The sequence below is a fragment of the Kitasatospora sp. CB01950 genome (assembly GCF_001905465.1).
Taxonomy (GTDB): domain Bacteria; phylum Actinomycetota; class Actinomycetes; order Streptomycetales; family Streptomycetaceae; genus Kitasatospora.
The window spans coordinates 1-106,097 of record NZ_LISX01000019.1; the positions used below are offsets into that span (position 1 = coordinate 1).

The 106,097-nt window shown below is 72.4% G+C and carries 97 protein-coding genes, 1 tRNA gene, 2 pseudogenes and 1 riboswitch; of the genes and pseudogenes, 47 read left to right on the forward strand and 53 right to left on the reverse strand.

Features of this window, described 5'->3' with window-relative positions; all coding sequences use genetic code 11:
• Positions 1-335: 335 nt before the first annotated feature.
• From AMK19_RS31215 to AMK19_RS35625, 3 genes and pseudogenes are all read right to left on the reverse strand, one after another.
• A pseudogene (locus AMK19_RS31215) lies at positions 336-1,553 on the reverse strand (PP2C family protein-serine/threonine phosphatase); the annotation flags it as partial.
• A gap of 259 nt (positions 1,554-1,812) precedes the next feature.
• Positions 1,813-3,144 (reverse strand): NAD(P)/FAD-dependent oxidoreductase, encoded by a 1,332-nt coding sequence (locus AMK19_RS31220; protein ID WP_241844684.1) that lies wholly within the window; start codon positions 3,142-3,144, stop codon positions 1,813-1,815.
• Between the two features lie 344 nt (positions 3,145-3,488).
• The gene (locus AMK19_RS35625) at positions 3,489-3,683 is read right to left on the reverse strand and encodes a hypothetical protein (protein ID WP_143200502.1); all 195 of its coding nucleotides are present in this window, start codon (positions 3,681-3,683) and stop codon (positions 3,489-3,491) included.
• 462 nt (positions 3,684-4,145) lie between these two features.
• On the opposite strand from AMK19_RS35625, the gene AMK19_RS31225 reads away from it, so the two are divergent.
• Together AMK19_RS31225 and AMK19_RS31230 are read left to right on the forward strand one after the other, a co-directional pair.
• Positions 4,146-4,940 (forward strand): TetR/AcrR family transcriptional regulator, encoded by a 795-nt coding sequence (locus AMK19_RS31225; RefSeq protein ID WP_083647518.1) that lies wholly within the window; start codon positions 4,146-4,148, stop codon positions 4,938-4,940.
• Positions 4,941-5,260: 320 nt separating this feature from the next.
• Positions 5,261-7,237 carry a sigma-70 family RNA polymerase sigma factor gene (locus AMK19_RS31230; protein ID WP_073818359.1) on the forward strand — a complete coding sequence of 659 codons (1,977 nt, stop codon included), beginning with the start codon at positions 5,261-5,263 and terminating at the stop codon, positions 7,235-7,237.
• On the opposite strand, the gene AMK19_RS31235 is transcribed toward AMK19_RS31230, so the two are convergent.
• The 4 genes from AMK19_RS31235 to AMK19_RS31250 form a co-directional block, all read right to left on the reverse strand.
• Complete coding sequence (locus tag AMK19_RS31235; RefSeq protein WP_073818362.1) at positions 7,227-7,754, reverse strand: hypothetical protein; 528 nt, start codon at positions 7,752-7,754, stop codon at positions 7,227-7,229. The genes AMK19_RS31230 and AMK19_RS31235 overlap by 11 nt on opposite strands.
• A 105-nt stretch (positions 7,755-7,859) precedes the next feature.
• Positions 7,860-8,555 (reverse strand): DsbA family oxidoreductase, encoded by a 696-nt coding sequence (locus AMK19_RS31240; RefSeq protein ID WP_073818364.1) that lies wholly within the window; start codon positions 8,553-8,555, stop codon positions 7,860-7,862.
• A 91-nt stretch (positions 8,556-8,646) separates the two neighbouring features.
• On the reverse strand, positions 8,647-9,135 hold the full coding sequence (locus AMK19_RS31245) for a universal stress protein (protein ID WP_073818367.1): 489 nt from the start codon (positions 9,133-9,135) through the stop codon (positions 8,647-8,649).
• A gap of 126 nt (positions 9,136-9,261) precedes the next feature.
• Positions 9,262-11,343 (reverse strand): asparagine synthase-related protein, encoded by a 2,082-nt coding sequence (locus AMK19_RS31250; protein ID WP_073818369.1) that lies wholly within the window; start codon positions 11,341-11,343, stop codon positions 9,262-9,264.
• A gap of 655 nt (positions 11,344-11,998) precedes the next feature.
• Here AMK19_RS31250 and AMK19_RS31255 point away from each other — a divergent pair.
• From AMK19_RS31255 to AMK19_RS31275, 5 genes are all read left to right on the forward strand, one after another.
• Entirely contained in the window at positions 11,999-13,414 is a 1,416-nt protein-coding gene (locus AMK19_RS31255; RefSeq protein WP_073818372.1) for an MFS transporter, read from the forward strand.
• 15 nt (positions 13,415-13,429) lie between these two features.
• Complete coding sequence (gene lhgO, locus AMK19_RS31260; protein WP_083647520.1) at positions 13,430-14,698, forward strand: L-2-hydroxyglutarate oxidase; 1,269 nt, start codon at positions 13,430-13,432, stop codon at positions 14,696-14,698.
• A gap of 111 nt (positions 14,699-14,809) precedes the next feature.
• Entirely contained in the window at positions 14,810-15,640 is an 831-nt protein-coding gene (trmB, locus tag AMK19_RS31265) for a tRNA (guanosine(46)-N7)-methyltransferase TrmB (protein ID WP_083647521.1), read from the forward strand.
• Positions 15,641-15,973: 333 nt separating this feature from the next.
• On the forward strand, positions 15,974-17,203 hold the full coding sequence (locus AMK19_RS31270; protein WP_158071968.1) for a PrsW family intramembrane metalloprotease: 1,230 nt from the start codon (positions 15,974-15,976) through the stop codon (positions 17,201-17,203).
• Positions 17,204-17,272: 69 nt separating this feature from the next.
• Positions 17,273-17,346 (forward strand) — tRNA-Met (locus AMK19_RS31275).
• 401 nt (positions 17,347-17,747) lie between these two features.
• Here the strand turns inward: AMK19_RS31275 and AMK19_RS31280 are convergent.
• The gene (locus tag AMK19_RS31280) at positions 17,748-18,947 is read right to left on the reverse strand and encodes an MFS transporter (RefSeq protein WP_073818379.1); all 1,200 of its coding nucleotides are present in this window, start codon (positions 18,945-18,947) and stop codon (positions 17,748-17,750) included.
• A 65-nt stretch (positions 18,948-19,012) separates the two neighbouring features.
• On the opposite strand from AMK19_RS31280, the gene AMK19_RS31285 reads away from it, so the two are divergent.
• Positions 19,013-19,399 carry a MerR family transcriptional regulator gene (locus AMK19_RS31285; RefSeq protein ID WP_073818382.1) on the forward strand — a complete coding sequence of 129 codons (387 nt, stop codon included), beginning with the start codon at positions 19,013-19,015 and terminating at the stop codon, positions 19,397-19,399.
• Between the two features lie 11 nt (positions 19,400-19,410).
• Here AMK19_RS31285 and AMK19_RS31290 read toward each other — a convergent pair whose 3' ends face one another.
• From AMK19_RS31290 to AMK19_RS31300, 3 genes are all read right to left on the reverse strand, one after another.
• Complete coding sequence (locus tag AMK19_RS31290) at positions 19,411-20,127, reverse strand: class I SAM-dependent methyltransferase (RefSeq protein ID WP_073818385.1); 717 nt, start codon at positions 20,125-20,127, stop codon at positions 19,411-19,413.
• Between the two features lie 101 nt (positions 20,128-20,228).
• Positions 20,229-20,921: a sensor domain-containing protein gene (locus AMK19_RS31295; protein ID WP_073818387.1), complete on the reverse strand. Its 693-nt coding sequence runs from the start codon at positions 20,919-20,921 to the stop codon at positions 20,229-20,231.
• 118 nt (positions 20,922-21,039) lie between these two features.
• Positions 21,040-21,606, reverse strand: a complete 567-nt coding sequence (locus AMK19_RS31300) for a GNAT family N-acetyltransferase (RefSeq protein WP_073818390.1) — start codon at positions 21,604-21,606, stop codon at positions 21,040-21,042.
• Between the two features lie 50 nt (positions 21,607-21,656).
• Here AMK19_RS31300 and AMK19_RS31305 point away from each other — a divergent pair, with 50 nt between their 5' ends.
• Positions 21,657-22,469 (forward strand): hypothetical protein, encoded by an 813-nt coding sequence (locus tag AMK19_RS31305; protein ID WP_073818392.1) that lies wholly within the window; start codon positions 21,657-21,659, stop codon positions 22,467-22,469.
• A gap of 56 nt (positions 22,470-22,525) precedes the next feature.
• Here AMK19_RS31305 and AMK19_RS31310 read toward each other — a convergent pair whose 3' ends face one another.
• Positions 22,526-23,287, reverse strand: coding sequence for a M23 family metallopeptidase (locus AMK19_RS31310; protein WP_241844675.1), 762 nt, complete (start codon positions 23,285-23,287; stop codon positions 22,526-22,528).
• A 10-nt stretch (positions 23,288-23,297) separates the two neighbouring features.
• A riboswitch (cyclic di-AMP (ydaO/yuaA leader) is annotated at positions 23,298-23,461 on the reverse strand.
• A gap of 216 nt (positions 23,462-23,677) precedes the next feature.
• Here AMK19_RS31310 and AMK19_RS31315 point away from each other — a divergent pair.
• The 15 genes from AMK19_RS31315 to AMK19_RS36255 all read left to right on the forward strand — a co-directional run bounded on the left by AMK19_RS31315 (position 23,678) and on the right by AMK19_RS36255 (position 34,348).
• Positions 23,678-23,968 carry a YiaA/YiaB family inner membrane protein gene (locus AMK19_RS31315; protein WP_073818396.1) on the forward strand — a complete coding sequence of 97 codons (291 nt, stop codon included), beginning with the start codon at positions 23,678-23,680 and terminating at the stop codon, positions 23,966-23,968.
• Between the two features lie 110 nt (positions 23,969-24,078).
• Positions 24,079-24,909, forward strand: a complete 831-nt coding sequence (locus AMK19_RS31320) for an alpha/beta fold hydrolase (protein WP_073818399.1) — start codon at positions 24,079-24,081, stop codon at positions 24,907-24,909.
• Entirely contained in the window at positions 24,909-25,487 is a 579-nt protein-coding gene (locus AMK19_RS31325) for a TetR/AcrR family transcriptional regulator (RefSeq protein WP_073818402.1), read from the forward strand. Before AMK19_RS31320 ends, AMK19_RS31325 begins: the two co-directional genes overlap by 1 nt.
• 31 nt (positions 25,488-25,518) lie before the next feature.
• Positions 25,519-25,701 carry a hypothetical protein gene (locus AMK19_RS31330; RefSeq protein WP_073818404.1) on the forward strand — a complete coding sequence of 61 codons (183 nt, stop codon included), beginning with the start codon at positions 25,519-25,521 and terminating at the stop codon, positions 25,699-25,701.
• 169 nt (positions 25,702-25,870) lie between these two features.
• Positions 25,871-26,092, forward strand: coding sequence for a hypothetical protein (locus AMK19_RS31335; protein WP_073818406.1), 222 nt, complete (start codon positions 25,871-25,873; stop codon positions 26,090-26,092).
• A 101-nt stretch (positions 26,093-26,193) separates the two neighbouring features.
• The gene (locus AMK19_RS31340) at positions 26,194-27,453 is read left to right on the forward strand and encodes an ATP-binding protein (protein ID WP_143200503.1); all 1,260 of its coding nucleotides are present in this window, start codon (positions 26,194-26,196) and stop codon (positions 27,451-27,453) included.
• Positions 27,437-27,847, forward strand: coding sequence for a roadblock/LC7 domain-containing protein (locus AMK19_RS31345; protein ID WP_073818412.1), 411 nt, complete (start codon positions 27,437-27,439; stop codon positions 27,845-27,847). Before AMK19_RS31340 ends, AMK19_RS31345 begins: the two co-directional genes overlap by 17 nt.
• 23 nt (positions 27,848-27,870) lie before the next feature.
• Complete coding sequence (locus tag AMK19_RS31350) at positions 27,871-28,188, forward strand: DUF742 domain-containing protein (protein ID WP_241844676.1); 318 nt, start codon at positions 27,871-27,873, stop codon at positions 28,186-28,188.
• A complete protein-coding gene (locus AMK19_RS31355) occupies positions 28,166-28,762 on the forward strand; it encodes a GTP-binding protein (RefSeq protein ID WP_073818418.1) in 597 nt (198 codons plus the stop codon). Before AMK19_RS31350 ends, AMK19_RS31355 begins: the two co-directional genes overlap by 23 nt.
• On the forward strand, positions 28,759-30,165 hold the full coding sequence (locus AMK19_RS37705; RefSeq protein WP_241844677.1) for a cytochrome P450: 1,407 nt from the start codon (positions 28,759-28,761) through the stop codon (positions 30,163-30,165). Before AMK19_RS31355 ends, AMK19_RS37705 begins: the two co-directional genes overlap by 4 nt.
• Positions 30,150-31,238 (forward strand): cytochrome P450 family protein, encoded by a 1,089-nt coding sequence (locus AMK19_RS31360; protein ID WP_241844678.1) that lies wholly within the window; start codon positions 30,150-30,152, stop codon positions 31,236-31,238. Before AMK19_RS37705 ends, AMK19_RS31360 begins: the two co-directional genes overlap by 16 nt.
• Before the next feature lie 70 nt (positions 31,239-31,308).
• Complete coding sequence (locus AMK19_RS31365; RefSeq protein WP_073818423.1) at positions 31,309-31,569, forward strand: hypothetical protein; 261 nt, start codon at positions 31,309-31,311, stop codon at positions 31,567-31,569.
• A gap of 139 nt (positions 31,570-31,708) precedes the next feature.
• Positions 31,709-33,421 (forward strand): pyruvate dehydrogenase, encoded by a 1,713-nt coding sequence (locus tag AMK19_RS31370; protein WP_073818573.1) that lies wholly within the window; start codon positions 31,709-31,711, stop codon positions 33,419-33,421.
• A gap of 118 nt (positions 33,422-33,539) precedes the next feature.
• On the forward strand, positions 33,540-34,145 hold the full coding sequence (locus AMK19_RS31375; protein WP_073818425.1) for a helix-turn-helix domain-containing protein: 606 nt from the start codon (positions 33,540-33,542) through the stop codon (positions 34,143-34,145).
• Between the two features lie 38 nt (positions 34,146-34,183).
• Positions 34,184-34,348 (forward strand): DUF6126 family protein, encoded by a 165-nt coding sequence (locus tag AMK19_RS36255; protein WP_157815763.1) that lies wholly within the window; start codon positions 34,184-34,186, stop codon positions 34,346-34,348.
• A gap of 4 nt (positions 34,349-34,352) precedes the next feature.
• Here AMK19_RS36255 and pdxR read toward each other — a convergent pair whose 3' ends face one another.
• Positions 34,353-35,777: a MocR-like pyridoxine biosynthesis transcription factor PdxR gene (gene pdxR, locus AMK19_RS31380; RefSeq protein ID WP_073818426.1), complete on the reverse strand. Its 1,425-nt coding sequence runs from the start codon at positions 35,775-35,777 to the stop codon at positions 34,353-34,355.
• A 50-nt stretch (positions 35,778-35,827) separates the two neighbouring features.
• Here pdxR and AMK19_RS31385 point away from each other — a divergent pair, with 50 nt between their 5' ends.
• From AMK19_RS31385 to AMK19_RS31405, 5 genes are all read left to right on the forward strand, one after another.
• Positions 35,828-36,298: a carboxymuconolactone decarboxylase family protein gene (locus AMK19_RS31385; RefSeq protein ID WP_073818429.1), complete on the forward strand. Its 471-nt coding sequence runs from the start codon at positions 35,828-35,830 to the stop codon at positions 36,296-36,298.
• 260 nt (positions 36,299-36,558) lie between these two features.
• A complete protein-coding gene (locus AMK19_RS31390) occupies positions 36,559-37,014 on the forward strand; it encodes a hypothetical protein (RefSeq protein WP_073818432.1) in 456 nt (151 codons plus the stop codon).
• Between the two features lie 63 nt (positions 37,015-37,077).
• Positions 37,078-37,824: an HAD family hydrolase gene (locus AMK19_RS31395; RefSeq protein WP_073818435.1), complete on the forward strand. Its 747-nt coding sequence runs from the start codon at positions 37,078-37,080 to the stop codon at positions 37,822-37,824.
• Entirely contained in the window at positions 37,821-40,220 is a 2,400-nt protein-coding gene (locus tag AMK19_RS31400) for a glycoside hydrolase family 65 protein (protein WP_073818437.1), read from the forward strand. Before AMK19_RS31395 ends, AMK19_RS31400 begins: the two co-directional genes overlap by 4 nt.
• Before the next feature lie 112 nt (positions 40,221-40,332).
• Complete coding sequence (locus AMK19_RS31405) at positions 40,333-41,508, forward strand: S53 family peptidase (protein WP_073818440.1); 1,176 nt, start codon at positions 40,333-40,335, stop codon at positions 41,506-41,508.
• 52 nt (positions 41,509-41,560) lie between these two features.
• Here the strand turns inward: AMK19_RS31405 and AMK19_RS31410 are convergent, their stop codons facing one another.
• Positions 41,561-42,115 carry a GNAT family N-acetyltransferase gene (locus tag AMK19_RS31410; RefSeq protein ID WP_073818443.1) on the reverse strand — a complete coding sequence of 185 codons (555 nt, stop codon included), beginning with the start codon at positions 42,113-42,115 and terminating at the stop codon, positions 41,561-41,563.
• Positions 42,116-42,293: 178 nt separating this feature from the next.
• Here AMK19_RS31410 and AMK19_RS31415 point away from each other — a divergent pair, with 178 nt between their 5' ends.
• A complete protein-coding gene (locus AMK19_RS31415) occupies positions 42,294-42,833 on the forward strand; it encodes a SigE family RNA polymerase sigma factor (RefSeq protein ID WP_073818446.1) in 540 nt (179 codons plus the stop codon).
• Positions 42,834-42,862: 29 nt separating this feature from the next.
• On the forward strand, positions 42,863-44,077 hold the full coding sequence (locus AMK19_RS31420; protein ID WP_073818448.1) for an LCP family protein: 1,215 nt from the start codon (positions 42,863-42,865) through the stop codon (positions 44,075-44,077).
• Between the two features lie 3 nt (positions 44,078-44,080).
• On the opposite strand, the gene AMK19_RS31425 is transcribed toward AMK19_RS31420, so the two are convergent.
• Positions 44,081-44,962 (reverse strand): phosphotransferase enzyme family protein, encoded by an 882-nt coding sequence (locus AMK19_RS31425; RefSeq protein WP_241844679.1) that lies wholly within the window; start codon positions 44,960-44,962, stop codon positions 44,081-44,083.
• 284 nt (positions 44,963-45,246) lie between these two features.
• On the opposite strand from AMK19_RS31425, the gene AMK19_RS38745 reads away from it, so the two are divergent.
• From AMK19_RS38745 to AMK19_RS31450, 5 genes are all read left to right on the forward strand, one after another.
• Entirely contained in the window at positions 45,247-46,947 is a 1,701-nt protein-coding gene (locus AMK19_RS38745) for a carbohydrate binding domain-containing protein (protein WP_443135059.1), read from the forward strand.
• Positions 46,948-47,206: 259 nt separating this feature from the next.
• Complete coding sequence (locus tag AMK19_RS31435; protein ID WP_143200504.1) at positions 47,207-47,452, forward strand: hypothetical protein; 246 nt, start codon at positions 47,207-47,209, stop codon at positions 47,450-47,452.
• 166 nt (positions 47,453-47,618) lie between these two features.
• The gene (locus AMK19_RS31440) at positions 47,619-47,834 is read left to right on the forward strand and encodes a hypothetical protein (RefSeq protein ID WP_073818453.1); all 216 of its coding nucleotides are present in this window, start codon (positions 47,619-47,621) and stop codon (positions 47,832-47,834) included.
• A gap of 59 nt (positions 47,835-47,893) precedes the next feature.
• A complete protein-coding gene (locus AMK19_RS31445; RefSeq protein ID WP_073818581.1) occupies positions 47,894-49,753 on the forward strand; it encodes an AfsR/SARP family transcriptional regulator in 1,860 nt (619 codons plus the stop codon).
• 153 nt (positions 49,754-49,906) lie between these two features.
• Positions 49,907-50,905, forward strand: coding sequence for a helix-turn-helix domain-containing protein (locus AMK19_RS31450; RefSeq protein WP_073818455.1), 999 nt, complete (start codon positions 49,907-49,909; stop codon positions 50,903-50,905).
• 25 nt (positions 50,906-50,930) lie between these two features.
• On the opposite strand, the gene AMK19_RS31455 is transcribed toward AMK19_RS31450, so the two are convergent.
• From AMK19_RS31455 to AMK19_RS31565, 22 genes are all read right to left on the reverse strand, one after another.
• The gene (locus AMK19_RS31455) at positions 50,931-52,676 is read right to left on the reverse strand and encodes an MDR family MFS transporter (RefSeq protein WP_083647523.1); all 1,746 of its coding nucleotides are present in this window, start codon (positions 52,674-52,676) and stop codon (positions 50,931-50,933) included.
• A 40-nt stretch (positions 52,677-52,716) separates the two neighbouring features.
• Positions 52,717-53,883, reverse strand: a complete 1,167-nt coding sequence (locus AMK19_RS31465; RefSeq protein ID WP_073818458.1) for a hypothetical protein — start codon at positions 53,881-53,883, stop codon at positions 52,717-52,719.
• A complete protein-coding gene (locus AMK19_RS38335; RefSeq protein ID WP_274537011.1) occupies positions 53,880-54,002 on the reverse strand; it encodes a hypothetical protein in 123 nt (40 codons plus the stop codon). Before AMK19_RS38335 ends, AMK19_RS31465 begins: the two co-directional genes overlap by 4 nt.
• Positions 53,999-54,292 (reverse strand): hypothetical protein, encoded by a 294-nt coding sequence (locus AMK19_RS36260; protein WP_073818460.1) that lies wholly within the window; start codon positions 54,290-54,292, stop codon positions 53,999-54,001. The genes AMK19_RS38335 and AMK19_RS36260 overlap by 4 nt, the downstream gene beginning before the upstream one ends.
• Positions 54,289-55,305 carry a hypothetical protein gene (locus AMK19_RS36265; RefSeq protein WP_158071969.1) on the reverse strand — a complete coding sequence of 339 codons (1,017 nt, stop codon included), beginning with the start codon at positions 55,303-55,305 and terminating at the stop codon, positions 54,289-54,291. The genes AMK19_RS36260 and AMK19_RS36265 overlap by 4 nt, the downstream gene beginning before the upstream one ends.
• 8 nt (positions 55,306-55,313) lie before the next feature.
• Positions 55,314-57,635 carry a beta-ketoacyl-[acyl-carrier-protein] synthase family protein gene (locus AMK19_RS31480; protein WP_073818465.1) on the reverse strand — a complete coding sequence of 774 codons (2,322 nt, stop codon included), beginning with the start codon at positions 57,633-57,635 and terminating at the stop codon, positions 55,314-55,316.
• On the reverse strand, positions 57,635-58,672 hold the full coding sequence (locus AMK19_RS31485) for an aminomethyltransferase family protein (protein WP_073818467.1): 1,038 nt from the start codon (positions 58,670-58,672) through the stop codon (positions 57,635-57,637). The genes AMK19_RS31480 and AMK19_RS31485 overlap by 1 nt, the downstream gene beginning before the upstream one ends.
• 36 nt (positions 58,673-58,708) lie before the next feature.
• Entirely contained in the window at positions 58,709-60,739 is a 2,031-nt protein-coding gene (locus tag AMK19_RS38340) for a GNAT family N-acetyltransferase (protein ID WP_073818470.1), read from the reverse strand.
• A 43-nt stretch (positions 60,740-60,782) separates the two neighbouring features.
• On the reverse strand, positions 60,783-61,298 hold the full coding sequence (fabZ, locus tag AMK19_RS31495; protein ID WP_073818473.1) for a 3-hydroxyacyl-ACP dehydratase FabZ: 516 nt from the start codon (positions 61,296-61,298) through the stop codon (positions 60,783-60,785).
• Positions 61,299-61,300: 2 nt separating this feature from the next.
• On the reverse strand, positions 61,301-61,591 hold the full coding sequence (locus AMK19_RS31500) for an acyl carrier protein (protein WP_035864774.1): 291 nt from the start codon (positions 61,589-61,591) through the stop codon (positions 61,301-61,303).
• A gap of 50 nt (positions 61,592-61,641) precedes the next feature.
• Complete coding sequence (gene fabG, locus AMK19_RS31505) at positions 61,642-62,397, reverse strand: 3-oxoacyl-ACP reductase FabG (protein ID WP_073818476.1); 756 nt, start codon at positions 62,395-62,397, stop codon at positions 61,642-61,644.
• Positions 62,394-63,422 (reverse strand): 2,3-diaminopropionate biosynthesis protein SbnB, encoded by a 1,029-nt coding sequence (sbnB, locus tag AMK19_RS31510; protein WP_073818478.1) that lies wholly within the window; start codon positions 63,420-63,422, stop codon positions 62,394-62,396. Before sbnB ends, fabG begins: the two co-directional genes overlap by 4 nt.
• Positions 63,419-64,474, reverse strand: coding sequence for a 2,3-diaminopropionate biosynthesis protein SbnA (sbnA, locus tag AMK19_RS31515; RefSeq protein WP_073818481.1), 1,056 nt, complete (start codon positions 64,472-64,474; stop codon positions 63,419-63,421). Before sbnA ends, sbnB begins: the two co-directional genes overlap by 4 nt.
• Positions 64,471-66,813, reverse strand: coding sequence for a lantibiotic dehydratase (locus AMK19_RS31520; protein WP_073818484.1), 2,343 nt, complete (start codon positions 66,811-66,813; stop codon positions 64,471-64,473). The genes sbnA and AMK19_RS31520 overlap by 4 nt, the downstream gene beginning before the upstream one ends.
• Positions 66,810-68,015 (reverse strand): aminotransferase-like domain-containing protein, encoded by a 1,206-nt coding sequence (locus tag AMK19_RS31525; RefSeq protein ID WP_073818487.1) that lies wholly within the window; start codon positions 68,013-68,015, stop codon positions 66,810-66,812. The genes AMK19_RS31520 and AMK19_RS31525 overlap by 4 nt, the downstream gene beginning before the upstream one ends.
• 14 nt (positions 68,016-68,029) lie before the next feature.
• On the reverse strand, positions 68,030-68,278 hold the full coding sequence (locus AMK19_RS31530; RefSeq protein ID WP_073818489.1) for an acyl carrier protein: 249 nt from the start codon (positions 68,276-68,278) through the stop codon (positions 68,030-68,032).
• The gene (locus AMK19_RS31535) at positions 68,259-69,842 is read right to left on the reverse strand and encodes a class I adenylate-forming enzyme family protein (RefSeq protein WP_073818493.1); all 1,584 of its coding nucleotides are present in this window, start codon (positions 69,840-69,842) and stop codon (positions 68,259-68,261) included. The genes AMK19_RS31530 and AMK19_RS31535 overlap by 20 nt, the downstream gene beginning before the upstream one ends.
• Entirely contained in the window at positions 69,829-70,779 is a 951-nt protein-coding gene (locus tag AMK19_RS31540; protein WP_073818496.1) for an ACP S-malonyltransferase, read from the reverse strand. The genes AMK19_RS31535 and AMK19_RS31540 overlap by 14 nt, the downstream gene beginning before the upstream one ends.
• A gap of 67 nt (positions 70,780-70,846) precedes the next feature.
• On the reverse strand, positions 70,847-71,641 hold the full coding sequence (locus AMK19_RS31545; RefSeq protein ID WP_073818498.1) for an ABC transporter permease: 795 nt from the start codon (positions 71,639-71,641) through the stop codon (positions 70,847-70,849).
• Positions 71,641-72,618: an ABC transporter ATP-binding protein gene (locus AMK19_RS31550; protein ID WP_073818586.1), complete on the reverse strand. Its 978-nt coding sequence runs from the start codon at positions 72,616-72,618 to the stop codon at positions 71,641-71,643. Before AMK19_RS31550 ends, AMK19_RS31545 begins: the two co-directional genes overlap by 1 nt.
• A 613-nt stretch (positions 72,619-73,231) precedes the next feature.
• The gene (locus AMK19_RS31560; RefSeq protein WP_241844680.1) at positions 73,232-74,743 is read right to left on the reverse strand and encodes an LCP family protein; all 1,512 of its coding nucleotides are present in this window, start codon (positions 74,741-74,743) and stop codon (positions 73,232-73,234) included.
• A 274-nt stretch (positions 74,744-75,017) separates the two neighbouring features.
• Complete coding sequence (locus AMK19_RS31565; RefSeq protein ID WP_073818503.1) at positions 75,018-75,929, reverse strand: phosphorothioated DNA-binding restriction endonuclease; 912 nt, start codon at positions 75,927-75,929, stop codon at positions 75,018-75,020.
• A 362-nt stretch (positions 75,930-76,291) separates the two neighbouring features.
• Between AMK19_RS31565 and AMK19_RS31570 the strand changes: the two genes are divergently transcribed.
• Positions 76,292-77,026 carry a hypothetical protein gene (locus AMK19_RS31570; protein WP_143200506.1) on the forward strand — a complete coding sequence of 245 codons (735 nt, stop codon included), beginning with the start codon at positions 76,292-76,294 and terminating at the stop codon, positions 77,024-77,026.
• Between the two features lie 69 nt (positions 77,027-77,095).
• Here the strand turns inward: AMK19_RS31570 and AMK19_RS31575 are convergent, their stop codons facing one another.
• The 6 genes from AMK19_RS31575 to AMK19_RS31600 all read right to left on the reverse strand — a co-directional run bounded on the left by AMK19_RS31575 (position 77,096) and on the right by AMK19_RS31600 (position 81,578).
• Entirely contained in the window at positions 77,096-77,479 is a 384-nt protein-coding gene (locus AMK19_RS31575) for a DUF2511 domain-containing protein (RefSeq protein ID WP_143200507.1), read from the reverse strand.
• Entirely contained in the window at positions 77,479-78,363 is an 885-nt protein-coding gene (locus AMK19_RS31580; RefSeq protein WP_073818509.1) for an ABC transporter ATP-binding protein, read from the reverse strand. Before AMK19_RS31580 ends, AMK19_RS31575 begins: the two co-directional genes overlap by 1 nt.
• A 46-nt stretch (positions 78,364-78,409) precedes the next feature.
• Complete coding sequence (locus AMK19_RS31585; protein ID WP_073818512.1) at positions 78,410-79,258, reverse strand: hypothetical protein; 849 nt, start codon at positions 79,256-79,258, stop codon at positions 78,410-78,412.
• The gene (locus tag AMK19_RS31590; RefSeq protein WP_143200508.1) at positions 79,255-79,905 is read right to left on the reverse strand and encodes a hypothetical protein; all 651 of its coding nucleotides are present in this window, start codon (positions 79,903-79,905) and stop codon (positions 79,255-79,257) included. The genes AMK19_RS31585 and AMK19_RS31590 overlap by 4 nt, the downstream gene beginning before the upstream one ends.
• Positions 79,906-80,040: 135 nt before the next feature.
• Positions 80,041-81,033 (reverse strand): hypothetical protein, encoded by a 993-nt coding sequence (locus AMK19_RS31595; protein ID WP_073818517.1) that lies wholly within the window; start codon positions 81,031-81,033, stop codon positions 80,041-80,043.
• Positions 81,030-81,578, reverse strand: coding sequence for an RNA polymerase sigma factor (locus tag AMK19_RS31600; RefSeq protein WP_241844681.1), 549 nt, complete (start codon positions 81,576-81,578; stop codon positions 81,030-81,032). The genes AMK19_RS31595 and AMK19_RS31600 overlap by 4 nt, the downstream gene beginning before the upstream one ends.
• 139 nt (positions 81,579-81,717) lie before the next feature.
• On the opposite strand from AMK19_RS31600, the gene AMK19_RS31605 reads away from it, so the two are divergent.
• Entirely contained in the window at positions 81,718-82,179 is a 462-nt protein-coding gene (locus AMK19_RS31605; RefSeq protein WP_073818520.1) for a hypothetical protein, read from the forward strand.
• A gap of 139 nt (positions 82,180-82,318) precedes the next feature.
• Here the strand turns inward: AMK19_RS31605 and AMK19_RS31610 are convergent, their stop codons facing one another.
• The 4 genes from AMK19_RS31610 to AMK19_RS31625 form a co-directional block, all read right to left on the reverse strand.
• Positions 82,319-82,600 carry a hypothetical protein gene (locus tag AMK19_RS31610; protein WP_073818523.1) on the reverse strand — a complete coding sequence of 94 codons (282 nt, stop codon included), beginning with the start codon at positions 82,598-82,600 and terminating at the stop codon, positions 82,319-82,321.
• Positions 82,601-82,736: 136 nt separating this feature from the next.
• Positions 82,737-85,493 (reverse strand): ATP-binding protein, encoded by a 2,757-nt coding sequence (locus AMK19_RS31615; RefSeq protein ID WP_083647525.1) that lies wholly within the window; start codon positions 85,491-85,493, stop codon positions 82,737-82,739.
• Positions 85,494-85,861: 368 nt separating this feature from the next.
• The gene (locus tag AMK19_RS31620) at positions 85,862-87,262 is read right to left on the reverse strand and encodes a DEAD/DEAH box helicase (RefSeq protein ID WP_073818529.1); all 1,401 of its coding nucleotides are present in this window, start codon (positions 87,260-87,262) and stop codon (positions 85,862-85,864) included.
• Positions 87,263-87,394: 132 nt separating this feature from the next.
• The gene (locus tag AMK19_RS31625) at positions 87,395-87,598 is read right to left on the reverse strand and encodes a cold-shock protein (RefSeq protein ID WP_073818532.1); all 204 of its coding nucleotides are present in this window, start codon (positions 87,596-87,598) and stop codon (positions 87,395-87,397) included.
• 445 nt (positions 87,599-88,043) lie between these two features.
• Here AMK19_RS31625 and AMK19_RS31630 point away from each other — a divergent pair, with 445 nt between their 5' ends.
• Entirely contained in the window at positions 88,044-88,265 is a 222-nt protein-coding gene (locus AMK19_RS31630; RefSeq protein WP_073818534.1) for a hypothetical protein, read from the forward strand.
• Positions 88,266-88,722: 457 nt separating this feature from the next.
• Here the strand turns inward: AMK19_RS31630 and AMK19_RS31635 are convergent, their stop codons facing one another.
• Both AMK19_RS31635 and AMK19_RS31640 read right to left on the reverse strand, forming a co-directional pair.
• Entirely contained in the window at positions 88,723-89,373 is a 651-nt protein-coding gene (locus AMK19_RS31635) for a fasciclin domain-containing protein (RefSeq protein ID WP_073818537.1), read from the reverse strand.
• 62 nt (positions 89,374-89,435) lie between these two features.
• Positions 89,436-90,971, reverse strand: coding sequence for a molybdopterin-dependent oxidoreductase (locus AMK19_RS31640; RefSeq protein WP_241844682.1), 1,536 nt, complete (start codon positions 90,969-90,971; stop codon positions 89,436-89,438).
• 447 nt (positions 90,972-91,418) lie between these two features.
• Here AMK19_RS31640 and sigK point away from each other — a divergent pair, with 447 nt between their 5' ends.
• The 3 genes from sigK to AMK19_RS31655 all read left to right on the forward strand — a co-directional run bounded on the left by sigK (position 91,419) and on the right by AMK19_RS31655 (position 95,069).
• Entirely contained in the window at positions 91,419-92,003 is a 585-nt protein-coding gene (gene sigK, locus AMK19_RS31645; RefSeq protein WP_073818540.1) for an ECF RNA polymerase sigma factor SigK, read from the forward strand.
• Positions 92,000-92,743, forward strand: coding sequence for an anti-sigma factor (locus AMK19_RS31650; protein WP_073818543.1), 744 nt, complete (start codon positions 92,000-92,002; stop codon positions 92,741-92,743). The genes sigK and AMK19_RS31650 overlap by 4 nt, the downstream gene beginning before the upstream one ends.
• 1,099 nt (positions 92,744-93,842) lie before the next feature.
• The gene (locus tag AMK19_RS31655) at positions 93,843-95,069 is read left to right on the forward strand and encodes a hypothetical protein (protein WP_073818546.1); all 1,227 of its coding nucleotides are present in this window, start codon (positions 93,843-93,845) and stop codon (positions 95,067-95,069) included.
• A gap of 10 nt (positions 95,070-95,079) precedes the next feature.
• On the opposite strand, the pseudogene AMK19_RS31660 reads toward AMK19_RS31655, so the two are convergent.
• Positions 95,080-95,280, reverse strand: a pseudogene (locus AMK19_RS31660) (GNAT family N-acetyltransferase); the annotation flags it as partial.
• A gap of 191 nt (positions 95,281-95,471) precedes the next feature.
• Here AMK19_RS31660 and AMK19_RS31665 point away from each other — a divergent pair.
• Complete coding sequence (locus tag AMK19_RS31665) at positions 95,472-96,878, forward strand: DNA phosphorothioation-associated putative methyltransferase (RefSeq protein ID WP_241844683.1); 1,407 nt, start codon at positions 95,472-95,474, stop codon at positions 96,876-96,878.
• 19 nt (positions 96,879-96,897) lie between these two features.
• On the opposite strand, the gene dndA is transcribed toward AMK19_RS31665, so the two are convergent.
• A complete protein-coding gene (gene dndA / locus AMK19_RS31670) occupies positions 96,898-98,031 on the reverse strand; it encodes a cysteine desulfurase DndA (RefSeq protein ID WP_073818552.1) in 1,134 nt (377 codons plus the stop codon).
• 100 nt (positions 98,032-98,131) lie between these two features.
• Here dndA and dndB point away from each other — a divergent pair, with 100 nt between their 5' ends.
• From dndB to dndE, 4 genes are read left to right on the forward strand one after another with little or no spacing between them, the layout of a single operon-like run.
• Entirely contained in the window at positions 98,132-99,265 is a 1,134-nt protein-coding gene (gene dndB / locus AMK19_RS31675) for a DNA sulfur modification protein DndB (RefSeq protein WP_073818554.1), read from the forward strand.
• The gene (gene dndC / locus AMK19_RS31680) at positions 99,262-100,752 is read left to right on the forward strand and encodes a DNA phosphorothioation system sulfurtransferase DndC (RefSeq protein ID WP_073818556.1); all 1,491 of its coding nucleotides are present in this window, start codon (positions 99,262-99,264) and stop codon (positions 100,750-100,752) included. The genes dndB and dndC overlap by 4 nt, the downstream gene beginning before the upstream one ends.
• Positions 100,739-102,757, forward strand: coding sequence for a DNA sulfur modification protein DndD (dndD, locus tag AMK19_RS31685; RefSeq protein ID WP_073818558.1), 2,019 nt, complete (start codon positions 100,739-100,741; stop codon positions 102,755-102,757). The genes dndC and dndD overlap by 14 nt, the downstream gene beginning before the upstream one ends.
• A complete protein-coding gene (gene dndE / locus AMK19_RS31690; protein WP_073818561.1) occupies positions 102,747-103,127 on the forward strand; it encodes a DNA sulfur modification protein DndE in 381 nt (126 codons plus the stop codon). The genes dndD and dndE overlap by 11 nt, the downstream gene beginning before the upstream one ends.
• A gap of 44 nt (positions 103,128-103,171) precedes the next feature.
• Here the strand turns inward: dndE and AMK19_RS31695 are convergent, their stop codons facing one another.
• Together AMK19_RS31695 and AMK19_RS31700 are read right to left on the reverse strand one after the other, a co-directional pair.
• Positions 103,172-104,920 (reverse strand): ATP-binding protein, encoded by a 1,749-nt coding sequence (locus tag AMK19_RS31695; protein WP_073818563.1) that lies wholly within the window; start codon positions 104,918-104,920, stop codon positions 103,172-103,174.
• Positions 104,921-105,370: 450 nt separating this feature from the next.
• Positions 105,371-105,904, reverse strand: coding sequence for a hypothetical protein (locus AMK19_RS31700; RefSeq protein WP_073818566.1), 534 nt, complete (start codon positions 105,902-105,904; stop codon positions 105,371-105,373).
• Positions 105,905-106,097: the final 193 nt, after the last annotated feature.

Consider the following 106,097-nt stretch of genomic DNA (forward strand, 5'->3'; position numbering starts at 1 on the left):
GCGTTCTTTCGTGTTCTCAGCTTATCAGATGTTTTCCGCTCCGTTTTCCGGAGTTTCGATCCGACTTGCTGTCTGTCTTCCCTGCCTCGCGGCCGTTCCGACGTTTCAAACTCTAGCCGATCCCCGCTCCGAAAAGCGAATCCGCCGCAATCTCCGAAAACGCGCACAGCAAATACGAACAGGGACGCGAAAAGGACGCGACCCGACACGGATCAACTGGGTGGTTCTCAAGGGATTGGCTGCCCCGGGACCGTCCACGCAGATGCGTGCTCGGTGCTCCCTGTCAGGCAACTCGGAGAACACTACACACCTGCGGGCGCGGGATCAAGTGCCACCTGGAAGACCAGGACGGCGACGTCGTCGTCGTGTTCGGCGGTCACGCCGAGGGCCCGCAGGAGGCGGGCGCAGACGATGTCGGGGGCCGCGACGGGGCCGGTGAGGGTGTGGGCGAGGTGGTCGATGCCCTGGTCGATGTCCTGGTCGCGGCGTTCGACCAGGCCGTCGGTATAGAGGACGCCGGTGGTGCCGGGGAGCAGGCGGAGGGTGTGGGAGAGGTGGCCGGCGCCGCCGGTGCCGAGAGGTGGGCCGTTCTGTTCCTCGCCGCGCAGGACAGTGCCGTCGGGGGCCCGCAGAAGGAGGGGAAGGTGGCCGGCGGAGGCGTAGACGAGGGTGGTGGAGGCGGGGTCCCAGACGGCGTAGGTGCAGGTGGCGATCTGGTTGGCGTCGATCTCCATGGCGAGGCCGTCGAGCAGGGTCATCACTTTGTGCGGTGGCAGGTCGAGGCGGGCGTAGGCGCGGACGGCGGTGCGGAGCTGGCCCATGACGGCGGCGGCACGCAGGCCGCGGCCCATGACGTCGCCGATGACGAGGGCGGTCCGTCCGCCGCCGAGGCCGATGACGTCGTACCAGTCGCCGCCCACGGCGGCGTCGGCTCCGCCGGGGAGGTAGGTGGCGGCGACGTGGAGGTCGGCGGGCTGTTCGAGTTTCTGCGGGAGCAGGCTGTGCTGGAGGGTGACGGCGGCTTCGCGTTGGCGGCGTTCGGCGTCGCGGAGGCGGCCGGCGGCCTGGACCTGGTCGGTGACTTCGGTGGCGAAGATCAGGACGCCGGTGGGGGTGCTGCGGTCGTCGGGGCCGAGCGGGACGCAGGCGATGTTGTAGTAGCGGTTCCCGCCGAGGCCGAGGATGCAGCGGGCCTTCACGCTGCGCGGGCGGCTGCTGCGCAGTACCTGGTCGAGCAGGGGGAGCACGCCGAGTGCGGTGAGTTCGGGGAGGGCCTCGGCGGCGGGGCGGCCGGGGGTGCGAGCACCGAACAAGTCGCGGTAGGCGCGGTTGGCGTAGCCGAGCAGGTGGTGGGGGCCGTGGGTGAGCGCGACGGGGGCCGGCAGGCGGCGCAGGACGTCGCGGAGGTCGTAGAGGTGCTCGGGGTCGCGGAGGTCGGGGCCGGAGGCGGCGGGGTCGCGCTGGCCGGGGACGGTGACGGGTTCGTCCGCGGTGGTGGGGGTCGTCCGCCACGCGGCTCCGGTGAGCCGGGCGCTCCAGCGCATGAGGTTCAACGTGGGCCGCTTCCTCGGGGAACTGTGTGGGGGTGCCTGCTCGCGGGTCGGTTCCAGTGTGATCATCACCTTGCGTGCGCGGGATGGCACACGGCGTGATGGGGCGATCCTGTCAGGCTCCGGGGTGATTCCGGAAGTCGCGCCCCCGGTACGGCGCGTTCCGGCGGGTGTGCGCCGGGAATGCGCTTCCACCCGGCCGTCGTACATGCGCAGCACGTTCGCCGTACAGAGCCGTACAGAGCCGTACAGAGGGGCGAAATCAGCTTCCCGGTCCGGTGCGGAAACCTGACTCGAATTCGGCCCGGGGGTTCTCGATGGTGCCGAGCGAGACCACTTCGCGTGGGAACAATCCGCCGAACACCCAGTCCATCAGGACCCGGACCCGGCGCTCCCGGCTCGGCAGGCGGCGCAGCAGGCGGACGCGGTGCAGCCACCAGGCACGCCGTCCGGTGATCCGGGTGCCGCGCCTGGTGTGGGCGACGGCGCGGCGCAGGCCGAGCGAGGTGGAGCACGCGGGATCACCCGGCCGGTAGTCCGCGAGGGGCTGGCCGGCGAGCTCGGCGGCCAGGTTCTCGGCGAGCAGCTTGGCCTGCGCGAGGGCATGTTGGGCGTTGGGGGCGCAGAGCTGCCCGGCCTCGTCGGGGACGGCGGCACAGTCGCCGGCGGCCCAGGCGTCGGTCAGGGGGGTGCCGTCGGGGTTGGCGATCCGCAGGGTGGGCGTGCAGGTGATCCGGCCGGCGTGGTCCAGCGGAAGGTCGGTGAGGGCGAGCACGGGGGCCGGACGGATGCCGGCCGTCCAGACCAGGGTGCGGGCGGCGAAGCGGCCACCGTCGGAGAGCACCATGACCTGGTCGACGGCGGACTCCAGGGTGGTGGAGAGCCGGACGTCGATGTTGCGTTCGCGCAGTTCGGCGAGGGTCTGGGTGGCGAGCTCGGGGATCTCCTCGCTGAGGATGCGGTCGGTGGCCTCGACCAGGACCCAGCGCAGGTCGTCGGGGGTGAGGTTGTGGAAGCCCTTGGTCGCGGTGCGCGCCATGTCCTCCAGCTCGCCGAGCGCGCCCACGCCCGCGTAGCCGGCGCCGACGAAGACGAACGTGAGGGCAGCCTGCCGGAGCGCGGGGTCCCGGGTCGAGGACGCGAGGTCCAGCTGCTCCAGCACGTGGTTGCGCAGGGCGACGGCCTCGCCGACGGTGGCGAACCCCATGCCGTGCTCGGCCAGGCCGGGAACGGGAGCGGTACGGGAGACCGCACCGGGGGCCATCACCAGGACGTCGTACGGGACTTCGGTCGGCAGCCGGAGCTCGCCGCGCGGGGCGGCGTCCACCCAGGCGGTGCGGGAGGCGTGGTCGATCCTGGTGACGCGGGCGGTGAGCACCCGGCAGTCGGGCAGCGCGGTGCGCAGCGGGACGACCACGTGCCGGGGGTCGATGGAGCCGGCGGCGACCTCGGCCAGCAGCGGCTGGAAGGTGAGGTACGGCTGCGGTTCGACGATCGTGATGTCGATCCGCCGGTCCCTCAACTGCGGTCGCAGTACCTGCTGGAGGCGCAGCGCGGCGCTCAGTCCGGCGCAGCCGCCGCCGATGATCAGGATCCGAATGGGGCACCTCCGGCCGGCCCTCGGGTTGTGACCCGTTTCACGTTCCCCCTATGACGCACCCGCCGGAGGGCTCTTGTCCACACTCCGGGCCGGATCGGTCCAAATCCGATCCGGCATCCGACCCCGAAACACCCCTTGCCACCCCCGCCCGAACAACTGACGGGGGCGGCAGGGCGGTTGGGCGACGATCAGTGCGACCAGCCCGGACCCTCCTGCCACCCGGCAGGAGACGGCAGGGGTACCGGCCCGCCCTGGAGCGGGGTGGGCTTTCCCGGGGCCCTTCACTTGATCGGCGCTTGCATCGAGCAAGGTCATTCCTTGGGAATCGATGGCCGTGCTCAGTGCGACCAGTGCGGGTCGCCTTCCCGGGAGAGGTCGTCGAGCAGGCGCTTCCATTCGTCGGCACAGGCGTTGAGTTCGCGGAACGAAACGGTGAATCCGCTCGCCCCGCTCCCTGGGTTCTGCCTGCCGCACATGACCCCCCATGCGTTCGGCAAATTTGTGTGTGGTTGTTGTGCGTGCGTGTCGGTCACGCCGGCGAGGAACACCTGCCCGGAGGGCGGAGACGTGTGCGTTCGATCCGTGCGCCGGTTGCGACGGCGGAGCCCGACACGATCTGATGATCCGTCAAGTATCGGTAAAGAAGGGCAAGTCGGGCCGTCGGTTGCCGAGCTCTCGGGTGTGACTCGTCTCACGTGGGGTGTGGGCGGTGCCTGTGGGGATTTGTCCGCAGCTGGTGCCGGATCGGATCGCCGGCGGTGAGGAGTGGTCCACTTCTGCGGCGAACTTCCTTGAACTATGGTCGGATTGTGGTTCGGACCGCCGAAGGTGCCGGTCCATGGACCTGCGAGCCCGGTGGCATCGGTGCGACTGCCCGGGAGCCATCCGGGGAAGGTAGTGCGCGGACGTCGGACCGACCCGGTGCCGGCAGCGCACACCAGGGGGCGCAGTGACCGTTCGGGTGCCCGGAACGGGGTGCCTCGGGGGAGGTTGGCATGTCGGAGCAGGAACAGTTGGCCGAGCGGTCGCCGGGTGGCGCGTTCGGGAGGTCCGCGGTGGATGTGGTGCCGGAGCAGCGTGGCCCGGGTGAGCGGGAGCGGTTCGCGTTCCCGCAGGGCGAGCGTCCGGGCGAGGCCGGGCGGGGTGCGGGTTCGCGCCTGCGGGTGGATGCCCGGCGGAACCTGGAGAGTGTGCTGCGCGCCGCGCGGGAGGTGTTCGGCGAACTCGGGTACGGGGCGCCGATGGAGGAGGTCGCGCGCCGGGCCGGGGTGGGTGTCGGCACGGTGTACCGGCGCTTCCCCAGCAAGGAGGTGCTGGTCCAGCGGATCGCCGCCGAGGAGGTCTCCTGGCTGACGGCGCAGGCCCGGGAGTCGCTGTACGGCGGGCTGAACGGGCCGTGGGACGCGCTGGCGGGGTTCCTGCAGCGGGCCGCCGCCTCGGGCGCGGGCCGGCTGCTGCCGCCGGAGGCGTTCCGCTACGCCGAGGAGATCGGCCGGGTGCCGGAGCAGCGCGCCGGCGAACTGCGGGCGTTCGCCGGGGCGTCGGCGTCCGATGCCGAGCAGAGCGCGGATCCGCGGCTGCTGCTGCAGCTGCTGGCGGCGCTGGTGGCCCGGGCGGGTGCGGCGGGCGAGCTGCGGGCGGGGGTGACGGTGTCCGACGTGGTGCTGGTGCTGACCGCGGCGGTGCCGGTGCACGCGTCGGCGGCGTTCGCGGCCGAGGACGGCGGTGCGGGCGGCGGTGCGGGCGGCCGGCTGCTGCAGATCCTGCTGCAGGGCCTGCGGGCGTCCTGAAGCGGCCGTGGGCGTCGGATGGTTGACGGTCGGTACGGGGGGCCGGGGCCGGTGACGCGTCGTTCGGGTGACGGGAAGCCGCCGGGCGCGGGCGGCGTGCGGGACTGTCCGGGTACGCGCGGTGCCTGCGCCCTCGGTCTCCGAACACTTCGGCGAGCGGCGGCCCGGAAGAGTGGGTCCGGGTCCGGGCGGCTACCGGTGGTCGCTGCGCTATGCCATTCTTTGCCCGTGGTTGGAGCCATTGTCCTGTTGCGCACCGTGATCGCCGTCGACGTCGAGGATCGGCCCGTGTCGTGTGCCGTGCGACCGGGCGGTGCCAGGTGAGCCCGGACGAGCAGGGCGAGGGCGGGGAGTTCGGCTCCGGGCTGGGCACGCCGGGGCAGGTCCCGGACCAGGGCGGCAGTCCGGCCCGGGAGTCGCTGACCGGCCGGGTGCCGGGCCAGGCCCCCGCCGGGCAGGGCGGGGTCACGCCGGAGGCATTCATCGCCGAGGAGCTGTCGGCGCGCGTCACGGTGCCGCCGCCGGCCGACCCGGTGGACGGTGAACGCCCGCCCTCGGACGCCGAGTTGACGGCCCTGGTGCGGGCCGGCGACGACACCGCGTACGAGGAGATCTACCGCCGCCACGCGGACGCGGTGCGCCGCTACGCCCGGACGTGCTGCCGGGACAGCTTCACCGCCGAGGACCTGGCGGGCGAGGTGTTCGCCCGCACCCTGCAGGCGTTGAAGGCGGGCAAGGGGCCGGAGTTCGCGGTCCGCGCCTACCTGCTGACGGCGGTGCGCAACGTCGCGGCGGCCTGGGGCCGTTCGGACCGCCGCGAGCAACTGGTGGACGACTTCGCGACGTTCGCCGAGGCGTCCGCCGCCACGATCGAGTTCGACCTGGCCGACCCGGGCGCGGACGCCTGGGCGCTGGCGCTGGCCGATCAGCGCATGGTGATGCGGGCGTACGCCGAACTCCCGGAGGACGACCGGGTGGTGCTCTGGCACACCGAGGTCGAGCGGGAGTCGCCGAAGACGGTGGCGGTGATGCTCGGCAAGACCGCCAACGCGACGGCCGTGCAGGCCCACCGGGCCCGCGACCGGCTGGCCGCGGCGTTCCTGCAGGCGCACGTGTCGGGCAGCCAGGAGTCGGGCTGCGCCGGGTACGCGAACCGGCTGGGCGCGTACGCCCGCGGGTCGCTGCGCAAGCGGGCGTCGGCGGAGGTCGGCAAGCACGTCCAGGACTGCACCCGGTGCACGGCCGCGTACCTGGAGCTGGCGGACATCAACCACAGCCTGCGGGCGGTGCTGCCGGGCGGTGCGCTGCTCTGGGTCGGCGCCGGCTGGTTCACGGCCGCGGCGGCCGCGGTCGGCACCGGCGTGGCCGTCACGGGCGCGGTCGCTGGCGGCACGGTCGCGGCCGGCGGTACGGCGGCGGGCGGTGCGACGGCGGGCGGCGGTTCGTCCGGCGGTGGCACGGCGGCGGTCGGGCAGGGGCTCGGTACGGCCGCCAAGGCCGGGATCGCCGCGGGCATCGCGGTGGTGGCGGCGGCCGTCGCCGCGTTCGCGCTGACCGGTACGCCGGAGCCGAAGCCGCCGGTGGCCGCGCCGCCGCCGGTCAGCACGGTGCCGGACGCGCCGGCCCCGGTGACCGCTCCGCTGCCGGTGTCCTCGCCGACCCCGGACCCGACGCCGTCGACGTCCCCCTCGCCGTCCCGGACGCCGAGCCCGAGCCCGAAGCCGAGTTCGTCCCCGACGACGAGTCCGAAGCCGGTCAGCACGCCGCCCCGAACGGCCGAGCCGGAGCCGTCGGCCGCGTCGACGCCGCCGAGCCCGAGCCCGAGCCCGACCCCGAGCCCCACGCCGAGTCCGAGCCCCAGTCCGGTCACCCGGTTCTGGCTGGACGAGTTGCCGACGAACCGCGGCCACCACAGCGCGGACACGCCGGTCATCCGCGGCTCCGGGTTCGTCCTGCAGCGGCCCGGCGCGTGGATCCAGGGCGACTACTACCGGCACGCGCTGGCGGTCCAGGTGCCGTCCCGGGTGACCATCGACCTGAACCGCAGCTGCCGGTCCTTCGACGCCGTCGCAGGGCTGGACGACTTCGGGACGGGCTACGGGCGGGTGGTCTTCTCGGTGCAGGGCGGCAACGGTCAAGTGCTGTGGAGCTCCGGCGAGTTGTCCTCGGACGACAAGCCGGTGCAGGTGCACGCCCAGCTGTCCGGCCAGACCTCGATCCGGCTGGTGGCGACCACGGCCCGCGGCTCCGTCCCGGTCGACCTGGCGGACTGGGCGCAGGCTTCGCTCAACTGCTGACGGCCGCCCCGACCGGGGCGACCACGGCCAGAGCAACCGCACCGGGACCGGTCGGTCGCGCCGCGAGGCCCAGCCGCGCGGCGAGGCTCTGCTGGGCGCGGGCGATCCAGCGCACCGGCCGGCGCAGCAGCACGTACAGGCAGAGCGCCCAGCCGGCGACGTGCACGGCCCACACGCCGGCCATGGTCGGGCCGCCCCACGCCTGGTGGTAGTCGGTGCCGAGGTACCAGATCGGGTAGCCGAAGTTGCGCACCGAGTTGAACGCGGCGTACCCGGCCAGCAGCAGCGCGAGCGCGTCCAGCGGCAGGCCGAGCACCGTCCGGGCGAGCCGGCGGCCGGGCGTCCAGTGGCCGGGCGTCCAGTGGCCGGGGCCCCACGTCCGGGCGTGCAGGCGGGCGGCCCGGGCGGGCTGTCCGGCCAGCAGCAGGGCGGCCCCGGCCAGGTCGGCCGGCAGGGCCGGCGCGGACCGGACGGCGGGGGCGCAGACGGCGCGGAACGGACGGCTGGTCACGGGCATCCCCGGGGCTCCTTCTGATCGGGTCGAGGCCCGTACTGTGCCGGGCCTCGACCCGATCAGAAGGAGCCCCGGGGAACCGGATCGGCCGTCGTACCCGGGTACGACTCAGATCGCGCAGCTGCCGTCCGCGCAGGTGTCGCCGGCCGGGGCGATCTCGGTGAGCTGCCGGGCGGTCTCGGTCTCGACCTGGCGCAGCACCTGGAGGAAGGTGTCGGCCTCCTGGCCGCCCTGGACGGCCCACTGGCCCTCGAAGACGAAGGTGGGGACGGCGGTGACGCCGATGGCGCGGGCCTCGGCGAGCGCGGCGCGGGTCTCGGCCTCGCCCTCGTCGCCGGCCAGGTAGGCGGCGGCGCGCTCGCGGTCGATGCCGGTCTCGGCGGCGAGGCCGGCCAGTGCCTCGACGTCGCCCACGTTGACGCCCTCGGAGAAGTGGGCCTTCAGCAGGCGCTCCTTGAGGGCGGCCTGCACGGCGGAGCCGTACTCGGTCTCGGCGAGGTGCAGCAGGCGGTGGGCGCGCAGCGTGTTGACCTCGACCGCGGCGTCGAAGTCGTAGTCGATGCCGAGGGTCTTGCCGACCTCGGTGATCTGCGCGTCCATCGCGAGGGACTGCGGCCCGTACCGCTCGGCCAGCCACTCGCGGTGCGGGCGGGCCTGCTCGGGCGCGTCGGGGACCAGCTGGAAGGGGCGGAAGACCACCTCGACGCCGTCCTTGCCCTCGAAGCGCTCCAGGGCCTCTTCGAAGCGCCGCTTGCCGACGTAGCACCAGGGGCACGCGATGTCCGAGTAGATTTCGACCTTCATGGCGGGCGGGCTCCTGTCGGGGGATGGTTCACGGCGGCCGGACGGCCTGCTCCGACAAGATGAACGCTCAACCACTCGCCGTCATTCCTGGTCAGGGCTCTTCGACGGGTGCGGGGACGACCAGCACGGGGCAGCCGGCGTGGTGCACGGCGGCGGTGCTGACCGAGCCGAGCAGCAGCCGGGTGAAGCCGCCGTTGCCGCGGGTGCCGAGCACCAGGGTGTGCCGCCCGTCGGCGGCGCGGAGCAGCACGTCCACCACATTGCCGAGCAGCACGTGCAGGGTGAGCTGCCCGGCGTACGGGCGGGGGCGGGCGGCCTGGACGGTGGCGACGGCGCGGCGCAGGCCGTCGGACATGCTGGCGGTGAGGCGTTGGACGCTCTCCTGGACGAGGTCGGCCATGCCCGGCGGGTAGCCGGTGGGCGAGGGGTTGACCACGGCGAGCACGTGCAGCGGCAGGCGGTGCGCCTCGGCCTCGGTCATCGCCCGGTCGAGCGCCCAGAGCGAGGCGTCGGAGCCGTCGCAGGCGTTCACGATCGCGCTGCCGGGCGGCGGGGGCTCGGTGCTGACGAGGAGGGTCATGGCGCGACGCTATCCGTCGGCCCGGCGCGCGCCGGGCAGGCACGCTCGGCGGCCGACGCTCCGCCGCAGGGCGGACGGTCGGACCCGCTCAGCTTTCCAGCGCGGTGCGGCGCGGGGCAGGCCCGCTCAGCGTTCCAGCGCGGTGCGGCGCGGGGCAGGCAGGCCGGTCCAGGCGGAGCCGGGGCGGCGGGCGGCGAGGCGGCGCAGCCAGATCTCGACGGCGATCAGTTCGGCGAGCGCGGCGAGGGTGGCGGGCGGGGCGTCCTGCGCGGGGTCGGTGGCGGTGGCGAGGGCCTTGCGGACGGCGGGGGTGTCGATCAGTCCGGCCTCGCCGAGCAGCGGCCGGTCGAGCAGCTCGGTGAGGGCGGGGGCGGCGGCGCGCAGGCCGTCCCGGGCGGGGGCGTGCGGGTCCGCTCCGGTGCCGCGTCCCCAGGTGGCGGGGAGGTCGGTGCGGCCGGCGCCGGCCAGGACGGCGGAGAGCAGGGCGGGGCGGGCGCCGGGTTGCAGGCGGAGTTCGTCGGGGAGCAGGCGGGCGGCGCGCAGCACCTGGTTGTCGAGGAACGGTGCGTGCAGGCGTTGGCCGTGCTGTTCGGTGGCGTGCACCAGGGTGCGGTAGTGGGTGGCGTGCCGGTGCAGGGCGAGGCGGGCGCGGCGGGCGCCGGGCGGTTCGGTGGGGGCGCCGTCGCGGGCGGCGGTGCGCAGGTGCTGGGCGAGTGCGGCGAGGGGTTCGTCGGCGAGCAGGTGGGCGGCCGGTCCGGTCGGGTGCCAGGTCAGTTCGGCGGCCGTCGCGCGGCCCGCGGTGGCCGGTCCGCCCGGTCTCCGGCGGATCGTCAGGTTCAGGGCGAGGTCGTCGAGGGCGTCGGCGGAGCGGGTGCGGGCCAGGCGGCGGGCGGCGCGCAGCACGGTGACGGGGGTGTGCAGGGCGCCGGTGAGGGTGCCGGCGGTGGCGCGGTCGGCACCGGCCAGAGCGGCGACGGGGGCGAGCAGGTGGAGCGGGCGTCCGGCGTGGATGAGGTCGGCGAGCCGGGCGGGGTGGCCGTCGAGGACCTGTCGGGCGCCGTGGCCGGTGAGGTGGTCGGCGCCGCCGGCCCGGTGGACGGCGGCGTACCGGGCGGCGTGCAGCAGTGCGGGGCCGGGTTCGTCGGTGAGCGGGCCGGCCAGCGGGTCGGCGAGTCCGGCGTACGGGAGGACGGGCGGGACGACGAGGTGGCGCAGCCGGGGTGCGTGCACGGCGAGGGCGAGGCCGTCGGTGTCGCCGCGGGTGACGGCGGGCAGCGTCTCGGGTTCGGGCCGGTCGTCGGCTTCGCGGGCCCAGGAGCCGCGGACGGCGCCGGTGCGGGCGGCGGGCCGTTCCAACGCGGTGCCGGGCCGGGTGCCGGCGGGGAGCGGGACGGCGGCGGCGAGCAGGGCGACGGTGGCGGAGGCGGTGCCGTAGGAGAGGTCGACGCCGAGTCGGGGCCGCGCGCCGGGGGCGGTGGCGCGGACCCGGCAGCGGACGGCCTCCAGCAGGGCGCGGGTGAGTTCGCGGACGGCGGGGGCCTCGGCCGGGGCTTCGGCGGGGTCGTCGGGGTGCGCGGTGTGGTGGGCGCGGCCGCCGCGGATGCCGAGGGCGTGGCCGGGCGGCACCCGGCGGACGCCCCGCCAGGGGGTGCGGTCGCCGAGCACCTCGGGGGTCTCGGGGGTGGCGAGCCGGGCGGCCAGGTGGGCGGCGTCCAGGGGTGCGCCGACCAGGTCGGCCAGCGGCAGGGCGGCGGTGGCCCAGGCGGTGCCGCCGGCGAACGGGGTGTGGAAGACCGGCTGGACGCCCGCCAGGTCGGTGAGCAGCACGGTGGAGCGGGTGCCGGTCCGCAGGACCACGGTGTAGCTGCCGGGCCAGCGGGTGAGGTGGCGCAGCGCGCCGCCGCGGGCGGCGGCCAGGCCGTCGGCGAGTTCGCGGTCCGTGGCGCCGCAGCGGCCGGCGACGGCGAGGCGCAGGGTGGCGGGGGTGTCGAGGTGGGTGCGGTCGGCGGGGCCGCGGGGGTCGAGTCCGCCGCGGACGTCGGCGGGGGCGCCGGGGCGGAGCACGGCGAGGCGGAGTTCGTCGGGGCGCCAGTCGCCGACCGCCCAGAGCGGGTCGGGACCGCCCCAGAGCAGGGTGCCGGCGATCGGCCGGACCGCGGCGAGGGCCGGGTCGGCGGCCGGGCCGCTCCAGCCGGTGAGCCACCGCATCGCGCCTCCGTGGTGCTACGGGCGCGCGGCGAACATCCGATCATGTGCAGGAAATTGGCGCACCGTCAGGAGACATCGTGCCACCGGTGGGCGCAGAACGGGTGGGGCTTTCGCGGCGGGGCGCACGGACCGGGCCACCCCCTCCGGGGCCCGGGCCGTGCAGGTCCTCGAACTCCCGTCCGGGGCACGGCCGGTGGCCGCCGAAGCGGTGCGGAAATGGTCCGTGGACGGTGCGATACGGCCGCAATGTGGCCGAAAGACGTCGCACGAGCCGGGAGGGCATCCGCATGCCCTCCCGGACGCGCCGCTGCCCGCGGGGATTGAGGCAGCGTTTCCCCCGGCCCGCCGGGTCCTCGACGGCGGGCCGATCCACAGGCACCAGCGAATCGCCGACCTGCCGCTGCGGCCAGGGAGCACGAATGGCGCACGCGGGCACGGGCCGGGAGCACGGGCGTCCGGCAGGTGCCCGCGCGACGCCCGGCGGACGTCCGGCCGCCCACCGCGGACGCAGCGCGTTCCCGCCAACCGGAATGCGGCCTCTTAACCGTGGGAACGCGGGCGACTACGCTAGGTGCAAGCAGTCCGGTGGCGTGCTGCTAGCGTCGCCAATCGCCGCCATCCGCGCACGACGTCGCCAGGGGGTGCCACCGCCACCATGACCGTCAGCTCACGAGGGCCGAACGACCGGCTCGGCGCCCTTCTCACACTCGCCCAGATCAGCAACGCCGGGCTCGCCCGCCGGGTCAACGACCTGGGCGCGCAACGCGGCCTGACCCTGCGTTACGACAAGACCTCGGTGGCCCGCTGGGTGACCAAGGGCATGGTGCCGCAGCGCCCGGTGCCGCACCTGATCGCCACCGCGCTCGGCAACAAGCTCGGCCGCCCCGTCCCGCTGGAGGAGATCGGCCTCGCCGACTCGCACCCCACGCCCGAACTCGGCCTGGAATTCCCGCGCGAGGTCCCGGAGGCGGTCCGCTCCGCCACCGAGCTCTGGCGGGTCGACCTGGACCTGCGGCGCGGCCCCGGCGGCGGCCGGTGGAGCGACACCCTGGCCGGCACCTTCTCGGTCGCCGCGTACGCGACCCCCGTCTCCCGCTGGCTGATCACCCCCGCGGACGGCTCGGTGGCCCGCGAGACCGCCCCCGACCTGTCCGGCTACCGGGTCGGGCACGCGGACGCCGCGAAACTCCGCGAGGCCGCCCAGGAGGCCCGCCGCTGGGACTCCAAGTACGGCGGCGGCGACTGGCGCTCCTCGATGGTCCCGGAGTGCCTGCGGGTGGAGGCCGCCCCGCTGCTGCTCGCCTCCTACAGCGACGCCGTCGGCCGGGCGCTGTTCGGCGCCACCGCCGAACTCACCAGGCTCGCCGGGTGGATGGCCTTCGACACCGGCCAGCACGAGGCCGCCCAGCGCTACTACATCCAGGCGCTGCGCCTCGCCCGGGCCGCCGGCGACGTGCCGCTCGGCGGGTACGTGCTGGCCTCGATGAGCCTCCAGGCCTCCTACCGCTCCTTCCCGGACGAGGCCGTGGACCTCGCGCAGGCCGCCCTGGAACGCAACCGGGGCCTGGCCACCGCCCGCACCATGAGCTTCTTCCACCTGGTCGAGGCCCGCGCCCACGCCAAGGCCGGCAACGCCACCGCCTGCGGCAGCGCGCTCTCCGCCGCCGAGGCCGCCCTCGACCGGGCCCGCCCCGGCGACCCCGACCCGACCTGGATCGACTTCTACGCCTACGACCGCCTCGCCGCCGACGCCGCCGAGTGCTTCCGCGACCTCGGAGTGCCGTCCAAGGTCCGGCAGTTCACCCGCGAGGCACTGGCCCGCCCGACCGAGGGCTTCGTCCGCTCGCACGGCCTGCGGCTGATCGTCTCCGCGATGGCCGAGGCCGAGGCCGGCGACCTGGAGGCCGCCGTCGCCGCCGGCGAACGCGCCGTCGAGGTCGCCGGGCGGATCTCCTCGCACCGCAGCCGCGAGTACGTGGCCGAGCTGCTGCGCCGCCTGGAGCCCTACCAGAACGAGCAGCGGGTCAAGGAACTCACCGAACGCGCCCGCCTGGTCCTCACCACCGGCTGACGAGGGGTTGCGTTCTTGAAGCACGACGTCCAGGTCGTGGTGGTCGGCGGCGGCATCGTCGGCCTGTCCACCGCGTACGCGCTCACCCACGGCCACCCCGGCACCACCGTCACCGTGCTGGAGAAGGAGAGCGCCCTCGCCACCCACCAGACCGGGCGCAACAGCGGCGTCATCCACAGCGGCGTCTACTACCGGCCCGGCTCCCTCAAAGCCCGGTACGCCACCCAGGGCGCCCGCGAGATGGTCGAGTTCTGCCGCGAACAGGGCATCGCGCACGAAGTCACCGGCAAACTCGTCGTCGCCACCGAGGAGACCGAACTCCCCCGCCTCGCCGCCCTCGCCGAACGCGGCCGCGCCAACGGCATCCCGCTGACCGAACTCGACCCGGCCGGCATCCGCGAGCACGAACCCGAGGTCACCGGCCTGGCCGGCCTGCACCTCGCCACCACCGGCATCTGCGACTACACCGCCGTGGCCCACCGCTACGCCGCCCTCGCGGGCGAACGCGGCGCCGAACTCCGGCTCGCCACCCCGGTGTTGGACATCGCCCGGCGCGCCGACGGGGTCACCGTCAGCACCCCCACCGGCGAGATCCGCTGCGCGGTGCTGGTCAACTGCGCCGGCCTGCACAGCGACCGGATCGCCCGGCTGGCCGGCGACGACCCCGGCGTCCGGATCGTCCCCTTCCGCGGCGAGTACTACGAACTCGCGCCCGCCCGCCGCTCCTTGGTCCGCGGCCTGGTCTACCCCGTCCCCGACCCGGCGTTCCCCTTCCTCGGCGTCCACCTCACCCGCGGCATCCACGGCGACGTCCACGTCGGCCCGAACGCCGTCCCCGCCCTGGCCCGCGAGGGCTACGACTGGCGCACCGCGAGCCTGCGCGACCTCGCCGAGACGATCCGCTTCCCCGGCACCTGGACGATCGCCCGCCGGCACTGGCGCTACGAACTCGGCGAGCTCCACCGCTCCCTCTCCAAGCGCGCCTTCACCGCCGCCGTCCGCCGCCTCCTCCCCGCCGTCGCCGAGGCCGACCTCCTCCCCACCACCGCCGGCGTCCGCGCCCAGGCCGTCGCCCGCGACGGCACCCTCCTCGACGACTTCGCCTTCGCCGGCTCCGGCCGCCTCGTCCACGTCCTCAACGCACCCTCGCCCGCGGCGACGGCCTCGCTGGCGATCGGCCGCGAGATCGCCCGGCGGGCGATGCGGGGGGTGAACGACCAGGGGGGCGGGGAACTGCGCGAAGCGGGAGGCGCCCCACCGCAGGATCGCGACGCAGGACAGTGACCTGCACGTGCTCGCGACCTTGCGGACCGGTGCACGGCCTTCGCGCCGTGGGCTCGCGCCGCGGGCTCGCGCCGCGGGCGGTTTTTCGGGCTCCCGTAGACTGGTGCGATTGTGACCTCCTCCGCCCCCAGCCCCCAGTTGCCCGCTTCGGCCCGGCTGTCCGCCGCCCCGGCGGCGTACCCCGCGCCGATGTACCCGCACAAGGCCACCGAGGCCCAGCACCGTGAGCAGCGGATCCGCAGTTTCCAGCCCCGCCGTGGTCGGATGACCAAGGCGCAGGCGGGTGCGCTGGACCGCGGCTGGGAGCGTTTCGGCCACGCCATCGACGGCACGCCGATGGACCTGCCGGCGATGTTCGGCGGCCGTCCGGTGACGCTGGAGATCGGTTTCGGGATGGGCGACACCACGGCCGCGATGGCCGCCGCCGACCCGTCGTCGGGCATCCTCGCGGCGGACGTCCACACCCCGGGCCACGGCAACCTGCTGCAGTTCCTGGAGCGGGACGGTTCGGAGAACGTCCGGCTCGCGGCGGGCGACGCAGTGATCCTGCTGCGCGACATGCTGCCGGACGCATCGCTGGCGGGTCTGCGGGTGTACTTCCCGGACCCGTGGCCGAAGCCGAAGCACCACAAGCGCCGGCTGATCCAGGAGTCGTTCCTGGAGCTGGTGCTGCCGCGGCTGGCCCCGGGCGCGCTGGTGCACTGCGCGACGGACTGGGAGCCGTACGCGGAGCAGATGCTGACGGTGCTGGAGGCGTCGCCGGAGCTGGAGAACCTGCACCCGGAGGGCGACGGTTCGCCGTGGCTGGAGCCGGAGGAGCACCCGGCGGGCAGTGTGCCGGGTTACGCGCCGCGCCCCGAGTGGCGTCCGGTGACGAAGTTCGAGCGGGCCGGCCTGGCCAAGGGCCACCTGGTGCACGACCTGCTGTTCCGCCGCCGCTAGGGCCTGCTGCCGCGAAGCGCCGTCTGCCGAATCGTCCCTGCGCGGAACATCGGCGGCGGCGCTCTCGCGCATCTGCTCGATCAACCGGCCCTGATGGGACCGGGGTTGGTCGCGGTCGTCGAAGTCGCGCCGGTGGTCCCGGCGTTCGACCCGGTGACGTTCCGTCCGCCAACCTTCTCGGACATATGTGCGTTCTCCCCCCTGGCATCGCGGGTAAGGACAACGGTGAGGCGGCGTCCGCCGTTTCGCCTTGCTGACGGCCTGTCGTCCCGGGGCGCACGGATTGTCCGCTCCTCTCCCGCAGGAGCGGAGCATTCCCCTACGCTTCTGCAGGTGAGCAGTCCGCCCAGCGGCAAGGCCTCCCCCAGCCTGCCTGTAGGGGCCGCCGCCATGGCCGCCGATCCGCCGCCGTCCCCCACCGGTGCTCGGCCGTTCCCGGAGCCGAGGGCGCGCCGGTCCGGCAGGCTGTCCCGGCTGTATCCGTCGACGGTGGGCCGGATTCCGGGCCAGCGCGGGGCGCGGGTGGCGCGGGTCGCGCCGTCGGTGGTGCGCCGGCTGTGGCCGTTGCGGCGGCCGGCGCTGTCCTCGGCGGTGGCCGCGTTGGCGTTGGCCGGGTCGGGGGTGCTGATCCTGCACCTGGTGCAGCGGCAGACCGGGACGGCGGGGCTGCTGGTGGGTCTCGGGCTGGCGTTGCTGCCGTTGCCGTTCGTGCTGGGGTCGTTGGCGTGGCTGAACCAGACCGCGCGGGTGCCGCTGCGGCACAGCCTGTTCTGTCTGGCGTGGGGGGCGTGTGCGGCGACCACGGTGGCGATCATGGCGAACGGCTGGGCGAGCGACTTCCTGATCGCGCACCGGGGCGCGCGCGGGGAGACCTGGGGGTCGGAGTTCGCGACGCCGCTGATCGAGGAGGTGGCGAAGGGCTCGGCGCTGCTGATGCTGCTGCTGCCGTTGCGGCGGCGGCACCGCTGCGACGCGGAGCGGCCGTGCGGCCGGCTGCGCCGGCTGCTGTGGCACCGGCAGGGCGGTCCGGAGCGCCCGGTGGCGCTGTTCCGGCCGGCCCCGGCCGGGCGGCAGCGGGCCCGTTCGCGGCCCCGGACGCTGGCGGCGGGGGCGGTGCTGGGCGGGGTGACGGCGTCCGGGTTCGCGTTCACCGAGAACGCGCTGTACCTGGGTCGGGCGTTCACCGCGGACCGGCAGGCCCGGCTGGACGCGATCGGCCTGGGGCGGACGCCGAGCCTGCGGGACTTCGACGGGACGGTGCACACCTTCGTGCTGCGGGCCCTGCTGTCGCCGTTCGCGCATCCGCTGTTCACGGCGCTGGCCGGCATCGGCCTCGCGGTGACGCTGACCACCGGCCGCCGCTGGGCGGCCCGGCTGGGCGCCCCGGCGGGCCTGCTGCTGGCGATGGGCCTGCACGGGGCGTGGAACGCGGCGGCCGGGCTGGGCACCGACGGTTTCCTGCTGGTGTACGGACTGGTGATGGTGCCGTGCTTCGCCGCACTGGTCTGCTTCGCGGTGTGGGCGCAGACCCGCCGAACCCGCCAGCCGACCGGGCCCGGTTGACCTGCACGGGTCCCCCTGGGGAACGGATTTCCCTTTCTCGTCGGAGTCACGTAGAGTCGTGTTTACCGACGCGGGGTGGAGCAGCTCGGTAGCTCGCTGGGCTCATAACCCAGAGGTCGCAGGTTCAAATCCTGTCCCCGCTACTCAGTAGCAAACGAAGGCCCGGAGGCATCGCCTCCGGGCCTTCGTCGTGTGCGCCCCCTGCTCTCGTAGCGTGCCCGCCGGATGTGGCGAAATAAATCCGTTGCCCGGCCCAGGGGCGGTGCCTACGCTGGCAGCACACTGAAAGGAGGTGATCCTGAGTTGAGTTCTTTCAGGATGCGTGAGGTGGCTGCTCGCTAGAGCCGCCCCTGCCTGCGCAGCGGTGAGGCCGTTCGGTCTCCGGCTCAGGCTAATTCCCAGCAGTCACCCGGCCCGTGGGCTCACCGGTACATCCCCGGTGCCTCGACCGCCGTCCCCGCTCAGCGGGGCCCGGCCCGAGGAGCAGCCCACGGGCCGTCTGCGTTCCCGCACGCTTCCGCGGGGCCCCCGAGGCCCACGGGGCTCACGGGCGCTTCGGCGGGAAGCCGTGGCGGCGGGCCAGGGCGGCGACGGCGAGGACGGGCAGCAGCAGGGCGAGGGCGAACCAGGGGAAGGCTCCGGGGCCGGAGAGGTCGAGCAGGAGTCCGCCGACGGCGCCCCCGAGGCCCATCGAGGTGTTCCAGGTGGCGACCAGCAGGGTCTGGGCGCGGTCTCCGCCGGCGTCGGCGGCGGCGGTCTGGAACAGCGGGGCGACGGCGCCCCAGCCGAGGCCCCAGAGGGCGGCGGCGAGCAGCACCAGGGGTGCGGCGGGCGTGGGCAGCAGCAGGAGTCCGAGGGCGGCGAGGACGGCGGTGGTGGCGGCGAGCGTGAGGTGGCGCAGCCGCCGGTCGACGAGGGCGCCGGTGACGGCGAGCCCGGCGACCGAGGCGAGGCCGAGGACCAGCAGCACCAGGTCGCGGCGGTCGGCCATCCCGTAGTGGTCGAGCAGCGCGGCGATGTAGGTGTAGAGCACGTTGTGGGCGAGGACGAACGCGCCGACCACGAACAGCACGGGCCGGACGCCGGGCAGCCGGAGCGCGCCGAGCAGGGGTTCGGTGCGGCCGGCCCGGCGGCCGGGGGCGTCGGGGACGGCGGCGGCGAGCCACAGCAGCAGGCCGCCGGCGAGGACCGCGACCAGCCCGAAGGTGGGCCGCCAGCCGATCAGGTGCCCGGACCAGGTGCCGAGCGGGATGCCGAGAGAGAGCGCCAGCGGGATGCCGATGCCGGTGACGGCGATCGCCCGACCGTGCAGTGCCGGCGGGGTCAACCGGCGGGCGTAGCCGACGAGTTCGGACCAGATCGCGGCGACGGCGACACCGGCGGCGATCCGGGCGGCCATGGTGAGCGGGTAGGACGGGGAGAGCGCGGTGACGGCGTTGGCGACCAGCAGGACAGCGACGGCGGCGAGCACCAGGCGCTTGCGGGACCAGTGCGCGGTGGCCCGAACGAGCGGGATCGCGGAGAGTCCGGTGGCGAGGGCGTAGCCGGTGAGCGACTGGCCCATGGCGGATTCGGAGACCCGCAGGTCGTGGGCCATCTCGGGCAGGACGCCGGCGGGCAGCGCCTCGGTGACGATGCCGAGGAAGGCGGCGGTGGCGAGGGCCAGCAGCGGGGACCAGCGCAGGCCCCGGGCGGGGGTCAAGGGCACGGTGGAGGCGGGGAGTTCGGTGTGGATCGCGGTCATGCCGCTATCCTCGAACCCTGACATCAATGTGAAGGTCAAGTCCTTCCGACGGACGGGAGACGCGGATGCGGATCGGCGAACTGGCGGACCGGGCGGGGGCCTCGCCCCGGCTGCTGCGCTACTACGAGGAGCAGGGCCTGCTGAAGCCGGGCCGTTCGGCGAACGGCTACCGGGAGTACGACGAGGCGCTGGTGGAGCGCGTCCGGCAGATCCGTTCGCTGCTGGACTCGGGCCTGTCCACCCGGACCATCCGGGAGGTGCTGCCGTGCCTGACCAGCGGCCAGTACCACGTCCGGGGCGCCACGCCGGAGACGCTGGCGGCGCTGGAGCACGAGCACCGGCAGCTCGCCGAGCGGGTGGAGTGCCTGTCCCGCAGCCGGGACGCGGTGGCCGCGTACCTGCGGGCGGTGCACGAGCTGCGGGAGACCCCCGTTCCGGCGGGCGCCTGCTGACGGGAGGGCCGTCACCGTGCCGGGTTCAGCACCAGGATGCGGTGGGGCGGGGTGGTGGTCAGGACGCGGCTGGCGATCCGGTGGTGCCGGAGGGCGGCGCGGAGTTCGGTGAGGTGCGGGCAGAGGCTGCCGGTGTGGTCGTACAGCGGGAAGATCCTGGCCTCGCCGTCGGGGGCGGTGACCCGGGCGAGTTCGCGCAGGGCGCGGAACTGGTCGGCGGGGGTGAACAGCGCCGGGTAGGCGAACAGCAGGTAGGAGCTGAGGGTGAGGGCGAAGCAGCCGTCGGCGAACGGGAGTCGGGGCAGCGCGGCGGCCAGGTAGTGCCCGGGGTGGGCGGCGGCGTCGGCGGTGAACAGCAGGCGGGCGCGGTCCCAGCTGCGCAGGTACTTGTCGGGGCTGCGTCGGCCGCGGGCGGCGCGGGGAAGGTGGTGGGCGGGGTCGCCGCGGATCGCGCCGGCCATGGTGTCGCGGCCGGCGGCGGCGAGTTCGGCGAGGCGGCGGGGGCCGAGCGCGTAGCCGGGGTCGACGGCGACCACCCGGCAGCCGAGCGCGCGGGCCTCGGCGGCGAACGCGGCGGCCCCGCCGGGGCAGTCCAGCAGCGGTCCGGGCAGGCGGCGCAGGTCGGCGCGGGTGAGGCCGAAGTAGGCGCAGTACTCGTCGAGCGGCCGGGAGGTGATCAGCACGGGCGCGCGGCGGTCCACGGGGCGGGCGGCGCTGACCGGGCTCATCGTCGGTGCTCCTCCGGGCGTTCGACGGGAGGCGTTCGACGGGCCCGGGGTGCGGCCCGGGCCCGTGGTCATCCGACCACGGGCCCGGCGGTGGCGCATGTTCAGCGGCCGGCCAGCAGGGCGCGGGCGGCGAGGCGGTTGGCGCCGTTGAGGGCGCGGACCAGCTGCGGGGTGAGCAGGACGAGGAGCAGGCCGATCAGGCTGACGCCGGCGATCTGGAACGGCGAGGTGATGTCGTAGACGTGGTGGACGCCGTGCGAGTCCGTCCAGTTGGCGACCCGGTAGCCGTCCCAGTCGGTGTAGCGGCCGAACACCCACTGGTAGGCGGGGAACAGCAGGAGCGCCCAGCCGACGGTGAAGAAGACGGTGGAGAGCGTGAAGCTGAGGATCGCCCAGGGGAACATGGCGAACTGGTAGAACGCGCCCTTCCAGCCGACCGGGTCGGCGAGCCGGGCGGTGATCGCGCCCCAGGCGCCCTCGCGGCCGACCGTCACCTCGCGCGGGTCGGGCAGGTCGAGGTCGAGCAGGGTGCGGATCCGGAAGCGTTCGGCGGCGCCGAAGCCGCGGCCGGCGATCGTCAGCAGGGCGAGCACGGGCAGGCCGAGCATGGTGACGGCGAGGCCGAGGCCGGTGGCGAACAGCGAGACGACGACGGAGAAGCCGAGTATGGCGACGGGCAGGCCGCTGAGCGCGAAGCCGAGTTCCCGGAACGCGGCCCGGGAGATCGGGGCGCGCCAGAACCCGGGCCGGGTGGGGTGGTTGCCGGTGGTGGCACGGTACGCAGCGGTGGACATCCGCGGTCCTTCGGTGGTCGGGGTCGGCGCCGCCGGTCGGCGGCGCCGGGCACCCTTCAAAGGTGCCGCACCGGACCCGGTCGCCGGTATGAGGCCTGCTGCCGAGTTCGGGGTGGGGTTATCCCCCGGCTCCGGGGGTGGCCAGGCCCCGCCACTCGGGGGCGAGCAGCGCGTACTGGAGGGCGTCGTGCCAGCTGCCGCCCCAGTGGGACTCGGCGCGGATCCGGCCCTCGTACTGGAAGCCGGCCCTGGTCAGCACCCGGGCGGCGGCCGGGTTGGCGGGGTCGGTGCGGGCGAACAGCCGGTGCAGGCCGAGGGTGTCGAAGCCGAGCGTGCACAGCAGTGCGGTGACCTCCCCGGCGTAGCCGCGACCCCAGGTGTCGGGGCGCAGCACGCAGCCGAGCTGGGCGGCGTGCTCGCCCTCGCGGGTGAGCGCGGCCTGGCCGATCGGCTCGCCCGCGGGGTCGTCGACGGCCAGCCGGTAGTGCTGCCGGGACTCCTGTTCGGCCTCGTCGAGGTAGAGCTCGATCTGGTCGGCGCACTCCTCGAAGTCGGCGCTGTCGAACGGGAGATGGCGGACCGCCCGGGGGTCGCCGTGGACGGCGTGCAGGGCGGCGACCTCCTCCGGGGTGTGCCGGTACTCCCGCAGGGTGAGTCGGGGGCCGGTGAGCCGGACGGTTTCCATGGCAGTCGACCCTACCGGTGGGCCCCACGCGGACCGGTTACCGTACCGGGGTGGACGACGAAGACCTGCACCTGTTCCCCCGTACCCGTGCCGCCGACCTGCTGGACTGGGCGGCCGAGGAGGGTTTGGAGGCGGTGCCCGAGCCGGCGGTGCGGACCGTCCTGACCCTGCTGGAGCTGGGCGGCGCCCGGCTGCACGACGGTTTCCCGGAGCTGTCCTCGCCGGTGCTGGAGCACCTGCTGTACGAGCAGCTGCACCTGTACGTCCAGCCGGACGGCGACGCCTGGGCCTACCCGGCGGCGGTGCGGCTGCTGATCGAGCACCAGCGGGCGGCGCGGCGGCTGAACGCCAAGCGGCTGGAGAAGCTGCGCGAGGAGACCGACTGGCAGGGCCAGGTGCTGGTGGACTCGCTGCTGCTCCGCTCCGACCTGCTGACCTGGCCCCGGCTGTACACGTTGCTGCTGCGCGCGGACGGCGTGCCGGTGGACGATCTCGACCGGGTGCGGGGCTGGCTGGAGGAGTTCCGGGCGCTGGACGTCGAGGAGCGCTTCGCCGCCTACGAGCGGGTGCCGGGGGTGGAGCCGGACGGCGGCTGGGGCCCGGAGCGGGCGCTGCTGGTCGGGGTGTCCACGGACGGCGCGCGCCGGCTGCTGGAGCAGGGCCTGATGCGGCGCAGCTACCGCAACCTGGCCGAGCTGAACGCCCGCGGCCTGCCGATGCCGGACGAACTCGCCGGAGAGTTCGAGGAGTTCGAGGAGGCGGTGGCGCAGGCCGCGATCGACCTGTGCGGCGAGTGGACGGTGCCGGGGCTGGCCCGGCTGCTGCTGGAGGAGTTCCCGGAGCTGGCGCCCGAGGTGTACTAGGGTCTGTCCGGCCGATCTTGCCGAACAGGCCCTGGCTCCCGGGCGCCGTCGAGAACCTACGGCTGCAGGCCGAGCTGCTGGAGCCAGGGCAGCGGGTCGATCGGGGCGCCGCCGCCGGGGCGGACCTCCAGGTGGAGGTGGGGGCCGGTGACGTTGCCGGTGGCGCCGACCGCGCCGAGCAGGGTTCCGGGGGCGACCTGGCCGGAGGCGGTGGCGATCCGGGAGAGGTGGCAGTACCAGAGCTCGGTGCCGTCGGGGAGGGTCTGGATGACCCGGTAGCCGTAGGGGCCGGACCAGCCCGCCGAGGTGACGGTGCCTCCGGTGACGGCGGTGACGGGGGTGCCGGTGCGGGCGGCGAAGTCCAGGCCGGTGTGCAGGTGCGCCCAGTGCGAGCCGGACTGCGCGAAGTGCGCGGTCAGCTGGTAGCCGGCCACCGGCAGGTTGTGCGCGGCGCGGTCGGCCTCGGCCTGCTGGGCGGCGCGCTTGGCCTCGGCGTCCTGCGCGGCGGCGAACCGGGCGGATTCGTCGGCGGCGGTGCGCTGGCCGTCGGCCTGCTGCTGGATGCGGGCGGCGAGCGCGAGGCCGGGGTCGCCGGCGAGCAGCCCGTCGGAGGCCTCGTCGGCGGCGGTGACGGCCACCGGGGCGGCGGCCTGTGCGGGGGCGGCGGTGAGGGCGCCGAGCGCCGCGGTCATCGCGGTGACGCCCAGCAGGGGCGCGCCGGCGCGGGACTGACGGGGCAGCCGGTGCCGGGCGGCTTCCGGCTCGACCGGGTGGTCGAGCAGCTGGGTGCCGGTGCTCTCGGTGTAGGTCGACGCCACGGGGGCGTGCTCCTTCCTTCCATGTCGCCGACCGGGTTAGCTGACGGGTTCGGAGGTGGAAGGTCTCCTACGGTCGGGCCCAGGGCCGTCCCGATTCACCCCGGTGGAACGTGGTTCCCCGGCTCCTGGGACACCCCGGGGGGCGTGCCCAAGTGGATTAGGCGTGGCGCACGGTGCCGCATGGTTACGGCGTTGCCGACCGCGCTGCGTTATCAAACGTTAATCCTATGGACCCCATGATTCCAAGCGCCTCCTGCGAGACGGCGAAGATTCCCTGACGCCCTATGGGCGATTTATGATGGTTCGCCAGGGGAGAGATGACGGATGGTGACCGCGCGGATGAGTATCCGTACTCACGCCCCGCCCCCGGGCCGACGGGAGCCTGGTGCCATGACCGCACGCGTTCCGCACCGGACCACCTCCGTCTACTTCCTGCAGGCCGCCGCCTCCTTCGCGCTGGCCACCGTCGCGCTCGCCCTCGGGATCGCCTACCTGCCGGTGAGCGCCTGGGTGCGCGCCTTCCTCTCCGTCGGGCTGCTGTACGCGATCACCTCCGCGTTCACGCTGGCCAAGGTGGTCCGGGACCGCCAGGAGGAGGGCGCGATCACCAGCCGGGTGGACCAGGCCCGACTGGAGAAGCTGCTCTCCGAGCACGACCCGTTCAAGGTGGACGGCATCTGATCCCGCCCCGGGTTGACGGCTAAGGCTATTAGCCTTAGCTTTATGGCTATCGGCAGTCGGCCGGGCCTCCGGTGCCCGGCGTGCCGCGACGCCCGCCCAGGAGGCCCGCGATGAACAGCACCCCCGGAACCACCCGGTACCTCGACGTGGCCGGCGGCCGGATCGCCTACGACGACGCCCCCGGCGCCGGCGCCCCGGTCGTCCTGCTGCCCGGCATGCTCGACAAGCGGGCCGCCTACCGGTACCTGGTGCCGCTGCTGACCGCCGCCGGGCACCGGGTGGTCACCATGGACCTGCGCGGCCTCGGCGAGTCCTCCACCGGCTTCACCGACCACACGCCCGCCGCGATCGCCGAGGACCTGGTCGTCCTGCTCGACCACCTCGACCTGCGCGGCGCCGTCCTGGCCGGCAACTCGTACACCGGCGCCACCGTGGTCCGGGCGGCCGCACTCGCCCCCGGCCGCACCGCCGGTGTGGTGCTGATCGACGCCTTCGTCGAGAACCTGCCGCTGAACGCCGTCCAGAAGGCGATGTTCGGCCTGGTCGGCCCGCTGGTGGCCCGGTTCCCCGGTCTCTGGAGCGCGCTGCAGAAGTTCTACTTCCCGACCGAGCGGCCCGCCGACTTCGACGCCTACCGGGCCGGCCTCGCCGCGATGCTGCGCGAGCCCGCCCGGAAGGCCGCGGTGCGCGGCTACCTGGCGGGCGACTCCGCGCCGGTCGGCTGGTGCGAGGCCGTCGACGTCCCCGCGCTGGTGCTGATGGGCAGCAAGGACCCCGATTTCCCGAACCCCGAGCTGATCGCCGACCGGCAGGCCGCCGCACTGCGCGGCCGTAAGGTGATGATCGGGAACGCCGGCCACTACCCGATGGCCAGCCACCCGCAGGCGGTCGCCGACGCCCTGCTCCCCTTCCTGAACGAGCTGAACGAGGTCGCCCGCTGATGGCCCGCGCCGGACTCTCCCGCACCGCGGTCGTGGACCACGCCCTCGGCCTGATCGACGCCCAGGGCGCCGAGGCGCTCACCCTGGCCGGCGTCGCCGCCCGGGCCGGGGTCGCCACCCCGTCGCTGTACAAGCACGTCGCCGGCGGACTGCCCGAGCTGCGCCGCCTGGTCGCCGTCCGCATCCTGGGCGACCTCACCGACCACCTGGCCGCCGCCGTCCTCGGCCACTCCCGCGACGAGGCGGTCGCCGCCCTGCTCACCGCGTACGCCGGGTACGCCACCGCATTCCCGCGCCGGTACGCGGCGCTGCCGCAGGCGCCCGACCCGGACCCGGAGCTGACGGCGGCCGGCGAGCGACTGGTGAACGTGCTGTTCGCCGTCCTGCGCGGGTACGGCCTGGAGGGGTCCGAGGCGGTGCACGCCGCGCGCTCGCTGCGTGCCGTCGCCCACGGGTACGCCTCGTTGACCACGGTGGGGGCGTTCCAGCTCGCCGAGGGCCCGGATGTGACGCTGGAGCGGCTGACCGGGGTGCTGGTCGACGGCCTCGGCAACTGGCCGGGCGGGCGCGCCGCGTGACCTGACGGGGGGTCGGCGCGTTCTACCCGGTATGAAGAAGCGCAGCCTGCTCGCCTTTGCCTCGCTCGCCGTCGGCGTGGTCGCCTCGCTCACCGCGCCCAGCGCCCAGGCCACCCACGAGCACGCGGGTGGCAGCACCCCGCACACCGACACCCTCTCCGCCCCGGACCGGCCGCTCGTCGAGGACGCCCAGGAGGCCGATCGGCAGGCCTGACGGCGGCTCCCACCAGCGCGTATCTCCGGCGCGCGCCCCTCTGCACGGTTTCACAACCGCTCCCCCACGGTTTCGCCACCATTGGTGCGTAACACTGTCCTGCGGTCGGGAAGTCATACCGCGTGAAGACCTTCCACGGTTTGACCGACACAGCACGGAGGACAGCGCAATGCCGCAGGCGACTCAGCGCATCGAGCCCGGCACGGGACTGATCCCCGCCCCGCGGACCGCCCCCGACGGAGCGGCCGCCGCCACGCCGCGCGAGGAGCCGCAGCCGGAGGGCTGGCGGGCGGCGCTCGCACGCGGATTCGTGGTGGCTCGATCCATGCGCTCGCTGCGGCCGGTGGCGGCGCGGGGCCAGCAGTCGTACGGCGAGGCCGACGGTCAGTAGGCGTCCGGCTCCGCCGGTTCTGTCCGATATTGGTGTGCTCTGAATACCAATGATTTGATCAGTTCATACGTAGGTAGGAACTCCGCCCTAGAATTCGGCGAGTGACGACCACTCAATGGTGCCTGGCAGCAGCCGCATTGCTCGCCCTTCTCGCTCTCGCGGCCACCGCTCGGTCCCGCGCCGTCACCCGAACCCTGCGCGGCCGGCTGGCCGTTGCCGAGGAGGAACTCGCCACCACCCGCGACCGGCTGGCCGCCGAACTGGCCGACCGTCAGGCCGGTGCGGAGTCGGCGCTGCGCGAACAGGAGATGAACGCGGCCACCCGCCGCGCCTTCCTCAGCGTGGCCCGCCGCATCCTCGTCATGGCGCACGACCAGCAGGCCGGCCTGGACGAGATGGAGCGCACCCACGACGACCCGGTGCTGCTCGAAGGCCTGCTGCGCGCCGACCACGCGGCCGCCCAGCAGGCCCGGCTCGCGCAGACCCTGGCGGTGCTCTGCGGCTCCCGCGCCGGCCGGCACTGGCCGGAGCCGGTCTCGCTGGAGGACGTGGTGCGCGGCGCCCAGTCGCGCATCCTGCCGTTCCAGCGGGTGGTCGTGAACAGCCGGGTGGACACCGCCGTGCTCGGCGCCGCCGCCGAGGCACTGATCCACGCGGTGGCCGAGCTGCTGGACAACGCGACCCGGTACTCGCCGCCCAGCTCGCAGGTCTACGTCACGCTGATGCCGGTCCACAACGGCGCGGTGATCGAGATCGACGACTGCGGCGTCGGCATGACCGAGGTGACGGTCGCCAAGGCGGGCGCGGCGCTGTCCGGCGGCGGCTCGCTGGAGGTGTCCCGGATCGGCGAGGTCCCGCAGCTGGGTCTGGCCGCGGTCGGCCGGCTCGCGGAGCAGTACGGCTTCCGGGTCACCGTGAACTCCGCACCCTCGCCGTACGGCGGTGTGCGGGTGGTCGTGCTGCTGCCGTCCGCCCTGCTCACCGACCCGCTGTCGGTGCCCGCGAGCGTCCGCAGCGAGCCGGTGGTCGCGGCGCCGCCGGCGTCCCGTCCGTCCGTCGCCGCCACGGACCCCGGGCGGACGGTCGTTCCCACGCAGGGCGGCGGCCTGCCGCGGCGGGTCAACCGCCGGGGCAGCGCCCCGCAGCAGCAGACCGGGTCCCGGGCCGAGGAGCAGCCCGCGCCGCCGCCGCGCTGTGCGCGCGAGGCGCAGACGTTCATGTCGATGTTCCAGGCCGGGACCGCGAGCGGCCGTTCGGCCGCGCAGCAGGACCGGCGGCCCGAGCAGGGCCGCCACGACGCATTCCCCGCTTCCCCCCAACTTCCCCAGCGCTCGGGAGACTCCCATGACCACAACCCCTGATCTCGGCTGGCTGCTGACCGACATCGTCACCGTCCCTGAGGTCCAGCACGCCGTCGTGGTGTCCAACGACGGCCTGGAGATGGGCCGCAGCCCGAAGATCGGCCGGGACGACGCCGAGCGGCTGGCCGCCGCCTGCTCCGGACTGCAGTCGCTGTCCCGGGGCGTGGCACAGGGCTTCGGCGACGGGCCGACCCGTCAGATCATCATCGAGTTCGGCGGCGGGTACCTGTTCGTGGTCGCCGCGGGCGCCGGCACCCACCTGGCGGTGCTGGCCGGCGAGACGGTCGACGCGGGCCTGGTGGCGTACCAGATGCAGACCCTGGTCGAGCGGATCGGCAGCCACCTGACCGCGGCGCCGCGGCAGGAGCACGCCTCCGCCGGGGACCTGCGGTGAGGCGGGGGCCGGTCCGGCCTTACGTGATCACCGGCGGCCGCAGCCGGGCCAGCCGCAACGTGCTGGAGTTCGAGAGCCTGGTGCGGACCCTGCCGGGGGCCGCGGTCGACCGTACGGCCTTGAACCGTGAACAGCAGGCGATCCTCGGCCTCTGCCGGGAACTGCTGTCGATAGCCGAGGTGGCCGCCCACCTCGGCCTGCCGATCAGTGTGGTGAAGGTGCTGCTCGGCGATCTCTTGGACCTCGGGGCCGTACAGGTCCTGCCGCCGGTGCGGCAGGCCGAGCAGGTCCCGCTCTCGCTGCTCGAGGAGGTGCTGGTTGGCCTCCGACAGCTCCGTTGAGCCGACCTATCTGCCGTCCACCGTCCAGGGGGCGGTCAAGATCCTGGTCACCGGCCCGTTCGGGGTCGGCAAGACCACGCTGGTCGGTGCGCTGAGCGAGATCGCTCCGCTGCGCACCGAGGAGACGATGACCACGGCCGGCGCCGACGTGGACGACCTGACGGGCCGTCCGCAGAAGACCACCACCACGGTGGCGCTGGACTTCGGCCGGATCACCCTGAACCAGCACTTGGCGCTGTACCTGTTCGGCACGCCCGGCCAGCAGCGGTTCTGGCCGCTGTGGGAGGACCTGTCGTGCGGCGCGCTGGGCGCGATCGCGCTGGTGGACTCCCGCCGGATCGAGGAGTCCTTCGACATCCTCGGCCTGTTGGAGGAGCACCGCATCCCGTTCGCGGTGGCCGTCAACGTCTTCCCCGACACCCCCGACTACCCGGACGAGGAACTGCGGGCCGCCCTCGACCTGCTGCCCGAGGTGCCGATCCTGGCCTGCGACGTCCGCGACGAGGACGCCGCGCGCCGGCTGCTGATCGACTTCGTGGACCACCTGCGGTCCACCGCCCTGGAGCTGCCATGACCGTCCCCGACCACCGGGCGGCCGCTGCCGGCTGCCCGTACACCAGCGACCGGGGCAACCCGCTGTACGGGGCGGCGGTCGCCGAGAACCCGCACAGCCTGTACGCCCGGCTGCGCGCCCAGCACGGCCCGGTCGCGCCGATCGAGCTGGAGCCGGGAGTCGAGGCCTGGCTGGTGCTCGGCTACCAGGAGATGCTCGAACTGACCCGCAACGAGGCGCTGTTCTCCAAGGACTCGCGGCGCTGGCGGGTGCAGCAGGAGGGCCGGCTGCGGGCCGACTCGCACCTGATCCCGATGACCATGTGGCGCCCCACCCTGCAGAGCATGGACGGCGCCGCGCACCACCGGCTGTCCAGCGCGGTCGCCGACACGCTGGGGATGGTCGACCACCACCAGCTGCGGGAGACCACCGAGGAGGCCGCGCTCGCGCTGATCGAGAGCTGGGGCCCGGACGGCACCGCCGACCTGGTCGCCCAGTTCACCCGACGGCTGCCGCTGCTGGTGTTCACCCGGCAGCTCGGCCTGCCCCCGGAGGACGGCCCGCGCCTGGTCGGGCTGATCACCGACCTGGTCGACAGCAGCAAGGACTCGCAGCGCGCCGCCGCCGAGTTCTTCGGCCTGCTGATGGACCTGGTGGTCAGCCGTCGCGCGCAGCCCGGCGCCGACCTGGTGTCCTGGCTGCTGGCCCACCCGGCCGGGCTCAGCGACGAGGAGATGGTGCACAACCTGATGGTGATGCTGGTGGCCGGCAACGAGTCGTCCATCAACTGGATCGGCAACACCGTCCGGCTGCTGCTCACCGACCGCCGCTTCCGCACCACCCTGACCGGTGGCCGGGCGACCGTCTCGGACGCCCTCGACGAGGTGTTGTGGCGCGACCCGCCGGTGCAGAACTTCCCCGGTCGGTGGGCGGTCTCCGACACCGTGCTGGGCGGCCAGTACATCAGCGCCGGCGACATGCTGGTGCTCGGTCTGGCCGGCGCCAACGACGACCCCGCCGCGCACGGCCCGGACGGCATCTCCGGCAACCGGGCCCACCTCGCCTGGGGCGCCGGCCGGCACGTCTGCCCCGCGCAGGACCCGGCCCGGCTCATCGTCGAGACCGCGATCGAGACCCTGCTGCACTGCCTGCCGGACCTCCAACTCGCCATCCCGGCCCATGAGTTGAAGTGGCGTCCGTCGCCCTGGTCGCGCGCCCTGGTCAGCCTGCCGGTGCTGTACAGCGCCTTCGTCCCGCCCCGCCCCGCCACACCCGAGAGGACCGCATGGACACCGCAGAGCAGCTCCAGCCCGTCAGACTCGACCCCGTCGGGGCCGACCAGCACGCCGAGAACGAGCGGCTCCGCGCCAACGGACCGGCCACGCTGGTGGAGCTACCTGGTGGAGTGGTGGTCTGGGCGATAACCCACCACGACACCCTCCAGGAGCTGCTCGCGGACCCGCGGGTCGGCAAGAACGCCAAGCACTGGAACCTGTACCGGGAAGGCCGGCTCCCGGAGGGCTGGCCGCTGATGACCTTCATCACCGTGCCCGGCATGACCACCTCCGACGGCACCGACCACCGCCGCCTGCGCGGCCTGGTCACCCAGGCGCTCACCCCGCGCCGGATCGCCGCCCTGGCCCCCGCCATCGAACAGCGCGTCGCCCGCCTGCTGGACGGCGTCGCCGCCCTCGACGGCGACTTCGACCTGCGCACCCACTTCGCCTACCCGCTGCCCATGCAGGTCATCGGCGAACTCCTCGGCCTCGCCGAGGACCAGCAGGATCGGCTGCACGAACTCTCCAACACCCTGGTCAGCTCCTCCGCCAAACCCGGCTCCGGCGCGGCGGCCGCGATGGCCGTCGGCGGGCTGCTGGCCCAGGTCGCCGCCGCGAAGCGGGCCGAGCCCGCGGACGACCTCACCACCGCGCTGATCGCCGCCCGCGAGGAGCAGGACCGGCTCAGCGAGGACGAGCTCATCGGCATCCTGATGCAGCTCGTCGTGGCCGGCCACGAGACCACCCTCAACCTGATCTGCAACGCGGTGCGCGCCCTGCTCGCCCACCCCGACCAGCTGGCGCTGGTGCTGGACGGCACCGTCACCTGGTCCGCGGTCGTCGAGGAGACGCTGCGCTACGACGGCCCGGTCGGCCAGTTCCCGATGCGCTACGCCATCGAGGACATCCAGGTCGGCGACGTCCTGATCCGGCAGGGCGAGGCCATGCTCGCCTCGTACGCCGCGGTCGGCCGCGACTCCGGCCACTACCAGGACGCCGACCGCTTCGACCTGACCCGCACCAACAACCGCCACCTGGCGCTCGGGCACGGGCCGCACTTCTGCATCGGCTCCGCGCTGGCCCGGCTGGAGGCCGAGACGGCGCTGCGCGAGCTCTTCGCCCGCTTCCCCGGCCTCCGGATGGCCGACGGCGCGGACCCGCGACCGATCGCCTCCTTCGTCAGCAACAGCGTCAGCAGCCTGCTGGTCCGCACCTCCTGACCTTCTCCGTCGCCGCCCCCGCCGGGTCACCACACGTGACCGGGCGGGGGCGGCACTCGTTGCACCAGCCATGAAGAAGCTCACCGCGCTCGCCGCCCTCACCCTCTCCGGCCTCGCCCTCGGCGCGACGCCGGCTGCCGCCGCCACCCCGATCCTCCAGGTCAGCGGCCTCGACGAGATCCACGGGATGGAGAACGGCTACCTCGACGGAATGCCCCCCGCGTCCGAACTCTGCCACCGCGACCTCGCCAACTACCCGATCGTCGGCGAGACGGTCGACCGCACGACGGGGGTGTGCGAGGCGCTGGGCGCGAGCCTCGACCGGCACTGACCGCCGGGGGCGCGAAACCAGGTGTGGTGCTCTCCCTGAATTCGCGCCCCTCTGTGTCCTGCTTCGACCGTTATCGTCGGCTTCGTCCGAAAGTTCCCGTGGCGTGAAGGTGGTCCCCGTGGGCAGCGTGGCCGAGCAGATGGTGGAAGTGCTTCAGCAGGCGGGGGTGGAGCGGGTCTACGGGGTGGTGGGGGACAGTCTGAATCCGGTGGTGGATGCGATTCGGCGGGCGGAGGGGATTTCCTGGGTGCACGTCAGGAACGAGGAGGCGGGGGCGTTCGCGGCGGCGGCGGAGGCCGAGCTGACGGGGCGGCTGGCGGTGTGCGCGGGCAGTTGCGGTCCGGGGAACACGCATCTGATCCAGGGGTTGTACGACGCGCATCGCAGCGGGGTGCCGGTGCTGGCGTTGGCCTCGCACATTCCGTCGGCGCAGATCGGGACGGGGTTCTTCCAGGAGACCCATCCGGAGCGGGTGTTCACCGACTGCAGCGCCTGGTGCGAGCTGCTGTCGAACCCGGCGCAGCTGCCGCGACTGTTGCGGGTGGGAATCCAGCACGCGCTGGGCGCCCGCGGCGTCTCGGTGCTGGCGTTCCCGGGCGACATCGCGGCGTTGCCCGCCCCGGCCCCGACCGGCCGTTCGACGTTCCTGACCGAGCAGGCGGTGGCCGCGCCGCCGTGGTCGCAGGTGCAGGCGCTCGCGGAGGCGCTGAACGCGGCGGCGACGGTGGCGGTGTTCGCGGGGGCGGGGGTGCGGGGCGCGCACGAGGAGGTGATGAAGCTCGCGGGCGTGCTGCAGGCGCCGGTGGGGCATTCGTTGCGCGGCAAGGAGTGGGTGCAGTTCGACAATCCGTTCGACGTCGGGATGAGCGGGCTGCTCGGCTACGGCGCATGCCACGAGGCGTTGCACGAGGCCGAGTTGGTGCTGCTGCTGGGCACCGACTTCCCGTACGACTCGTTCCTGCCGCAGGCCCGCACCGTGCAGGTGGACCACGACGCGACCCGGCTGGGCCGGCGGACGGCGCTGGAGCTGGCGGTGCACGGGGATGTCGCGGCGACGCTGCGGGCGGTGCTGCCGCTGCTGGAGCAGAAGGCCGACCGGGCGTTCCTGGACGGCATGTTGACGCGGCACTGCCGGGCGCTGGAGACGGTGGTCGGGGCGTACACCAAGGGCATCGAGAAGCATCGGCCGATCCATCCGGAGTTCGTGGCGTCGGTGCTGGACGAGGTGGCGGCGGACGACGCGGTGTTCACCGTGGACACCGGCATGTGCAACGTCTGGGCGGCCCGCTACCTGACGCCGAACGGGCGGCGGCGGGTGATCGGTTCGTTCCTGCACGGCTCGATGGCGAACGCGCTGCCGCACGCGATCGGGGCCCAACTGGCGTTCCCGGGGCGGCAGGTGGTGTCGATGTCGGGCGACGGCGGGCTCGGCATGCTGCTGGGCGAGCTGCTGACGGTGGCCAAGCACCGGCTGCCGGTGAAGACCGTGGTGTTCAACAACGGGGCGCTCGGGATGATCAAACTGGAGATGCTGGTCTCCGGCTACCCGGAGTGGGAGATCGACAACGGCGACGTGGACTACGCGGCGATCGCCCGCGCCTGCGGCATCCCGGCGAAGCGGGTGACCGACCCGGCGAAGGTCCGCGAGGTGCTGGTCGACGCGCTGGAGCGGCCCGGCCCGGCGCTGGTGGACGTGGTCACCGACCCGAACGCGCTGTCCATCCCGCCGCGGATCACGGCCGCCCAGGTCAAGGGCTTCGCGCTGGCCGCCGGACGGACGGTGCTGAGCGGCGGCGTCGGCAAGATGGTCGACCTGGCCCGGTCCAACCTGCGCAATGTGCCGCGTCCCTGACCTGCGGCTGCGGGCCGGATAAGGGCCGAGGAGACTGAGGAACGAAGGGGGAAGTCACTCGGTTTGCCTGTGGGGCAAGTTTGTTGCCTGTGAGGCACGAAGGGTGTGGACTGGAGTCATGACAGACAGTCCATCGGTCGACGAGCACGAGGTCGCGGGCCTCGGCGCGCGGCTCCGGGAGCAGCGGGTCTCCAGCCGGCTCACGCTGGAGGCGGCGGCGGCCCGGGTCGGCCTCTCGCCAGCCTACTTGTCGCGCCTGGAGACCGGGAGGCGTCAGCCGTCGCTGCCGGTGCTGCTCGGCCTCGCCCGGGCGTACGGGACCAGCGTGTCCGGGCTGCTCGGCGAGCAGGTGGCCGAGCCCGATCCGGTGATCCGCGGCGGCGTCGTCGAGCCCGGCCGGGCCGGCGGCTGGGGGTACCGGCGCGCCGGCGCCCCGGGCCGGGCCATGCAGGCGCTGCGGGTGCACGTCCCGCCGAGCTCGCAGGACGCCGTGGTGCGGGTGCACCCCGGCGAGGAGTGGCTGTACGTCACCAAGGGCCGGATGAAGCTCACCCTGGGCGACCGGGTGCACCTGCTCGGCGAGGGCGACTCGGCGCACTTCGACTCGCTCACCCCGCACTGCATCGCGGCCGACTCCGACACCGGACTCGACCTGATCTTCGTCCACACCCTGCTGCAGAGCCCCGCCGGCGACCTGTGCCTCGGCGACGCACCGCGCCTGTAGCCCCCGAACCCGTCCGCCACCACCGTCAGGAGACCGCCATGGCCGACACCAAGCCCGCCGTTCCGCAGTACAAGGAGACCGTCGACGCGGGCTACCGCGCCTCCAACCGGGTGTGGATCCGGGTCTGGATCTACATCGTGTCGGGCCACGGCTTCGTGGGCTTCCTGTTCCTGCTGTTCTACGTCGGCCGCCACGGCAAGTGACCGCTCAGGGGCCGAGCACCGCGCACAGCGCGTCCAGCGCGGCCTCGAAGGCGTGGTCGGGCGGCGTGCCGTAGCCGATCACCAGCGCCGGGGGCCGCTCCGGCGGCCGGTTCGCGCCCTCGGCCCGGCTCCACCCCAGGGTGTGCACCCGCAGGCCGGCCCGGAACGCGCGGGCCCGGAGCTCGTCCTCGCCCGGGGAGTCCTCGGGCAGTTCCAGGACGGCGTGCAGGCCCGCGCTGATCCCCGTCACCCGCACCCGCGGGGCGCGCTCGGCGAGCACCTCGACCAGCCGGTCGCGACGCCGGCGCAGCAGTTGGCGGCTGCGCCGGACGTGCCGGTCGTAGCCGCCGGAGTCGATCAGCTCCGCGAGCGTCAGCTGCTCCAGGCTGCCGCTCTGCCCGTCCGCCAGCCGCTTGTGCCGCATCACCGGTTCCACCAGCGCGGCCGGCAGCGCCAGCCAGGCCAGCCGGACGCCCGGCGCCAGCGACTTGGACGCGGTGCCCGCGTACACCACCCGTTCCGGGTCCAGGGCCTGCATCGCCCCGATCGCGTGCCGGTCGTAGCGGAACTCGCCGTCGTAGTCGTCCTCCAGCAGGTACCCGCCGACCTGCCGCGCCCAGTCCACCGCCCCGGCCCGCCGGCCCGCTCGCAGCGGCATCCCGAGCGGGAACTGGTGGGCGGGCGTCAGCAGCGCCAACCCGGCGTCCGTACGGGCGAGTTCGCCGGTGATCGCGCCGCCGTCGTCCAGCCGCAGCGGGCGCATCGGGAGCCCCTGCGCGGCGATCACCGCGTGCTGCGGCGGCAGCCCGTACGCCTCCACCGCGACCGCCCTCAGGCCCTGCTCGCGCAGCGCCGCGCACACCAGGCCCAGCCCCTGCTGCACGCCCGAGCAGATCAGCAGCCGCTCCGGGTCGGTACGCACCCCGCGGGCCCGGGCCAGGTACCCGGCGAGCGCCCGGCGCAGCTCGATCAGCCCGCGCGGGTCGCCGTACCCGAACACGTCGTGCGGGGCCTTGGCCATCGCCCGCCGCGCGGCGGCCAGCCATGCCCCGCGCGGGAACCGGCTCAGGTCGGGCGAGCCCGGCTTCAGGTCGTACCGGACGGCCGGCGGCGGCCGGAGCCCCGGCGGCGGGACCGCCGGCGTGGACTGCGGGCCGCGCTCGGCGACCACCGTGCCCGACCCCTGACGGGACATCAGCCAGCCCTCGGCGACGAGTTGGGCGTACGCCTCGGCGACGGTGTTGCGGGCGATCCCGAGGTCGGTCGCCAGCGCCCGGGAGGACGGCAGCCGGGTCGCCGGGGCGAGGCGCCCGTCGCGCACGGCCGTCCGCAGCGCGTCCTCCAGGGCGGCGCGCAGACCGAGACCGCAGGCGCGGCCGGCGGTCAGGTCGAGGTGCAGGTCGCCACCGAAAGTGGCCCAGGAACTCATCCTTCAAATGAACCACACCACCGGGACACGTCCCGCCTAGCGTGGAGGCCATGACCGACCACGAGACCGTTCCCGCCCCTGCCCAGCGCATCGCCTTCGCCCGCGTCGCCCCCGAGTTCCACCGCAACCTGATCGCTCTCGACCGCCTCGCCCAGGCCGGCCTCGGCGACCCGGTCATCGCCGACCTGGTCAACCTGCGCGCCTCCCAGCTCAACGGCTGCGCGTACTGCCTCGACATCCACTCCCGCGACGCCCTCAAGCACGGCGAGGGCGAGCACCGCCTCCACACGCTGGCCGCGTGGCGGGAGACGCCGTTCTTCACCGCCCGCGAACGCGCTGCGCTGGCCCTCACCGAGGCCGTCACGCTGGTCGCCTCCACGCATGTGCCGGACGACGTGTACGACGAGGCCGCGAAGCACTTCTCCGAGACGGAGCTGGCGAACCTGCTCGGCATGATCATCACCATCAACGCCCTCAACCGCGTCGGCGTCGGCACCCGGATGTCGCCCGCACCGAGGTAGCTCGCGGCCGCGAAACCCGCGAGGGCGCGAAACCCGCGAGGGGCGCGAACCCAGGGGCGCGGGGAACTGCGCGAAGGGGAACGCATCCGACAGCAAGATCGCGACGCGGGGAATGACTTGCCATTGATCGCGACCTTGCGGACGGGTGTGCGCTTGTCGCGCAGTTCCCCGCGCCCCTGGTTTCGCGCCCGCCTGCGCTCGCGCCCGCTCTGGTGGTGCTTGCCTCCGGGCGGGGTGATTGTGGGGGTGAGGTGAGTGCGATGGCCGAGATCGCTCTGCAGGTCGATGTGGCGGCGTCGCGGGAGCGGTTGCTGGCGGCGTTGGACACCCAAGAGGGGTTGACGTCGTGGTGGAGCACCGCGGTGGAGCGGGAGGGCGAGGATCTGCTGGTGACGGTGCCGGATGCGCCGGAGGCGTTGCGGTTGCGGCGTGAGCGGGCGGACCTGGACCGGGTGGGGTGGCGGAGTGTGGGGATGTATCCGCCGAGTTGGCAGGGGACCACGGTGACGTGGGACCTGTTCGATCATCCGGACGGTTCGCGGCGGACGCTGTTGCTGCTGCGCCATCTCGGGTGGGCGCCGGAGGCTGCGGCGTCGGTGCCGGCCGCGGCGGGCGGCTGGGCGGAGGCGATCGTCCGGTTGAAGGACTACGCGCAGAGCGGGCGTCCGCAGCCGTTGTTCGTGCCGACGGGGCACCTGCGCGCGGAGGCGGAGTGAGCGCGACGCGCCGTTTCGGGCGATGACCGGCATGGAGTGGCGGCCTCGGGTGAGACTGGCTTCATGTTGGGACTTCCGGACGGCATCAAGGCTTTCCTGTTCGACCTCGACGGGGTGTTGACCCAGACCGCGAAGGTGCACGCGGCCGCGTGGAAGGACATGTTCGACGCATTCCTGCGGTCGGAGTCGGAGCGCACCGGCGCGCCGTTCGTCGCGTTCGATCCGGTCGGCGAGTACGACCGGTACGTCGACGGCCGGCCGCGGTTGGACGGCACCCGGCAGTTCCTGGCCTCGCGCGGCATCGAATTGCCGGAGGGCACGCCGGAGGATCCGCCGGGGTCGCGGACGGTGAACGGGCTGTCGGCGGCGAAGAACGACACGGTGCTGCGGATGATCCGCGAGCAGGGCGTGCAGCCGTACCAGGGGTCGGTGGCGTACCTGGAGCGGTTGCGGGAGCTGGGGTTGCCGCGTGCGGTGGTCTCGTCCAGTGCGAACTGCCGGGACGTGCTGAAGGCGGCCGGGATCGACGGGATGTTCGACGTGGTGGTCGACGGGATCACCGCGGCCCGCGACCACTTGGCGGGCAAGCCCGCGCCGGACACCTTCCTGGCGGCGGCGAAGCAGTTGGAGACGGCCCCGGAGCACGCGGCGGTGTTCGAGGACGCGTTGGCGGGCGTCGCGGCGGGCCGGGCCGGCGGGTTCGGCACGGTGGTGGGGGTGAACCGGACCGGGCAGGCGGCGGCGTTGCGGGAGCACGGCGCGGACGTGGTGGTGGACGACCTGGCGGAGCTGCTCGGGGAGCGCGGATGAGTCCGTCGGAGTCGTTCACGGTCGATCCGTGGGGGATCAGCGAGCACGGTCTCGACCTGCCGGGGCAGGCCCGCGCGGAGTCGGTGTTCGCGCTGTCCAACGGGCACATCGGTCTGCGCGGCAACCTCGACGAGGGCGAGCCGCACGGCCTGCCCGGCACGTACCTGAACGGCGTGTTCGAGCTGCGTCCGCTGCCGTACGCGGAGAGCGGCTACGGCTTCCCGGAGTCCGGGCAGAGCGTCATCAACGTCACCAACGGCAAGCTGATCCGGCTGCTGGTCGACGACGAGCCGTTCGACCTGCGGTACGGCGAACTGCGCAGCCACCGGCGCAGCCTGGACTTCCGGGACGGCATCCTGCGCCGGGAGGCCGAGTGGACCTCGCCGGCCGGGCGGACGGTGCGGGTCTCCTCGCGGCGGATGGTGTCGCTGACCCAGCGGGCGGTGTGCGCGATCGACTACACGGTCGAGGCGGTGGACGGCCCGGTGCGGATCGTGGTGCAGTCCGAGCTGGTGGCCAACGAGCAGCTGCCCGGCGGCGGGGACGGCGATCCGCGGGCGGCGGCGGTGCTGGAGGCCCCGTTGGCGGCGGAGTCGCGGCACGCGGACGGGACGAAGGGCGTGCTGGTGCACCGCACCCGGTTCTCCGGGCTGCGGGTCGCCGCCGGGATCGACCACGTGATCGACGGCCCGGAGCGGATCGACACCGCCGCCGAGGCCTCGGAGGACCAGGCGCGGATCACCGTCACCACGGTGCTGAACACCGGGCAGAAGCTGCGGCTGGTGAAGTTCGTGGCGTACGGCTGGTCGGCGACCCGTTCGCTGCCCGCCGTCCGCGACCAGGTGGAGGCGGCGCTGACCGCGGCCCGGTACACCGGCTGGGACGGCCTGGTGGCCGAACAGAAGGAGTTCCTGGGCAAGTTCTGGAGCGACAACGACGTCGAGATCGAGGGCGACGTCGAACTCCAGCAGGCCGTCCGGTTCGCGCTGTTCCACGTGCTGCAGGCGGGTGCCCGCAGCGAGGAACGGGCCATCCCCGCAAAGGGGTTGACCGGTCCGGGCTACGACGGGCACTCGTTCTGGGACACCGAGACCTTCGTGCTGCCGGTGCTGACGTACTGCCTGCCGGAGGCCGTCAAGCAGGCGCTGCGCTGGAGACACACCACGCTGCCGATGGCGCGCGAGCGGGCGGCCCAACTGGGCCTGGCCGGTGCGGTGTTCCCGTGGCGGACGATCCGCGGCGAGGAGTGTTCCGGGTACTGGCCGGCCGGCACCGCCGCGTTCCACATCGGCGCGGACATCGCGGCCGCCGTGGTGCGGTACGTGCGGGCCAGCGGCGACACCGAGTTCGAGCGCACGCACGGCCTGGAGCTGCTGGTGGAGACCGCCCGGATGTGGCGCTCGCTGGGCCACCACGACGCCAAGGGGAACTTCCGGATCGAGGGCGTCACCGGCCCCGACGAGTACAGCGCGGTCGCCGACAACAACGTCTTCACCAACCTGATGGCGCAATCCAACCTGCGGAACGCCGCCGACACCGCGCTGAAGCACCTGCGCGAGGCCACGGCGCTCGGCGTGGACACCGAGGAGGCCGCCGCCTGGCGCGACGCCGCCGACAAGATGTTCATCCCGTACGACGAGCAGCTCGGCGTCCACCCGCAGGCGGACGGCTTCACCGACCACCAGCTGTGGGACTTCGACACCACCCCGCCCGAGAAGTACCCGCTGCTGCTGCACTACCCGTACTTCGACCTGTACCGGAAGCAGGTCGTCAAGCAGGCCGACCTGGTGCTCGCCATGCAGGTCCGCGGCGACGCCTTCACGCCCGAGCAGAAGGCCCGCAACTTCGCCTACTACGAGAGCCTGACGGTCCGCGACTCCTCGCTGTCCGCCTGTACCCAGGCCGTCATCGCCGCCGAGGTGGGCCAGCTCGACCTGGCCTACGACTACACCGCCGAAGCCGCCCTGATGGACCTGCACGACCTCGGCGGCAACACCCGCGACGGCCTGCACATGGCCTCGCTGGCCGGTGCCTGCATCGCCCTGGTGGCCGGCTTCGGCGGCCTGCGCGACCGCGGCGAACAGCTCTCCTTCCGGCCCCGGCTGCCCGCCGGACTGCAACGCCTGTGCTTCGCCATGAACGTGCGCGAGCACCTGCTGCGGGTCGACATCACCCACGCCACCACCACCTACACCCTGTGCCGCGGCAGCGTGCTGACCGTCCTGCACGACGACGAGCCGCTGCGGATCGACACCCGGAAGCCCGTCAGCCGCCCCACCGCGCGGATCGGCGCGCCCGGCGAACGGCCCACCCAGCCTCCCGGGCGCGAACCGGCCCGGCGGCACAGCCAGGCCGGCGTCCAGATCGGCGGCGTCGACCATCTACCGGCCGAGTGACACACGCATAAAACACTGACGGAGCGTCAACACTCCCTGTACGAACCGTGACCGGCCGTGCAGGGACGTCCAGGCGCGCCACCGGTCCGCAGCCCCGACCGGAGGCCCGTCCGTGCGCACCCTCGCCCTCACCGCCGCCGCCCTGCTCACCACCCTCGCCACCGCCACTCCCGCCGACGCCGACCCGCACCACCACGCCGGCGCCACCCGCTGGACGCACACCTGCACCCGACCCGCCCGGGCCGACATCGCCGCCTGCCAGGCCCTGCGCGTCCTCGGCACCGCCGCCGCCGACCAGCAGGGCTACGGCCCCGCCGACCTCCTCTCGGCCTACGGGCTGCCCGCGGACGGCGGCGCCGGCACCACCGTCGCCATCGTCGACGCCTACGACGACCCCAACGCCGAGGCCGACCTCGGCGTCTACCGCAGCCACTACGGCCTGCCGGCCTGCACCACCGCCGCCGGCTGCTTCCACAAGACCGACCAGCGCGGCGGCACCCGCATCCCGCGCGCGGACAGCGCGTGGGCCGGCGAGACGGCGCTCGACCTCGCCATGGTGTCCGCGATCGCCCCGCGCGCCCGCATCCTCCTCGTCGAGGCCGACAGCGCGAGCGTCTCCGACCTCGGGACGGCCGTGAACACCGCGGTCTCGCTCGGCGCGAAGTACGTCTCGATCAGCTGGGGCGCGTCGGAGAGCGTCAACTCGGCCACGTACGACAGCCGTTACTTCGACCACCCGGGCGTGGCCATCGCCGTGGCCTCCGGCGACGGCGGCTACGGCGTGATCTTCCCGGCCTCCTCGCCGCACGTCACCGCCGTCGGCGGGACGTCCCTCCGGCGGGACACCTCGGCGCGGGGCTGGGCCGAGAGCGTCTGGTCCACCAGTGCCACGGAGGGCGCCGGCAGCGGGTGCTCCACCAGGCTCCCCAAGCCCACCTGGCAGACCGACACCGGCTGCACCCGCCGCACCGTCGCCGACGTCGCCGCGGTCGCCGACCCGCAGACCGGCGTCGCCGTCTACCAGACCTACGGCGGCTCCGGCTGGTACACCTACGGCGGGACGTCGGCGGCCGCGCCGATCATCGCCGCGACGTACGCGCTGGCCGGCGCGCCGACGGCGGGGAGCCGGCCGGCGAGCTTCCCGTACGCGCACCCGGCGGCGCTCAACGACGTGGTCACCGGCGCGACGGCCACGTGCCGGCCGGCGTACCTGTGCACGGCGGAGAAGGGGTACGACGGGCCGACGGGGCTGGGGACGCCGCAGGGGGTCGGGGCGTTCCAGGGCTGAGCGATCAGGGGCGCGTGGGGGTACCTCCTCGCGCCCCTCCTCGTGCGCTCCCTTACAGCTGGTCGCGCCATTCGGTGCTGAGGACGCCCATCTGGACCTGGTCGTGCCGGCTGCCTGCCCGGAAGACCGCTTCGCGGCGGCGGCCCTCCTCGGTGAAGCCGGCGCGGCGGTAGGCGGCGAGGGCGCGGGTGTTGTAGCTGTTGACGGTGAGTTCTATGCGGTGGAGGCCGAGCTCTTCGAAGCCGTAGCGGATGGTGGTGCGCAGGACGTCGGTGCCGAGGCCGCGGTCCTGGTGGGGCGGGCCGATGATGATGGCGAGGGTGGCGCAGCGGTCCTTGGGGGTGGCGCCGTAGAGGGTGACGTGGCCGGCCAGGTCCTCGGTGTCGAGGGTTTCGACGGAGAGGCCGAGGTCGGTGCCGTTGTTCTGGCTCCAGGAGCGGAACATGTCGGCGAGGCGGCCGTCGGGCTGGGGGTGGACGGGGCCGGTGAGCTGCTGGATGGCGAGGCCGGGTTCGCGCCACCAGGCGGTGAGCCGGGGGAGGTCGCTGTCGCGGAGTTCTCTGAGCCGGACGAGTCTGCCGGTGAGTGGATCGTGATCGGGGGTCATGGCGAACTCCTGTGCGGGGGACGAACGGTGGGGCTGTTCCATCCTTCCAGCGGGCGGGGCCTCCGGGGTGGCCGCTACCGGACAGGACCGGCGGTCGGGAAAATTCTTCCGGCCGGGGATGAAACATCGTGGCCGGGCCGGATCGTCATAGGGCGGATTCGGCGAGGGGAGAGGAAACGTGGCCACAGCTCGACGGCGGGCGGCCCTGGAGGAGGAGTTCGTCGCGTTCGCGGCGGCCCGGTCCGGGCAGCTCTACCGCTCGGCGTACTTCCTCACCGGCGGGGACGCCCATCTGTCCGAGGACCTGGTGCAGGAGACCCTCGGGCAGATGTACGTCCAGTGGCACCGGCTGCACCGGCCGAGCTGGGCGGGGCGGATCGACAATCCGGCCGGGTACGCGCAGACCGTGCTGGTGCGGGCGTATCTGACGCATCAGCGGCGGCGCAGCAGCAGTGAGCGGCCGAGCGAGGCGTTGCCGGAGGTGGTGACGCGGGAGCCGGACTCGGACCTGCGGTTGGCGCTGGTCGACGCGTTGAGCCAGCTGCCGCCGCGGGACCGGGCGGTGGTGGTGCTGCGGTACTGGGAGGACCGCAGCGTGGAGGAGACCGCGGCGATGGTGAAGGACAGTTCGGCCGCGGTGCGCACCCGCTGTTCGCGGGCGTTGGCGAAATTGCGGGCGTTGTTGGGCGCGGAGCTGGCGGAGCTGGTGGCGCGGTGAGCGGGGACCTGGGGCGAGGGAGAGCCGAAGTGACGGGCGGGGAAGAGGAGTTCGAGGTGCGGTTGGGGGAGGCCTTCGGGCAGTCGGGCGGTGGTCCGGGGCCGGAGGTGACGGCGCGGCTGGTGGACGGCGGGCTGGAGGTCGGGCGGCGGCGCAAGCGGGCCCGGCGGCGGGTGGCGCTGCTGGCGAGTGCGCTGACGGCGGTCGCGGTGGTCACGGCGGGGGCGTTGTCGGTGCCGCACGGGATTCCGGGGCAGCGGACGGACGCGCTGCTGGTGGCCGATTCGCCGCCCCCGCCCCCGCCGCCGCTGACGAGCGACGTGACGATCCTGCTGGTGGGGCTGGACTCCACCGTGGACGGGCAGGGCCGGCCGGCGCCCGCGGAGCTGGTGCACGGCGATCTGCACGCCGGGCTGCCGGACCGGGACACCGCCGACACGGTGATGCTGGTGCGTATCCCGGCGGGGGGCGGGGAGGTGCGGCAGTTGTCGTTGCCGCGCGACCTGCTGGCAACGGACCTGCAGAACCAGAAGGTGCCGCTCAACTCGGTGTTCTCGACGGCGGTGGCGGCCGAACGGAAGCGGCTGAGCGGCCAGGGCCTGTCCGCGGAGGAGCTGAACCGGCGCGCCCGGGAGGCCGGTCGGGGCGCGCTGTACCGGGCCGTGGAGCACCTCACGGGGGTGCGGGTCGACCACTACATGGAGCTCTCGATGATCGGCTTCTACCGGGCGGCGCAGGCGCTCGGCGGGGTGCCGGTCTGTCTGAACCACGCCGTGGAGGACAGCTGGAGCGGCATCGATCTGCCCGCCGGCCGGCAGGAGTTGAACCCGGCGCAGGCGTTGGCGTTCGTCCGGCAGCGGCACGGCGTCGGCGACGGCTCGGACCTGGGGCGGACGGTGCGGGCGCAGGCGTTCCTGGCCGGGGTGGTGGCGAAGCTGCGCGACGGCGGGGCGCTGGCGGATCCGGCGAAGCTCAAGGCGCTGTACGACGCGTTGGCGGACGAGCTGGTGACGGATCAGGGGTGGAGTCCGGCCGACTTCGCCCGGCAGGTACCGGCGTTGGCGAGCGGGCGCGGCACCGCTTCGACGCTGCCGACCACGTACGAGGGGAACAGGCTGCGGGCGGTGCCGGATGCGGCGCGGCAGATCCTGGACGGGACGGGGCCGTCGTCCTCGCCCGCCGTGAGCAGTGCTCCGCAGTCCTCGGCGCCGGTGCGGCTGGGCGGGGTGCCCTGCGTGGACTGACCGTCAGTCGACGGCGGTCCACTGCCAGGGCCGGGGGCCGTGCTCGCCGCGCAGGCAGGCGAGGCGGTGGCGGGCCTGGGCGCGGTGCCGGGGGTCGGCGGTGGCCTGCTGCAGGGCGTAGCAGGTGAGCCGGAGTTCGCGGACGGCACGGAACACGGGGTAGCCGGGCCACTCGGTGACGTCGGCGCCGTACGCGGTGCAGAAGGCCGCGTAGCCGGGGGCGGCGAGGCTGCCGAAGGAGTCGTGGGCGACGGCGGTGGAGGTCAGGTCCCAGGCGGGTGGGCCGAGGGCGGTGCGTTCGAAGTCGAGCAGGTGGGCGGCGGTGGCGGTGACCGCGAGGTTGCCGCCCCAGGCGTCGCCGTGCACGACGGTCGTCGGCCGGGCGGCGGGGTTGAGTTCGGCCCAGGCGGTGCGCAGGTCGGCGAGTCGGCCGTGCAGCCAGTCGCGTTCCGGGGCGTCGAGGGCGGCGGCGGCGTCGATCCGGGTGGCGAGGCGGACGAACGGGTCGAGGGTGCCCAGGTCGGTGTCGGGCGGGGGCAGTCGGTGGAGCCGGCGGAGGGCGGTGGCCAGTTCGGGGGCGGTGGCGTGCCGGTGCGGGGGGAGTTCGTGCCAGAAGGTGACGGGGCGGCCGCGGACCACGATCGGGCCGGCCGGCCGGTCGAGCGGGCGGACGGCCGGGACGCGGTGGCCGCGCAGCCATCGGGCGACCGTCAACTCGCGGGCGGCGACGGCGGTCTGGCCGGTGCGGGCGATCCGGACGACGACCTTGCCGGGCAGTCGCCACAGGGTGTTCTCGCCGGCCCGGATCAGCTCCGCGCCGACGCTCGGGCGACCGGCGGCGGCGCAGGCCTCGGCCAGCAGTCCGGCAGGGTTTCGGCAGTCCACGTCCAGGCCCTCTCTTCCGGATGGTGCCGGGTGCGCGACGCCGGAAGGGCGCACCCGGCCAGTGTCCACCCTGCTTACGGGGCAGGGGAATTCGGGGCCGCTCGCGCTCGCCGACCGGCCCTCCCTCGCCGATGGTCCAGACCACCCTTGCCTTTGGTCCAGACCTATTGACGAGCTCTGCCAGCGCTTTTACGATCCGGTCGGCACAGCCCCACATGTACCCACCTCACCCAGAGCCGGGCGTCACGCCCCCACGCGCATGCTCGGCGGGAAGGGAGCACCAGATGTTCCGTCGGAGCTCGCGCACGTCACGCCCGCAAGGGGCGGGCGTGGAACGCGCAGTGCAGGTGATGCGGCCCGAACCCGGGCCGACCGTTCTCAAGCGTTCCCTCGCCGGGGTGTGCGCCGCCGCCGTGGTCGGCGCCGGCCTCGCGGTGGCCGGCTCGGTCACGGCCGCCGCCGACACCACCAACCTGGTGGCCAACTCCGGCTTCGAGAACGGGCTTTCCGGCTGGACGTGTTCCGGCGCCGCGGTCGTCGGCAGCCCCGTCCACTCCGGCAGCTCCGCGCTCCAGGCCACCCCCGGCGGCCAGGACACCGCCCAGTGCAGCCAGACCATCAGCGTGCAGCCCAACTCGCAGTACACCCTGAGCGCGTTCGTCCAGGGCAGCTACGTGTACCTGGGCGCCACCGGCAACGGCCTGACCACCTCGCCGACCACCTGGACCGCCAACAACGCCTCGTACGGGCAGCTCAGCGTCGGTTTCACCACCGGCGCGAGCACCACCTCGGTGACGGTCTTCGTGCACGGCTGGTACGGGCAGCCCGCGTACTACGCGGACGACATCTCGCTGACCGGCCCCGGCGGCAGCAGCCCGTCGCCGAGCGGAAGCCCGAGCGGGAGCCCGTCGAGCAGCCCGTCGAGCAGCCCGTCGTCGAGCCCGTCCAGCAGCCCTTCGAGCAGCCCTTCGTCCAGCCCGTCGTCGAGCCCGTCCGGCAGCCCGTCGTCCAGCCCGAGTTCGGGTGACGCCACCTGCCCGACCAAGCCGAAGCCGGCCGGGAAGGTGCTGCAGGGGTACTGGGAGAACTGGGACGGCGCGTCCAACGGCGTGCATCCCGGGATGGGGTGGACGCCGATCACGGACAGCCGGATGGCGCAGCACGGCTACAACGTCATCAACGCCGCGTTCCCGGTGATCCTCTCGGACGGCACCGTGCTGTGGCAGGACGGCATGGACAGCGGCGTGAAGGTCTCCACGCCGGCCGAGATGTGCCAGGCCAAGGCGGCCGGCGCAACCATCCTGATGTCGATCGGCGGCGCGGCCGCGGGCATCGACCTGAGCTCCAGCGCCGTCGCGGACCGGTTCGTGGCGACCGTGGTGCCGATCCTGAAGAAGTACAACTTCGACGGCATCGACATCGACATCGAGACCGGCCTGTCCGGCAGCGGCAGCATCGGCACGCTGTCCCCCTCGCAGTCCAACCTGATCCGCATCATCGACGGCGTGCTCTCCCAGATGCCGGCCGGTTTCGGCCTGACCATGGCCCCGGAGACCGCGTACGTCACCGGCGGCAGCGTCACCTACGGCTCGATCTGGGGCTCGTACCTGCCGATCATCAAGAAGTACGTGGACAACGGCCGGCTGTGGTGGCTGAACATGCAGTACTACAACGGCTCCATGTACGGCTGCTCCGGCGACTCGTACTCGGCCGGTACCGTCCAGGGCTTCACCGCGCAGACCACCTGCCTGAACAACGGCCTGAACATCCAGGGCACCACCATCAAGGTCCCGTACGACAAGCAGGTCCCCGGCCTGCCGGCCCAGCCGGGCGCGGGTGGCGGCTACATGGCTCCCGGCCTGGTCAGCCAGTCGTGGAGCGCCTTCAACGGGCAGCTGAAGGGCCTGATGGACTGGTCGATCAACTGGGACGGCTCGAAGGGCTGGACCTTCGGCGACAACGTCAAGGCGCTCCAGGGCCGCTGACGTCCGAGCCGTAGCGGCTGTCCACAGGCCTGTGGACACGTGACACCGGGCAGGGCCCCGGGAGCGGAAGATCGCTCCCGGGGCCCTGCCGCCGTTTCCGCCCGATATCGCCGGATACCCCGCCTGGTCGGTTTATGCCATGTCATAAATCGACCAGGGCGATGTCGTTCGGGCACCTAGTGGCGGAGCCGAAGATGGGAGTATGCATCTGGTTCACGCACGACTTCGCGCGCCGGTCGGTCGAGGCACTCCTCCCGACTTGGCGGAATTAATCCGTTCCCATGCCGAGGACCTGGACGCACTGGAGCACGTGAGCGTGCACCGCACCGTGTCCGCCGAGGTCACGGTGGGTGTGTTCACGCTGGCGCCGTCCCTGCTGGAGGCCGAGCGCCGGACCGGCGCGCTGGTGCGGCGGGCCGTCGAAGGGGAGCCCGAGCTGGCCGGTTTCGCCGTGCTGTCGGTGGGTGCGGCCCTCGTTCCGGGGCCCTGGTGGGGCTTCGAGTAGCGGTGGGCGTGGACGGCTTAGGACAGTGCATGTTCCGTCCAGTCGACTCCTGTTCCCTCCGGGGCACGGGTGCAGCAGAGTAGTGGTGTCGGCGGGAGCAGCCGCCGACAAAAACTCCGGAGAAATTACCCGGAGAAACTCACCACACTTTCCGAGGAGAATTCCCGTGCTGGTCACCCGTGTCTCCAAGCTGGTCGCTTTCTCGGTCGCCGCAATTGCCGCCGTGGCCATTTCTGCGACGTCGGTGGAATACTCCGGGAATGTCGCCGGCGACGTCACCTGGGGCCAGGTCGGCAGCAACACCGGCCTCGCGCCGCTGACCCCGACGGACGGCCCGACCGCGGTCGTCGGCCCGAACGGCGACGTCACCTGGGGCGGCTGAGCACCACCGAGCACACCGACGAGCACATCCGACCGATCGCACTCACGGGGGTGAAGACGATGGAATTCCTGGTCCTGGGCGCGCTTGAGACGCGCCAGGGCGGCGTCCTGGTGGACGTCCGAGGCATGCGGCAGCAGAGACTCCTGGCGCTGCTGCTCCTGAACGCCGGCCGGGTGGTGCCGATGGACTTCCTGGTGGACGAGCTGTGGGAGGACCCGCCGCCGTCGGCCAGACCGCAGGTGCACAACGCGATCCGCGACCTGAGACGGGTGCTGGCCGCCGGCGAGCACCGGCTGGTGACGGTGGACGTCGGGTACCGGCTGGTGGCGCCCGAGGACGCGGTGGACTCGCACCGCTTCACCCGCCAGGTGCGGGAGGCCCGGGCCGCCGAACGCGACGGGCGGTTCCCGGAGGCGATCCGGCTGCTGCAGTCCGCGGTCGACCTGTGGCGCGGCGAGGCCTTCGCGGGCATCCACTGCCCGGCGGTGACCAGTGCGGCGGTCAAGCTGAACGAGCAGCGGCTGACCGCGATCGAGGACCTGATGGCGTTGCGCCTGAAGGTCGGTGAGACCTCTTCGCTGGTGGGCGAGTTGACGGCGCTGCTGGCGGAGTACCCGCTGCGCGACTCGCTGCGGCGGAGCCTGATGACGGCGCTGTGCCGCAGCGGACGGCAGGCGCACGCGCTGGCGGTGTACGACGAGGGCCGCCGCTTCCTGGCGGACGAACTCGGCCTGGAGCCGAGCCCCCAACTGCGGGCCCTGCAGGCGGAGATCCTCGCCGACGCGCCCGGCGTGCACGACGCGCCCGGGCCGGTCGCCGAACCGGCGGCGCGGCCGTCCGCCGGGACGGACCCGGCGCCCGGACAGCGGCCGAACTGCCTGCCGCACGACCTCGCGGACTTCGTCGGCCGCACCGGTGAACTGGCGCTGCTCCAGGAGGCGGTGGCCCGGCGGGCGGCGGGCGCGCCGCTGATGCTGGCCATCGACGGCATGGGCGGCGTCGGCAAGACCACCCTGGCGGTGCGCCTCGCGCACCGGGTGACCGCCGACTTCCCGGACGGCCAGTTCTTCGCCGCGCTGGACGGCTTCGACGAGACCCGGCCGCCGGTGCCGCCGGCCCAGGCGCTGGCCGCGCTGCTGCACGCGGACGGGATGCCGCCGGAGCGGATTCCCGCGTCGCTGGAGGAGCGGTCCGCGCTGTGGCGCTCCCGGCTGGCGGGCCGGCGCTGCCTGCTGGTGCTGGACGACGCGTCCACCAGTGCGCAGGTGCGCCCGCTGCTGCCGGGCGCCGGCGAGACCCTGGTGCTGGTGACCAGCCGCCGGAAGCTGAGCGCGCTGGACGGATCGGTGGCGCTGCCGTTGGACGTGCTGCCGCCGGGTGACGCGGTGGAGCTGCTCGCCCGGGTGGCCGGGGAGCGCCGGGTGGCGCGGGAGCCGGTCCGGGCGGCGGAGGCGGCGGCGCTGTGCGGCTACCTGCCGCTGGCGGTGCGGATCGCCGCGACCCGGCTGCGCGACCGTCCGGCGTGGTCGGTCGCGGACCTGGTGGAGCGGCTGGCCGACCCGGCGCGGCGGGCGCGCTGCCTGCGCACCTCGGACCGCGACCTGATGGCGCTGCTGCGCGCGTCCTACCAGTACCTGGACCGGGTGCAGCAGCGGTTCAGCTGCCTGATGAGCCGTCAGCCGGTCGACGCGTTCGACGTGGACCGGGCGGCGGCGGTGACCGGGTTGAGCGCGGACGAGGTGGAGTGCTGCCTCGACGCGCTGTTCGAGAACAACCTGATCCGGCAGGAGGGCTCGGCACTGTTCTCGTTCCACAGCCTGGTGCGGGACTGCTCGCGACTGCTGCCCGATCCGCCCGACGCGGCCGGGTCCGCAACGGTTCTGACGGTCGGTCGGCCGGTGGTCGCCGCAGCGCTCTGAGCGGATTCGGAGAAGGTTTCCCCGGTTGTGTCCGCAACGCCGTTGTTCGGACATGTTTCCGGAATGTTCGGGTCAGGGTGTGGTTGCCGTGTGTCAGTAAGCTCAGGAAAAGATGTAGTTCTTACTGGCGCTGATCGAAACGGGGACCGATCCATGCTGGATGTTCTGGGGCTCGATGCGGAGGCCGAGTCCATATACCGCCGGATGCTGGCCGATCCGCGGGCCGGTGTCGGCGCCCTCGCGGCGGCCCTGGGCCTCACCGAGGAGAGAGTACGCACCGGCCTGGACCGATTGAGCGAACTGGCCCTGATCCAGCCGTCCGGCCGGGAGGGCATCGGGTTCCGGGCAGTGGGGCCGGAGACCGCGATGGAAGTGCTGTTGGCCCGTCAGCAGGCCGAGCTGGCCGCCCAGCAGTTGCGGGTGGAGGCGTCGCGGGCCGCGGCGGCCCAACTGATCGCGGAGTGCTCGGCGTTCCGGCCGACCGCCACCGACGCGGCGTCCGAGCAGCTGAACGGGCCGGAGATGATCCGCGAGCGGCTGGCCGAACTGGCCGGGTCGGTGCGCCACGAGGTGGCGACCTTCGCCCCCGGCGGCGCCCACACCGAGGAGGACCTGCGGGCCAGCCGGCAGCCGAACACGGCGTTGCTGGAACGCGGCGTCCAGATGCGCACCGTCTACCTGGACAGCGTCCGCAACCACCGGCCGACCCTGGACCACGTGACCTGGCTGAACCTGCGGGGCGGCCAGGTCCGCACGGTGCCCGAACTCCCCATCCGCATGATCATCTTCGACCGGCAGCAGGCCGTCCTCCCGATCGACACCGAGGACGCCCGGGCCGGCGCGGTGGTGCTGCGCGGCGCCGGCACGGTGGCCGCGCTGTGCGCGCTGTTCGAGGGCGTGTGGGCGAGCGCGATCCCGGTCGGCGACGCGCCCCGGTGCTGCGACACCGACGAAATGGCCCCGCACGAGCTCGCCGTGCTGAAGATGCTCGCCCAGGGCCACACCGACGAGGCCATCGCCAAGCGCATGGGCGTCTCCCCGCGCACCGCCCGCCGGTTCGCCGCCAACCTGATGGAACGCCTGGACGCCCGCAGCCGGTTCGAGGCCGGGGTGCACGCCGTCCAGGACGGCTGGCTCCCCGCCACGCGCTGACCGCGGGCGTCGTGCCGATGGCCGATCAGGCCTGCTGCGCCGCCAGTTGGCGCTTCTCCATCCGGTCCGCGAGGAGGAGCGCCACCGCGGGCAGCAGCGTCGCCCCGTAGACCCAGAGCAGCCAGCCGAAGGAGTGCGCGAACGCGGCCGGCACCATGCCGTGGTGGCTGCGGGCCGAGTCCGTCAGCACCACGGTGACCACCGCGATGGCCAGCGCGCCGCCGATCCGCTGGGTCAGGTTGAGCTGCGCGGAGGCGTCCGGGATGGACTCCTGACGGATCGACTGGAACGCCCGGGTCATCGTCGGGACGATGGTCAGGCCCGTGCCCAGGCCGCGGATCACCAGGCTGCCGCAGATCAGCGGGTACGCGGTGGTGCCGGTCAGGCCGGTCATCGGGATGGTCGCGACGATCGTCAGGCTGATGCCGATCAGCACCGTCGCACCGCCGCCGATCTTCCGCAGCAGCACCCGGGACAGCCACGCCGCGGTCACCACGCCCAGGCCGCCGGTGGACATCAGCAGACCGGTGGTCACCGCGGACTCGCCGCGGGCGTCCTCGAAGTACAGCGGGATCAGCATCATCGGCGAGTACAGGACGAAGCCCAGGCAGAAGATGTTCACCACGGCCGTCGCGTACACCGGGATGCGGAACAGCCGCAGGTCCAGCAGCGGGAACTTCGCCTTCAGCTCGCGCACCACGAACACCGCCGCACCGACCACGGCCAGACCCAGCGGCAGCAGCAGCGAGACGCTCGCCTTCGCACCCTGCTCGGCGTACTCGTGGATGGCCAGCACCAGCGAGACGGTGGCGGTCGCCGAGGAAACCAGGCCCAGCAGGTCCAGCGGCTTCGCGCTGCCGGCCGGCGGGGCGTCCTTGCGGACCCAGCGCACGGCGGCGAACAGCAGCACCGCGCAGAGCGGGATGTTCACCACGTACACCGCCGACCAGCCGCCCAGGGCGACCAGCAGACCGCCGATGGTCGGGCCGAGCAGCGGACTGATCAGCATCACCGAGCCGTTCAGGCCCTGCACCCGGCCCAGGTGCTCGCGCGGCACGCCGCGGGTCAGCAGGATCGTCGACGCCGGGATCAGGACGCCGGCGGCCGCGCCGGACACGCCGCGGAACGCGATCAGCTGGTCCAGCGACTGGGCGGCGGCACAGCCCAGCGAACCCAGCGCGAACAGGGTGGTCGCCGCGACGAACACCCGCTTGGTGCCGAACCGGGTGGACAGCCAGCCGGTCGCGGGCATGGTCGCCGCGAGCGCCAGCAGGTAGGCCGTCACCACCCACTGCACCTGGTTGATGCCGCCGAAGCGGGCGGTGGTCTCCTGCATGGAGACGTTGACGATGGTGGTGTCCAGCATCGCGATGAACCCGCCGCCGATGGCGACGGCCATGGTGATCAGCGCGGACTTGGACGGGCCTCCGCCGTCCTGGCCGGACTGCCCGGCCGGGGCGTCGGCCTTCGTGTCGGCCTTCGCGTCGACCGCGGGCGTTCCGGGAGCTTCGGGGGCCTCCGGCTCGGCGACGGCGACGGCGACCGCCTGGTCGACCACGGCTGCGGGCTCGGTGGTCTTCGGGGCGGCGGGCTTCTTCTTCGCGGCGGTGGCGGGCTTGGCGGTGGCAGTGGGCTTGGTGGCAGTGGGCTTGGCGGCGGCGGGCTTGGCGGCGGTGGGCTTCGCGGCGGGCTTGCGCGCCGGGCCCGGATTGCGGCGGGCCTTGCCCTTGGCCGCGTTCACCGTGGTGCGGGCGGGCTGCTTGGTGGGCATCTTCGCGGGTCCTTCATCAGCGGGAGGAGGGGTGTCCGGGTCACTCGGCGGCGAGCAGGGCGCGTTCGACCTCGTCCAGGACGGCCTCGGCGGCCGGGCGGGCGTCGGGCCGGTTGCGGCAGGACAGCGTGAGTTCGGTGCGGCCGTCGATCTGGCAGGTGCTCAGGAACATCTCGGCGTACGGGACGAGCATCGGCAGGGTGCAGTACTCGGTGGGGCGGAACTGCGCGGTGCGGTACAGCTCGGTGTCGATCCGGCCGTGATCGGTGAGGATCGCGGTGCAGGGGAAGCGGGTGCCGTCCAGCTCCTGGGCTTCCCGCAGCGAGTTCGCGAACGGGTTGTTGCGCAGGAAGTCCCGTTCCAGGGCGGCGACTTCGCGCTTGCGGAGCATGGCGGCGAGCAGCTGGCTGTGCAGCCGGTTCCAGCGGTCCTCGCGGTGCAGGTCGAGGACCAGCTGGGACGTCAGGTTGGCGGTGGAGCGCACCTCGCGGTCGTGGCGGCGGAGGTCCACCGGGATGATCAGGCGGCCGGCGTCGGCGGTCAGCAGCCGGGAGACGGCCGCGCCGATCCGGGCGGTGACGGCGGACGGCGTCGCGGCGATCGAGCGTCGCAGCCAGAGCGCCGTCCCGTCGGCGGGGCCCTGCCCGAGGATCGCGGGTTCGCCTTCCACCCGGGCCGGGACGGGGGCGGCCGGGACGGGGGCGGCGGCGGCGCGGAAGTGCGTGTCGTCGACGGTGGAGTCGGCGCCGATCAGGGCCTCGCCGCGCAGCGCGCGGAACAGGTCCTCGATCCAGTACCGCAGGCCGCGACCGTCGGTGACGATGTGGCTGGCCCGCACCACCAGCCGGCTGATCACCGGCCCGTTGGCGAGGCCCACCTCGCAGACCGGCCCGGCCACCACGTCCAGGTCCCGGTGGAAGAACGGGTGCTCGAACCCGGCGTCGGCGGGCAGCTCGGTGATCGGCGGCAGCGCGTCCTCGGCCCGCCAGTTGGGGCCTTTGCGGCGGACCGCGAGCCCCGGGTTGGCGGCGGTCGACTGCCGTACCGCGTCCGCGAGTTGCTCCGGGTCGATGCGGCCCTCGCCCTCGATCACCATCTGGATCAGCTGCGGGGTGCCGGTGGCGTTGGCGTTCAGGTAGCCGCGCTCGATCTGGGAGATCCGCCGGGAGTAGGCCCGGGCGGGCGTGGCAACGGCGGTGGCGGTCATGCGGCGAGCTCCAAGGTCGGGGCGGCGAAGTCCTCGGTCGGGGCGGCGAGTTCGGACGTCGGGGCGGGGGCGGGGGCGGGCGTCGGCTCCGGGCGGGCGTCGGTCGCGGTGGCGGTCATGCGACGAGCTCCAGGGCCGGGGCGACGGAGTCCTCGGTCGGGGCGGCGGGTTCGGGCAGGCAGTCCCACTGCGCGCAGGTGCGCGCCACGACCTGGCGCTGCGCGCGGCCGGGTCCGGCCGGTGGCATCGGGGCCGAACCGGAGTCCGCCTGCGGGCCGACGGGTTCGGCCGAGCAGTCCCACCGCGTACAGGTGCGGGCCGCGGCGGCGGTACCGGCGGTCGCTTCGCCGGGCTCGGCCGGCCGGCCCTGCCCCGGCTGCGGGTGGGCCGCGGCGGCGGTGGCGGTCATGCGGTGGGCTCCAGGGTGAGGGCTTCGGTGCGGGTGGCGGGGGTGCTGGGGGCGGGCTGCCACCACCAGCGGACGGTGGCGGGGGCGTCGGTGGCGAGGGCCAGGTGGAGGCCTTGGCCGAGGTCGGTGGAGCGGACCAGGTGGCCGGTGTTGGTGGGGCGCCAGCCGGCCCGCCAGTCGGGGAGCCGGACGCCCGCGAAGGTCTCCTTGCGCAGGTGGGAGGCCTTGATGAGGGCCTCGCACTCGGCGAAGTCCCGCATGGTGGCGGGTTCGCCGTCGGGGCGGCCGAGCAGCGCGCCCAGCCACTGCATCGCGTACGGGCGGTCCCGGTGGTCCTGGAGGTCCACGCCGACGGTCTGGCCGGAGACCAGCGCCACCGTCGAGTACGCGTCGCAGTGCGCGACCGAGGCGGTGAGGCCGAGCGCCGGGACGCTCCACCGCCGGTGTTCGTCGCGGGCGAGCTCGCGGGGGCTCAACCGCACCCCGTACAGGCTCGCCACGGCCTCGGTGATCAGCCACCGGCCGGCGTCGTTGAGCCGGTGGCCCATCCGGTCGCGCGGCAGGTGCGGGTGCCGGGTGACGAGGCAGTCGATGGCTGCCTCCTCGTCCGAACTGCCGTGCTGCGCACCGGTGGTGAGCGGCCCGGGGCGGGCGGGCGTCCGGAGGTCCGTGGTCGCCCGGGCGGGCCGGCGGGGGGTCTGGGTGGGTGCCGGGCCGCCGCCCGGCACCCGGCCGGAGTGCGGTGCCCCGCCGGGCAGCGCCTCCGGCGTCCGGGACGGCGCGAGCGCCGTCGTGCCCCCGCCGACCAGGTCGGTCTCCGGGCGCTGCTCCTCCAGCCAGTCCCCGGCCCGTCCGGCCCGTCCGGCCCGCTCGACCGTCGCCGGGTCCGTGCCGACCGGGCCCGCCCCGGCCAGGACCGGGCCCATCCGGCCGGCCCAGCCGAGCATCACCAGGTCGGTCTCCGGGCGCTGCTCCTCCAGCCAGTCCCCGGCGGCCCGCAGGGCGCTTCGCACGGCGCCCATCACGGCCTCGCGTCGAACACCGCGGCAGCGTAGGAGCCGCCGTAGGCGAAGCTGGAGAGCAGCAGGCGTCCGGCGGGGGCGTCGCCGGCGAGGGCGGCGACCAGGCCGAGGGCGCCGGCCGAGCCGTAGGTCTCGCCGAGCAGGGCCTTGGGGGTGACCGCGGGGCGGTCGGCGAGGCCCGCCAGCGCCAGGGCGCGGGACTGGGCGACGTCCACCAGGCGGTAGCCGGAGGCGGCGGAGACGACCGTGTCGATCTGCTCGGGCGTGGAGTCGGCCTCGGCGAGGGCGGAGCGCAGGGCGCGGGCCCAGGCCTCGCCGTCGCGGCCGATCCGTCCGATGCCGGCCGGTTCGCCGGAGGCGCCGAAGCCGCGCACGTCCGCCAGGACGCTCGCGCCGCGGGCGGCGGCGGAGGCCTCGGACTCCAGCAGGATGGCGGCCGCGCCCTCGGAGAGCACGGTGCCGGTGCCGCCGCCGGGGACCACGTGCGGGGTCTTGGCGTATCCGGGCAGCCGGGCCTGGGTGGCCAGGGCCTGCTCGGGGAACTCGTCGGCGACCACGACCATGATCCGGTCGGCCATGCCGCGGGCGATGACCCGGGCGGCCAGCTGGAGCGCGAGGACGGAGGAGGTGCCGCCGTTGGCGATGGTGGCGGTGTAGCCGCGGTAGCGGTGCAGCATGCCGACGTGTCCGGCGGCGGCGTTGACGACCGTGTTGGCGAAGGTCGCCGGGTTGGCGCCGGTGATGCCCTTGGTGAGGACGCCGTGGTGGAAGTCCAGCACCGAGGTGACCGGGCCGTAGCCGGTGGCGAAGACGATGCCGGTGCCCTCGGCCTCGGCGCGGGACGGCTTGCCGTGCCGCTCGTACAGGTCGCCGACGGCGCCGGCGGCGAGCACGCCCAGCGGGTCCATCCGGCGGGCCTTGCTGGGGTTGAGGCGCTTGGCGACGGCCTTGACGTCGATCCGGCCGATCGGGCGCTCGCCGATGCCGGCGACCTGCTCCAGGGTGTCGAAGCCGACCCGGCCGGCGGCGAGCGCGGCGGTCAGTTCGGCGGTGGAGGCGGACGAGCCGGCCAGGCCGGCCACGCCGGTGACCACCACGTGGTGCACGGGCTGCGTACGCCGGGCCGAACGGGCGGGCCGGCCGGGCTTGTTGAGGACGACGGTGGCGTTGTTGCCGCCGAACGCGAAGGAGTTGGAGGCGACCACTTCCAGCGGCGCGGGGCGCCCGGCGTTCGGGACGATGTCCAGTCCGAACGGGGAGTCGACGCCGCGGGTGCTGAGCGTCGGCGGGATGATGCCCCGATCGATCGCCATGGTGGAGACGATCGCCTCGACCGCGCCGGCCGCGCCCAGGGTGTGGCCGAGCATCGACTTGGTGGAGCTGGCGGGCGGCACCTCGGCGCCGAACAGCAGCTTCACGGCCTTGGGCTCGGACACGTCGTTGGCGGGGGTGCCGGTGCCGTGCAGGTTGACGTAGTCGACGTCCTCGGGGGCGAGGCCGGCGGTCTGCAGGGCCTGGGCCATCGCGGCGGCCGCGCCCTTGCCGCTCGGGTCGGGGGCGGTCTGGTGGTAGCCGTCGCAGGAGAGGCCGTAGCCGCCGAGTTCGGCGAGCGGGGCGGCGCCGCGTTCGGCGGCCCGCTCGGCGGACTCCAGGACCATGAAGCCCGCGCCCTCGCCGAGGGTGAGCCCGGTGGAGGCGGACATCGGCGCGCACGGCTCGGGGTCGAGCGCGCCGAGGGCGGAGAACCCGTACGCGGAGAGCTGGGCCAGCGGGTCGACGCCGCCGCAGATGACGTAGTCGACCTCGCCCTTCCAGAGCAGTTCGGCGGCGTAGCCGAGGGCGACGGCGCTGGCCGCGCAGGCGTTGGAGAGCACCACGCGGGGGCCGCGCAGGTCGAACTCGGCGGCGATGAAGTCGCCCACGCACGGGAGTTGGGAGCCGGCGGCCTGGACGGCGTCCAGCACGCCGTCCTTCACCAGGCCGCGGTGCACGTTCTCCAGGGTGGGCATCGCGCCGAGGCTGGAGCCGACCACGACGGCGACCCGGTCGCGGTCCACGGTGTCCAGGTCGAGGCCCGAGTTGCGCAGGGCCTCGCGGATCGCGGTGGCCGCCAGCGCGTAGCAGCGGTCCAGGTCGTCCGGCTGCTCGGCGGTGACCATGCCGGCCCAGTCGGTGAGCAGCTGGGTGGTGTCGAACAGGGTGTTGGTGCGGATGCCGGAGACGCCCTGGGAGATGGACGTCCAGCTCTTCTCGACGTCGTCGCCGGCGCCGGTGATCAGGCCCAGGCCGGTGAGGGCGATGCGTTCGGTGGTCTTGGTCATCAGTGGATCCGGGTGGTCAGCGAGGCGGCGATGACGCGGGGCTGGGTGACGGTGCGCACCGGGGTGCCGGCGCCGTCCGTGTCGGCGGCGGAGAGCTCCAGGCCGGGGACCCAGAACGGGGCGTCCAGCAGGGCGACGATCAGTTCCTCGTCGGCGTTGGCGGACGGGGCCTGCCAGATGACGGTGCCGACCTGCTGCCCGCCGGCGGTGACCGGGGTGCCGGCCGTGAAGGCGGCGCCGGCCGGGGCGGCCAGGGCGGTGATCTTCGCGTTCTCGGCGGTGGGCTTGACCAGCTCCTCGGAGCCGAGGAACTCGCCGATCCGGTTCCAGTCGACCATCCAGGCCAGGTCGGCCTCGTGCACCGGCAGGCCGGCGAAGCCCGCGGCGTAGACCGCCATGCCGGCCTCGGCCTGGACCCGGGCCAGGCCCTCGGCGCCGACCTCGGCGCCGCCCTCGGCGGCCACCGCGTCGACGGCGGCGGTGTGGCCGGCCTCGGGGGCGTTGGAGAGCAGCAGGTAGCCGTACTCGCCGGTGGTGCCGACGCGGGCCAGGTGGGCCAGCGCGGCGGGCTCGCCGGGGACGTTGGCCTCGGTGACGCCGTGCAGGGTCAGGCCGGAAATGTCGAACTCGACGAACGCGGCGGCCGCGGCCCAGGCCTTCGGGCCCTCGAACGCGGTGGCGCCCCAGCCCTCGGGGGCGACCTCGACGGTGACGTCGGACGGGGCGTCCAGCGCCTCCAGGTAGCCGGTCAGGGCGTCGATCGAGACCGGGGTGCGGGGCAGCAGCCAGGAGTCGTCGCCGATCTCGAAGTGCAGCAGGATCGCGAACGGCGAGCCGTCCTGGTTCAGCGCCAGCGCCTCGCGGACGGAGTCCGGCTCGACGTACTCGCTGGACTTGGCCAGGAACAGGTCGAGGAACTCGTAGCGGTCGCCGCCGGAGATCCGGACCAGCGGGGCGGTGATCGGGTAGGCGCCGATGGCGGTGCGGACGGTGGTGTAGTCGTCCTGCGCGGTGCGCACGGCAACGGTGGTGGTCATGGCTTCGGTGGTCCTTTCGAGGGTGTTCACGGGGTGTCAGATCGCGGGTGCGGGGTGGACGGACAGCTGCCAGGCGGCCTCGGTGGCGGCCGCCGCGCAGCCGATCAGCAGTCCGGAGGAGGTGGTGCGCAGGACGATTTCCGGCGCGCCGGGCCCGTCGGTGGCGGGCGCGAGGTGCAGCCACTGGCCGCTGGTGAGCCGGACGGCCGCGGCGGACGCCCAGACCTGCCGGAAGGCGGTGGCGTCGAGCTCGTGGCGCCGGCCGGCGGAGTGCAGCACCACGGCGGTGCCCGCCGGGGTGTCGGGGGTGAGCCAGAGCACCGTCTCCTCGTCCGCGCCGGGGGCGTGGACGTCGATCCGGACCGGCTCGGCGGCCTGCTCGGGGGCGGTGACCTCCCAGCTGATCCGCTCCTGCGGGGCGGCCAGGCCGAACGGGTGCTTCTGCTCCCACTCGTGGACGGTCGGGACGCCCCAGCCGAGGCCGGTGGCGAGCGAGTGCCGGTGGTGCTCCAGGGTGACCCAGGCGCCTGCGCTCCAGCGCGGGTTGCAGCCGAAGGCGCGGGTGCGGGGGGCGGGGCTGCGCAGCACCTTGGTGCCGTTCTCGGTCCAGGAGGTGATTCCGCCGGCGTTCGCCTTGACGGTCACCTTCCGTTCGCCGGTGGCGGGTTCGGCCGCTGCGGTGGTGCGGGGGGTGGTGGCGTGGTCGGCGCCGGTGCGGAGTTCGGTGCGCAGCCGGGCGGTGCCGTCGGCGTCGGGCTCCAGGTGGCGTTCGACCAGGGTGGTGTGGATCAGCCGGACCGGTCCGGCGGCCGGGAGGGAGATCCGGGTGGCGCCGTCGGTCCAGGCCAGGGTGGATCCGGCCGGCGCGGTCCGGGCGGCGGCGACCACCTCGGAGGTGTCGCGGACGCCGATGCCGGTGCCGATCGGGTGCTGGACGGTGATGGCGTCGGGGCCGGTCAGGGCGAAGTCGCCCTGGCGGAGTCCGACGGTCTGGAAGATCCGGCCGGGCCGGGTGGTGCAGGTGAACTGCTGTTCCAGCACGCCCCGGTGGAGCGTGAGGGTGCCGGTGACCTGGTTGCCGCCGGTGGTCTCGCGGACCTGGACGCCGTGTTCGACGGGGTGGATCTCCAGCTCGCGGGCCTGGCCTTCGCGCCAGCCGGCCGAGCGGTCGGCCTCGGCGCTGGGCCAGGTGGAGACGAAGACCGGTCCGTGGTGGCCCTCGGCGTGCACAGTGAGGGTGCCTTCGGCGGTGTCCAGTTCGGCGGTGAGGCCGCTGTCGCCGAAGCGGTGCGGTTCGGCCGGCGCCTGGATCCGGACCTCGTACGGCGGTTCGGCGATCTTCAGCGGGCGGGTGGCGCCGTCGGGGGTGGTGAGCGCCGCGTCCAGCATCAGGCCGCGGTCCACGTCGATGGTGGCGTCGAGCTTGAACTCGCCGAGGGCCAGAGCGTAGGCGACGGTGCGGATTCCGTCCACCACCCGTACGTCGGAACGGAGTTCGTCGTCGCGGCCGCCGGCGACGTTGCCGAAGCTGCTGAGCTGGCCGAGCGCCGCCAGCGCCTCGGGGTCGAGGTCGTGGAAGACGCTGCGCAGGATCAGCGGGATGTAGTTGTGCAGCTCGACGTTGCCGTCCTCGCCGGGGATGGTCTCGCCGACCGACACGCAGCCGACCCGCCGGTACAGCTTGAAGGCGACGGTGTTGGCCGGGTTGACGGTCAGGCGGAGCACCAGGCAGCCGCAGCGCATCATCCATTCGACGGCTTCGGTGAACAGCCGTCCGGTGATGACGCCGTTGCGGTAGGCCGGGGCGACGAAGAACATGTCGGCGATGAGCTCGCCGGCCCGGGCGGAGCGGCGTCCGGTGCTGTGGAACAGCCCGAAGGTGCCCACCACCCGGCCTTCGTCGACGGCGATCAGGAACGTCGCGGTGTCGCGTTCGGCGAGTTCCCGTTCGAGTTCGTCGCCGGTGATTCCGCCCGCCACCGGGTTGGGGTTGTCGCGGTGACGGTTGTACAGCTCGGCGATGTCATGCGCGTCGCCCTCCTGGTACGGGCGGATCGTGATGGACATTCCACACCTCCTTGTCTGATCCGGTGGGGTGGCCGGGGACGGCTCAGCCCTTGCGTTCGGTGGTGACGATCAGCGAGCCGGCGGCGGCGAGTTCGGTGCCGACGGAGGCCCGGACGGAGACGGAGCGCAGGCCGCCGAGCTTCTGGCCGAGCTTGGCCTCCAGGGTGAGCTGGTCGCCGGGGACGACCAGCCGGGAGAACTTCATCGAGCTGATCGAGCCGAGGTAGCCGACGCTCGACGACGGGTCGCCCTCGGCCGGCGCGGGAGCCTCCAGCAGCTCGGCGACGTAGACCACGGCGACCAGCTGGGCCATCGCCTCGACGATCATCACGCCGGGCATGATCGAGTGGTCGGGGTAGTGGCCGGCGAAGAACGGCTCGTTCACCGAGACGCTCTTGATGCCGCGTCCGGAGACGCCGGGGACCACGTCGTACGCGCGGTCGATCATCAGCATCGGCCAGCGGTGCGGCAGCATCCGCTTGATGTCGTCGGAGGAGTAGGCGAAGGTCTTCGGCTTCTCCTTGGCGACCGGCCGGGTGGGTGCGACGGCAGTGGCCACGGTCAGACCTCGCGGGCTTCGATGAAGTCGACCAGGGCGTTGATGGAGCCGAAGGCCTCGAAGTCGTCGTCGCTGATCAGCACGTCGTACTCGTTGTTGATCATGACGACGATCTCCAGGGTGTCCAGCGAGTCCATCTCCAGGCCGCGGCCGAACAGCGGCTGGTTGTCGGAGACGACCTCGGCCTCGGCGTCCAGGCCCAGGCGGTCGATGATCATCGACTTGATCTTGAGGTTCTTCTCCAGGCGCTGCTCGGCCTGGGTCCGGACGTCCTCGAAGGTGGCGGTGGACATGATGTGCCTTTCCGTTGGGAGTTGATGGAACGTCAGTTCGATGCGAGGGGTCAGCTGTAGAGCATCCCGCCGTCGACGGTGAGCACCTTGGCGGTGATGTACGAGGCCGCCGGGCTGGCCAGGAAGACCGCCGCCTGCGCGACCTCCTCCGGGGTGCCCATCCGTCCCAGCGGGATCGCCGCCGCGGCCTCCTTCAGCTGGGCGCGGGGCACCTTCTTCACCATGTCGGTGTCGATGAAGCCCGGGGCGACCACGTTGACCCGGATGCCCTTGGGGGCGCCCTCGTAGGCCAGGGTCTTCGCCATCGCGATCACCCCGCCCTTGGAGGCGGCGTAGTTGGCCTGGCCGACCCGGCCGGCGATGCCCGAGGTGGAGGCGATGAAGACGATCGACCCGCCGCTCGCGTACATCTGCTTGGTGGCCTCACGGGCGGTCAGGAAGGCGCCCGTCAGGTTGGTGGAGATCACCTCCTGCCACTTGGCGGCGCTCATCGCCGCGAAGTGGCCGTCGGCGGTGATGCCCGAGTTGAGGACCGCGACGTCCACGCCGCCCCAGGCGGTGCGGATCTCCTTGTACATCGCGGTGACCTGCGCCTCGTCGGACACGTCGGCCTGCACCAGCAGCGCCTTGCGGCCGAGGCCCTCGATCTTCTCCGCCAGCTGCTCGGCCTTGCCGGCGCTGGAGCGGTAGTTGAGCGCGACGTCGCAGCCGTGCTCGGCCAGGTGCAGCGCGATCGCCGCGCCGATGCCCCGGGAGGCCCCGGTGACGACGGCCCTGGTGCCTTCGGTGAACAGCTGCTGACTCATGCCGCGCTCCCGGCGAGGTTGGAGGTGACCTTGTGGCTGCCCGGGTCGAAGCCGTCGACCTCGGTGCCCAGCCCGCGCTTCTCGGCGAGGTTCAGCACCGCCTCGGCGACCGCCAGGTCGAGCACGCCCAGGCCGAACGGGGCGAACACCACGGTGCGGGCGGCGGGCAGTTCGGCGGTGCCGTCGAGCAGCGCGCCGATCTCGGCGGTGACGAAGCGGCGGTGGCCGGCCTGCTGTTCGGCCTTGTGCAGCGAGGTCTGCTCGCGGATCGCGTGGTCCGCGTCGTCGGTGACGTTGACGGCGCCCAGCACCGAGGAGACCGACAGGTCGCGCAGCGACAGGTGCAGGATCACCTGCCCGTCCGGGCGGCTCGGGTAGTCCGCCAGGTCCAGCCAGTACGAGGAGTCGGTGGTGGCGATCGACACGGTGTCGGCGGTCAGCGCCTGGCCCAGCGTCACGGCCTTGAACTCGACGTCCGGGTACTCGGCGGCGAGCTCCGCGGCGAACACCTTGGCCCGCTCCGGGAAGGCGTCCTGGAGCAGCACGGTCTCCAGGCCCTCGTGCACCTGGGTGAGGAAGTGCACCACCTGGTTGTTGATGGTGCCGCAGCCGACCAGGCCGACGGTGCGGACCTCGCGTCCGGCGTTCAGCAGCCCGGAGGCGAGCGCCGCGCCGGCCGCGGTGCGGACCGCGGAGATCTGGCTGCCCTCCATCAGGGCGAGCGGGTAGCCGCACTCCAGGTCGTTCAGGATGCACAGCGAACTGGCGCGCTGCATACCGCGGTTGACGTTCTCCGGGAAGGACGAGATCCACTTCAGGCCCATCACCGGGGCCGGTCCGCCGAGGTAGGCGGGCAGCGCGATGATCCGCGACTCGGAGCGGTGCAGCGGGCGCAGGAAGGTGGAGAACGGGAGGTCGGACTTGCCCTGGCTGTGCAGGACGTAGGCGTTGCGCACCAGGTCGATGACGGTGGAGTCGAGGTCCGCGAGCGCGGTCCGGACGTCCTCCCGGCCGAGGATTCTCATGACTGGCTCTCTTCGTGGTCGGCCTGCGGCAGGTACTGCCGGAGGTAGGACTCGACCCACTGGTCGTCGTAGATGGTGTCGAGGTAGCGGTCGCCGCCGTCCGGGAGCACGGCGACGCAGGTGGCGCCCGGCTCGATCCAGTCGGTGGACTGCTGGAGGGCGGCGATCACCGCGCCGGACGAGCCGCCGGCCAGCACGGATTCCTCGGCCAGCAGGCTGCGGCAGCCCCGGATGCACTCCGAGTCGGTCACCTTGACCACCCGGTCCGCGAGGCCCGGGCGCAGCAGGGCGGGGACGACCGCCGCGCCGTGGCCGGGGATGGTGCGCCGGTGCGAGGACTCCCAGGGCTCCGGCGGGCCGAAGATCACGCTGCCCACGGCGTCCACGGCGACCACCCGGGTGGGCAGTCCCTGGTCCTGGATGAACTCGGCGCAGCCGCGCAGGGTGCCGGTGGTGCCGGCCGCCAGGAACAGGTAGTCGGGGGCGGCGGGGAGGGCCTCCACGATCTCCCGCATGGTGGTGTGGTGAGCCCGCGAGTTGTCCTCGTTGGCGTACTGGTTGGGCCACCAGGCGTCGGGGACGGTGGCCAGCAGGTGCCTGACCCGGCCGATCCGGGCGGGCAGGTACTCGCCGGTGGCGGGGTCGCGGTGTTCGACCACCTCCACCCGGGCGCCGTAGGCCCGCATGATGGCGAGGTTCTGCGGGGTGGTGCGCGGGTCGACCACGATGATCAGGCCGAGCCGGTAGAAGTTGCAGAGCTGGGCGAGCGCGATGCCCAGGTTCCCGGAGGAGGACTCCACCACGGTGGAGACCCCGGGCACGATCCGTCCGGTGGCGATGGCCTGCTCGACCATCGACTTGGCGGCGCGGTCCTTGATGGAGCCGCCGGGGTTGAACCGCTCGCACTTGGCGAAGACCTGGAAGCGGCTCGGCGGGAAGAGTCGGTCCAGCGCCACCAGCGGCGTGCCGCCGATCGTGGCGACGATGTCGGGGTCCGACGGACGGTGCGGGCGGACCCGCAGCCCGGCGCCGTCGGGGACGAGCACGGTCATTCCGGCACCTTTCGGCTGATCTGGAGCCGAAGCTCACTGACGTACTGCTCGCCGTCGGCGTCGGGCAGCCAGGACTCCTCGGGGGCCGGCAGCGGTTCGCTGACGGTCACCCTGGCGTCGGGGTCCGACTGCACCGCCCGGCGGACGAGGTTGGCGAAGGAGAGCACCAGCGTCGGGCTGGTGAAGTCGACCAGGGAGGGCTTCGTCTCCTCGGGGAACTTGACGAAGGCCCGGTCGGGCAGCGCGTTGTCGGTGACCCAGCGGCGCACCGTCAGGTAGTCGCGGCTCCGGTCGGCCTTGGGCGCGAGGGCCACGCCGGTGGCGGGCAGCCGCCAGGTCTCGCGGAACAGCACCAGGTCGTCGAGGGTGACCCGGGGGGCGTGCGGGCGGTCCAGGCCGATCTTGAACGCGTCGCAGGCGATGATCGAGATCAGCACCGCGAGCAGTTCGGAGAGGGTCCGGGTGCGGCCGTCGGAGGTGGTCGCGGTGAGCGTGCCGTCGGTCTCGGTGAGGGTGACGGCGACGGCGGGCTCGATCCGGTCCCGCTGGTCGAACGGGGCGCGGGTGAAGCCGATCAGCCGGTCGCCCGCGCCGATCGGGGCGGGCACCATGCGGCCGCTGTTGCGCTTCCAGCCGACCGGCAGCAGCGGCACCAGCCGCTCGCCGCCGATCGCCCGGTTGACCTTGTCGCGCAGCGAGCCGGCGTCGGCCGTCCAGTCCAGGAACGGCAGGTCGAGGGTGGCCAGGCAGGCGTGCAACTCGCCGAGCACGACCAGGTGTCGACCACTGTTGACGGCGTCCACCGAGCGGGCGACGACCTGCAGGTCGGGGCTGTGCACGGCGAGGTGCGGGGAGCGCACCGGGCCGGTGGCGAACACCTCCCGGGTCTTCGCGGCGATCTTCTCGACGCTCAGGTCGATCCGGGTGGCGCCCTCGGGCACCTCGCCGATGACCTCGCGCCACTTCAGCGCGAGCTCCCGGACGGCCTGCTGCACGGGGTGGTTGTGCTCGCCCCAGAACAGCGCCAGGGTCTGCGGCCAGACGTCGGCGAGGGTGACGGCGGTGCCGGGGCGCTGCCGGGCGGCGGCCTTGCGGACCAGCTCGACCACCTCGGCCTCGACCAGTTCGGCGAGCCGGTTCCCGAACCAGTCGGCGGCGTCGGCGACCAGGGCGAGCGGACGGGCGATGCCGTCCAGGAAGTCCCGGCCGAGCTCCATCCGGCAGTCCCGCAGGGTGTCCTGGTAGACCAGGGTGCGGCCGGCGTAGGCCTTGCCCTCCTCGCGGGAGGCGGCCTGGCCGGTGGTCTCCACGAAGTACGCGTCCAGCGCGTCCAGCGCCTCGACCAGCTGCTCGGCGGTCTCCGCCCGGTCGATCTCGCCCTTGTGGCGGGCGAGTTCGGCGAGCACCGCGTCGTAGCGGACGAACAGTTCGGGGTCGCCGATCGCCGAGACGCGGCGGCGCAGCACCTCCTCGGCGCGGACGTCGACCGGGATGTTGGCGTCCCAGCCGAGCACCCGCTGCCGGAGCAGCCGGTTCAGCGCCTTGTCGACGGCCGTGCGGGCGGTGGCGGCGTCCCAGCCGTGGTCGGCGATCAGCAGGTCGGTGATCTGCTCGGCGTTGCGGTCGCCGTCGGCGAGCCGCAGCACCTGCCCCTCCTCGGGGCGGAGCCGGACGGTCTTGCGGTTGGAGAGCACCAGCTGCTCGCCGTCCAGGTGGACGTCGGGGCGCAGCATCGGCGGGAACCACCAGCGGGCGCCGGGCTGTTCGGCCATCCAGTCGGCGATCGCGGCGACCGTCCAGCGTTCCAGCGAGGTGCGCGCGGCGGCGACCAGGGCGGGGCCGTGCTCGATGCCGATGGCCTGCTCGGTGCGGCCGACGCCGATCCACGCGCCGGGGCCGAAGAAGCCGATGGTCTCGGCCTTGGCGCAGTAGCGCAGCCAGTACATGGCGAGGGTGCGTTCGCGCTGGCGGCGCTTGGTCTCCTTGCCGCCGGGGGCGGCGAGCGAGTCGAGGATGCGGAAGACGGTGCGGTTCTGCCAGGCGATCGCCAGCCGGAGCTTGGGGTCGGTGGCGAGGGCGGCGAGGCGGGCGGCCTCGGCGTCGACGTCGGCGCGGTAGGCGGTGTCGAACTCCTCGGCGGTGGCCTCGCCGGCGGCGAGCCGGGCGGCGGCGGCCGGGGCGAAGGCGCCGCCGATCAGGTCGAGGCCGGAGACCGGGAAGCCGGCGTTGCGGAGCAGTCCGACGCCCCAGACCTGCCAGTCGGAGCCGGCCAGCGGGTGGAGCGGGGCGAAGTCCGCCCAGTCCACGGCGCGGGCGGCCTCGACGGCGGGGGCGGTCATCCCGACACCTCCGCCAACTGTCGTGCCCCGGCGGGGGTTTCGGCCAGTACGGCGGCGAGCCGGGCGATGCCTTCGGTGATCTTCTTGCGGGGCACGTTGCTGAAGCACAGCCGGATGCCGTCGTTGTGCTCGCCGTCGATGGAGAAGTGTCCGCCGGGGACGAAGGAGATGCCGTGGGCGGCGGCGGCCTGCGCGTAGCGGGTGGCGTCGACGCCGTCGCGGTGGCGCAGCCAGAGGTAGAAGCCGCCGCCGGGGCGCTGCCAGGTCCACGGGCTGTCGGCGCCGAGCTCGGCGTCCAGCGCGTCGGCCATCAGGGTGCAGCGCTCGCGGTAGCTCTCCCGGTAGCGGTCGATCAGCTCGGTCCAGCCGTTGCGGGAGTAGTAGGCGGCCAGGGTGCCCTGGGCGAGGGCGGACGGCGAGAGCGAGATGATCTCGGCGACCCGGGCGAGGTCGTGGCGCAGGTGCTCGGGGGCGGCGATCCAGCCGGAGCGCAGGCCGGGGGCGAAGATCTTGGAGAAGGTGCCGAGGTAGACCACCTGTTGCGGGTCGAGGGCCTGGAACAGCGTGGTGGTGGTGCCGTCGAAGCCGAGCAGGCCGTACGGGTTGTCCTCGATCAGCAGCAGGTCGAGCTCGCGGCAGGCGGTGAGGATCTCGGCGCGGCGCGGGACGGAGAGGGTGGCGCCGGTCGGGTTCTGGAAGGTCGGGTTGACGTACAGCAGGCGGACGGTGCCGCCGGCTTCGCGCAACTCCCGGACAGTGGTGCGCAGTTGCTGCGGGCAGAGGCCTTCGGAGTCCTCCGCCGCGGCGTGCAGTTCGAGGCCGGCGGTGCGGAAGGCGGCGGTGGCGCCGGGGTAGGCGGGGGTCTGCACCAGGATGGTGTCGCCGGGGGTGCCGAGGGCGAGGGCGACGGCGGTGAGGCCCATCTGGGAGCCGCTGGTCGGGATCAGGTTGTCGGCGCCCGCATGGCCGTCCTCACGGGCCATCAGGTCGGCGACGGCGGGCACGAGGGCCTTGGCGACGTGCGGGGTGGTGTACTGCAGGGCGAGCTTGCCGCCGAGGCGGACGAGCCGGGCGAGCTGCTGGGAGATGTCTCCCAGCGGGAGGACGTCCAGGTCGGGCAGTCCGCCCGCCAGGGAGATGACGTCCCCGCCCTTCTCGAACAGCCGGGGCATTTCGGCCGCGGGTCTGGTGTCGGTCCACATGGTTCGGCGGTCCCTCAGACTCGGGCCGGGGCGGCGTCGGCGGCCCAGGTCTGCACGTAGCGGAAGAGTCCGGCCGGGGAGGCCAGCGCCGGATCGGCGAGGGCATCGGGGTCGACCTCGATGCCGAACTCCTCCTCGACGGCCATCACCAGGGCGATGGTGTGCAGCGAGTCGACGCCCAGGTCCACGAGCGGGGTCTCGGAGTCGGTGACCTGCACGGAGCAGATCCGCTCGACGAGCTGATCAAACTGCGACTGGTTCATGGCTGCCCCTCGGGGATGCGGTGACGGTCTGGTGGATTCGGTGGTGCTCGGCCGCGACGGCGGCTGCGGTGGCGGCGGCCGTCTCCGCGGCTGCGGCGGCCTCGGCTGCGGCGGCCTCGACCAGGCGCTTGGCGGCGGCCCGGTCCGGCTTGCCGTTGGCGGTCAGTGGGACGGTGTCCAGCGGGACGACCCGGTCGGGCATCCGGCTGGGGTCGAGCCGGCCGACCAGCGCGGCCCGGACCTGCTCCGGCGGGAGGGCGCCGTGCACGGCCAGCAGCAGCGGCCCGCCCTCCTCCTCGGGGCGCAGTGCGACGGCGGCGGTGACGCCGGGGAGGCGTTCGGCGGCGTCCTCGATCTCGGTGAGGGCGATCCGCATGCCGCGGCGCTTGATCACGTCGTCGTCGCGGCCGACGAAGTAGAGCCGGCCGTCCTCGTCGACCCAGCCGCGGTCGCCGGTGTGGAGCTCCAGCGAGCCGTCCGGGCGGCGGATGAAACGGTTCTGCGCTTCGAGCGGGATCCGCCAGTAGCCGGCCATCACGGTCGGTCCCCAGACCACGATCTCGCCGGTCTCGCGGGGGCCGAGCCCGGTGCCGTCGGCGGCCACGATCCGGACCCGGTCGCCGGGGATCGGCGGGCCGACCGAGTCGGGGTGCTCGGCGTACTCGTCCGGATCGAGGATGGAGATCCGCTTGCACTCGGTCATGCCGTACATCGAGGCGAACTCGGAGCCGGGGAAGACCTCCAGCAGCTCGGCCATCACGGCCCGGCCGGGGCGGGCGCCGGTGTTGGTGAACAGCCGCACCTTGGTGGGCCGGCGCAGCTTGGACTGCAGCAGGTGGAGCATCTGGGCCAGCGAGGGCACCAGCGGGACGACGGTGACGCCGGTGCGTTCGACCAGCCGGAGCAGGCCGACGTCCTCGCTGCGGCGGGCCAGCACCAGGGTGCCGCCGACCAGGGCGGACAGCAGGGCCTGGTAGAGGCCGTAGTCGAAGGAGAGCGGGAGCCGGCACAGCACCACGTCGTCCTGGCGGTAGCCGAGGCAGGCGTTGATCGCGTCGAGGGCGGCGAGCATCTGGCGGTGCGGGCAGACCACGCCCTTGGGGCGGCCGGTGGTGCCGGAGGTGTAGATCAGCATCGCGACCGCGTCCTCGTCGATGTCGGCGCGGTGGCCGTCCTCGACGGAGGCGAGCACCTGCTGCCAGGCCTCCTCGACCTCGACGGTGCGGGCGGCGCGGCGGCCGGCCTCGGGGCGGCAGACGGCCAGCGCGGCCTCGGAGTCGGCGACGATGTGGTCGATCTGCTGGTCGGTCAGCTCCGGGTGGACGGGGACGAAGATCGCCCCGATCCGCAGGGTGGCCCAGAACAGGGCCAGGAAGGAGCGGTCGTTGCCGCCGACGTACACCACCCGCTCGCCGGCGGTGAGGCCCTGGCCGCGCAGCCAGCCGACCGCGCGGTCCACGTCGCCGCCCAGCTCGCGGTAGGTCAGGGTGCCGTCGGCGTCGATCACGGCGGGGTGGTCGGCCCGCTCCAGGAGCGGGTATTCGAGCAGGTCAGACACCGGCATGGACGGCCACTCCCTCGCTGAGCTCGGCGGCGGCGAGCCGCTCCTGGGCCCGGGCGATGTCCCGGGCGGTGTTGACGGACAGCACGTCCAGCCCGGGGTGCCGGCGCTTGAGCAGGTTGGCGAGGGTCTTGGCGGGCGGCAGCGAGACCGTCACCTCCGGTGCGAGTTCGCCCAGCCGGTCCAGGCAGAGGTCCCAGCGGACCGGGCTGACCACCTGGTGGACCAGGCGGCGGCGGATCTCCGCCGGGTCCTCGACCGGTGCGCCGTCCGCGTTGGACAGCAGCAGCCGGTTCGGCGGGGCGAACGGCACCGCTTCGGCGGCAGCGGCGAAGGTCTGCCGGGCCGACTCCATGAACGGGGTGTGGAAGGCGCCGGCCACGCTGAGCGGCTTGACGGTGGCCCCGGCGGGCGGGGCGGCGACGAGCTCCGCGAGGGACTCTTCGAGACCGGCCGCGACGATCTGGCCGGGGCCGTTGAAGGTCGCTGCGGTCAGGTCCAACTCGGCGATACGGAGCAGGACTTCGTCCTGTTCTCCGCCGACCACGGCTGCCATCGAGGTGGGCGCCTCGGCGCAGGCCGCGGCCATCGCCCGGCCGCGGATCGCGGCCAGTCGGACCGCGTCGGCGGGCTCCAGCACCCCGGCGTACACCGCGGCGGTGAGTTCGCCGACCGAGTGGCCGGCCGCCACCGCCGCGCCCGGCCGGACGGTGCCGGCCAGAGCGTGGTGGGCGAGCAGTCCGGCGGCGACCAGCAGCGGCTGGGTGTGCTCGGTGCGGGCGATCTCGGCGGCCGGGGCCTTGGTGCCGAGGTGGACCAGGTCCAGGTCGGCGGCCTCCGACCAGGCCCGCACCCGCTCGGCGGTGGCCGGGTCGCGCAGCCAGGCGGCCAGCATGCCCGGGGTCTGGGAGCCCTGACCCGGCGCAATGAATGCGAACATTTGTTCGAACCTCCTTTCGAGTGGGGCCTGCGCCGGGCGCGGGAACGCCCGGCGTTGTGCGGCGTGCCTACGGGCGGCCGGTGGACTTGCGGAAGCGGCGGATCGCCAGGAACGAGAAGCCGGCGAACCAGGCCAGCAGGTTGAACACCGCGCCGGCCACGCTGGAGTGCTCCCCGTGGAACGAGAAGCCGTCGTTCAGCGGGTACCGGGCCAGCGTCGCCACCCCGTACATCGGGGTGTAGCGGGAGACCTCCAGCATCACGCCGCTGAGCGGGATGAACAGGTTGCCCAGGAAGGCGAGCGCGGTCATGGTCAGGCCCGGCATGTGCATCACCACGTCGGGCTTCATCGCCAGGCCCATGCCGATGCCGAGCGCGGCGAACACCGCGGCGCCGATCCAGGCCACCAGCAGCGAGATCACCCACACACCGGCGTCGGCGTGAGCGCCCGTCAGCGCACCCAGCGCTCCCACGATGGCGACCGGCACGCCGGCCATCAGCACCGAGCAGAGCACCTTGACCAGCAGGTAGCCGGGCGGGGTGAGCGGACTCATCGCGATGGTCCGCATCCAGCCGACGGACTTCTCCACCGAGATGGTGGCGGCCGAGCTGACCGCCGCGGTGGCCGCGCCGTACACCGCCTGGCCGATCATCATCCAGGCGGCGAAGTTGCCGTGCGGCAGGTCGGCCCCGCCGGACGGGGCGGTGCGGAACAGCGCCAGGTACAGCACCGCGGGGAGCAGCACCGTGAAGATCGCGGTCTGCCGGTTGAACCGGCGGCGCAGCTCGTGGCGGACGAAGGTCGCGTTCACCCCGTTGAACATCGAGGTGCGGGCGGCGGGGGGCGCCGTGACGGCGGCCATCAGACGGTCTCCTTCTGGGCGTTGGCGGCGCTGTCGGCGCGGCCGGCGTTCTCGGTGATGGCCATGAAGGCCTCCTCCAGGCTGCGCGGCGCCACCTCGATGTCCCGCGCCTGCGTCTCGGCGACCAGCACCCGCAGCAGCGCGTCCGAGTCGGTGCAGGTGAAGTAGGTGCGCTCACCGCGGACGGCGCTGGAGCGCACGCCCGGCGTCCGGGAGACCACGCCGGCCTCGTACGGGCTGAGCACCGCCGAGACGGTGCGGCCGCTGGTCGCCGCGCGGATCGAGGAGGCCGAGCCGTCGGCCACCACCGCACCCTTGTTGATCAGGACCACCCGGTCGGCGAACTGGTCCGCCTCCTCCATGTAGTGGGTGGCGAACATGACCGTCATGCCGCGCGCCGCGTCCTCCCGGACGGCCGCCCAGAAGTCCCGCCGCGCCACCACGTCCATGCCGGCGGTCGGCTCGTCCAGCACCAGGAAGTCCGGCTTGGACAGCAGCGCCAGCGCGAAACGCAGCCGCTGCTGCTCACCGCCCGAACAGGCCGCCACCCGGCGGGCCCGCAGCTCGGTGATGTTCGCCCGCGCCATGCACCGCTCCGGGTCGGCGCCCGGGTGCAGCGAGGCCAGCATGTGCACGGTCGCCTCGACCGTCAGGTCCGGCAGCAGACCGCCGGACTGCAGCACCGCCGCCACCCGCCCGGCCCGCACCGCCTCCTCGGGGCTCACCCCGAACAGCCGCACCTCGCCCTCGTCCGGCCGGGTCAGCCCCAGCAGCATGTCGATCGAGGTGGTCTTGCCCGCGCCGTTCGGCCCGAGGAACGCCACCACCTCGCCCCGCCGAATCCGCAGATCCAGCCCGTTGACGGCGGTGAACACCTCGCCCTTGGCGTTGGTGAACCGCTTGACCACGCTGGACAGTTCCGCCGCCAGGGGGGACGCCGTCCCCCTCGACGCCGTACGGTTCTGGTAATCGATCATCATCCGAGTCCTCACGATTCGGCGGAGGTTCGCCTCTTGTGAGCACTACTCTCCCGGCCTCCCCTATCCCCCCGAACCGGGCCGCCTATCGGCCCCCTATCTGCCCCACCCGTCCCACCGATACTGCCCCGCCCACGCCGAGAGGCGGCCCCGCGGGACACCCCGCGGAACCGCCTCCGGTCGGTCAGGAAGGCAGCTGATCGGCTCTGTCGACGATCGCGAACGTCCGCACCGCACTGTTGGACTTCACCCTGCCCTCGGTCTCCGACCCGGCCTCTCCGACGACGCGTTCACCGAGGAAGGCGTGGGTGTTCCGGTCCAGGATGAGCTGGACGGTCCCCACCCCGGGGACGAGCGCGCCCACCGCCTCGCCGCTGCGGCCGAGCGCGTCGGTGACACCTCGGCGGGCACCCTCACCGCCGTCCCGTTCGAGCCGCCACCGCCTGCGCGCAGGCCGGGCCGCTCGCCCTGCTGCTCGACGCCCCGCTGTTCCGGCCGCTCGTCGCGGATCTGCGGGCACCGGGCGAGCGCCTGCCGCACACGGTGGCGCTCGCCGCTCCGGTGGCGCTGCGGGCGCGGGCGTCGCGCCACCGGAGTCGTGCTTGACGCCTCGTCAGGGTGCGGAGACCGGGATCTCCGGGCTGCGGTCGAACGCCTTGATCGGGGTCATGCCGCCGTAGCGGGGCAGGCTCACGGTGTTCTCGTGGCTGACCTGCACGCAGGTGTCGTCCTTGTCGGCGGTGGTGGCCTCGGCGCCCTTGAGCGCGGCGGCCGGGTCGGCGGGGGCGGCCGGGCCGCCGGCCGGGAAGCTGGTGCCTTCCTTCCAGTCGGCGCCGATCAGCAGCTCGATCGAACTGCCGCTGCCCGCCTCGACGGCGCCTGCGGGCAGTCCGAGCGCGGCGGCCACCTGCTGGGCGTCGCCCTCCTTGCCGGCCGGGTAGCGGACGGTGGTGTGCTCGGCCGGGGTGCTCTTGCCGGTGGTGGTCTCGCGGGAGAACCCGGCGCCCTTCAGCACGTCGACGAGGGCGGTGGCCCGGCCCTCGGCGCCGCTGCCGTTCTTCACCACGACGGCGATGTTCCTGCGGGGCGTGCCGTTGGCGGGCGGGGACGGCGGCTGGCTCGCGGGATCGGCGGGCGGCGGCAAGGAGGGAGCGCTGTTCGCGCCGTTCTGGTCGCCGCTGAGCGACTGGTCGTTCTTGATCGTCGCGAACAGCTTGGCCGCGTCGGGGCCGGCCACCAGCCGGTTGTCGTCCCGCGGGTCGGCGCCGGTCTGCATGGTGGTGAAGGTGACCCGGGACGGCGGCACCTTGTTCAGGTCGTCGGCCAGGCCGGCCAGCTTGGTGATCCCGTCCAGGCCGGGATCGACGGTGAGCGCCTTGGTGGCGGCGTCGGCCAGCGACAGCACCTTGCTCGGGTCGGTGAGCGTCCCGGCGCTCTTCAGCTGGCGGATCATCGACCCGAGGAAGGCATGCTGGGCGCTCGCCCGGCCGAGGTCGCCGCCGTCGCCGAAGCCGTGCCGGGTGCGGACGAACTGCAGCGCCGCCATGCCCTTCAGGGTGTGCTTGCCCTGGCTCAACTTGAGGTGCGAGTACGGGTCGTAGACGTTGTCGCTGACGCACACCGGGACGCCGCCCACCGCGTCCGACATCTTGATCACGCCGACGAAGTCGACCTTGACGAAGTGGTCGATCGGGATGTCGGTGAGCTTGTGCACGGCGGCCACCGTGCAGCCGGGGCCGTACGCCAGGGTGGAGTTGATCTGGCCGCGGCCGCCCTTGGACTTGTTGTTGTTCTCGTCCTTGCAGACCGGAAGGTCGGTCATCAGGTCGCGCGGGATGCTCATCACGGTGGCGTTGGAGCGGTCCGCCGAGATGTGCATCAGCAGTTGGACGTCGGCGTTGGCGCCGGGGCCGCAGTCGCCGCCGATCGCGCAGTCCTCCGGGTTGTCGCGCGAGTCCGAGCCGATCACCAGCACGTTGATCGGGGTGCGTCCGAACGCGTCCGGCACCTCGTGCCCCGCGTCGCCGCTCTCGCCCGCGAACAGCGGCGCGGACTTGATGTTGCCGTTGTACCGCATGTACAGGTACCCGCCCGTGCCGACGGTCAGCACCACCAGCCCCGCCACGCTCCAGGCGACGATCCTCAGCCCCCGGTGCCGCCGGCCCCGCTCCTTCCGCGCCGCCCGCCGGCCCCCGTCCTGCCCCCTGCCCCCCGAGCGTTGCCGGGGCACCTTCCCCTCGCCCTCGCCCGCCACCGGCTCGACGGTCCCGGACTGTCCGCGTATCACAACACACCCCCGCCGCCCGGCCCTTCCGAGCTTTTCTCCCCTAATAGATGCACAAGAGCCCTCAGATGTTGCACGCGGGGGGTGCAATGACCCGACAGCGCACCCCTGTTGCTCACCCCACCAGGCGCTCCGACACCCGCGCCGCGCCGTGGAACACCTGCCGCACGTGCCACTCCCGGTGCCGCCCGGCCACCCGCGCGGCCCCCGCCTGCGGCCCGATGACCACCCTCCCCACCAGCCCGAGCACATGCTGCCGGCTCGCCTCACTGCGGCCGACAAACCGCTGCGAGACCAGGATCCGGTGATCGTCACCGAGCCCGAGGACGCCCTTGTCGAACAGCTTGTGGTGCAACGAACACAGGCACAGGCCGTTGTCGACCTCGTCCGGCCCGTCGTGCGACCACCAGCGCACGTGCGCGGCCTCCAGCCCGACCGAGGTGGAGCCGAGCATCCCGTCGTAGCCGCAGAACGCGCACTGGAACTCGTAGGCCGTGAGGATCAGTTCGCGCATCCGCCGATCACGCTGCCGCCGGGCCGCCGCACCGGCCCCGCCGACCGTCCCGGTCTCGGCCCCCTCCAGATCGAGCCCGACGGCCTCGCACAGCTCCTGGTGCAGCGACGGCGGGAAGTGCGTGTCCAGCAGCACCCTCACCAAGCGCCCCAACAGCGAAGGCTCCCGCCGCAGCGCCGCCCTCAGCCCGGGCGCGAGCCGCCCGGCGGCCCCGCTGGACCGAAGGACCCCGATGCCGGCGCCCGGGCTGCCCTCTCCCCGGTCGGTCCGGACCTCCCAGACGCCGTCGTTGACCAGGTGGTGGAACGGATAGGCCGGCGTGGTCGGGTTCGAGGGCCCGTACTCGACCAGCAGCCGTTTCAGCTCCTCCTCGACCACGCTGTACCGGAGTTCGCCGTCGGCGTCCCGCTGGTAGCTCCCCAGCGCGTACAGCAGCAGCAACGGCTTGTGCGGAGCCCGGGAGCCGTTGTTCGCCCACCGTCTCAGCTTCACCACGCGTTCGAGCCAATCCATGGCCGCCAGGGTAGTTCCGGATGCCGTCACCGATGCGGGAGCAGGGGCAGGCAGGGGCAGGCGGAATTGCGGGGTGCCATTTGTACACAGATGTACACAGGATCCCCACGCCGGAGCCACCGCACCCGCGAGGGGGCGGATGAAATTCGGACATTACCGAGGGAAGTCAATATCTATTGACCTCTGCATGACAGGAACATAGGATCACCGACTAGTTTCGGGCAGAAAAGGACCATCACGAACTGGGGGAATGACTGCCGACTGTCGGCACATCCGCCACTCCGCCCGACCCTCGCGGAGCCCGGCGTTCTTGCGGGTTCTCCGCCGACGCGGCGCGCTGCCCTCCAGAGGACGGAGTACGCATGCGCAAGATGGCCCAGTGCAGCGAGGCCCCGCGAGTGAGGAACATCCAGGCAGGGCGTGAAATCGACCGATCCGATCAACCTCAAGATCAATTCGTGTACGACTGTCCGGGTTTTGTCGTGCATGAGCAGCTACGCCGGACAACCGCTCCGTACGCCCGCCTGGTGGCGGATTTCCCGGTTCGGTGGGTTTATGCGGCGGATGTCGGGGCGGCATTGTCCATCGGCGGCAAGGTCGCCGTCGTTCCGGCGTTGAACGACCTGCAGATCGATCAGTTGCGGGAGCTGGTCGAGGCCCATCCGCTGGTGACCCATCTCGGGGTGGTCGCGGACCTGGTCGGCCAGGGGACGCAGCGCGCGATCCAGGCCGGCGCGGCCTCGGTGCTGAATGTCCTGATCCCTCCCCAGGAGTACCGGGCGGTGCTGCGGGCGATGGCCGATCGCCTCGCCCGCCCCACCGCCGACTCCGACCAGGTGCCGGCCCTGACCGGCTGGTCCGCGCCCGCGGCCGCCGTGCCGGCCCCGGCCGCCGCGGGCGGCGGCGAGGACGCTGCACTGTTCCGTCTGCTCTGCGGCCCGCTGCCGATCGCCCGGATCGCCGACGAGTTGTTCTGCTCCGAGCGTTCGCTGTACCGCAGAGTCCGCAGACTGTACGTGGCGCACGGCGTGTCCGGCCGTCAGGAGCTGCGCGCGGTCTCCGCCCGACACCGGACGCCCGGCCCGCTCGCCTCCTGACGGCGGGGTGCCCGGCGGCGGGCCCGCGCGGCGCCCGGTGCCCGCCGCCTCACCCCGACGTCGGTTGCCTCACCCCGACTTCGGGTCGCACAGCCGCAGCGCCTGGCTGCGGACCGCGCCCAGGCTGACGTCGTCGTCGTGCACCGGCCCGACGTCGCCGAAGCCGTCGTTCTTGGCCTGGTCGTTGAGCGCGTACTCCTTGCCGTCGGGCGCGATGAACAGCACGTCCTTGCCGTTGCGGCACTCCAGGGTGCCCTTGTCGACCTTGAACGGCCACAGGTGGACGAAGTTCTCCTCGGCGACGTCCTGCCGACTGCCGGTGGGCGTCGGCAGCGGGACGGCGGTCTTGCCGGACTTGGGGTCGCCGCCCACGGCCCCGCACCCGGTCAGCACGGCGATCGGGAACAGCAGGGCGGCGACGGCCGTCACGGTGCGACGAGTGGCGTTCTTCATCAGGCCACCCCCTGGGCGGAGCGCCCGCGGCGCATCAGCGCGACGTAGCCGTCCTCCAGCGTGGGTTCCACCGGCACCGCGCCGGCCGGCGGGACTTCGGTGACCACCCGGTAGACCGTTCCGCCGGGCGTGGCCTGGGCGTTGACCACCGCGTGGTCGCCGACCGGCGGCGGTCCGGCGGTCGTCACGGTGTAGGTGTAGCCGTGCGCGGCCGCCACCACGCCCTCGGTGGAGCCGTGGTAGACGAGCCGTCCCTTGGTCAGCACCGCGACCTCGGGGCAGGTCTGGGCGACGTCGTCGAGGATGTGGGTGGAGAGGATCACCGTGCGGTCGCCGCCGAGTCCGGCCAGCAGGGCCCGGAACCGCATCCGCTCCTCGGGGTCGAGGCCCGCGGTGGGCTCGTCCACGATGATCAGCCCGGGGTCGCCGAGCAGGGCCTGGGCGATGCCGAGGCGGCGCTTCATGCCGCCCGAGTAGCCGCCGACCCGGCGGCCGGCCGCCTCGGTGAGCGCGACCCGTTCCAGCAGTTCGGAGATCTGCGCGCGGCGCGCGGACTTGCTGTCGATGCCCTTCAACAGGGCGATGTAGTCGAGGAATTCGCGGGCCGTGAGGTCCGGGTACATGTCGATTTCCTGCGGCAGGTAGCCGAGCGTCCGCTTGACGGCGGTGCGTCCGGCGGTGGTGCCGAGGTCGTGGCCGCCGACCACGACGCGGCCGGAGGTGGCCTGCACGGTGCCGGTGAGGATCCGCATCAGCGTGGTCTTGCCCGCGCCGTTGGCACCGAGCAGGCCGACCATCCCGCCGCGCAGTTCGAGGTCCAGGTGGTCCAGGGCGCGGAACGAGCCCTTGAACTCCTTGGTCAGGCCTTGGAGGGAGATTTCCATCAGAGGTGGCTCCTGGAAGAGGACGGTCGTGAGCAGGTGCGGGCGGTCATCGACGGATCCGCTGGGTGGCGCGGGCGATCCCGAACAGGACGGCCGTGAGCAGCAGCACGACCACGAGGTTGGCGAGCGCCGAGGCGGCGCTCGGGTGCGGGCTGATCGCCTCCGGGTGGCCGTGGCCGGCCCAGATCCGGGTGGATCCCATCCAGCCGGTCGAGACGTAGTCGCCGAGCGGCGAGAGCAGGGTGCCGGTCGGGGACGGGGTCGGCACCACGTTGCTGCTGAACGCCGTCATCCAGAACCAGATCAGCGCGGAGAGCACCCGGGCCACCGGCAGCGGCACCCACAGCGCGGCGGTGGAGGCGAAGGTCGAGAGCAGCAGCGCGCCCGGGACGATGACCGTCAGGAACGCCACCACCGCCCAGCCCAGCGCGGCCGGCGAGCCGTCGGCCACCGTGAAGTAGCCGCCGACCACGACCATCAGCAGCGCGACCGGCGCCAGCGCGGCGGCCAGCGAGCCGACCAGGGTGCCGGCCATCCGCCCGGCGGTGCTCGCCGGGGTGGACTCCAGCAGCTCGGTCAGGCCCATCCCGCGGATCCGCACGAAGCGGTCGGCCAGCGCCACGCCCAGGCCCACGGTGGTGATCAGGTTGATCACCACGGCCCAGCCGCCGACCTTGGCCGCGGCCGAGTCCTCGGCCCCGATCCGCGGCGAGGTGGCCAGCACGACGGTCGCGATCGCCAGCAGCGGCAGGACGGCGAACCACAGCACCTTGGCCCGGGTCGCCATCCGGAACTCGTAGGCCGCGGTGACGGCCACCGCGGTGGTGACCGTCCCGCCCCTGCGGCTGCGGGCGGTACGGCGGTGGGCTGCGTCGAAGGCGGTGCGCGTGGTCACTGTGCGGCCCCGGGAGCGATTCGGGCGAGCTGGCGCTCGCTGTCGGAGAGCCGGCGCGTCCCGAGGTAGGCCAGGACGGCGCCGAGCGCGGTCAGCAGGAGCTTGTTCGCCAGCCAGGCGGTCACGTAGGTGTCGAACAGCATCACCTGGAACAGCCAGGCGGCGATCACCACGGTGGAGGCGGCGGACGTGGACCGCAGCACCGCCTGGGCGAACAGCGCCGCGCCGATCAGGAAGAACGCCGGGCCCATCGGCACCAGCAGCGCGACCGGCCCCCACGCCGGGTTGGCCCACTGCCCGGCCAGCGCCAGCCAGACGATCACCACCGTGGCCGAGGCGATCACCAGCGCGGTGACCATGGTGATCCGGCGGCGGACCACCGTCGGGTACTGGGTGGGCAGCGCCAGCAGGACCTCGATCAGCCGGTCCCGGGCGGCGGCGGTGGCCGCGGCGAGCCCGGCGGCCACCGGGAAGACATTGGCCAGCAGCCGGACCATTCCGATCCCGGTGCTCCTGGCGTCGGCGTGGTCCCCGCCCCCGACCGCGACGGAGACCGCCAGCACTCCGATCGCGGCCGCCAATGGCAGTGCCAGGGCCGCGAGCCCGCAACGGCGGGCTTCGTGCATCCAGAGCTTTCGTTCCGTCATGCCCAGTACGTAGCGGGCGGCGACGGATCGGTTCACGGGTCGTCAGAAGTTTTTTTCCGCCCGCCGCCGAGGCCGGCCCTCGAACTCCGCGGCAGCCCACGGGCGTTGCGGCGTTCGACGACAGGCGCGGCGGCCTCAGCCCTCGCGCACCGACCGGCCCGGGAGCGCGACCAGGCGGACCGCGCAGCCGACCAGCAGCAGGCCGGCCGCGACCGTCAGCGGCCCGGTGGTCCACAGGTCGATCAGCAGGGAGCCGAGGCCGACCGGGCGGCGGCCGGTGTGCGGGAGCGTGACGAAGGTGCCGGTCAGCCAGAGCCCGCCGCCGGCGGTGAGGCCGAGCCAGGGCGCCTTCCAGACCGCCACCACCATGGCGAGCCCGGCGGAGAGCAGTGCGGGGCCCAGCCAGCCGGCGATCACCTCCCCGACGGCCGGCCCGCCCAGCAGGCCGGACGCCACCGAGACCAGCAGCCCGCCGACCAGGTCCGCGGCCAGCACCAGCGTCACCCGGGCCAGGAAGACCGTGACCGGGGGCACCGGCAGGGCCTGCAGCAGTTCCTTGCGGGGGTCGCGCCGGCTCGACACCACCCCCAGCGACCCGAGCAGCACCACCAGACTGATCGCGGCGGCGCCGAGCCGGTCCGCGTACCCGGGCGGGCTGAGCAGCGCGACGGCCCCGGCGAGCAGCAGCCCGACGAACGTGATCGGACCCAACGAGCGTGGCAGCATGCCGACTTGACGCACCGTCAGCTGCCGGGCGATCCGCCACACCCGGCTGCGACTCCAGACCGTCCCGGCCACCGGACGGGGGACCGCAGCGGCCACCGGTGCACACACCGGCTCCGCCACCGGTCGACGCACGGGCTCTGCCGCCGCTCGACGCACCGGCTCTGCCGCCGCCGCCCGCGCCGGCAGCCGCCCGCCGAGCAGTGCGTCGAAGGACGGCGGGGCTGTCGCCTCCCGGGTCAGCAGCAGGTCCGCGTCGGCCGCGGCCTCGGCGAGCCGCGTCCAGGACGCCGCCTGCTCCTGGCAGGGTTCGCAGCCCGCCAGGTGGAGCCTGGCGGTCGGGCCGGTCCCGGCGCCGGACAGCCGGACGAACTGCTCCTCGGTCAGATGGTCGGTCCGGTTCACGGGCGCACCCGCTCGTCCGACAGCGCGCGGGCCAGTGCCGCTCGCGCATGTGCCATTCTGCTCTTCACCGTTCCCACCGGAATGTCGAGTGCCGCCGCCACGTCTCGGTACGGTAGTTCGTCGACCAGCGCGAGGATGACCACCTCCCGGTGGTGCTCGGGCAGCGCCGCGATGGCCGCCGCGATCCGCTCGCGGGAGGCCCGGGCGAGCACCTGTTCCGCGATGTCGACGCAGGGGTCCGCCACGTCCCGGGCCTCGTCGATCTCCACCGTCACCGCCTCCACCCGCCGCAACCGGTTGTGCGCCTGCCGGCGCGCGACCCCGAGCAGCCAGCCGACCGCCGAGGAGTCGCCGCGGAAGCTGCCTGCCGACTGCCAGACGGCGAGCCAGGCCTCCTGGAGGATCTCCTCGGCACTCGACCGGGTCGGTGCCAGCCGTCCGAGCAGGCGGAACATCGCCGCGGCGTGACGCTCGTACAGCTGCCGCAGCGCGCCCTCGTCACCGCGGGCCACCTCGGCCAACAGCATCTCGTCGGTCAACACCATGAGGTACGTAGCAGCCTTTCGCCGTGCGGTTCACCACCGCCCGGAACGCGTTCGCCCCGGTCGCCTGCCGTGGTCGGGAGCGTACCGGCAGTGACGCCGGACCGTACTGCCGGAGCTGCCAGATCGGCGGCAGTCCCTTGTGCGGATCTCCCCGCTGCCGGAACGGCACGTCCGGCGTGACCATCGGACGGTTCGCCGACCTGCTCGACGGGCACGTCGCACGCACCGTGGCCGAACGCTGCGCCGCGCTGGAGCCGCTGGTGCCGGGGGCACTCCCGGTCAACCTCGCCCATCAGCCGCGCAGGCCGCCCAACTCGCCGAGATCCTCCCGATCCTGGCCTGCAGCGCCCTCCGCAGCTACGACCTCCCGCTGGCCGCCGCCCTGCTGGCCGCCTGCGCCCCCCTCACGCCCCGCTCCACCGCCGTCGACCGGGCCCTCGCCTCCCTGCTCGCCCAACAGCAGCCCGACGGCTCCTTCGGCGCCTACGCCCGCGAAGCCTCCCGCCTCCCGGCCGGCACCGACCCGACGACCGCCGTCCACGTCCCGGTCACCGCCGCCTGCGCCCGCGCCCTCACCGCCCTCACCGCCCTCACCGTCTGACGGGCCGGGCGCGGAAACGCAGCAGCACCCCGACCGGACACCCGGTTCGGGATGCTGTGCTGCCGCCGCCCGCGCCGCCCGCCGCAAGGCGGTCGGCGGGTCCCCCGTGCGCGGGCGGCGGCGGTCCGTGGGACCGCGATCAGCAGCGGTACTCAACCACCCAGGAGTACTGGTAGACGTTCGCGCGGTTGTAGAAGTCGACGGTGTAGACGCCGTCCCGGAAGCCGTTGCCGGTCACGTACGTGTAGTTCAGGTGCTGGATGTACGTCCCCTCGTAGGCCGAGTTCGAGGCCACCGACGGGCAGCCCTGGCCGTTCAGGCTGTTGGCGCCGCTGCCGGCTGCCGAGGCCGTGCCGGTGAAGCCGAGGAGCAGTACCCCGCCGACCGCGGTCGCTGCGGCGGCCTTGAAGATCGTGCGCATCGTTGCTGTGCCTTTCGGTTTGACGGACGGTTGACCGAAGCTTCCGAGGCCCTGTCGGGCGGCCCCTGCGCTCGACGTTCATCCTCTGCCGTCCGGCCGGCCCGTCCCATGTCGTCCGCCCTGCGCTCGCTTGGCGTTACGCCTGCTCCTGACCGTCCGTCAGCCACGTGAGCCGGTCCCGGGCTTCGACGGCCTCGGCCGCGCCGGCCGCCTCCAGGAGGGCGAGGCCCCGGCGGACGGCGTCCACGGCGGCGGGCCGCTCCGCCGGGGGCAGGCAGTGCCCGATGCCGAGCAGGGCGCGGGCCTCGTCGAGCGGGTTGTCGTTGCGGCGGGCGAGGTCGAGCGCGCGGCGGTACCGGGCGAGGGCCTCGGGCAGGTCGCCGGCGTCGGCGGCGAGCAGGCCGAGGCTGTTGAGCACCTCGGCCTGGGCCTGCGGGTCCCCGTCGGCCTCGAAGGTCTCCAGCACGCCGTGCAACAGGCCGGTCGCGGCGGCCCGGTCGCCGGCCGTGCGCAGCGCCAGCGCCAGGCCGTGCAGGGCGTTGGCCTCGCCGTGCGGGTTGCCGGAGGCCCGGAAGACCGCGGCGGCCTGCCGCTGGAGTTCGATCGCGGTGTCGGTCCGGCCGGTCGCCAGGTGCAGTTCGCCGAGTGCGCTGAGAGTACTGGCCTCGCCCTGCCGGGTGCCGAGTTCCCGGCAGCCGGCGAGCGCCAGGTCGAGCAGTTCCCGGGCCTGCGGGTGGGCGCCCTGGAGCAGCCGGATCCGGCCCAGCAGCCATGCCGTGTTGGCCTCGCTCTGCCGGTCGCCGAGCTCGCGGGTGATCGCCAGCGCCTGTTCCAGCAGGTCCGCACCGGCGGCGGCCCGCCCGCGCGCGTACCGGAGGTGGCCCAGGTCGCCCAGGGCGTGCGCCTCGCCGACCCGGTCGCCGAGCGCGCGGTACGCGGCCAGCGCGGCGTCCAGCAGTTCCTCCGCCGCGGCGTTCTCGCCGAGCAGACAGCGGGCCCGGCCGAGGTCCCAGAGGGTGTGCGCCTCGCCCTGCGGGTCGCCGAGTCGCCGGTAGCCGGCCAGCGCGTGGCCGGACAGCTCGACCGCGCGGGCCGGGTCGCCGCTCTGGTAGGCGAGCCGGCCGCGTTCCCAGGCCACCTGGGCCTCGCCGTGCGCGTCGCCGACTTCGCGGTACAACTGGTCGGCCCGGGCGAGCAGTTCGGCGGCCGCCTCGAAGCGGCCGGCCAGCCGGTGGGAGCGGCCGACCCGCCACAGCGCCTCCGCCCGGGCGAGCGGCCGGCCCTGGCCGGCGTCCGCCTCGGCGGCGGCCAGGTGCAGCGCGGCCTCCTCGGAGCGCGGGCCGTCCAGCTCCAGGATCGGGGCGAGCGCCGCGGTGAGGACGCTGCGGCGCAGCGGGTCGCTGCTGCGGGCCATCGCGGCCAGCAGGTTGTGCCGTTCGGCCCGCAGCCAGTCCCGGGCGCGCTCGGGGGAGTCCACGTCGGGGGCGGGCCGGGGCGCCGGGCCGGCCGGCGGCGGACGGTGGCCTCGGTAGCGGGCCAGCCGGTGGCCGGCCCGTTCGGCGGTGTCCTGGTAGTGGTCCAGCAGTCGGCGGGCGGCGATCTCCCTGCGGGCCGGCGGCTCCTCCTCGGCCAGGGTCCGCGACCAGGCCCGGACCAGGTCGTGCATCCGGTAGCGGCCCGGGGCCGGCTGGGCGAGCAGGTGGTGGCCGAGCAGCGACTCCAACAGCCGTTCCGCGTCCCGGCGTTCGGCGCCGAGCAGGTGCGCGGCGGCGCAGACCTCCAGGTCCTCGCCGGGGAGCACCCCGAGCAGGCGCAGCAGCCGCTGTTCCTCCGGCGGCAGGTCCCGGTACGAGGAGCGGAACAGGGCGGCCAGGTCGCGGTCCTCGTCGCGCAGCCGGGCGAGCCGGTGCCGTTCCTCGCGCAGTTCCTCCGCCAGGGCGGCGGCGGTCAGTCGCGGCCGGTGCCGCAGGCGCGCCCCGAGGATCCGCAGGGCCAGCGGCAACCGGCCGCCCAGCCGGGCCAGTTCGACGAAGTCGGCGGGCTCGCCGCGGTCCGCGGGGCCGGCCCCGGCGACCCGGCGCAGCAGGTCCACCGCGTCGTCCTCGGGGAGCACGTCCAGGGTCAGCAGGTGGGCGTCGTCCAACCCGACCAGCGGGCTGCGGCCGGTGACCAGCACCAGGCAGCCGGTGCTGCCGGGCAGCAGCGGCCGGACCTGGGCGGCGCTCGACGCGTTGTCCAGCAGGATCAGGGTCCGGGTGCCGGACAGCCGGGCCCGGAAGAGCGCGGCGCGGTCGGTGAGCCCGCTCGGAATCCGGTTCGCGGGCACGCCGAGCGACCGCAGCAGGGTCTCCAGCGCGTCCTCGGCGCCGAGCGGCTCCAGCCCGGCGGTGTGGCTGCGCAGGTCCAGGAACAGCTGCCCGTCCGGGAACCGCTCCCCGACCCGGTGCGCGGTGCGGACCGCCAGCGCGGTCTTGCCGACCCCGCCCATGCCGGTGATCACGCACAGCACCACCATGCCGGCCTCGGTGCCGTCCGGCGCCTGCCCGGCGACCTCGGCCAGGAACTCGCCCTCCGCCACCCGGCCGGTGAACAGGCGACTGTCGGCCGGGAGTTGACGCGGCCCGCGGACTGCCGCCGCAGTCGTCGCAGTCCCCGGAGGAGCGGGGGACGCAGGACGGTCGGTGGCCGCGTCGACCAACCGCTCGCGCCGGTCGGACGACAGCGCCAGCCCGTCCGCCAGCCGGGCCACCGAGGACAGCCGGGGCCGTCGTCGACCGGCCTCCAGCATGCTGATCGAGTGGACGGAGACGCCGGAACGGTCGGCCAGCTCCTCCTGGGTCCACCCGGCGCCCAGCCGCAGGTCGCGCAGCAACTCGCCGAACTCCACTGCCATTCCCCCGTCACCGAAGCGGCCGCACCGCCCCGGCCGGCCGGAACGGCAGCCGATCGTAACGGCATCCCCCCATCCGGCGGGTCACCGCACGACCACCGCAGGTGACAGCCCGACCGCCGTTCCCACCCGGGGCTTTCGTGCGCACGCGCGGGCCGCCGACGAGGAAGCGGTGAGCCAGCTGCCCACCACCGAACGCCCCGGCCTCCCGCTGCGGACTCACCGCCGCGGGCTCACCGCCGTCGGCTCACCGCCGCCAACGCGCCGGAGCCGGCCGCGCCCCCTTCCGGCGGCGGACCGGCTCCCACGCGAGCGACTCGCTCACGGTCCAGGTGTTCCGCGGGCCGGACGCCTCCGGGGTGTGGCCGCGTTCACCCGCCGTGCGGCCTCGGCGAGGTGCGACGCCCGCCGGTGGCGGGACGGCCGTACCGGTTCCGGCCGGTCGGCCGGTGGTGCCGGGGTCGGTCGACGACGGGGTCGGGGATCGAGACGGGCACGCCGGTGGGGACGCGGGCGCCGGTGATCCGGGTGAGTGCCACGTCGCCGGCCCGGACCTCGGTGGTGACGGGGGTGATGCCGGCCGTGGTCATCATCCGGGCCGTTCCCCGGCGCTGGTTGGGCAGGACCAGAGTGACGACGGTGCCGGACTCGCCGGCCCGGGCGGTGCGTCCGCCGCGGTGCAGGTAGTCCTTGTGGTCGGCGGGCGGGTCCAGGTTGACGACCAGGTCGAGGCCCTCGACGTGGATGCCCCGGGCGGCGACGTCGGTCGCGACGAGCGCGGCCACCTGCCCGCCGCGGAACTGCTCCAGGGTGCGGGTGCGCTGCGGCTGGGACTTTCCGCCGTGCAGGGCCGCGGCCTTCACGCCCTTCGCCAGCAGCGTCTCGACCAGGCGGTCCGCGCCGTCCTTGGTGTCGATGAACATGATCACCCGGCCGTCCCGAGCGGCGATGTGGGCGATCGCAGCGTCCTTGTCACCCTTCCGCACGTGCAGCACGTGGTGCTCCATGGTGCTGACCACTCCCGCGGACGGGTCCACCGCATGGGTGACCGGGTCCTTCAGGAAGCGCTGCACCAGGCGGTCGACGTTGCGGTCCAGGGTGGCGGAGAACAGCAGGGTCTGGCCGCCCTCGGCGACCTGCTCCAGGAGGCCGGTGACCGCCGGAAGGAAGCCCATGTCGGCCATCTGGTCGGCCTCGTCGAGAACGGTGACGTCGACCGCGTCCAACCGGCAGAGCCGGCGTTCGATCAGGTCCGCGAGCCGGCCGGGCGTGGCCACCACGATCTCCGCCCCGCGGTTCAGCGTCTGCGCCTGACGGCGGACCGGCACCCCGCCGACCGCAGTGGCCAGCCGCAGCTGCAGCGCCTGGGCGTACGGGGTGAGGGCCTCGGTGACCTGCTGGGCGAGCTCGCGGGTGGGCACCAGGACCAGCGCCAGCGGGCACCGCGGCTCGGCCTGCCGCCCCGCGATGCGCGCCACCACGGCGAGACCGAACGCCAGGGTCTTGCCGGAGCCGGTGCGGCCCCGCCCCAGCACGTCGCGGCCGGCCAGCGAGTTCGGCAGCGTCGCGGCCTGGATCGGGAACGGGGCGGCGACGCCCCTCCGGGCCAGTACCTGAAGCAGTCGCTCCGGCAGATCCAGTTCGTCGAACGAGTCGACGGCCGGCAGCGCCGGCACCGCGTTCACCGGTACGGCGAACTCCCGCCCGGCGCCACCGACCGGTGCGGACCGGGAGCCGGTATGCAGATGCGACAGACGGGCGGAGCGGTTCATGCGGAGGCCTTCCTCGGGGCGGCCCCGGAACACTCACGGGACGGGCGATGACATGCCGAGGGGCCCGCACCGGGCGTAATGCACGCGGTACGGGCCCCTCGCCGCCGGGCGAGTGCCGCGGCGGTAAAAGAACTACAGCGGGCGAATGTTCTCGGCCTGCGGGCCCTTCTGGCCCTGCGTGACGTCGAACTCGACCTTCTGGCCCTCAAGCAGCTCACGGAAGCCGCCGGCGTTGATGTTCGAGTAGTGGGCGAACACGTCCGGGCCGCCACCCTCCTGCTCGATGAAGCCGAAGCCCTTTTCCGAGTTGAACCACTTCACGGTGCCATTAGCCATGTAAAAAATCTCCTTCAGGGGGCTTTCCGGCGTCCACACGATGCGGATGCCGAGTCACCGTGATGGGAGCCCGCCCGGAGAAGATCCGGAAAAACAAAATGCGCCCGCAATACGTGAGCAGGCGCACACAAAGTTCATGGGAACCATTACTGCAACTACCTCGACTGTAGCAGCCTCGGGGTCGTAACGGGCGGAAATTCTCACCCCGATTTTTCGCCGGCGGCACCCCCGGCACCGTCGACCTGCACCGCCTGCCTGATCAACTCGGCTTCGGCTCCAGCGAGTTGACCGCCCTCCGAAGCGCCATCCGGGCCTCTTCTCGCGCCCCGCTCCCGTGTCCGAACCACGGAACGTGCCGCTCGACACACCCGGCATTTCGGACCGACCCGAATTCGGTCGGCCCGGGGAGCCCCAACTCCGTTCCCCGAAGCGCATACTGGCCTGGATGAAAAAATCTGAAGCAGTCCGCCGGCACCTGCCCACCAGCCCCTTCAAAGCCAGGGCCGCAGCACCCCGCAAGCACTTCGCCGTCGGCGACCGCGTCACCCACGACGCCTACGGCCTCGGCCGGGTCATCAGTGCCGAGGGCGACACCGCGGTTCTGGTCGACTTCGGACCACGACAGGAGCGCATCGTCGAGCCCTACACCGGCATGTACCACCTCTGACCAGCACCGCTATCGCGGTGCAGCTGGAGCGGTCAGGACTGATCGAGTCCTCGACCGCTCTTCGTGCTGCCCCAACGCCGCGCGCCTGACCGGGTGCTGCGCACCGCCCTCTCGGCGGCGGAAGACACGGGCCCCTGACGGCATGTCGGCGGCTCCGCTCACGCACGCACCCTTCCGAAACGCAGCAGCGCCCGAGCCGGAGAACCAGCCGGGTGCTGCGCCGCGCGCCGGCGGGGGTCTCCCCGCTCCGTTCCGTGTGGGCCGCCAGGGGCTCGAACCCTGAACCTACAGATCAACCCGTTCTTCCTCGGCCTGCGGGTCTTCGATCTGCCGCACGGCGGCAATCTCTTCCGAGATCGGCCAGAACGGCCGACCGCTGCTCGCGGGTCCCAGCCGTGACCCGTGAACAGCACAAGGGCCCCGGCCGGAAGCGGTCGAGGCCCTCGTACTGCGGGGGTCAGGAGGTCGGCATCAGGACGGTGTCGACGATGTAGACGGTGGCGTTGGCGGTCTGCACGTTGCCGCACAGCACCTTGGAGCTGCCGTTGCCGGTGAAGTCCGGCTCGGAACCGGTGACGGTGAGATCGCCGCCCTCCAGGGTCTTGTGGGTGCCGGCCAGCGCGTTCGGGGCCAGGCGATCGGGGGCGACGTGGTAGGTGAGCACCTTGGTGAGCTTGGCCTTGTCGGCGAGCAGTGCTTCCAGGTCGGCCTTCGGGATCTTGGCGAAGGCGTCGTTGGTGGGCGCGAACACCGTGATGTTCTGCGCCGAGTTGAGGGTGTCGACCAGCCCGGCCTGCTTGACCGCCGCCACCAGGGTGGACAGCAGCGGGTTGTTGGAGGCGGCGGTGGCGACCGGGTCCTTCGCCATTCCGGTGAACGAACCGGCGCCGTCCTTCGGCACGGCGGCGCAGGCGGTGCCGAACGGCTGGTCGACCATCGCCGCGGTGGAGGCGGTGCTGCCGGACATCGCCGCGGAGGACGAAGCGGCGGAGGATGCGGCGGACGAGGAGCTGGAGCCGCCGCTGCTGCACGCGCCCAGGGTCAGGGCCAGTGCGCCGACGGCGAGCAGGGCGGTGAGGGTACGGCGGTTGCGGGTGTTCGCGGACATGGCGGATCTCTCCTCGGTACTCGGGTGAAGTGGTGCTGCTGAACGGGTGGTTGACGGTCTGTTCAGGTGACGATGACGACGGTGCTGTGCCAGCCCGTCGCCCCGGCGGGGAAGGGCGCGGCGCGCCGCTCGGGCTGCACGGCGCCGGTCGCGTCGGTGGCGCGCACCTCGATCCGGTGGGTGTCCGGGGTCGCGCCCGTCCAGAGGTACGACCACTGGCGCCAAAGGTCGGGTCCGGCGTCGGCGGCCAACTCGGCCTGTCGCCACGGCCCGCCGTCGACGCGGACCTCGACGGCGGCGATGCCGCGGTGGGTGGCCCAGGCCGTCCCCGCGACATCGACGTCCCCGGCCGGGACCTTCGCGAACGGGGCGGGGACCTCGATCCTGGATGCGGTGCGGACGGTGCCGGTGCGGTCCCAGCCGCGCCGCACCCAGTACGGATCGAAGGCGGCGAAGGTGGTGACCTCCAGGTCCACCAGCCACTTGGTGGCGGAGGTGTAGCCGTAGAAGCCGGGCACCACACTGCGGCAGGGGAAGCCGTGTGCGAGCGGCAGCGCCTCGCCGTTCATGGCGACGGCGAGCAGGGCGCGGCGGCCGTCGAGGACGGACTCCAGCGGGGTGCCGATGGTCATGCCGTCCTGGGAGCGTCCCACCAGCTGGTCCGCCCCGGAGCGGACCCCGGCGCGGCGCAGCAGCGCGGGCAGCGCGGCGCCGAGCCAGCGGGTGGTGCCGACGTAGGGGCCGCCGACCTCGTTGGAGACGCAGGACAGCGTGTGGTCGAGCTCTTCGAGCGGCTCGCGCAGCAGGTCGTCGAAGGTGAGAAGTTGCGGGCGGTCGACCAGGCCGTGGATGCGCAGTGTCCAGTCCCGGGGGTCGATCCTGGGCAGGGTGAGCGCGGTGTCGACCCGGTAGAAGTCGGCGTTCGGCGTGGTGAACGGGGACAGGCCCGGAACGTTCGGGTGGACGGCGGCGGGCAGCGGCGGCTGCTGCTCGGGCGGTGCGGGGAGGCGGACAGCGGCGCGGGCGGCGCTGACGTCGTACCGGCAGTCGGTCAGGACCCGGCCGCCGATCCCGGCCAGGGCGCCCGCCGTGAGGGTCGCGGCGGTGGCGGTCAGCACCGTCCGGCGGCCTGTCACCTCCGTTGCTTCCGGCAGGCTCACCGGTCCTGGGAGCTGCCCGGAGGCCGCCCCTGGCAGCCGGTGCCACAGCCGGGCCAGGACCAGCACGGCGACCGAGCCGACCAGCCCGGCGACCAGCGACGGGACGCAGTCCGCCGCCGCCGCGCCGGGACGGGACAGTGCGGCCCAGGCGCCGAGTCCGCCGAACGCCCCGAAGACCGCCGGCCCGGCGAGCGGGCGGCACACCGCCAGCAGCCCGGCCAGCGCGGCGAGCAGGGCCATCGTCAGGTAGATCCCGCCCAGCAGCACCGGCTTGTCGTGGGTGCCGAAGGTGCGGACCGCGTACTCCTTCAGCGGCGTCGGCGTCAGGTCGATCGCCGCCGACCCCACCGCGACCACCGGTGCGGTACCGGCACCGGTGGCACACGCGACCAGCTCGCCCGCGCCGAGCGCCGCCACCGCCGACGCCAACCCGATCACGGCCGCACCGGCCGCACCGGCCGCCCGCCGCAGCCCGCGGGCCGAACAGCGGGACCGTACGGCGCCAGGAGTCGTTTGGTTGCTCACACCCCCGCTTCGGGAGCTGGACGGGCCCGGATTGGTCGGGCTTTCCGACTCGCCCGATCGAGTGACACCATGCACCACCGATCACACGCGTCCGAAGGCCGCCCGAAGTCGCCGGCGTCGCCCCGGCTCCGGCCGCCCGTTCTCCTTCGGTCGTCCCGGCGGTGAGAACCCTGCGGAAGCGGTGGCGTCCCCGCTCACAAGGCCACCAATCCGTGCACCACGCGGTGTCGAACGGCAAGTACGAGCAGATACCGGTTACCTGCCACACGAGCCGCCGAACGCGGCCGTTCAACGGAAGGCACCCATGTCACCCACCCCTTCGGCCGCAGTCCCCGCCCGGTGCCCCGGAACCGCTCCGTGGTGAGCACGGTCGTCCGTCTCCCCGATCCCGGCCGTCCCGGGCCCGACCTCCAGGAACTGATCGGCCGGATCGCCATCGGCGACCAGGACGCCTTCTCCCGCCTGTACGACGCGGTGGCCGGGCCCGTACTCGGGCTGGTGCGGCGAGTGCTGCGCGATCCCGCGCAGTCCGAGGAGGTCGCCCAGGAGGTACTGCTGGAGGTGTGGCGCACCGCCCCCCGCTACCGACCGGAGAACGGGAACGTCATGCCGTGGGTGATGACCATCGCCCACCACCGCGCCGTCGACCGCGTCCGGGCCGCCCAAGCCGCGGCCGACCGCGACCGACGCGCCGCGGCCGCCACCCACACGACGGCCTTCGACGAGGTCGCCGAACAGGTCGAGGGCCGCCTGGAGCGCGAGCAGGTCCGCCGCTGTCTGAAGACTCTGACCGAACTCCAGCGGGAGTCCGTCACCCTGGCCTACTACCGGGGCTACACCTACCCGCAGGTCGCCGAGGTCCTGGGCGCCCCGCTCGGCACCGTGAAGACCCGCATGCGCGACGCCCTGATCCGCATGCGCGACTGCCTGGGAGTGGGCACATGAACGCCACCGCCGACCTGCACACCCTCACCGGCGCCTACGCCGCCCACGCCCTGGACGACGCCGAGCGCACCGCCTTCGAAGGCCACCTGGCGCACTGCCCCTCCTGCGCGCAGGAGGTCGCCGAGTTCGCCGCCACCCTCGCCAGACTCGGCACCGCCGAAGCCGTCCCTCCTCCGCCTCGGCTCAAGGCCCGGGTCATGGCGGCGCTGCCCACCGCCCGGCAGGACACTCCGCGGGTCACCCCCGCGTCCGGTCCCCGCCCGGGTGGCCGGCTCACCCGGCGTTGGCAGGGATTTGCCCTGGCCACCTGCCTCGCCGTCGCCGTCGGCACGGGCGCGGTCGCCGTCCAACAGCACCGGGAGACCGCGCGGGCCAGAACGGAAGCGGCGGAGGCACGGCGCCAACAGACCACCCTCACAACCCTGCTCACCGCTCCGGACGCCCGCCTCGCCACCGGTCCCGTGAGCGGCGGCGGAACCGGCACCACGGTGTGGTCGCCCGCTCTCGGCCGAGCCGGGTTCTGGGCCTCCGGGCTGCCCGCCCTCCCCGGCGACCGCGTCTACCAACTCTGGTTCGACGACGCGGGCACCATGCGCCCCGCCGGACTGCTCCCCTCCGACAGCGCCATGGTCCTGGCCGGCCCCGTCAACGCGGCCTCCGGAGTCGGCATCACCGAGGAACCGGCAGGCGGCTCCCCGCACCCCACCGGCTCCCCCCTGCTCGTCCTGCCCTTGACTTGACGCACCGTCGCCACGCCCCGGACGCTCGCACGACCGACACCTACGCCCGAACTGCCCTTCGCGCAAGCCAAGCCCGCCGTCGCCCTGGTGCCCCTGGCGCGCTCGCCGAAGGACGCCCCGTCCGCCTCCGCACTCGGCCCTGTCCAGCAGCCCGCTCACCCACATGCCCCAGGAATGCAGCAGCACCCCAACCACTCGGTCGGGGTGCTGCGCTGCAAGCCAGAGGCGGTGTGACCGCCACGTTCCAGGTGGGCCGCCAGGGGCTCGAACCCTGAACCTACGGATTAAAAGTATGATCTAGCGTCAATTTTCTTGTGCTGCAAGGGTCAAGCTCGATCCAGCGTGATCCACGTTTCCGCAGTTCGGCACCGATCTCGGCCCTCCCGTCGGCCACGGCCGTCCACCTGCGCCCACCCTCGGGTCAGGCGGGCTTATCCCCGCTCCATCCCCGCACTATCCCCGCTTCATCCCCGCTCCGGCCCTGCAGAGCGCATCCGCCGCAACGTCGCTGCCCGTGACCAGCGGCGATGCAACGCGAAGAACTCAGAGCCATCGGATCTTCCAACAACAGGGGCGAGGTTTCCCTCTTCCCTATTCGACTCGCCAGCTACGTACGCCATGATCCGCTTCGGGCGGCGGTTTCGAGCTCCGGGGTGTTCTCGTCGAGGTCCGTGGTGGCCGTGTCGCCAGGGCTATAAGGTAGCGCTCGCCGTCGAACTCCTCACCGACCACCGTATGTTCGATGCCCTCATCGCGGAGGGCCTTCGCTGGGGCGATGGAGAGATCTGGCCGGCCGACGCGATCATCTGGTGCACAGCGGCCCGCCCTCGGCCACCTCGCCCCGATCACCGTGCGCGGCCGAGCACCCACATCTCCATGGCTGACACCCGCGCCGTCGCCGACCCGCGCATCCACCTACTCAGCTACGGCGACCGGACCGGCCCCGCCTCCGACACCCTCATCGGTGTCAGCCGCACCGCCTGCACCGCCGTCGCCGAGATTGGCTGCTGGGCTCCGTCCGATGCCAGGGTAGGCACCTCGTTCCGTCGCCCCCATCCGGGGCGCCGCATTGTCGGCGGGCTGCGTCACACTGGCGGGCATGACCCGACCCGGACTGCTGTTCAACGACGGCGACCTCGCCGAGGTGCTTCACCGGAGGATCACCCAGATCAGGGGTGCCGTCGAAGCCTGGGACGAGGACCGTCTCCTCTCGATATCCGATGCCGACATCGTCGATGCCTTGCGGGAGCGGTTTCTCGCGGAAGCTCCGACCCTGCAGCGGGACGGCACGGTCTCGGAGGGGATGCGCGAGGAGACCTTCACCGTGCGGGAGTTCGGCGAGGATGCGATGATCCGGCAGAACGTCTTCACGATCGCCATCCCGTTCACCGGGGAGCGCATCCTCTTCTCGCTCTGCCCCAGCACCCGCAGCTTCAGTCCTCCGGCCGGCGAGGTGGGCGCGTCAGAGTTGAAGCTCTCCTGGCGGGGCCAGGGCCGCGATCACCAGAAGATCAAGCAGTCACTCGACCGGCAGACCGCAGTGGTAGAGGGCTGGCTGGAGTGGGCTCGCACACAGATCGGACAGCACAACCTCGCGGTGGAGACCACGCTCGCGAATGCCGTGCGCAACCGGAAGGCGGCGATCCTCGCCAACCGGGGGGTGGAGGAGTTCCTCGGCTTCCCGATTCGCAGGCGGCCGGACGCCGCGACGTACGCGGTCCCCGTCACCCGTCGGCGGATCGACACCGCTGCGCGGGCAGACACATCCGCTGCCGCGCCGTTCCGGCCGGAGCCCGCGCTCGCCGACGCGAGCTACGAGGATGCCATTCGGGTCCTGCTGAGCTCCCGCAACCAGTTGGAGCGGTCCCCATCGCTCACGTCGACGATGAACGAAGAGACAATCCGTGACCTGCTGCTGGTCAACCTGAACAGTCAGTTCATGGGCAAGGCCGCGGGTGAAGTGTTCAACGCAAGCGGTAAGACTGACATCCTCATCCGGGAAGAGGACCGTCACGTCTTCATCGGCGAGTGCAAGTTCTGGAAGGGCCCGAAGACCATCACCAGTGCGCTGGACCAGCTTCTGAGCTATCTGGTGTGGCGCGACACGAAGGCCGCGCTGTTGCTGTTCATCCGGACAGGCACACCGACGGACATCATCCCCAAGGCGCTCGACATGATCCGACAGCATCCGAACTTCAAACGCGAGGGCATAGATGGAGGGGAGATCGGCGAGCGGTACGACTTCGTCCTCTCCTCCAAGAACGACCCCGCCCGGGAGATCCGGCTCGCCTTCCTGCCCTTCGCCCTGCTGGCCGCCGGCAGCTGAGCTGGCCGGCTCACACCACGCGGCCGCTGCGGCACTCAATCAGCACGACGTCCCGCCAGGCATCGTGGTGGCGGCCAATGCGCTCGCAGGTGCCGATCACGCAACACCCGGCTCGCGTGTGGACAGCGAGGCTGGCGGTGTTCTCGGGGAAGACGCCGGACTGAATCATCCAGATCCCGGCCGCCTCGGTCGAGGCGATCAGCGCCTCAAGCCCACTTTTCGGACCGCCGAGGTGCTGAGCTAACCGAAGTGCCCGCACTCTTACCACGAAGGTCGCGAAGAAGGTTGAGTGAGTCGAGTGGCTCGGCGAAGAACAGGGCGGATGAGCCACACTGTGGCCAGCGGCAGACCGGATGCTCGGGGTGTGATCACGTGGTTCGAGACTGGAGTAGCGACCGCAGGTTGACGGCAATCAGCCGAAGCGGCCTGTCAGTTCCCGCCCGACAGGCTGTACTCGACCTGCAGATCCTGCCGGGTGGGGCGGTCCTCGACTACGGGTGCGGCCGCGGGGAGGACGTCCGTGTCCTGCAGGGCATGGGGTGCGACGCAGTCGGCTGGGATCCCTTCTACCAGCCTGACGTACTCGTGGCACCTGCCTCGGTCGTGCTCCTCACGTACGTCCTGAACGTCATCGAAGACCCGGCCGAGCGTCGTCAAACTCTCCAGCGCGCCTGGGACCTGGCAGGCACGGTTCTGATCGTGTCCGCGCGCCTTACCTGGGAGAGATCGAAAGTCAACGGCGAGGAGTTCAACGACGGGCTGCTGACCCGACGTAACACCTTCCAGCACCTCTACAGGGCAGCAGAGTTGCGGACCTACGTGGAGGGCGTCACTGGAGTCCGAGCAGTATCGGCGTCTCCAGGGATCATCTACGCGTTCAAGGACGACAGCGCGAGGCTCGGCCACCTCGCACGCCGCATCATCACGGACGACCAGTGGCTGGCCTCGACCGACACCACCTCAGCAGTCGCGGCAATCGTCGACCACGTGGAGCGCCGCGGACGGCCGCCGCGTCTGGAGGAACTGCCTCTAGCCACCGCACAGTTGCTGGGGAATGTCCGCCCTGTGGAGATCAACCGGCTCGTACGCCAGTCTGCGGACCCAGCTAAGGTCGAAGAAGGAGGCAAGCGCAGCACTCTCAACACCTTGCTGTTCCTGGCTGTTGAACTGTTCAACGGACGCGGACCGTTCGCCAGCCTCCCGCTGACCGTCCAGTTGGACATCCGGGCATTCTTCACCTCGTACAAGGAAGCGTGCCAACGCGCCGACCGCCTGTTGCTCAAGTTGCGAGACGACACCTACATCCGAGGGGCGATGAACGCCTCGTCCGTCGGCAAGCTCACGCCCACCGCACTGTATGTCCACCGGCGCGCCATGGACCGAATGCCGACCGTACTGCGGTTGTACGAGCACTGCGCGTCAATCGCCGCTGGCCGGCCGCAGGCGTGGACCCTGGCCAAGCTGTTCCACCAAGGCCGTGCAGTCAGCTGGCTGGACTACCCCGAGTTCGACAGCGATCCCCATCCGCGGCTGCTTACGTCCTACCAAGTCGACCTCGGAACGTTCGAGGCCTCTCACCACTCCTACGGTGAGCGCGGCAACCGGCCCCTGCTGCACCGCAAGCACGAGTTCCTGCACCCAGACGACGCTGACGCAGCTAAGTACCGGCGCCTGACCGAAGCCGAGGTGCGGGCGGGCTTGTACGCGCGCCCGCACCTGATCGGCACCGAGAACGGCTGGGAACGCGAGCTGGCACGGTGCGGACACGAACTGCGCGGACACCGCCTGATCCGTCGGCAGGCAGCCTGATGGAAGCCATCGACCTCGTCTACGGCTGCAACCACACGACCGCCTCAGCGATCTCCTTTGGGTCCAAGTCCTCAACCTGCGACGGAAACCACGACAGTCGCAGCCCGTTGTGCGCCTGCTCCTCCGGCAATCCCATCGCGGTGAGCACATGGCTCGGCGTGTAGGAGGCACTCGTGCACGCAGAACCCGTCGCGACGGCCGCCACGTGCTTCAGCCGGACGATCAGGGCTTCTGCGTCCACCCCGTCGAACGACACGTTGAGGATGTGCGGCACTCCCTGCTCGACGTCGCCGTTTACGCGGAAACGAGTAGCGGAGAGGGCTTCCAGCAACCGCTCGCGGAACTCAAGACTCCCTGCGAGCCAGGACGCATGCTCTGCGCGGAAGATCTCCTCCGCCTTAGCCAGGCCCATGATCAGGGGCACTGGCAGAGTCCCAGGCCGCAGCTTGCGTTCCTGGCCACCACCGAACATCAGCGGCTGCAGCGGCACCTTGTTCCAGCCGCGCCGGCGCGTCAGGAGGGCACCGATGCCTTTCGGCGCACCGATCTTGTGGCCACTAATGCTGATCATGTCGATCGGCGCCGCCAGGTCCTCCGGCAGCTTGCCGAAGCCCTGCGCTGCGTCCACGTGCAGGTACGTCGGTGTCTGGCTCAGCAGATGGGCGAGTTCAGCTACGGGCTGGATGACCCCGGTCTCGTTGTTCACGTGCATGAGCGAGACGAGCAGGGTGTCGGGGCGCAGCCGCTCGCGTACCGCTTCCACGCTCACTCGCCCGTTGGAGTCCGGGCTGAGGAAGTCGACGTCGAAGCCCCGGGTCTTGAGGTGCTCAAGGGGCTCGATGACGGCCTTGTGCTCGATCGCGGAGCTGATGATGTGAAGCCGGCCAGTCCGCTCCCCGTGGGGGGCGAGCCCGAGCAGGGCGATGTTGTTGCTCTCGGTGGCGCCACTCGTGAAGATCAGCTCTTCCGGGCTGGCTGCCATCTGGGATGCGAGCTGCTCGCGCGCCTGCTGGACGGCCTTCTTCGCGCGCGCGCCGAACTCATGGGTGCGGCTTCCGGCGTTGCCGAAATCCTCCGTCATCCAGTGCATGACCACATCAGCCACACGCGGGTCAACCCGAGTGGTCGCCGCAACGTCCAGGTAGTTCACCACTGCCACCCTTCGCACCCCAACTCTAGGACCCTGCCAGACACTAAGCTCAAGACACGTACCCGCGTGAAATCATAGACGTACCTGGGCTAAGGTAACGCACGTGGGATCACGTACCTCGTCCAAGACGAAGCACCCAACGACATCGACCGGCTTCGAGTACACGTTCCCGGCCATCCGCGGGATCCAGGCCGGCCGGGAGTTCTACGTATCGATGTGCCCGCTGCGCCTAATCCCGAAGATGTTCATGTTCGACGAGGAGGGCTTGCCACCGGAGGTGCGCGCCCAGCGCGTCCTCAACAAGGGCCGCCTACCCGCGCTGACCCGGTACCTCCTCGACAACCCTGGCGACTACGTGTTCAGCGCGCTGACCGCGTCAATCGACGGCGACCTGCGCTTCAGCGGCGTCAGCGACGAAGGCGCCGGCATGAGGATCGGCCAGATTCACATTCCGATGGATGCACGGTTCCTTATCAACGACGGTCAGCACCGGCGCGCCGCGATTGAGGTCGCGCTCCAAGAGAACCCCGACCTCGGCGACGAGACGATCGCAGTGGTGTTCTTCCATGACACCGGGCTCGCACGGTGCCAGCAGATGTTCGCGGACCTGAACCGCCACGCAGTGCGCCCGTCCCGCTCAATCGGCGTGCTCTATGACCATCGAGACGACCTGGCGCAGCTCACCAAGCTACTCGCACTCAAGTCACCCGTGTTCAAGGGGTGCGTCGAGATGGAGCAGAGCACCCTGTCTAGCCGGTCACGGCGCCTGTTCACGCTGAGTGCGATCTACTCCGGGACACAGGCCCTTCTGCAGGGCCTGGAGGTCAACAAGACGGAAGCCTCCGACCTCGCGCAGGCATACTGGGAGGCTGTCGACCAGACCATCCCCGAGTGGGAGCTGGTACGGGACCGATCGCTGTGTGCCCCCGACGTGCGGCGCGACTTTCTCCACTCGCACAGCCTTGCGCTCCACGCGCTGGGCCGCGTGGGCAACTCGCTCCTGCGGGAGTCGACTGCCCCAGCCCGGTGGCAGCCAACTGTGAGCCGCCTCATGGACGTGGACTGGGGTCGGTCGAATGCCGATTGGAGCGGTCGCGCGATCTTGGGCGGCCGGGTGTCTAAGAGCCACCAGAACCTTGCCTTGACAACCAACTACCTGCGTCTGCGCCTCGGTCTGCCACTCTCCCCCGAAGAGCAGCAGACCGAAGAGGCGTTCAGCCGCCGAGGAGACGCATGAGCACCCCGACGCGTACTGCACCGTTCCAGGGCAGGAAACTCGCGGAGGTCGTCAGTGAACTCACCGACGAGATCCGCGAGTTGTATGTCGCGGACGAGGTGCCATGGGTCGTCGGCTATAGCGGCGGCAAGGACTCCACCGCGATCCTGCAGCTCGTGTGGCTCGCCCTGAAGGGGCTGCCAGCGGCACAACGGACCAAGCCCGTCCACGTGATCAGTACGGACACCCTGGTCGAGAACCCGATCGTAGCCAGTTGGGTCACGCAGTCCCTCGAGACCATGAGCGACGCTGCAACCAAGCAAGATCTCCCGATCCAGCCCCATCGACTCACTCCCGTCGTAAAGGACACCTTCTGGGTCAACCTGATCGGCCGCGGCTACCCCGCGCCCCGACCGAAGTTCCGCTGGTGTACGGAACGACTCAAGATCCGCCCCTCGAACAAGTTCATCCGCAACGTCGTCAAGCGACACGGTGAAGCGATCCTCGTCCTCGGCATCCGCAAGGCCGAGAGCCAGGCCCGTGCGAAGGCCATGGCCAAGCACGAGAAGCGCCGGGTCCGCGACCGGTTGTCTCCCAACGGCAACCTGCCGAACTCGCTGGTCTACAGCCCTGTCGAGGACTGGACCAACGACGAAGTGTGGATGTTCCTGATGCAGCAGGCCAACCCCTGGGGGCATAACAACAAGGATCTGCTCACCATGTACCAAGGAGCCTCAAGCGACGGCGAATGCCCCTTGGTCGTGGACAACACAACGCCCTCTTGTGGCGATAGCCGGTTCGGTTGCTGGACTTGCACGCTGGTCGAGCAGGACAAGTCCATGTCGGCAATGATCTCGAATGACGACGAGAAGCTGTGGATGCAGCCCCTTCTTGAGCTCCGCAACAGGCTGGACGTGCCCGACGACAAGCCACTGCGCGACTTTCGCCGGATGAACGGCCAGGTCCAGCTCTTCGGCGATCGGGTCATCCACGGCCCCTACACCCAGGAAGCCCGAGCGGATTGGCTTAAGCAACTCCTGGAGGCTCAGAACCACGTCCGGACGAACGCGCCGGCACACGTACAGAACATCGAGCTCATCACGATGGAGGAGCTGCACGAGATCCGGCGCATCTGGGTCTTCGACAAGCACGAGGTCGAGGACATTCTCCCCGGGCTGTACGAGGGGATCACAGGAGAGAAGTTCCCGGGACGCCCCGTGGACGCGCACCTTGCCCTGGAAGCCGACAACATGGCCATCCTGAAGCAGGTGTGCGATGGCGATGAGCTCCACTACTCCACTCTTCGAGAACTCCTGGCCGTTGAGCGAAACTATCGCAAAATGGGTCGCCGGGCCGGGCTCTACGACAACCTTTCGAAGGCAATCAAGAAGGGATACTACAAGGACGCACAGGACGCCCTTGAGTTCCAACTTGAAAACCTAGGGATCGAACCTTCCACAGGAAACTCCACGGACGCGAGCGAGAAGACCACCAATGCACCTGCGTAAGATCACCCTCCGGGACTTTGGCGCTTACCGCGGAGAGCAGTCACTGACCCTCGCGACCAAGAAAGACAAGCCGATCATTTTGATCGGCGGCTTGAATGGGTGCGGAAAAACCACACTGCTGGAAGCCGTTCAACTTGCACTCTACGGCCCGCGTTCCCAGTCAACCCGAGGCTCTTACCATAAGTACCTCAGGGACAGCATCAACCGTTCCGCCGACCCTAGCACTGGTGCCTCCGTCACGGTCGAATTCTCTATCATCGTCGACAGCGAAGAGCGGATCTACAAGGTAGAGAGGAGCTGGCGAATCGAAGATGGCAAGGTTCGCGAGTTCCTTCAGGTCTACCTCAATGGCAGCAAGAATCCGAACGGAATGTTCAGCCAAGGCTGGACTGACCATGTCGAGGAGATTCTACCGCTGGATGTTGCATCCCTTTTCTTCTTTGATGGCGAGAAGATTGAGGCCCTGGCTGACCCTCAGCGCTCAGCCGACGTCATCAAGTCCGCTGTCCAGTCGCTGCTCGGCGTCGATCTAGTCGAACAATTGCGGACCGACCTGCGAGTCGTTCAGCGCCGGGCAGAGGAAGAGCGAAACTCCGACAGGAAAGCCTCGGACGTTGTCGACGGCATCGAGGCCGAGCTGCAATCCGCAGAGCAGAGAGTCGACTCTGCCAAACAGGACATTGCTTCGCTGAAGCCCAGGCTCGAAAGGGCCATGAACAAACTGAGCGATGCTCAGAAGCGGTTTCAGAAAGAGGGTGGCGCCGTCTTCGAGCGACACGCCGAGCTCACCGCTCAGAGCAAGCAACTCCAGAAGCAGCTCCAAGACGTTGAGCAGGACCTACGAACGACCATCGCAGCCGGCCCGCTTCCGCTTCTGCTCGTGAGGGATGCGCTCTCCACTGTCCGCGAGCACGCCCAGCGCGAGCACGCAGCAACGCAGGCAACCGAGGTCCTGGATGCTCTGGAGAAGCGAGACCAGTGGCTGGTCGAATTGTTGGAGAAGGCAGTGCCGGCGGCCGCCGCTTCGGACATCGCGCGCGAGTTGGAGTCAGATCGCGACCGCCGGAACCAGGACGCCCGGATCCCGCGACAGCTCAACCTCCCCCACGACATGCTCGTCCAGCTGAGCTCACTCGACCAGAACCTGGCCGGGAGCTGGACAGCAGCAAGGAACCTCGTGAAGCGGGCCAACTCCTTGTCTGCTGAGCGCGACACTGTCGATGAGCTCCTTGCGAGCGCCACCTCCGGAAAGAGGGACCGCGGAGCCGCCGCTACTGCCATCACGGAGTTGATGGAGAGTCGCGACGACGCATTGCTGGAGGTCGGATCGCTCGAAGCTCTCGTCGCGAAGGCGGAAGAGGCTCAAGCGGAGGCAACAGCTCGACGCGCTGAACTTCAGATCATGCGTGACCGTGCGAAGAGGGACAGCGCCAAGAAGGAGCGCACCTCGAATGAGTTGCAGCGCCTTGAGGACTATACGGAGCGGGCACGGGACACGCTGGCGAGGTACGCAGCGGGGCTCATCGCAGAGAGCATTAACAAGCTTGAAACAGCCGTCCTTGCGAGTCTCCGTCAGCTCATGCGAAAGTCCGGCCTCATCCGTGACCTGAGTATCGACACAGACAAGTACACGCTGAACCTCATCGGCCACGATGGTGAGCCCCTGGACCGCGCTCGACTCAGTGCGGGAGAACGCCAGCTCCTTGCCGTTTCCCTTCTGTGGGGAGTGGCTCGTGTCGCCGGCAACGAGCTGCCGAGCGTGATCGATACGCCGCTCGGACGTCTCGACAGCTACCATCGCGAGCATCTGGTTGAGCGATACTTCCCGCACGCCAACGACCAGGTCCTTCTGCTGTCAACGGACGAAGAGATCGACGAGCAGTTGTACAACCGCCTCAAGAAGTCGATTGCTCACACCTACACCCTTGTCCATGACGACGCTGCACTCACGACCACGGTCCACAAGGGCTACTTCTGGACGACCGGAGTTCCGAATGTCGCTTGATCACATCAAACTGTCACAGACAGGCAAGGACCAGCTGGTCCGTCTCAAGCGCGTGACGGGAATCAAGCATTGGAATGTCCTGTGCCGTTGGGCCTTGATGTTCTCGCTTCAGGACACATCGACACCGCTGGTCCGGGAGATCATCACGGACTCCAACGTCACAATGGACTGGAAGACGTTCGCCGGCAGTGAGTACGGCGATGTCTACCTCGCACTGGTCAAGGCACGCTGTCTTCAGGACGGCGAAGAGCCCACCGACGAGGCTGTCTCTCGCACCTTGACGATCCATCTCCACCGTGGCATCGGATACCTGGCGGGACGCCAGGACCTTGATAGCGTGCACGATCTGATCATGACCGTAGCTGCGTGAGACGAAGCTGGCGGGCCCCAGACGGGGTCCGCCAGCCTATTGGCTCAGTCGAGAACGCCCTTCACCTTGAAGAGCAGCCTGTCGGTCAGGTTGCCCCACCACTGCCGAAGATCTCCGTAGTGCTCCGCCGGCTCAGGATGCTGGGCTTCGGCACGGGCGTAGGCAACCAGGAGGAGCGTGATCGCTTCGGCGGCCCTTCGTGCGGTGGACGCGGCCTGCTGAGAGGTGACTGTGGTCGGGTCCTGCTGCGCCAGGGTTCGCAGCGGGGCATACATCTCCTTGTAGAAGCGGTGCCGCGAGTTGAGGCGGATCAGCGACTGCCCGTTCACGTGGGTGATCTCGAAGAGGTTGGTGCCAGGGAAGTCGACCGTCTCGATGACGAACGGCATCTCCTTCGTCTTCTTCACGTATGCGGCGCGCTCTTCCTCACTTCGCTTGCCAGCGTCTCGGGCCAGTTCGCCCAGGAGATCGAGCTGCTGCTCTTCCGAGATGATCTCCTTCACCCGGCTCTTCGGCAGTGATCGGTCCGCCTCCGTGAGCGCCCGGTTGATGAGCGCGTGTTCGCCCGATTCCTTGGCTTCCTCGCGGGCCATCTGTCCCCAGATGATCTGCAGCTCTGCACGGGCATTGGGGATCCAGCGCTCTGCCAGGTTGCGGAGTGTCCTCCGAAGCTCGTCTGAGGGTTCGGCACCCCGCTTGACGTTGCGCACCCCCATCATGCGGTCCAGCTTCGGATCGAAGTGAACCTCGAACCCGATGTACCGGTCGGGTGTCTTGATCCCGCCCGGGAACAACTTCGGCACCACCGTGTAGCTGATCTCCCGGTTGAGACGCATGAAGCTGATCATGCCTTCGTTGTCGGGGATCCTCAGGTTCTTCGCCAGGGCGTCGCCGCCAACGCCGCTACGGCGGACGACCTCCCTCGGCGCCAACGTGATCACCACACGCACCTTGTGGTCTGTTCCTTCGACGGGCACCCAGTCATTGAAGAAGATGTGCCCAGGGAAGTGATCGTCTGCGAGACCGGGGTCACGGGCAACACCCTGCGCCCGAGCTGCCTCCCGGGTGAGGACGTGATCAGCCCAGGAGCCAGCCCGAAGGAACGTAGGATCGTGCGGGAACAGCCGGACAGTGTCGACCTCGATCTTGATACCGCCATAGAGGAACTCACGGAACATTCGGGAGAGTTCCTTCTGTAGCTCAAGCCGAAGGGCGTCGGGGGCACTCTGGCCGCGACCGTTCGATGCTCGGTCGATCTTGGACCACATCAGCAGGGTGCCGGTGCCTTCGGGGAAATAGGGCTCCAGATGGGCGGGAAGCGGCTCGTCGTCCGGAGGATAGATACCGATCTGCTCACCGCGGCGTTCCGCGCTACGTGCTTCCTGGAGGTCGAAGACCACGTGCCGAATTCGGCCGCTGCCAGCGACCCGGGACCACGCCTCAAGGCGTTCTCCCACGCTCAGGCCAGCCAGCTTGGCCCCGATACCGAACTTGCCGATGGTCTTCTCCGACATGAATCGGGTGGAGTACCCGAGCTGCAGGTAGTGCTGCAGGATGTCGTCGTCCATGCCGATGCCGTCGTCGATGACGATCACTCGGTCGATGGCCTTCTTACGGCCCTTGGTGGTCTCTTCCAAGAGGATCTGGACCGAGTTTGCTTTCGCCTCAATGCTGTTGTCCACAACCTCACCGATCGCAGTCGACAAGGTGTAGCCGGACTCGCGGAGGCTGGTGAGCGCCTGGCCGCTGAGCATGACCGGGATGACATTGGGCGTCTGGTTCGTGTCAGTCATTTGGTGCCTCCTGGTAGTTCGGCTAGATCGTGTTTCAGAGCGTGTTGCCAGGCCGCTGTGTCATCTGGGCAGAACGCACACTGGTAGTCGGCGTTAGCTGGCGTTGCCGGGTGTATCTGGTTAGAGATCGAGAGTCGCTCGCCACGCAACTTGTGGTACCAGTACGACTCGCACCAGTACGCACCTCGCGGTGTGCGAGCGGGGGTCCAGGCGAAGTGCGTTGCGGTTCCCAACAATGGGTGGCGGATGAGGCGGGTCCGTAGACAGGAGTCGGATCGGCCGATGTAGATCGGAGCAGGTTGAGCTGGTGTGGCATCGAGTAGCAAGTACGCACCGAGCACACCGGCAGGCAGCAGTTGGCGCAGGACAGTTGCTGTGAAGCGATATGCGAGGCGCTGTTCGCCATCCCCCCACAGAGTCCCGTGGACAGCGAGCTCCACGGCTATGCGATCACTTGGCGACCACCAGGAGGTGACGCGCATGTCCTCGGATGCTCTTCCAGGCTCGTTCGACCGTAGCGGTCGATACGCCTGCGCCGGCAGCGGTCTCGGCAACAGTCCGTCCGCCAAGCAACCCCGACCAGCAGATCAGGCCGTGCCGACCAAGCCTGCCCGCATAGGACTCAAGCTCCCGAAGGGTCTCGCTCACCAGAGCGCGTTCTTCTGGGGTGTCGTGCGAGACCAGCTCAACGGTCTCGGTACCATCCACCTGGAGCTGGTAGGTCCGCCGCCGACGGGCATCGGGCAAAGGGAGTACTGCAGCCGACTCCCGAGCGACCATCTCCGCTCGATCGCGGGTTCGCTTGGCGTCACGGAGCACGTTGCGCAACAGGAACTTGGGACAGTCGGCCGTGCGGCGCTCGCCGAGCGTCAGGCTGAGCGCGGTGTCGAGGACCTCCAGGCGCTGAACATCCTGGGATCCCCGGTGGTGCATATCGTACAGGCGGCGAAGCACGCTCTGGCGTGCCTCGTTGAGCTTAGGCATCTACTGCCCTTCCGGTACCTGACGGCCGTGCGTCAGATCCTCTTCGGTTGTAGCCTGCTGTCCCTTTGGCCGGCGTCGCCATGTGGTCGACCCCGACATCAGCAGGTGACTCCAGAAAACGAAGCGCAACTCGGTGCTCGTTGCTCGTGGTGCGGGTGCACCCCGGCGAGGAGTGGCTGTACGTCACCAAGGG

Excerpts from the sequence above, each read along its gene's own strand:
- AMK19_RS31345 (WP_073818412.1), top strand. The coding sequence starts at position 27,437 with ATGACCACAACCCCTGATCTCGGCTGGCTGCTGACCGACATCGTCACC.
- AMK19_RS31620 (WP_073818529.1), bottom strand. The coding sequence starts at position 87,262 with ATGAACCGCTCCGCCCGTCTGTCGCATCTGCATACCGGCTCCCGGTCC.
- AMK19_RS31485 (WP_073818467.1), bottom strand. The coding sequence starts at position 58,672 with ATGACCACCACCGTTGCCGTGCGCACCGCGCAGGACGACTACACCACC.
- AMK19_RS31465 (WP_073818458.1), bottom strand. The coding sequence starts at position 53,883 with ATGACCGCCACCGCCGTTGCCACGCCCGCCCGGGCCTACTCCCGGCGG.
- AMK19_RS31615 (WP_083647525.1), bottom strand. The coding sequence starts at position 85,493 with ATGGCAGTGGAGTTCGGCGAGTTGCTGCGCGACCTGCGGCTGGGCGCC.
- AMK19_RS31550 (WP_073818586.1), bottom strand. The coding sequence starts at position 72,618 with ATGATCGATTACCAGAACCGTACGGCGTCGAGGGGGACGGCGTCCCCC.
- AMK19_RS31650 (WP_073818543.1), top strand. The coding sequence starts at position 92,000 with ATGAACGCCACCGCCGACCTGCACACCCTCACCGGCGCCTACGCCGCC.
- AMK19_RS31540 (WP_073818496.1), bottom strand. The coding sequence starts at position 70,779 with ATGTTCGCATTCATTGCGCCGGGTCAGGGCTCCCAGACCCCGGGCATG.
- AMK19_RS31290 (WP_073818385.1), bottom strand. The coding sequence starts at position 20,127 with ATGAGCCCGGTCAGCGCCGCCCGCCCCGTGGACCGCCGCGCGCCCGTG.
- AMK19_RS38745 (WP_443135059.1), top strand. The coding sequence starts at position 45,247 with ATGTTCCGTCGGAGCTCGCGCACGTCACGCCCGCAAGGGGCGGGCGTG.
- AMK19_RS38335 (WP_274537011.1), bottom strand. The coding sequence starts at position 54,002 with ATGACCGCCACCGCGACCGACGCCCGCCCGGAGCCGACGCCCGCCCCC.
- AMK19_RS31520 (WP_073818484.1), bottom strand. The coding sequence starts at position 66,813 with ATGACCGCCCCCGCCGTCGAGGCCGCCCGCGCCGTGGACTGGGCGGAC.
- AMK19_RS31530 (WP_073818489.1), bottom strand. The coding sequence starts at position 68,278 with ATGAACCAGTCGCAGTTTGATCAGCTCGTCGAGCGGATCTGCTCCGTG.
- AMK19_RS31525 (WP_073818487.1), bottom strand. The coding sequence starts at position 68,015 with ATGTGGACCGACACCAGACCCGCGGCCGAAATGCCCCGGCTGTTCGAG.
- AMK19_RS31570 (WP_143200506.1), top strand. The coding sequence starts at position 76,292 with ATGCGCAAGATGGCCCAGTGCAGCGAGGCCCCGCGAGTGAGGAACATC.
- AMK19_RS31315 (WP_073818396.1), top strand. The coding sequence starts at position 23,678 with ATGACCGCACGCGTTCCGCACCGGACCACCTCCGTCTACTTCCTGCAG.
- AMK19_RS31280 (WP_073818379.1), bottom strand. The coding sequence starts at position 18,947 with ATGACCGCGATCCACACCGAACTCCCCGCCTCCACCGTGCCCTTGACC.
- AMK19_RS31630 (WP_073818534.1), top strand. The coding sequence starts at position 88,044 with ATGAAAAAATCTGAAGCAGTCCGCCGGCACCTGCCCACCAGCCCCTTC.
- AMK19_RS31235 (WP_073818362.1), bottom strand. The coding sequence starts at position 7,754 with ATGCCCGTGACCAGCCGTCCGTTCCGCGCCGTCTGCGCCCCCGCCGTC.
- AMK19_RS31245 (WP_073818367.1), bottom strand. The coding sequence starts at position 9,135 with ATGACCCTCCTCGTCAGCACCGAGCCCCCGCCGCCCGGCAGCGCGATC.
- AMK19_RS38340 (WP_073818470.1), bottom strand. The coding sequence starts at position 60,739 with ATGTCCATCACGATCCGCCCGTACCAGGAGGGCGACGCGCATGACATC.
- AMK19_RS31225 (WP_083647518.1), top strand. The coding sequence starts at position 4,146 with ATGTCGGAGCAGGAACAGTTGGCCGAGCGGTCGCCGGGTGGCGCGTTC.
- AMK19_RS31395 (WP_073818435.1), top strand. The coding sequence starts at position 37,078 with ATGTTGGGACTTCCGGACGGCATCAAGGCTTTCCTGTTCGACCTCGAC.
- AMK19_RS36255 (WP_157815763.1), top strand. The coding sequence starts at position 34,184 with ATGGCCGACACCAAGCCCGCCGTTCCGCAGTACAAGGAGACCGTCGAC.
- AMK19_RS31500 (WP_035864774.1), bottom strand. The coding sequence starts at position 61,591 with ATGTCCACCGCCACCTTCGAGGACGTCCGGACCCAGGCCGAGCAGCGC.
- dndE (WP_073818561.1), top strand. The coding sequence starts at position 102,747 with ATGTCGCTTGATCACATCAAACTGTCACAGACAGGCAAGGACCAGCTG.
- AMK19_RS31545 (WP_073818498.1), bottom strand. The coding sequence starts at position 71,641 with ATGGCCGCCGTCACGGCGCCCCCCGCCGCCCGCACCTCGATGTTCAAC.
- dndD (WP_073818558.1), top strand. The coding sequence starts at position 100,739 with ATGCACCTGCGTAAGATCACCCTCCGGGACTTTGGCGCTTACCGCGGA.
- AMK19_RS31450 (WP_073818455.1), top strand. The coding sequence starts at position 49,907 with ATGCTGGATGTTCTGGGGCTCGATGCGGAGGCCGAGTCCATATACCGC.
- AMK19_RS31590 (WP_143200508.1), bottom strand. The coding sequence starts at position 79,905 with ATGACGGAACGAAAGCTCTGGATGCACGAAGCCCGCCGTTGCGGGCTC.
- AMK19_RS31325 (WP_073818402.1), top strand. The coding sequence starts at position 24,909 with ATGGCCCGCGCCGGACTCTCCCGCACCGCGGTCGTGGACCACGCCCTC.
- AMK19_RS31700 (WP_073818566.1), bottom strand. The coding sequence starts at position 105,904 with ATGCCTAAGCTCAACGAGGCACGCCAGAGCGTGCTTCGCCGCCTGTAC.
- AMK19_RS31285 (WP_073818382.1), top strand. The coding sequence starts at position 19,013 with ATGCGGATCGGCGAACTGGCGGACCGGGCGGGGGCCTCGCCCCGGCTG.
- AMK19_RS36260 (WP_073818460.1), bottom strand. The coding sequence starts at position 54,292 with ATGACCGCCACCGCCGCCGCGGCCCACCCGCAGCCGGGGCAGGGCCGG.
- AMK19_RS31335 (WP_073818406.1), top strand. The coding sequence starts at position 25,871 with ATGCCGCAGGCGACTCAGCGCATCGAGCCCGGCACGGGACTGATCCCC.
- AMK19_RS37705 (WP_241844677.1), top strand. The coding sequence starts at position 28,759 with ATGACCGTCCCCGACCACCGGGCGGCCGCTGCCGGCTGCCCGTACACC.
- pdxR (WP_073818426.1), bottom strand. The coding sequence starts at position 35,777 with ATGAGTTCCTGGGCCACTTTCGGTGGCGACCTGCACCTCGACCTGACC.
- AMK19_RS31410 (WP_073818443.1), bottom strand. The coding sequence starts at position 42,115 with ATGACCCCCGATCACGATCCACTCACCGGCAGACTCGTCCGGCTCAGA.
- AMK19_RS31255 (WP_073818372.1), top strand. The coding sequence starts at position 11,999 with ATGACCGTCAGCTCACGAGGGCCGAACGACCGGCTCGGCGCCCTTCTC.
- AMK19_RS31535 (WP_073818493.1), bottom strand. The coding sequence starts at position 69,842 with ATGCCGGTGTCTGACCTGCTCGAATACCCGCTCCTGGAGCGGGCCGAC.
- AMK19_RS31330 (WP_073818404.1), top strand. The coding sequence starts at position 25,519 with ATGAAGAAGCGCAGCCTGCTCGCCTTTGCCTCGCTCGCCGTCGGCGTG.
- AMK19_RS31300 (WP_073818390.1), bottom strand. The coding sequence starts at position 21,606 with ATGGAAACCGTCCGGCTCACCGGCCCCCGACTCACCCTGCGGGAGTAC.
- AMK19_RS31655 (WP_073818546.1), top strand. The coding sequence starts at position 93,843 with ATGACCCGACCCGGACTGCTGTTCAACGACGGCGACCTCGCCGAGGTG.
- AMK19_RS31610 (WP_073818523.1), bottom strand. The coding sequence starts at position 82,600 with ATGCGCACGATCTTCAAGGCCGCCGCAGCGACCGCGGTCGGCGGGGTA.
- AMK19_RS31390 (WP_073818432.1), top strand. The coding sequence starts at position 36,559 with ATGGCCGAGATCGCTCTGCAGGTCGATGTGGCGGCGTCGCGGGAGCGG.
- fabG (WP_073818476.1), bottom strand. The coding sequence starts at position 62,397 with ATGAGTCAGCAGCTGTTCACCGAAGGCACCAGGGCCGTCGTCACCGGG.
- AMK19_RS31695 (WP_073818563.1), bottom strand. The coding sequence starts at position 104,920 with ATGACTGACACGAACCAGACGCCCAATGTCATCCCGGTCATGCTCAGC.
- sbnB (WP_073818478.1), bottom strand. The coding sequence starts at position 63,422 with ATGAGAATCCTCGGCCGGGAGGACGTCCGGACCGCGCTCGCGGACCTC.
- AMK19_RS31480 (WP_073818465.1), bottom strand. The coding sequence starts at position 57,635 with ATGACCAAGACCACCGAACGCATCGCCCTCACCGGCCTGGGCCTGATC.
- AMK19_RS31455 (WP_083647523.1), bottom strand. The coding sequence starts at position 52,676 with ATGCCCACCAAGCAGCCCGCCCGCACCACGGTGAACGCGGCCAAGGGC.
- AMK19_RS31565 (WP_073818503.1), bottom strand. The coding sequence starts at position 75,929 with ATGGATTGGCTCGAACGCGTGGTGAAGCTGAGACGGTGGGCGAACAAC.
- AMK19_RS31370 (WP_073818573.1), top strand. The coding sequence starts at position 31,709 with ATGGTGGAAGTGCTTCAGCAGGCGGGGGTGGAGCGGGTCTACGGGGTG.
- dndC (WP_073818556.1), top strand. The coding sequence starts at position 99,262 with ATGAGCACCCCGACGCGTACTGCACCGTTCCAGGGCAGGAAACTCGCG.
- AMK19_RS31575 (WP_143200507.1), bottom strand. The coding sequence starts at position 77,479 with ATGAAGAACGCCACTCGTCGCACCGTGACGGCCGTCGCCGCCCTGCTG.
- AMK19_RS31625 (WP_073818532.1), bottom strand. The coding sequence starts at position 87,598 with ATGGCTAATGGCACCGTGAAGTGGTTCAACTCGGAAAAGGGCTTCGGC.
- AMK19_RS31250 (WP_073818369.1), bottom strand. The coding sequence starts at position 11,343 with ATGCGGTGGCTCACCGGCTGGAGCGGCCCGGCCGCCGACCCGGCCCTC.
- AMK19_RS31400 (WP_073818437.1), top strand. The coding sequence starts at position 37,821 with ATGAGTCCGTCGGAGTCGTTCACGGTCGATCCGTGGGGGATCAGCGAG.
- AMK19_RS31635 (WP_073818537.1), bottom strand. The coding sequence starts at position 89,373 with ATGTCCGCGAACACCCGCAACCGCCGTACCCTCACCGCCCTGCTCGCC.
- AMK19_RS31375 (WP_073818425.1), top strand. The coding sequence starts at position 33,540 with ATGACAGACAGTCCATCGGTCGACGAGCACGAGGTCGCGGGCCTCGGC.
- AMK19_RS31445 (WP_073818581.1), top strand. The coding sequence starts at position 47,894 with ATGGAATTCCTGGTCCTGGGCGCGCTTGAGACGCGCCAGGGCGGCGTC.
- AMK19_RS31240 (WP_073818364.1), bottom strand. The coding sequence starts at position 8,555 with ATGAAGGTCGAAATCTACTCGGACATCGCGTGCCCCTGGTGCTACGTC.
- sbnA (WP_073818481.1), bottom strand. The coding sequence starts at position 64,474 with ATGACCGTGCTCGTCCCCGACGGCGCCGGGCTGCGGGTCCGCCCGCAC.
- AMK19_RS31295 (WP_073818387.1), bottom strand. The coding sequence starts at position 20,921 with ATGTCCACCGCTGCGTACCGTGCCACCACCGGCAACCACCCCACCCGG.
- AMK19_RS31320 (WP_073818399.1), top strand. The coding sequence starts at position 24,079 with ATGAACAGCACCCCCGGAACCACCCGGTACCTCGACGTGGCCGGCGGC.
- AMK19_RS31600 (WP_241844681.1), bottom strand. The coding sequence starts at position 81,578 with ATGGTGTTGACCGACGAGATGCTGTTGGCCGAGGTGGCCCGCGGTGAC.
- AMK19_RS31385 (WP_073818429.1), top strand. The coding sequence starts at position 35,828 with ATGACCGACCACGAGACCGTTCCCGCCCCTGCCCAGCGCATCGCCTTC.
- AMK19_RS31580 (WP_073818509.1), bottom strand. The coding sequence starts at position 78,363 with ATGGAAATCTCCCTCCAAGGCCTGACCAAGGAGTTCAAGGGCTCGTTC.
- AMK19_RS31365 (WP_073818423.1), top strand. The coding sequence starts at position 31,309 with ATGAAGAAGCTCACCGCGCTCGCCGCCCTCACCCTCTCCGGCCTCGCC.